This is a genomic window from Treponema bryantii (assembly GCF_900113965.1).
GTDB classification, from domain to species: domain Bacteria; phylum Spirochaetota; class Spirochaetia; order Treponematales; family Treponemataceae; genus Treponema_D; species Treponema_D bryantii_A.
The window spans coordinates 170423-251939 of the sequence record NZ_FORI01000006.1 but is presented as its reverse complement, the minus strand read 5'-3'; the positions used below and the strand labels follow the sequence as shown (position 1 = coordinate 251939).

The window sequence follows — 81517 nt, the reverse complement described above, 5'->3', positions numbered from 1 at the left end:
CTATCGTTGCCTTGGTGGGCCGTTACCTCACCAACTAGCTAATAGTACGCGGGCCGCTCTCCGTGCGAATCAAAAGATCCTTTCCTGTATGTCCTCTGACAACATACAGCGTATCCGGTATTATCTCCTATTTCTAGGAGCTGTCCCCGTCACGAAGGTACGTCACCCACGCGTTACTCACCAGTCCGCCGCTCTAGGATTAGTGCAAGCACCAATCTTACCGCTCGACTTGCATGCTTAAGACGCGCCGCCAGCGTTCGTTCTGAGCCAGGATCAAACTCTCCATGATTATTTCAATAGCCCGAAGGCTAATGATTTCACATAAACAGTTCAATTCTAACTATTATATTAGTTGAAATTGATTTTGGTTCAGTTTAGTAAAAAACTGACAAAATGTAGTCAATTGAGTATCAGAACAAAACCTAGCGATTTCTCGCTTATTTTGTTTAGAACCTTATTCGTTCTATTCTTTCCTTCCCTGTTATGTCAAAAAACTGTTTTGTTTTCGCAACTCAGTGTTGCGAAGGTGAGATTTAATATATAGATTTGATAAAAAGTTGTCAACAGGAATTTATAAAAAAATTAAAAATTTTTCACTTTTTTTTAAATATTTTTTTTGTTACTATAATGCTTATGAAAAAGACGAACGCAATGAGAATTCTTGATGGGCTTGGTATTGAATACGAGGCTGCTGAATATGAAGATGACGGCGAGCACGAACTTGCGCGCGGGGCTGCAGGCCGCATGGCTGAAAAACTTGGCGTGGCACCTGAGACTGTTTTTAAGACGATTGTAATGCGCACTGAGACTAAGGAAATCTGCGTGTTCTGTCAGAGTGCGGTTAGTGAGATAAATCTTAAGAAGGCACGACAGGCTGCCGGCTGCAAGGAGATTGGGCCGGTAAAACCTGAAGAACTTCTTGGGCTCACAGGCTACATTCGCGGAGGCTGTACTCCGCTTGGAATGAAAAAGAAGTTCCGCACTTTTATTGATGAGACTATAATTTTGCATGACCGCGTTTGTATTAGCGGCGGGCAGCGCGGCGTTCAGATTAAAATTAAACCTGATGATTTGATCCGCGCTACGGAGGCTACTGTAGTGGACTTAGAGCTTTAGACCTTCCCGGCCAAGGCTTAAATGAACAAACCTGAACGTTCTGCCTCGCCCAGGCTTTTTACGTAGAAGTCTGCGCCGGGCAGATTTTTTTTGTCCCCTTCGCCAACAACCCCCACGGCAATCATTCCGCCTTTTTTTGCGGCCTGGATTCCGGCAAGAGAGTCTTCAAAAACTGCACACTCAGAAGGCTTAAGTCCTAAGGCTTTTGCGCCCTGTAAAAAAACTTCCGGATCTGGCTTTGCTTTTGAAATGCTGTTTCCGTCTATCACTGCATCAAAATAATTATTTATATTCAGCTGCGACAAAATGAGCGGCGCGTTTTTACTTGCAGAGCCGAGCGAGATTTTTACACCTTCTGCATGAAGGGTGTTCAGATAATCTGTTGTTCCTTCAAGCAGGGCTGTTGAATCAAGCTTCTTGAGATATTCAACATAGCATTCATTTTTTTCTTCTGCCCATTTTGATTTTTGATTTTCGTCTGCCTGGACTTTTCCGATATCTAAAAGAATTTCCAGCGAACGAGTTCTGCTAACGCCTTTGAGTTTTTCGTTATCTTTTTCTGAAAAATCAAAGCCGAGTTTATTTGCTAGTTTTTTCCATGCAAGATAATGATACTTTGCCGTATCAACAAGCACACCGTCTAAATCAAAAATTGCACCTTTTATTTTCTGCATAATTCGTATCCTTCCCTGGTGACGTTTACCTGATATTTTTCTTTGCCGACCATTGCGGTAAAGCTCACCTTTTTCCAGGCGGCTGGCAGATTCTGTTTAATCTGGATTTTGTTTTCTCTGATTGAAAAGCCGCAGAAGCCGTAGACTACCATCATCCAGCTACCACCCTGAGCTGCGGGATGGGTTCCGCCAATATAGATGAGACCAGCCCACTGTTTGGAATTTCCGCTTATGTCTACGCAGCTTGTTTTTTTGTAAAACTCTTCTGCGTCTTTGAGGCGGCCAGTTTTGCAGGCAACCATTCCGTACATACAGGCGCTGAGCGAAGAGCCATGTTCTGTACGTGGATTGTAATAATCATAATTGGCATTTAAGACTGCGCTGTCATAATCTTTATCAAACAGATTTAGCATTACGATTGTGTCTGCCTGCTTGATTATCTGAGTATGAGAAGCAACTCCGTTGGCGCCGCCCCAGTATTCTTTTGGATCGAGAAGTCGGGAGCGCACGGTTTCCAGAGAGCAGTCTTCCATATCAAAATAAGAATCAAACTGTGGGATAAGTCCCTGGGCATTCGGAGAAGGAATGTAAAGTTTTTTACAGATGTCTTTTGCGAGGGGGATATATTTTGTAAAACTGTGCGACGCGGGGCTCGGCGAAGTTTCTGTTTGCTGCTCCGCAAACTCCACGGCCTTCTGCAACGTAAACAAAATCATCTTGTTTGTGTAAGCATTGTTGTTTACACGTTCATGATATTCGTCCGGACCAATTACATCATGAACCTCGTAGCGGTCTTTGAGAGGCATATAGATGCAGCGCGAAATATAAAACTTTGCACACTCAAAAATTACTTCAAGGCCACCTTCTTGCAGGATTAAAGTATCGCCGGTAACTTCCACATACTGGCAGATGCAGTAAACAATTGCGGCGTTTATGTGTATCTGCTTGTCACGGAAATAAGTGCGCACGGGGCGTTTTGTAAAGACGTCTGTTACGTTGTAATCTGAACAGGCATCATCTCCATCTTCCTGACTTTCCCACGCATAAAAGGCACCTTCGTAACCGTAGGCTGCAGCTTTGCGTTTTGCACCTTCAAGAGTTTTGATTCTGTATTCAATAAACTCACAGGCAAGCTCGGGCTGGGTGTACAGAAAATACGGAAAAATAAAAAGCTCTGTGTCCCAGAAAACGGCCCCCTTGTAGGTCTGCGCGGAAAGTCCGCGGGCAGGAATCGAGAGGGCTTTTCTTCCACGGGGAGCAATACTCTGAAGATGATAAAGACTGTAGCGCAGATTTTTCTGTGCAAGCCGGGCCTCTTCATCGCCTTCTATAACCACATCTCCATCTTCCCAGATTTTATCCCAGGCTTTTTTGTGATTTTGAAGAAGAGTTTCCCAGCCGGCTTTTTCTGCCTGTAGAACAGAAATGGAGGCAAACTGTTCTACAGGCACCGGAGCCATGGGGCTGTTGTTTTCATCAAGATTTGTAAAAACTGCAGCATACACAGTTATAATCTGAGGCACTGCAGCTTTTAAGGTTATTGTGTCTGAGCAAAAATCTGAAATACGAGCAACAGCGAAAGGAAGCTGTTTTTCCAGAGTGCGGCACATAAGGATTTCACCACACTTCCCTTCTCCAACATCTGATTTTTTTTCAATCTTAAAATGAGGACCATTTGCGTCATAAACTTCTTCATCAATCTTCTGAATAATTCCAAGAGTGATGTCTTTGTTCGAAGTGATTTTATAACGCAGACACAAAATATTTTTTTCACTCATACTGAGGAAGCGTTCACTTTCTACAGTGAGTTCTGCACCGTTACAATTCCAGAGAGTTTTTCGCGAAAAGATTCCGTAACGAAAATTAAGCTTCTGGACATGAGAGTTCAGCGAATCTGATTTAAGTGTGAGCGGCTGCCCTTCAAAGCTGAGCTGAATAAAAAGAGGGTTTGGAAAATTAACCGGCTCCCTCCACTTGTCTCCCTGGCGGTCGTATATGCCGTTTACAATAAGGCCGGTCATGGAAGACTTATCTGCTTCATCCACAGTTCCGCGGTAGCCCATAAAGCCGTTGCCGCAGAACATGCGGTTTCCATTCTGAATTACGCTTTCCTCTGAAATACCGGAATCTTCAATTTCCCAAGGGTTCATACAGAAGCCTCCGTTTCCATTGGAATTGAAAGCGGCACTTCTGAAATCTTATAATTCTTATTATAGACGTTCAGATTTACAGGCTCGCCTTCTGCAACGTTTACAACAACTTCATTGCCGCATACTTTTACGCAGACAAGAGAGCCTTCGTAAACAAATCTGAAGGTGTATGATTTCCAGGTTGAAGGAAGAACGGGCGCAATTGAAAGATTTTCCTGAAGGTCTGGATCGGAACGAAGTCCGCCAAACCCAAAGACAATATTAATCCACGCGGCGGCGATACTCGTAGTATGCAAACCTTCCCTCGTATTACGGTTATAGTTATCCAGATCCAGTCGTGTTGCAAAACCGAAGAACTTCTGCGCTTCATCAATCTTTTTCAAATCGCAGGCAAGAACTGAATGCACCGAAGGCGAGAGCGATGACTCATGAATTGTCTTTGGCTCGTAATATTCGTAATTTGCCTTGAGCACTTCGCGGCTGAATTCTGAGCGATACAAAAAGCAGAACATGAGAACATCCGGCTGCTTAATCATGTCGGTACGATAGATGCGGTCATAAGACCAGTGGCCGTAAAGAGGAAAATCTTCTACAGGAATTTTATTTACGTCGATATGTGGAAGAGTAAAATATCCTTCGTGCTGTTCATAAAGTTTTTTCTTTTCATCAAAAAGAATAATCATTTTTTCTGAACAGAGTTTTAAGTTTTCTTCTTCCTCTTTTGTAAAGCCTGTTTTCTCCACTACCCTTTTGTACAATTCCGGGCTTTCTTCCTGCATTTTACGTAGAACGTTCAACGTAAAATCAAAAGATTTTTTGCTCATATAGTTTGTGTACGCGTTGTTGTTGACCATCATATGAAATTCATCTGGCCCCATAACTGCGTAAAAACCAAAGCCTGTGTGATCCTGATTCCAGGCTCCTCGGCCCGCAAGGAAACGGCTGATTTCTATAAGCATTTCGATTCCGTGACCATAGAGAAAATCCTTGTCACCGGTGAGTGCATAGTAATGCGCAATTCCGTAAGCTACTCCACTACTCGGCTGGAACTGAAGGCTTGCGTGCTGCCAAAGGTTACAGGCTTCATCACCATTTAAAGTTGCAACCGGATAACAGGCACCGCTACAGTCCAGCATTTTAGCGCGGGCCTTTGCCTGCTCCAGAGTGCTGTAACGGAACTCCAGAAGTTTACGGGCCGCTTTAATATTTGAATAAAGATAGAAGGGCAGACAGTAGGTTTCTGTATCCCAGAAGGCATGACCGTTGTAAGCTTCGCCGGTGAGCCCCTTGGCGCCGATATTGTCTGAATCTGCGATTCCGTGATAGGTCTGATTCATCTGGAAAATACAGAAGTGAATTCCCTGCTGATTTAAATCATCACCTTCAATCTGAATGTCGCTGTAGTCCCACACTCTTTTCCAGTAAGAGGCCTGATTATATTCTGCCTGTGCATAGGTAAGTTTTTTTTGCGCAATGGCAGCTTCGGAAGTTTTTTGAATCAGTTCCTCTGCAAGATATTTATTTGATTTATCAATTACAAAGCAGACACGTTTTACAAGTGAAGTGATTTTCTTTTCAGTAAGCTCAAGCGTAAAGGCTTTTCCAAAAATCTTTCCTTCAGAATAATAATCTTCTTTTATGTCTGCATCGTGTTCCCAGGAAGTGCTGATGCAGAGTTTCTGCTCGGTTGTTTTTGTTTTTACCAGAAGCGTTTCTGAATTATTGAATCTGATTTCTTTTACAAAATCCCAGTAGCATTTCTGGCGGCTCTGATGAACCGGTGCAAGGTCGCACGCAGAAATTACTTTTATGCTGCCCGAAAAATTAAGCGGCTGAAATTCAATTTTCTGCCAGGCATAATTCGGAACATCCATATAAAGAATTCTTGTAAAAACAAGGCGCAGTTTTTTTCCGGTTTTGGAAGTCCACACAAAGCTTCGCACAAGTTTTCCGTGACGCATATCCAGAATGCGAAGGAACTCACTTGTGTTTTCTTTTGTGATCTGAACTTCTTCATCATCTAAAATTATTTTTGTCCAGAGCCAGTCTGGCGAGTTAATCATAAAGTGTGTGTGCTGAACAATTCCCCTATATGCGGTTCCTTCTGTTTTTTCAACTTCGTACATTCCGTTGAAATAAACTCCGCGAAGGCTTGCAACTTTTTCATCAGAATAATTTTCTGAAACGCCTTCATCAAAAAATCCGCGCACTCCTGTAAATTCATTTGCAAGCGAAAAAATTGATTCGGAAACTTCGCTGTGTTCTGCACTGAAGCCCTCTTCTATGATATTCCAGGCATCACCCTTAAGATATATGTCTGCATACTTTCCCATTTTTTACCCCTTAATTCCAGACTGAATTGTTACCTGTGTAATCTGCTTCTGGAAAATGATGAACAGAATTACCGGCGGTATGATTGCAAATACAATTGCCCGCAGCATTTCTACATCATTTATTTTTGCACCACGCATGAGTGAGAACAGCTTTACCATTACTGTTTCAAACTGTGTGTTCTGCAAAAGCAGGAACGGAAGCAAAAAGTCTGACCAGGCTGCAGTGATTGCATAAAGCCCTACAACCATGATGATTGATTTTGAAAGCGGAACTACAATCTTAAAAAAGATCTGGATGTTTCCCGCTCCGTCGATTGTTGCAGCCTCAATATATGAAGCCGGAATTGAATCGAAAAAGTTTTTGAACAAAACTACGTAGAAGGCATTGGCTCCCATTGCAAGCCAGAGCGGAATAAAGGTTCCGGTGAGCCCGATCTTTGAAAGGTTCATGAACAGCGGAACAATGCTTGTTGTTGATGGAATCAAAAGTCCCCACATTACGAGCATTTCAAAAAACTTTGAACCGTATGGTTTTACCTTTGCCATTACATAGCCGAACAGGCCATTAAAAAGGATGGCGCAGACTATGCTTCCCAAAACTGAGATGGCAGAGTTCATGTAATATTTTACGAACTTGAGCGATGTCCAGGTTTTTACAAAGCCTGAAATCTGAAACTGATGAGGTATGATATTCGGTTCGCTTGCAAACTCCTTGATTGTCTTGAAGCTTGAAAGTATGGTCCAGACAAACGGAAAAATACAAACAATCAGAATTGCTGCACAAACTGCGAAAACCATGTAATAGATGATTTTCACACTCATGTGCCTCATATCAAAATCTCTAATAACACCTGTATATGATTCTTTCTTATTTTCCATAGTTAGAAATCCTTCTTTTTATTCAGTTTGTTATAGGCAACTGTGAGGGCTGCAAGAATGATACAGATTATTACAGCCACGGCACTTGCCTTTGGATAGTCGTATTTTTCAAATGCGAAACGGTACATAAGCTGCATGATTGAAATTGATGCATTGTTTGGTCCACCGTTTGTCATTACGAGCGGTTCATACAGAATCTGGAAAACCGAGATAATCTGAAGAATGAGCAGTGTACGTGCAAGATTGTAAATGCAAGGCAAAGTGATGTAGCGGATTCTTTTCCAGATGCCCGCTCCATCAATAATTGCTGCTTCATAAAGCTCCGGGTCTATTCCCTGAAGACCTGCGATATATAGAAGGGCTGTTGCGCCCGCACCTTTCCAGGTAAGTGAAATGATAATCAGAGGCTTTGTAAGTTTTGGATTTGTAAGCCAGCCCAAAGCCGGAAGCCCCATTTTATTCAGGAATACATTTAAGATTCCGTTTGCACCAGGCTTAAAGATAAAGCTGAACATCAAAACCATTGCCATGCCCGGTACGATATTTGGCAGATAAACGCCAACCTTAAAAAGACTTTTTCCCCGTCTGATTTCGCTGATAAACAGGGCCAGAATAATTGGCACGAGGAAGCCGATTAATAATGACCAGAGAGTATATGAAAAAGTATTCTTGAGTGCCGGAAGAAAGTCCGGATGCTTGAAAACCCTTATGTAGTTTTTAAAGCCTACGAACTGATTTAAGTTTACACCCTGGGCAGAATAAAGAGATATTCGGATACAGGAAACCAGAGGTCCCCAGACAAAAAAGCCGAACAAAATGACACTTGGCAGCATCAAAAGCCAGCCGGATATATTCTTTTGCCAGAATTTATTTTTCATATTTTCCTCACTTAATGGAGCTGTCCGGGCCGTATCCGGACAACTCCATTTTTTATTTTTGAATTAGCAGATTAGTTTACTTCTGAATCAAGGATGCTCTGGAAGTTCTTCTGAGCTTTCTTCAAAAGTGATGGGATATCTGCATTCTTGTCTGTAATTACAGCCTGCAAAACTTTTGTAAGTTCTGCATACAGATCCTGCGCACACATTGGCTCTTCGCTCTTAACGTTTCCGCTCTTCTGAACCATGTCGTAGTAGTTCTGATAGAGTCTCATATCTACGTTGCGGTATGGCTTTTCTGCCTTATCGCGAGCTGCTTCAAGTGCTGCATCACTCCATGCTGGGAATGGTGGAATTACAGGAATACCTTCGTTCATGCGGTTAGCTGCATCTGCAGACATACCTGCAATTGCTTCATTTGAAACTGAAGGAGACTTACCCATAATCTCAAGATACTTGAGACATGCCTTTACCTGTTCGCTTGTTGCTGTTGGTGAGAACATGTATGGTGTACCACCCATGAGTGAGTACTGTCCCTTTGGTCCTGCAGGAAGTGGCTCGAGAGCAAGGCTTGTTACAGGAAGACCGTTTACCTGTGTTGGCTGATTAACTGCATCCTGTGCAGCAATGTACATAGCAGCAACACCTGTTCCTAACGATCGGAAGCCTGTTCCCCAGTCTTCGTTTGTTGGATCAGCTGTGAGTACGTCGTACTTCCACTTAAGATCTTTTACATACTGGAATGCAGCTGCAACTTCAGGAGTATCAATCTGAGCAACCCACTTACCCTTCTTCTGTACCTCGAATACTGCACCGAAGTCCCAGGCAATGTTTGTGAAGTGCCAGCCACCTGCGTTATCTTTTGCAAGAAGACAGAGTCCTGCAGCTCCTGTTTTTTCTTTGATAATTTTTGCTTTTTCTGCAAGGTCAGTCCATGTCTTTGGATAGTCTGGAAGACCGTCTTTGTCTACAAGGCCAGCCTGCTTGAAAAGATCAACATTGATCATAAGACCAAGAGCGTAAGCGTCACGTGGTACACCGTAAATCTTTCCGTTCTTTGAAAGAAGGTCGCGTACGCCAGGGTTCATCTTTTTGTCCCAGCCGAGCTCCTTTACTTCTTTTGTGATATCTTTTGCAAAGCCCTGATTGATAATCTTCTGTGGCTCTGTAAACCATGTGTCATAAATTGTTGGAAGCTGTCCGCTTGAAGCAAGTGGAACAAAGTTATCTGTAGCATACTTGTAATATGCAGGAACAACTGTAATATCCGGGAAGAAGGTATTGAAGGTTTTTACATACTCTTCGTGCATAGCAATGTCTGCAGTAAGAGTATCTTCAGGCCAGATACCAAGTTTAATTGATTTAGCATCTTTTGATTTTTTCTTGCTTGCTGCAAAAACTGAGCTAACAAGAGCCAGTGCCATACAGGCAACCACAATAGATTTTTTCATAATATTCCTCCTGAAAAATCTTTTTTACTAAAACTTTATTTCAACATAGGTCTTGATAAATCCTTTGGAAATATCTGCCTTGTCGGAAATCAAATTACCAGAATTCCAAACCAGTCCGATTACTGTATTTGAAATCATTCCATCAAACTTAAGACCAACGTCTGCCTTTAAGGCATTCTGTCTTTCTACAGTTTCTGCTGCTGCACCCTCTGGGGCTGCGTAAGGAACGTTGTCGTAGCAGACAGTAAACCATGGCACAAGTTTACCCTTTGTTTTTAAGAAGCCCGGAATCTCGTAATCAAGATAGAAGGTTGCGAGCAAGTTCCAGGAATCTTTTCCGAGCTGTGTAAGGTCTACAACCATCTCGGAACCGATTCTGTAAAACACTCCGTCATCGCCTCTTGGTTCAAACAGTGTGAACTTTACAGAATGGTTTAACTCATCAGGTTCATCTGCATTTCCATAAGCGGAATATGCCAGTGACATTCCAGGAAATACACGTCCATCCTTATCAAGGATGTAATCTGTGAACCAGCCAGCCTGTCCCGGCCAGCGCATTGTAAGTCCACCGGAAGCTTCAAACTCGAACGGATTTTTTTCTCCATCTTCTGAAAACTTCAGGCCACCATCAAAGCCAACAAAAGGCTCAACTGAAATGTCCTCATTGAGCGGAATGTTGTATCCAACTCTTGTTCCAAAGCACAACGGATCAGGATTGCTGTCTAAGCCGTAATTAACAGAACCACCTGCCGATGCAAAAATCTTAAGTCCTTCAGCAGCAGGTGGAGTGAGCACCAGGTCAAAACCTGCTGCAAGTCCGTTGCTGTTATCTTCTGAAATTGCTTCACTGTCATAGCCGTATTCAGTTGCAAATTTCAGATTCAGACCAAAGACATCTTCTTTGTTATAAAGGGCCGCAATTGTTGAGCCTGTAAGATTCATACCAAACTGATCTGTTGGTCCGCAGACATCATGCTGGAACTGAGTTACAACAGGATCCTGTGGAGCAAGCTCTGCAATCAGCTTTGTACGCTTTACGTCAACAACGGAATCCAGATATGCCCAGGAAAATTTTACATCATCATTTGTAAACTCAATTCCCTTATTCCATGGATCCCAGAAAGGTTCATTGCCTCCCGCATTAAACTGAATAACCCAATTGGAAAATGCTATTCCCGCAAGGAATTCTCCAGTCTGAAAACGGTTACGCATAAGGTAGGCCTTCTGATCTGGAACTCCGGCGTTATAGCCCAGACTTTCATCACTCATTAAATCAAGATTGAAGAAAGTAAGATTTATAAATCCGACTGGGTCACTACTATTCACTTTGTTGCTTAGTTTTTGATATGGCGTAAGATGTAAGATAAAATTGAAATCAGTAAGTTCCTGCTTCAAGCCATAACGATAGGGATTATCCAGATCTACACCAAAGGATGTTCTGGAAGTAATTTTAAATTCTGCAGAAAAATCTGTACTAACCTCTCCTGCATGCATATAAATAATACATCCCAAAAACAGCACAAGAAAGTGGATTTTTTTCGAAATTGTATTGTTCATTTCGGTCTACCCCATTACCGGCAACAAGGCCTATTTTGTTATGAAAGCACGGAAAGTGATTGCTTTGTCTGTCTTTACATCACCATTGATGATAGGAATAAGAGAAATATCATCTCCCTTTACATCAGCTGAAAGATTCTTTGCTTTTACTCCTACATAAACACTGTCTACAAAAGCTGCTGTTGCAAAACCTGTAATGTACTCTTCAGGAGCTTCTGCAGGAGCTGTTGCAGCAGCAATTTCTCCTGATGACCACTCGCCGTTTGCAATTGTTCCGGCAGAAAAGCCCCAGTACTTACTTCCTGTTTCCGGAACATCAAAATTGAATACTGCAACTGCACCTTCTTCTGATGTTGTTTCAGAAGCAAAAATCTTATCAATTACAATTCCAACTGATTTATCTGTGTTCAGATTTTTGAGATGGAAACCTTCAAGACCGCCTAAATCGGCATTTGCAATATTCAGATAGTAAGTCTGATATTCAGTTGTCATTTCTGCGTATGAGTCTCCAGCTTCAGGCTCCTGAGAGTTGTTGCTGCAAGACACAAATCCGAATACTGCAGCAAGAAAAATTGCTGCGCCAGCTGCTTTTGCAAATCTGTTTTTTTTCATAATTTTGTTCCTCCTGATTATGAAACTTTTTATTTATTCGCAGGATAGACTTCCAGTTCTGCAAGCTGTCCTGCGTTTGCACCTGTATTTTTTGTGAATACAAATCTTAAGTAACGGGCTTTAGTATCAAGTTTGATGACTACAGTATTTTTGTTTGTGAGCGGATTAAACTCGTAATTTGACTCTGGAATAAGAGTTGTAAAATCTGTTCCGTTGTCGCTGGTTTCTACTGTGAATGTCTGAACACGCTTTCCCCAGATTTTCTGTGGATTCAATTTAAGAACTGCGATATCAAGCTTTTGAGAATTAACAAGGTCTACCTGAAGGGTGTTCGGATATTTGTTTGCGGCACCTTCCCAGTAAGTGCTGATATCTCCGTCTGCAGCTTTGCTTCCAACAAAATCATAAATCTTATTGTTTGCAACTATTGGTGAGCCAAGCGCAAGATTCTTGCGGCCGGCTGCATCATAAAGACTTGTTGTATCTGCGGCGTCTGCAGTTGCTTCGCTGAGTACTGCGCGAACGGCATAATCAACAGAGATTTTCTCCTGTGAAATTATTGAACGGTAGAGGTCTACGTCCCCTGCAAGAATTGCATCGAGGGCTTTACGGGCAGCGGCTTTTTTTGCTGCTGAAGCGTCGTTCTGACCGGCTGTTATAAGTTTATAAAGTGCAAGAGGAGCACGAAGATCGAGTTCTGAATAAGGGAACGAACCATCATATTTTTTCTGAAGTTTCTGAAGCACTTCCAGTTCGTTGTAGCCGCCCTGAACGGTTGGTTCAATCACTGTACCTTCACCATAGTCGTTCCAGGTTGCAACCTGAATAACATCCGGGTAAGCCATGAGTGCTGCCTTCAAAGTCAGGTTGAACGTTCCACCTTCATAGCGGTCAAGATAGCCGTAACTCTTTTGTCCGGCCTCCGCATAGATGTCGTGGAAACCAGAATAGATTGTAGCTGTAAGGAAAGGCTTGTCATTCTGCTGCTGATAAAAGTTATTGAGCTGAGATACAACCTGTGGAAGAGTTTTTCTTCCGTTCATATTGAACCAGTTGTAAGAGCCGTCTGCAAAGCCTTCGCTGTGACCTTCGAGAGTGATAAAGTAAGGACGTGCACTGCACTGTGCAAAAAGGCTGTCCCACTGCTCGCGGTAAAAGTAATACTGTGGACCGAAGGTATAAACTACAGGACGGCCTTCGTATTTAAGATATGCATCATCATGGAACCAGTTGCTTTCCATGTAGGCAAATACTTTTTTACCGTAATCGAGAGCCTGTTCTTTTACAAAGTTTCCAGCTTCAATCATTTTCCCAATGCTCTGATCTTCATAGCAGATTGCATATTTTAAGCCGGCCTTTTTCAAAACCTTAATTACTTCAAGAGTTGATTCCTGAATCTCTTTATAGTCAAGGGCATTTTCAATTCCGTACCAATCAAAAATTACACCGTCGATTCCGGCAACCTTCATGAGTGCTGCCTGATACTCAAGGATATTTTTATCGCGTGTGTCGTATGGACCTGTGAGTGGATAATAGTGAGAAGCAATATTAAGCTGGCCGTTTGGAAGCACCTGATATGGATCAAACTTTGCCCCACCCTGATGCCAGTGAAAACCGTAGCCTTCGGATACAGGAGGCGCCTGGAACCAAGGCATGTAGTGAACGAGAACCTGAGGATCTTTTTCGGTTCTGTTTGTTGGAGTTGGAATGCGAAGATTCTTTTCCGCAGACTCTACTGCCGAGGTGTTATCAGCAGTTGTAGAATTTTTATTACCGGAAGAAATGGTAGTTGTGCAACCGGAAATAAAAACACAGAATCCTAAACAGCCTGCTGTAAGGGCAGAAAGGATTTTTGACGTTTTTTTCATAAAGCCTCCTGTGACTTGTTGTTTTTATAAAATATGCCGTTTGTTTACGTTGAACGCTCAACCTGTATGCAAAATAAAAAAAAGGAAAAGAAGGAGTAAGACTTAGTTTGCAAACACGTTGAACGCTCAACGCCTTTAGGATAATATGAGAATTACCTGCTGTCAAGAAAAAAGTTTAAAAATTTTTATTTTTTTCGTGGTTCAGAAACAGAATTGCGTTCTATGAGGCTTACCGGCATTATAATTTCGCGTTTTGTTTCTTTTTTCTCAAGGGTATCAATCAGCATGGAAGCGGCGATTCGGCCCTTCTCTACGATATCCTGATGAATTGTTGTAAGACGCGGTGAAGTGATACTGCTGAGGTAAAGGTCATCAAATCCGATGATTGAAACGTCATCTGGAACGGGGCGTCCCTTTTCAAACAGACCGCTCATAATACCAACGGCAAGAAGATCGGCGGTTGCAAAGACTGCGGTGATTTCCGGGCGCTTAGCTATTTCATAGCCAAGACGAATTCCAGCCTCGACTTCAATTTTACAGGTGTAAACGTTTTTCTTTTTCGCTTTAATTCCCATTTCGCGCAGGGCGGCTTCGTAGCCAAGGTAGCGTTCGTAGACTACACCGTTCTCGTGGATCTCTGGAGAGGCGAAGGCGATTTCCGTGTGTCCGTTACGAAGCAGATATTTTGTTGCTTCATAGGCACCCTGAAAATCCATCAAACCTACATTCATCAGAGAACTGTTTTTGATGTAGCTGTCCAGAAGAACACAAGGGATGCGGCTCTGTACAATTCTCTCATAAAAATGATCTTCAAAGACACCGGTAATAATAATTCCGTCGAGATTCCAGTTGCGGAAAAGAGAAACCAGTTCATCTTCAGACTCAACGGTACGAAGCATCATGTAATAATCGCGGAGGCGAAGTTCCTTTTCAATTCCGGCAATGACCTCTGTATGGAAGGGGTCTGTCATGAAGTTTCCGGCACTGTCTGGAATAAGGTGATTGATAACTCCAATGATTCGTGAACTTTTATTTACAAGCGCACGTGCTGACATATTAGGCGTGTAATTTTTTTCCTTGATGATTTTATTGATACGCGCAATTGTTTCCGGAGAAACATGTCCGGTAGCACCGTGGATTACATTTGAAACTGTCTGGCGGCTTACACCTGCTTCGCGCGCTATATCGTTTATTGTCAGCATAGATTCAATATAACAGATATTTCGTTTGGGTGCTACTATATAAAGGAACGCAAATCCGTTATAATTTCGCTCATGACAAAACTTCACGATTTATTAGGCAAAGAACTTTTATTTTTTGATGGTGGTACAGGTACTGTTTTACAGGGCATGGGCTTAAAACCCGGAGAACTCCCTGAAACCTGGAACACAAAACATCCGGACCGCATTGTTCAGCTGCACTACAATTATTTTGCAGCCGGTTCTAATATCGTGAATACAAATACCTTTGGTGCTTTTATCACAAAGTTTCCGCTTGAGCTGGAACGCTTTGTAAAGGCTGCAATTGAAAATGCAAATACTGCACGCGACAAGGCCCGCGCAGAAAAGCCGGACGGAAAATATTTTATTGCGTTCGATATCGGCTCATGCGGAAAACTTCTCAAACCGATGGGCGACCTAGATTTTGAAGACTGTGTAAAACTTTTTAAGAAAACCTTTGCAGCTGCCTTCCCTTTTGCAAAAGAAATAGCAGACTGCGGACTTGCAAAAATCAACTGCGTAATGATAGAAACCATGAACGACGGCTACGAATCTAAGGCCGCTGTTCTTGCAGCAAAAGAAACAATGGAAGACCTGGGCATTGCGGCCGAAGACCTTCCGATAATTGTGAGCAATGTTTATGACAAGGAATGCAGAACTTTGAGCGGTTCTACGCCAGAGACAATGGTTGCAATGCTCGAAGGACTTGGCGTTTCTGTAGTTGGTGTGAACTGCAGCCTCGGCCCGCTGGAAATGAAGCCGACCGTTGAGCGACTCTGTAAGGCAGCAAGCGTGCCGGTTCTCGTAAAGCCGAATGCCGGTTTGCCAAAGGTTGTTGATGGTCAGACTGTTTTTGACGTTGAAGCTCCAGAGTTCGTTAGTGCAATGAAAGAACTTGCGGCACTGGGACCTATGGTACTTGGCGGCTGTTGTGGAACTACACCGGAGTATATTAAGGGACTTTCAAATGCTATGGTTTCGATACGGCCTTCGGCCTACTCAACCACCGTGGGCGGCACTCCAGCTATCGGCTGTGTTTCTTCTAATACAAAAGTCGTTTACTTTGGCGGACCTCACCGGCCGGTTCTTATTGGTGAGCGCATTAACCCAACGGGTAAGAAAAAGTTTAAAGAGGCTCTGCGTGCCGGAGACATTCCTTACATCATTCATCAGGGAATGGAACAGGAAGAAGCGGGCGCTCAGGTACTGGACGTAAATGTTGGACTTCCGGAAATTGATGAAAAAGAAATGATGCTCCGCGTTCTCGACGAGCTTCAGAACGTCACCACTCTACCGCTTCAAATTGATACAACAAAGCCAGATGTTATGGAAGCAGCACTGCGCCGTTACAACGGAAAGCCGATGATTAACTCGGTAAACGGCAAGCAGGAAATTATGGACACTGTATTCCCGCTCGTAAAAAAATACGGCGGACTTGTAGTTGCCCTTACTTTGGATGAAGACGGAATTCCTGAAAACAGCGCACGCCGCGTTGAGATTGCTAAAAAGATTTACGCAGAAGCTGCAAAATACGGAATCAGAAAATCAGATATTATTATAGACCCTCTTGCTATGGCTGTAAGTTCGGACTCAAAAGCCGGCATTGCAACTATGGAAACTGTCCGCGCTATTCACGAAATGGGCGGACTTACGAGCCTTGGAATTTCGAACGTAAGTTTTGGACTTCCTCTGCGCGAGTTTGTTACTGCAAGCTTCTTTACTCTTTGTATGGGAGCGGGTCTATCTGCTGCGATTATGAATCCGCTTCAGGGCGAGATGATTAAGGCATGGAGATGTTACAACCTGCTTTCGGGCCGCGATGAAAACTGTACTGACTATATTGAGTGGAGCGGTAAAGAAAGCGAGAGGCTTGCGAGACTGGTGGTTTCGACCCCTTCGACAGGCTCAGGGACCGCAACCACCGTATCTGCCGGGGGTGTTGCGGGGGTGTCCCCCGCTGGAGGGGGTAGCGAGCAACAAAGTGCGAGCGAGGGGGAGACTTCCCCCCTTTCAAATGCCATAATCCATGGACTCAAAACTGATGCTGCGACGGCTACCCGCGAACTTTTGAAAACTACCGAGTCGCTCACGATTATTAACGAGCACCTGATTCCGGGACTGGACTACGTGGGAAAGCGCTTTGAGAAAAAGACGATGTACCTGCCTCAGTTGTTGATGGCGGCTGAGGCGGCTAAGGCGGCGTTTGGTGAGATCCGCGAGTATATGGAGAAGTCGGGAAAGAAGGGTGCGCCAAAAGGAAAAATTATTATCGCTACTGTAAAGGGCGACATTCATGATATCGGTAAAAACATTGTAAAAGTTCTTCTGGAAAATTATGACTTTGAAGTAATTGACCTTGGAAAGGATGTTCCGCCTGAGGTAGTTGTTGAAGCTTGTAAAAAAGACCACGTTATGCTCGTTGGTCTTTCGGCTCTTATGACTACGACGGTTGCGGCTATGGAAGAAACAATTAAGCAGCTTCGCAAAGAATGTCCGTGGGCAAAGACCTGTGTTGGCGGCGCTGTTATGACTCAGGAATACGCTGATCAGATTGGCGCTGACTTTTACGGCAAAGACGCGATGGATACTGTTCGTTACGCACTTGAACTTTTTAAATAAAAGCGGTAATTTCATTTTTCTTCAATGGAGTTTAATTAAATGAAAAAGCCGGAGGGCATTGGTGCCCTTAGTTTATGTGCGCTGGGCTGGAGTCTTGGCGGAATATTTTTAAAATACGTTTCTGTAAATTCTTTTGCAGCGGCAGGAATACGAAGTCTTTTTTCTTTTATTGTAATGGCGGTGCTTTCACGTCAGCTACCACATTTTTTTGTAAGAAATGACGTTACTGGAAAAGTTGATTCTGCTCAGACTGTATCTCTCTGGCTTTCTGCTTTTTGTTATGCTGCCACTATGATTCTATACTGCGTTTCCAACAAACTTACTTATGCAGCAAATGTAATTTTTCTTGAATACACTAGTCCTTTATGGGTTATTTTATTCAGTTCAATTATTCTTGGTGAAAAAAACAGTAAGATTGATTACATAACTTTTGCTGGTATTGCAGCTGGTATGCTTTTATTTTTTGCAGATGATCTTCTTGCAAAGAAGAACGGTAATGTATCTGAAACTATGGTTTTAGGAAACACGCTTGCTGCCTTTTCTGGCATTACCTGGGCCGGCACTACCCTTTTTCAGAGAAAGCAGCAGATTCTAATTGCCCAGCGGATTAGAGAATACGGCGCTACTGTAGTTCCCAAACATAACACATCCAGAGATGCCTTTATGCTTGCGCAAATTCTTACGGCTGTTTTTGGGCTTCCATTTATCTTTTTGATGAAAGGTGGAATTCCAGATTTACAGTCTGTAGTTTTCCTGTTTTTGATGGGTCTCTTTCAGATGGGACTACCAAATATCCTTTACTCAATCGGAATCAAAAAAGTTACAGCCCTCTCTGCCTCTCTCATCACTATGATTGAACCCTTGATGAATCCAGTGTGGGTGTTCCTGTTTGTTCATGAGATTCCAACGGTGAAGTGTATTATCGGTGGTGTGATAATATTGGGGTTCATTTTACTTAGAGAGTTCGTGAGTAAAAGAAGATAATCTACGAAGTTTATGATATTTGAGTACGGAGCGGAAAAAGATATCAGGCTGCCTCGAGGAGTTTTGGCGCTTAGCCATCGAAAACAATCCGAGGATTTTTCGAAGAAAAACCGCAGGATTGTTAACACCAAAAACTAGCTCGCGAGCAGCCTGATGTGTTTTCCCACGGGAGCACTCAAATATCATAAGATATCTGTTAATCAAACACCTTCTTACGCCACTCTTTTTCATAATCGTGCAGCGTTGGACTTACCTCACCTTCCGGTGTTGTTACCGCTGCTTTGATATACGGCTCAACAACTAACGTTCGGTAGCTTTCCCAGCGAGCCGGGAGCTTCTGTGGAACAGTGAGCATCTGCGACGGCGGAAGATTTGTCAAAAGCTGATTGTAATAAATCGGCAGAATGTGTTCAGTTACATCGCGCAGAGAAGAGAATCCTCCAGCAATTCCGAACATATCTGTTTCAAGATGCATATTCTCTTTTGTCTCGAGAATGTGTCTCTGATTTTCTGACTGGAAGAACCAGGAAATAAAATCTGTTGCACCAACCTGATTTTTTGCCTTCTTGTAGATTCCCATCATTGTGCACGAATCTTCAATGAAGATTGAATTCTTTTCAACTATCCATCGGTAGTCTACATCCAGATCCTGTTCTTTAAGAATCTTAAAGAGGCTGTCACTGGTGGTGTAAGCATACAAGGTTCTTCCCGAAGAAACCTGACGGTAATAAGGCATGAACAGATATTTGAAAGTAAAATCTTCTTCAATCTGTGGAGATGTATTTTCTGTATATACCCAGTCTCTGAGCATGGAAACAGTATTTATGAGGGCAGCACCATCCCAGCTGATTTCATCTTTTTCTTCGCGGAAATCTGTTCCCTTCATTTTGGCAGTGAGATAAAGGAACTCATCATTTCCAAGCGGTGTAAAACCTATTTTTGTATAAGCGTCATTTTTATTTTTTGCATTAAAGGCAGACGCTGTACTTCTGATCTGATCTAGAGAAAGAACATAACTGTCTGGAATTTGATCTTTATTATCTGTTGAGAAAATTACTGCCGGAAGATTAAAGCTTACTGGAAGCAGATAGTGAACATCTTTTCTTTTTCCTGAATCGAGCAGCTGTGGATAGAACTCATCTGATGCAAGTCTTTTTGTATCAAAGAGATAATCAAGTGACTTAAAATTCTTTTGTGGAGTATCAGTTCTGAGCCACGAGCCTACAATAATGTCTGGAGGATTTTCATCCTTTGCGGGTGGCAATGAAAGTGCGGGATTTTCTTTGTAAACAAGAATAGCACAATTGTCTTTGTGCTGACGATTAAAAAGTTCTATATACTGCGCAAACTCGCGGCAGCTGGTCCAGATTACAATTCTATCCTGCTGATAAACTGTGCGGGCTTTCTGCGAACTGTTGTTTGAACAGCCGCAGACAAACATTCCGGCACAGAGTACCAGAGCAGAAGCAAGCTTATTTATATTCATTAGCTACATTATAAATGCTTGTGTAAACTGAATCAATCTTATCTTCATCAATACTTGAGAAAGCAACGCGAAGAGTATATGGGTCAATCTGAATGATTCCGATTCCTTCTGACTTAAGAAGTGCCTTGCGGATTTCTTCAGCCTTACCAGAGTTTACATGGAAGCTCATAAAGTAACCTGAGTTGAAAGGAAGTGCTTCAAGAACATCAGATTTATGATTGTTTACAAAAGCGCGAACGAGGTCGTAGCGGCGCTTAAGCATATTGCGGCATTCAAGCTTCTGTTTTTCGTGTGCTTCATCCTTGAGAGCGTGCATTACAAGGCTCTGTGATGGTGTTGAAGAACAAGAAACTGAAGAGCGGATTGCAGCCATAAACTTTGTTACGAGTGCTGTGTACTGAGCGTCTGAAAGTCCCTTTGATGCGAATGTTACAAAACCTGCACGGAAGCCCCATGCGAAGTCTTCTTTTGTAGGACCATCAGCTTTGATTGCGAGTACGTTCTCGTGAAGGTCTGCCATGTAAGCAAAGAGTGACTGTGGTTCGATATCATCTTCGTAGTTGAGTCCGAAGTAAGCATCATCAGAAAGTACGAGAACCTTCTTTCCTGCTTCTGCAAGCTCGCGAACGATGCGAACGATTTCCTTTGCTTCTGAAACTGTTGGGCTGTATCCAGAAGGGTTCTGAGGGAAGTTGAGAATTACACGAACTGAGCCGTATTTTTCTGCATCTGCCTTCATTTTTGCTTCGAGGTCTTTGATATTGAATTTTCCGTTTTCAAAACATTTGAACTGATGGAACTCTGCACCACGGCGGGCAGCGGCAATCAGTTCGTAGTTATCCCAGCAAGGATCTGCAGCAAGAAGCGGCTTGTCTACATCAACAAAAAGGTCGCTTACATAAGAAAGAACTGCTGTGAGTCCTGGAACGAGAATTGGCAGTGAGAACTGCTTGTTCTTGAGGCTAGGATTTTTTTCTATGATTTTTTCTTTCCATAAAGCTCTGAGGTCTGGATTACCTGCTGTTTTAGCATAGGCAACTGTTTCGCGCGGTGTGAGTGAAGGCATGTTCTTTTTGTAAGACTCGAGCTCGATTGGTGTTCCCCCGGCAACGGCCATACCGATGGTTCCGTTTGCAAAGTGAGCATCTTTTGCGGCTTCTCCACCCTGTGAGATAATTCCGTTTGGAAAATAAAGTCTCTTTCCCATGTCAGACATTAATGCGTCTACTACGGAACCTGAAAGTGTATCATTTAATTCTTTAGCTAATGGATTAATCATAATGCCTCAATTATGCGAATTTGCGCTTGCTTAGTCAATGATTATGCAGAATTTTCGAGATTAACTGTATAAATATGCAAAAACATTAACAAAACTGCGGGTCCCAGCGACGGCAAAACTGAAAAAGCAATCTCCCAGGGTCCCATCGCGCTTCATTCTGGCTTCGCCAGAATAATTGCGCAACCCTGGGGCCCTCTTTTTCATTTTGCCTGCGTCCCACAGTTTTGTTAATGTTTTTGCATACTTTCAGACATCTATAACCTTTCTCTGTAAATTGACTAAGCAAGCGCAAATTCGCGTGATTCGGGATTCTACTGAATCCTTGTTGAGAGGAGAACTCGGAGGATATGATGATTGTCTGCGGAGTGGGAAAACATATCGGGCTGCCTCGAGAAGTTTTGGCGCTTAGCCATCGAAAACAATCCGAGGATTTTTCGAAGAAAAACCGCAGGATTGTTAACACCAAAAACTGGCTCGCGAGCAGCCCAATATGTTTTCCCACGGGAGCAGACAATCATCATAGTTCACGGTTGATACGGGGGCGTTACGGGGGTGTCCCCCGTTAGAAGGGGTGGCGGAAGACCGCGGAGCGGGCTGGAGACAGGGGAAGGCTTTCCCCTTATAGACTATTTTGATATAATCTGACGTTATGGAAAAACGATTTGCACATATTATAGAAGACTGCCGTGCGGAAGCTGGGAAAAGGCTTGTGGGGCAGGATGCTTTGATTGACGATATTTTGACTGCTTTTATTGCAGGCGGGCATGTGCTTTTGGAAGGTGTGCCTGGGCTTGCGAAAACTCTTGCCATTAAGACTACAGCTGAGATTCTTGGACTGGATTTTAAGCGTATTCAGTTTACTCCGGACCTGCTGCCTGCAGATGTTACCGGTACTTTGATTTATGAACAGAACAAGGGAACTTTCAGTGTTCGCAAGGGGCCTGTTTTTGCGAATGTAATTCTTGCTGATGAAATTAACCGTGCGCCTGCTAAGGTTCAGTCGGCTATGCTTGAGGCTATGGAAGAGCGTCAGATTACTATTGGCGAAGAAACTTACAAACTACCTGAGCCGTTCTTTGTTCTTGCAACTCAGAACCCGGTTGAGCAGGAAGGTACTTATAATCTGCCTGAAGCTGAGTTGGACCGTTTTCTTATGAAGCTGGTTATCAGTTACCCTGCTGCTGACGATGAAATGAAGATTGTTCAGACTGGCGGTAAGGCTGCTGAGATTCCGGTGCGTCAGATTATTAAGGGTGATGACATTAAGGCTTTGCGCGAGGCGGCTGCGGCTGTTACCTGCGATGAAAAGCTTGTTGAATATATTGTTTCTATTCTTACTGTAACACGTCCGGAGAACTCGAAGAAACAGCAGAGTGGCCGAACTCTTGTAAATACCGCTAACACTAACGATATTACCCGCTATATTCACTTTGGAGCTTCTCCTCGTGCGGGCATTGCTATGCTTCAGTGTGCTAAGGTTCGCGCTTTGTTTGCTGGTCGTGATTTTGTTCTGCCAGAAGATATTAAGGCTGTGGCTCTTAATGTTTTGCGCCATCGTCTTGTGCTTTCTTACGAAGCTGCTGCAGACAATGTTACTGCAGATGATATTATTTCAAGGATTCTTGATTTTATTCCGGTTCCGTAAGAGATGCTGAAACAAGTTCAGCATGACGAATAATATTATGCCAAAACGTTACCTTGCAAATAATGAATCTCTCATAAAAAAGGCTCTCTATCTTAGGCTTATGGCAGAAGATATTGCAGAGGGCATGAAGAGCGGTAACTTTCGTTCGCTGTACAGAGGTCAGGGAATTGAGTTTGCCGGGGTACGCGACTATATGCGCGGAGACGACATCCGCACAATCGACTGGAACGTAACAGCCCGCATGGGGCGGCCGTACATCAAAATATTTGAAGAGGAACGCGAACTTCAAATCTTTCTTATTACCGACTCGTCGCTTTCGATGCAGCTGGAAACGAACTCCGGCCGCCGCACAAAATACGCCTCGGCCGCAGAAACTGCCGCCCTCGTGACAATTGCCGCTGAGCTCAACGCCTGCCCGGTAGGCGCCGTATTCTTTGACGGCGCAATTCATTTTTCGTGCGAACCTTCACTCGGTAAAGAGCAGACAATGCAAATCCTGAATCATCTGGACAGGCTACCGTCAAATCCAAGGCCCGGCTCAGTGCTTCCCAACGCAATTTCCGCGGCGGCTAAGGTACTCCGCAAACGCTCTCTGGTCTTTGTCCTTTCGGACTTCCGCAGCGGCGGCTGGGAAAAACCGCTTATCTCACTCGCACAGAAAAACGACGTTATTGCGGTAAGCATTCACGACGCTTCTGACGAGGAACTTCCTTCTCTTGGAACTGTTGTTTTTAAAGATGTTGAAAGCGGACTTAAAATGAGTCTGCCGTCTTCGTCTCCGGCCTTCAAAAAAGAATGGCTCAGTTATAATGAAATGAACCAGAACCGCTGGCAGGATTTCTGTATTAAGCACGGAATTATGCCTGTGGTACTCGATACTAAAACAGAACCTGTTCAGGTGCTGAATCAGATTTTTGCGCGCAAGGCAAGAATGAGATAACGGGGAGTAGCTTATGCAGATTATTTTACCACAGCAAATTCTCGTTCCAAAAAAAGTTTACATTGGAGACACGGCTGAGCTCCGCTGTACTTTCAACAGCCCGGAGCCAGTTCTTAAAACTCTCACTGCAAATGGGGCGGCTGAGCTTGCACACAACTTTTACAACACTGAAGATTTTGAAATAAAAGAGATAAAGCTCCTGCCTGCGGGCGTGGACTTTTATCAGCTTTCTGTAACTTTTGTTCCGTGGAAAACCGGAAGCATTCAGTTTGACCCGCTCGTTCTGGAAGATTCTTTGACTATTGAATTTCAGCCGGTTCAGATTGTTTCTCTTATTTCAACTGATGCGGCAAACACAACTACCCTTCACGATACTGCCGCCCCTCTCCTGCTTCCGGGCACTGCCTATAAGCTTTACGGAACTCTGGCTGCATCTGTACTTCTGCTTATCATCATAATCAGACTTATCGTAAAACGAAAAAATATTTTGTTCTATATAAATCAAAGACGTCTGCTTCGTAAGTATAAGAAAAACCGTAAGCTGGCTGTTAAGCTTTTGCGCCAGAGCGAAACTGCTGAGCAGATTCAGAAAATCATGCGTCACTATCTTGAGGTGCGTTTTGATTATCCTTTTACCCGCTCTGTAACTTCAGAGATGATGAAGGGCTGGCAGGAGGCAACCGGCGGTCTTCTTTCGGATGAAAAGACTGAAGCCTTTGGCGAAATTGTTTCAAGCTTTATCCGCACTGACTTTATCCGCTACAGCAAGGGCGGTAAGTTTAAGGACGGCGAGCTTGAAGAACTTGTAAAATCTCTTTTAGCTCAGATTGATATTCTTGAAAAAGAAGGAGAAGCTAATGCCTAACTTTGAAAACCCAGCAGCCTTTTTTCTTCTCATCTTAATTCCTGCTCTCTATATTTTAAGATATACAAAAATCTTTAACCGCATTTCGTTCCCCGCTGTTCTTGCAGACTGGGAAGGACGCAAGTTTGAATGGAAGGGTCGCACTCAAAAATTTCTTTCTGCAACTGCTTCTGTTTTCTTTACTGCGGGCTTTTTAATTTCGGTTGCAGCGCTTGCGGCTCCTGTACTTTCGAATCAGGAAAAAGTTTACACTTCTGTTGGAACTGATATTGTTTTTGTTTTAGATACCAGCCCTTCTATGTCTGCAAAGGATGTGGATGGGGCTCAGCGTATTGAAGCTGCAAAAAATGCTATATACCTGCTTTCGAGCAAAAATGACGGAAGCCGTTATGGTCTTGTTGGTCTTGGAAGCAATGCTGCTGTTCTTGTTCCGCCAACCAGCGACCTTACTTTTTTTACTGAACGACTTTCACAAATTGCTGCCGGAAACTTTGGAAACGGTTCTGCAATTGGAGACGGACTGAGCACTGCTGTGTGCCATCTTGTTTCTTCTTCTGCTCAGAAAAAATGTATTGTTCTTCTTACTGACGGTGAAAATAATGCCGGAGAAATTCATCCGGAAACTGCGGCTCAGCTTGCGGCAGATAATAACATTACAATTTACGTTGTCGGTATCGGTTCAAAAGGAAAGGTTCCGATTGAATACACTGATCCTGTAACAAAACGTCTTTATTCAGGATATCTTGATTCAAACTTTAATCCTGCCTCTCTCAAAAAGATTGCTGACATTGCGGGCGGAAGATATTTTGAAGCAGTTACAATAAATGAACTTTCAGAAATTCTCAGCACTGTTGCAAAGCAGGAAGCTGTTACTCAGACTTTTACCTACCGTACAGTAAACAGACTTTTTTATCAGAAGTTCCTTTCTGTAGCGATTTCACTTTTTCTGCTGGCGTGGTTTATCAGAAGAGTGATTTTGAAAGAGATGGTCTGCTTCCATTACAAAAAGATTTTGTTTGTTCGTTCGGGCTGTCTTGCTGTCTCTCTGATTTTCCTTCTTCTTGCACATGCAGGGCTCACCTGGGGAACTTACCTTGTTCCGGTTCAGAAGTCCGGTCATTCGGTTGCAATGGTTTTTGATATTTCCAACAGTATGCTTGCAAAGGATTGCCCGGGAAACACAAGGCGACTTGAAGCGGCTTCTCTTTACGCAAAAAAGCTTCTTGCAAAAATGAACGGAACTCCTGTCTCTGTGATTATTGCAAAGGGAGACGGAATTGCTGCTATTCCTATTACTGATGATGCTGCAATGATTGAATCTCTTCTTGATGTAATGTCTCCGTCTTTAATGACTGTGCCGGGTTCAAGCATTGGAAAAGGAATCTTAAAAGCAAAGGATTCGTTCCCGGCTAATTTTTCTGCGGCCGGAAGAATCTGGGTTTTCACAGATGGTGAAGAGACAGACGGCCAGCTTACCTCTGCCCTGCTCGACTGCCAGAAGGCAGGTATTCCTGTAACACTAATTGGCTTTGGATCTGAAAGTGAATCTCCTGTATTAACCGGAGACGGAAAAACTCAGGTTATGTCGGCTCTTCGCCGCGACCGCCTTGAAACTGCAATTGCAGAAGCTTCAAACAAGTTCCGTTTCTTTAATAGTCACGAAAATCTTTTATACATTGACTCGCTTGAAAAAGGCTCTGCCGTTCAGCTGCTGTCTCAGCTTCGTTTTGGTTCAACAGAAAATCTTATTACTTCTTATGAAGTAAAACCTGTACCACGCTATAAACTCTTCCTTTCTCTTGCAGCCTTGTTCCTTGTCTTAAGCTACATTGCAACTGAATTTAACTTTGCACGCTTTTTTGGAGCTAAAGCTTCGCGTGCTCAGGCAGCCGCATTTATTTCTCTGATTACACTTTTCTTCTCGGGCTGTTCTTCGCAGACTGCTGATATTCTTAAGGGAACAGTTTCCTATCATCAGAAAAAATACAGACATTCAGTTTCGCGCTTTATGGCCGCATCTGAAAATGCCGCTGCAGACGCTAACCGCATAAACCAGAGCTATGCACTTTATGATCTTGGCACTGCTTACATTATGATTGGTGAAGACACAGCAGCTCTTGAACAGTTTAATTCAATTGGAGAAGACGCACCTGATGCTGTTCGCTATGCCGCATACTATAATGCCGGCGTTCTTTCATGGCGCAACTCTGATTTTGAAGAAGCCAGAGATTATTTCAGGAAGGCTCTTGAAATAGACAGCTCCAAAATCGATGCAAAAATTAATTTTGAACTTTCAATGCAACAGAGCGATGCAAAGGGCAAGCAGAATCAGAGTAATCAGATTCAGGCTTCTCCGGAAGAGTCTTCACCTCAGAATCTTGAAAAAGCCGTATTTGAACATATAAAGGAGAATGATCAGAAACAATGGAAAAACAACGAATCAAAACAGCCTTCAGATCTTGCAGAAGATTATTAATATCATTTCTCCTGATTTTTATTTCGTCTCTGAGCTTTGCACAGAGAGTTTCGCTTAATCAGATAAGACAGCTTAAAATCACTCCGGCTGAAGGACAGAATCTCTACACAAAAACAGACCTCAGATTTACTGTTGTTATTCCAAATGTAAGTCCATCACAGGTTCAGGTGCTTTCCATAAATCAGAAAAACGACATTACATTCCGCACTATGCGTAAAACTGAAAACTATGATGTACAGGGAACTACCATTGAACTCTGGTTTAATTTTGGAACAAAGGGAACTTATACGCTGGCACCTCTTCCTCTGATTGTTCAGAACCGCCGCTGTTCAATTAATTTTGAAACCATAACTGTAACTGATGACCCGGCAACTATGACTCCGCGAATTGTTGTAGTTTTTGAAGACGGCACAAAAGTTTATTCTGATGAAACTAATTACCCGACTCCGCTGCTCACTGTAAAAACCGGAAAGAAACTGAACTTTACCGTGAATATTCAGTATGCAACTCAACTGGTTCAGTTTAACTGGGACATTCCAAAAGATTCTATTTTTACCTGTACAAAGCAATATGAGTTTACTGAGGCTCGGCACCGCGAACGAATCTACAGTCATACTCTGAATCCGGTTGCGTCTTTTGAATGGACAGGGCTTGTACCTGGTCCTCAGACTCTTCCAAAAATAAGATTGAATGCCGCAGGTTATGACGGCTACAGGAGTGAACTCCGTCTTCCGGAAGTTATAATTGAGTTTACCGACAGCGAAGAAGTTTCAGATACAAATGATGATTCAGATATTTTTGCAGCAGCGTTTTTCCAGGAAGCATCTGAAACAGAAGAAATAGTTCACGCTGCGCTTACAAAAGAAGAATGCCAGGAACTTAGCAGCCTTTATACAAAAGAACACAACTTATTCTTTACCTATCCAAAGGCACGAAAAGAAAGAATCAACTTTGAAAATGAACACGGTCTTGTTTCTTCATCAAATCAGCTTTTCCCGGCTGTGCTTATGTATGTTTCGATAATTGTAATTCTTGCTTCTTTAATTTGTATGATTATCGCAATCCGAAGAAAGCATAAAATCAGAACGCTTTTGTTTGTTGTTCTTATGATTGTTGGACTTGCGATTTTGATTTACTGTGCGGTTCGCAGAAGCGAGCGTTACGGTATTTCCTGTGGCGGTAAGATTTATTCGATTCCTCAGGAAAACGCAGAATCAGTTTCTGAAGTGATAAGCGGAACCAGAGTACGCATTCTTGAACGCACTGGAAAATGGTATTACATTGAACTTGGTGAAACCGGCGGCTGGTGTACAGCGGACAATATTTTTATAATCAAATAAACTTTTCCGGACTCGAGCCGGAATGACAGCGAGGCGATTATGGACATGGGCGATATTCTTAACCAGTGGGATTCGATGCAGAAGAATCAGATTAAGAAGCAGAAGGAAAGCGGAAAAAATCAGGTATCTCATAAAAAAGCAAATGCGCCTACTGCAGAAGAAAAGGCTCGCGCCGCAGAAAAAGATTTTGAAGCAAAGCTCAGAGCCGATAACCAGAAGCAGATTAATCCTATGGAGCTCTGGCTTCGCCGCTACGGTACAATCGACAAAGACAAGATTGCAGAAGAACAGGAATCGCGTTCAAAGCTTTATGACAGAAACTATCTTTTGAATATGAATCCAGAGGCAAGACTCGATCTGCACGGACTTCACCAGGATGAAGCACAGGAAAGCCTAGACCGCTTTATCACAGACTGCAAGGCTCGCGGACTTCGCAAGGTTCTTATTATTCACGGAAAAGGCATTCACTCTTCCGGCTCAGACCCGGTTCTTGGAGAACTGGTGCGCCGCTTTATTGAACACGACAAACGCTGCGGTGCTTCCGGCCATCCAAAGACTAAGGCCGAAGGCGGAAGCGGAGCAACCTGGGTTCTTCTAAAGTAAATCTGAAACAGATATCACACACTTCAAAGGAAGATGATCTGAACAGCCCTCTCCCGTATAAATTTTATAGGAGACGGGAATACCATCTTCATCTGCAAGAGGAGAATCTTTTATTGCGGAAAAGGAAGTGATACTGGCATTTCCCAAAACAAAAATATTATCTATTCTTTCCCACTCACCACTGTAAAAATAACTTCCCGTTTCGTCCGCAAGTTTTCCATCTGAACGAAACCACGGAGAATAAACATTTAATAAAGAATCTGTTCCTCGTAGTACGGTATTAAAGTTTTCTGTTGCATCTGGAGCTGTTATAAAATCTTCTGCACTGCGGTTGAAGTCGCCACACATAACAACTGAATCATAAACCTTGGCCGTTTCACAAAGTACAAGCTCCTGCCAGTCCCGCCAGATTTCTGTTTCCTCTTCTCCACCCGATTTTGATTTCCAGTGATTTACAAAAAGCTCCACTTCCCTGTCTCCAATGCAAACAGTTACCTGCATCAGAGGGCGGGATGAAGGCTGGGCTTCTCCCTGAGTTTGAATATCAAGAGAATGAGTTTTAAGGCTTACTATTTCATATCTTGAAAAAACTGCACAACCGATTGCGCTTCCGCTTTCTTTTGCAAAACAGGCATACTGCCAGTTCTTTTTATTATCCCAGGAACCGCCGGCAAGAGTGTTTGCAATATCCTGAACAACTTCATCATTTTCAATTTCTTCCATCACAAAAATATCGGGATTCAGGGAAGTCATTACCTCGCAAAGTTTGTTCAGCCTCTTTACATATTTTTCTTTATTCCACCGCTCAGAATTCTTAAAATCTTTATATTCAGTTCCCCTTGTAACCGCATCAAAAAAAGTCTGAACATTCCAGCAGACAAGAGTAAAACTGCGCTTTGTTCCAGAACTGTCTGCTGAAGTTCCCGTAAGACGAAAAGACGATTCTTTTACAAATTGACTCCGGCAGCCGGTGAACAAAAGTGTCGCTGCCATCACAAAAATCAAAAATACAATAGTTTTTCGCATAAAACCTCCATTGTTAATATAGGTTTGATATGCGATTTTTGACAAAATTTCGGGAAATTTCTGCGATTTTTTTATTTTTTTTCTACGAGGAAAAGGAATTCCTTTACGTGGATTTCGCGGCCGCTGAGATTTCTGGATCCACGGAAGGCATTGTAATCAGATTCAAGGACATCAACTTTGCCGCAAGAAGAAAGAAGTTCAATCATTTCATCTTTTGGAATAAAACCTTCGGAGTTAAAGGAAACGAGAACAAAGCGTGCTTTTACATTGCGAACAAGGTCTACAAAGACTTCGGCAACGCGGCGTTTTTTGTTGTAGTCGGAACGGTTCCAGTCTCGTGGGATTCCTGAAACACGGCTGATTTTTTCTGCATCCGGGCGCTGATATTTTGCAATCAGATTCAGCATAAAATAATTTGAGCCATAAGGATGCTGATTATACGGAGGGTCAAAATAAGCAAGATCAAAAACGCCAGAGGTTGTAAAAGCTTTTTCATAAAGATCCGGATCCTGCACAAGAGCATTTGCATCGCAGCTGAAAACACGGGACTTACAGTTGAATTGAGAAAACACAGGGAAAGGCAGGCTGATTTTTCCGCGAATTCTGGTAAGCGCATTACGGCCGTTTCCACCAAACTGACCAGTTCCGGTTTTTGAGTTTTTGTAAAAGCCTTTAAAGATTCCCGCAGTATTTGCGTGAATTGAAGCTTCGGAAAGAAGAGGCGCAATAAAAAAATCTCTGAGTTCTTCGGGCACTTCTTTTTCAATAAGCTGGCGGGCTACATCAAGATAGGCAGCATTGTACGGTGTGTAAAAACAACGCTCCCCTTCTTCAATCTGATTTTCATCTGCAGGAGCATAAAGCTCAGAAATAAAGCCTGCGCCTTTAAATCCGGTTTCTGATTTTTCGAGTGTTGCCATGCGGCGATCTATTTTTTTACAAAGCGAAGTATGTAAAGCCTCAAGCTCTTCCAGATTTATTTTTGATTTATCGCTCAGATAGCAGCGGTTGATTATGCACGAATACTGCTCAAGATCATTAACTGTAATTGCTGAAGCATACTGTTTGAGGTAGCGGCTTACAATTCCACTGCCCGCAAAAACATCAAGGCAGGAAAGCTTTTCACGGCAAAGACGCTTCTGCACTTCGTGAACGCCAGTACCGATAAAATCTAAAAGAGCACGTTTATTTCCGATGTAGGTTATAAGCTGATTCTGGAGAAACTCCGGGTTTTCAGATTGTTTCAAAACCGGCTCCAATCTTATTCATCACTTCGAAAAAGTGCGGGAAGGTTACGCTGCACCATTCAGCATCGTTTACTGTTACTTTTTCTCCATCCGCCAAACCAAGCCCCAGACACGCAAGCGACATTACGATGCGGTGGTCTTTATAAGACTCAACCTCGCCACCGTGCAATCCTTCGCCCCCGTTTCCATATACAACGAGACGGTCGCCCTCGTCTACAATCTTAGCTCCGAGCTTACTCAGCTCACTGGTCATAGCCTTAATGCGGTCGGTCTCCTTCTTACGGCAGATATCGATATCCGTAAACACAGTCTTTCCTTCGATAAAGCAGGCCGCAACGGCGAGCGCGCAAATAGCATCCGGGAAGGCAGACATTTCAACAACAAGTTCACCGTTCGGAAGGCCAGCAGAACTCAGCTTCTTTCCACCACGAACAATAAGCTGCTCCGCGTCGCGCCTCCACTCAATGTCCGCGCCAACCGACTGCAAAACCTCAACGATTTTATCATCACCCTGGCTGCCAGAGCCATCAACATTATCAATTGTAATTTCGCTGCCAGAAATCAAAGCGGCAACGAGAGGGAACGCAACCCCTTCCCAGTCCGAAGGAACCGCACGGTCAAAGGCCTTAAAAGGCACCGGGCCGGTCACGGCAATTTTCTTAAAGTCCGGAGAAATTGAAACCGGAACTCCAACACTCTCAAGCCAGAGCTTTGTCATAGTAAGGTACGGAGTTTCCTTTGGATTTGTAAGCTCCATGTGAAGTGTGCCGTTAAGGCGGGAAGCTGCCATCATAAAGCCCGAAATATACTGAGAGAGAGCGCCCTCTGTAACAAGAGTTTTATTTACATCAATTGGTCCGCAAAAACTGAATGGCGGAGTTGTACCAGGCTTGCCGTCCGGGCCGGCATTAAGACTGCGGCCGTTTGCTCCAAACTGGCAGAGTGCATCAATCAGATGATTTACAGGGCGGCGGCAGATAGACTCATCGCCGGTAAAAGTACACTCGCCTGGTAAAGTAGAAAGCACTGGGCACAAAAAGTACATAAGAGAGCCGGAGTTTCCAACATCAATCTGACCTTCTGGAAGGTGAAGATTTTTGCCTGCACCACGCACAGTCCAGACAGCGCCGTCACGGCCCGTAGAAGCTCCACCGTCAACATCATCCCCAAAATCAACCTCAGCACCAACCTGACGCACAGCGGCTGCGGTAGAGAGACAATCATTACTTGGAAGTGGATTGGAAATATGCGAAGTGCCGTCTGCCATTGCGGCAAGAATCAGCGCACGAATTGTATGACTTTTTGAACCAGGAACAGTTATGTGTCCCGATAGCACAGACTTTTTTGCTACAGCTTTCATACCCCTATTTTACATTATTTTTCTGTCTATTTTCAATTACTACTTTTTCTGATAAAATATTATTATGACAAAGAGAGCTCTTATTCACGTAGAAAACACAGAGAATCTTGTTGAGTTTGCCGAGTTTCTTGTTTCAGACGGCTGGATTATTCTTTCCGCAAACAAGACCGAAGAAATTCTCAGAAAGCAGAAACTCCCTGTAACAAGGGAAAATTCTCTTTCTGAAAATAACATGATTAAGGCAGACACCTATAAGCTTATTCGCCGCATCATGATGTCAAAATATCATGAAGATGACGAACCTTATATTTCTCATCCGGATGCAGAAGACAATAACATCTTCATCATTTGTATGAATATTCTTCCTTCAATCAACACTTCAATTGTTTCAAAGCAGTTCGACAATCAGCTTTGTCCTAAAAATTATTTTGTTACTACTACCCTGCGCTGCTCTTTTGCAAATTACGAGAATATTTTAATTCTTACAGATCCAGCTGATTATAAAGAAGCAATGATTCAGATAAGGACTGGAAGCATCTCAAAAGAATTCCGAACTTATCTTGCTGCAAAGGCACTGAATCTTGTTTCTGCTTATGATGCAGGACTTTCTGCTTCAATTCTGCAGAGTGCAAAATACAACGAATTCTTTATGAATTATATGATGCTGCCCTTCAAGCGTGAGCTTCAGCTCCACTGCGGAATGAACGCACAGCAGAGTGCATATCTTTATAAATCACCTTCAGAGGAAGGCTCTGTTGGAAACTTTTTAAAATATCAGGGAAAAGATTTAACTTACACTCTGGTAAATGATATTGCCTATGCATGGCGTCAGATTAATACTCTGTTTGCCCTGCTTAAAGATCAGCTTACTGTAAAGAGTACAAACAGTGATGGTTATGAATTTACAACTCAGTTTACACCACTCACAGGAACTGTTTTTTCAATTGCCGTAAAGTTTGGAACAATACTTGGTGCTTCTCAGGCAACCAATGTTCTTGATTCCTTTAAGCAGACTTACACTTACGATACTGTTACAACCTTTGATGCAGTATTTGCCTGCAGCGCAGTAATCAATACAGAAGCTGCAGAAGAAATCGTAAAAGGTAATTTCGCCGCCATTGTTGCTCCAAGCTTTACAACAGAAGCAAAGACAATTCTTTCAAAGAATAAAAAGACTAAGCTTGTGCCTTCTGCAAAGGTAACAAATATTGATATGGAAGCCCGTTTTATTAACGGAGGTCTTCTTGTTCAGACTCAGGATAAAACTCTGTTTCATCAGTGGAAGGTGCGTACAAAGAACAGACCTTCTCAGGTTCAGACTGATGAAATGGTTTTCGGTATGCTCCTTGCAATGGGTGCGCGTTCTTACTCTGCAGTTCTCTTAAAGCAGAATTCTATCTGCGGAATTGCCCAGGGCTGTACTTCAGAAAAGCGTGCAATCGACGGCGTATGGTACGAGGCTCTTAAATATTCTGAGCGTGCCAGCGGCCTTGCCGGCGGAGAGTTTGGTCTTAGTAAAAATATTGATACAAACAATCTCGGAGAAATTCTTGTGTGTGACGGAATCATTCCATTCTGTGATACAACTAAAAAGCTGATTGACTGTGGTGTAAAGGCCATTCTTCAGACTGGCGGAACTATTTCCGATGATGAATTTGTAGATTATTGTAACGAACACGGTGTTGCCATGGTTTTTACTGGTATGACACACCTGTCATTTTAATTAGAGGTTTTTATGCTTTACTATCTTGGTTCTTATCTCCAGAATTACTGGGGTCCTGCGCGACTCCTCACATCTTATGCAGTACTTATTATTGTTGCCTTGTATCTTGGATTTTTCCTTGCCTACAAACTCATTCCAAAATTCTATAATGTTCTTCCACACGACCGCGGCCGTGAATTCACATTAAAAGATAATGCAGAAGCAGCTAAAGGAAAGCCTACCGGAGCTGGTGTTGTGTTCATCACAATCTTTGTGCTCATCAGTTTTCTTATCTGCCCTATGACCTGGACCCGTGCTTCTATTGTAGTTCTTACCTGGATTACAATGCTCACCGGTTACCTTGATGACCGCAGTACTGACAGCTGGGGCGAATACCTCAAGGGTGCACTCGACCTCATCATCAGTGTTGTTACAGCCTTCATTCTTTATTTTGCATTCAAACAGATTTCTCCAGACGGAGTTGTCCGCTTCTGGCTTCCGTTCTTTGCGAATGAGATTGCTGTAAATCCTGTTGTTTATATTGTGATTTGTACAATCATGCTCTGGACATCAATAAACACAACAAACTGTACAGACGGTGTAGATGGTCTTTCTTCTACCCTGGTTCTGATTGCCCTTTTGACTCTTGGACTTTTCTTCTACTTTGTTCTTGGCCACAAGGACATTGCAGCTTATCTTTTGATTCAGCATCTTCCTTCCGGAGCTAACTGGGCTATTCTGCTTATGGCAATGGCCGGTGTTGTAATGGGCTACCTGTGGCACAATGCATTCCCAAGCAAATGTCTTATGGGAGACGCAGGGAGCCGCGCCCTTGGATACTTCATTGGTGTTGGCGTAATGATCAGCGGAAACCCATTCATTATCCTCGCTACTTCATCAATCATTTTGATTAACGGTGGTATGGGACTTTTGAAGGTATTCCTTCTGCGCTTCTTTAAGATTAAGATTTTTGAAAATATCAGATTCCCGCTTCACGATCATATGCGTAAGAACCGCGGATGGTCACCAACACAGGTTTTGCTGAAGTTTATGATTTTACAGCTGCTGATTACTTGTGCGATTATGGGAATTTTCCTTAAAGTACGCTAGATCTCAAAATATATCGAATCGGCGTTAACAGAAAAAGGGCACCAGCCAAACGGGGAATTATGAGTTTGTCTGGTACCCTTTTTCTGTTAACGCCATTCTATTTAGTTTGCGAAGAACTCAATCAAAGTTTCCGCATCTTTTATCAGATTCTCAATGATACAATATTCATTTGGCTGATGTGCCTGGTCGTCTAGTGTTGACCAGACTACGGCGTCTATGCCTTCGCGGCGGAGTTCTGCACCAACTGTGCCGCCACCGATACCGATAAACTTTGCATCAATTCCGTGAATCTTTTTGATTGCGGCTGCAAGCTTCTGTGCTACCGGAGCACTTACCGGAGTTGCAGGGCTTTCTGATTTCTGTGGAGTTGTGTACTCAATTTTTACACCGTACTGTGCTTCAACTTCGTGAATGCGCTTGTCTACTTCGGCGAGGACCTCGGCCAGTGTATAGCATGGCAGAATGCGGCAGTCCATGCAGAAAGTATCTTCACCAGGAATGATGTTGATGCTGTCTACGTTCTTTTCGCGTTTTGTAGGCTGGAAGGTTGAGTAGTCCGGCTCGAAAAGCGGGTCATGTTTATCGAAAACTTTTTCAAGCTCGTTGAGTTTTACAGAGAGAGCGCACGCGGCAAGGCATGCGTTGGCTCCGCTGTCTGGGCGACTTCCGTGAGTCTGTTTTCCCATTACGTGAACGCGCAGCCACAACAAGTTCTTTTCTGCAATTTCAATTGTGCGGCCTTCGCTGTCTCCTCCATCTGGAATGAGAACAAGGTCGTTCTTGCGGAAAAGGTCTGTATTTTTGATGAGCCAGATTGCTCCGTACTCGCTGCCGTTTTCCTCATCAGCTACAAAAAGAAGCTTGATTGTGCGGGCAGGAGTAATTCCATTTTTCAGATAATAAAGGGCAGCAAAAGCAGCAGAACAAAGCCCCTGCTGATTATCTTCTACACCGCGCCCGTAAATCTTTCCGTCTTTTTCTACAACAGTCCATGGGTCTGTATTCCAGAGTTTTGGGTCGCCTACAGGAACTACGTCCATATGAGCCATTACCCATACACGCTGAGAATCATCTGCACCCGGAATTGTTACAACAAGGCTCGGTCTTACACCGGCACTAACACGGCTGTCTGGAGCTTCAAAGCGCTCAATTGTACAGCCGTTTTTGTCAAAGCCGTTATCGCGGAGCCAGGCCTCAAGGGCAGCTGCCTTTATCGATTCTCCATCTCCACCGCCCTCCGGGGCAATGGCTGGAATAGAAGTGAGTAATGTTTCAAGGGCGACAATTTCGTTTCGTGAGTTATTTAAAAAATCTTTAGATGTCATAACTATCCTATGTCATTGCGAGGAACAAAGTTCCGAAGCAATCTATTACATGGATTGCTTCGCTGCGCTCGCAATGACGTTTTTCTTTATCTGTACACTTCCCAGGTAGTTTTTACGAGAGTGTCTACGTCAGAATATTTTGGCTCCCAACCAAGCAATTCTTTTGCACGCTTTGATGTTGCATACAGACATGCAGGGTCACCTGGGCGGCGCTCTACATCTTCTGAAGGAATCTCTTTTCCTGTAATCTTTCTTGCAGCATCAATAATTTCTTTTACAGTTGTTCCCTTTTCTGTACCAAGGTTTACTGTAAGGCTCTTATCATTCTTTGTAATATAATCCAAAGCCATAACGTGAGCACGTGCAAGGTCAGTTACATGAACGTAGTCGCGGATACAAGTTCCGTCGCGTGTATCATAATCAGTTCCAAAAACCTTCATTCCGCTCTTCATGCCGGCAGCAACTTCCATAACACGTGGAAGAAGATTTGCAGGGTTCTGTTCAAGACCACGGATTTCTCCTTCTGGATCATAACCTGCAGCATTGAAATAACGGAGAGCAGCAAAACGCATTCCTCTAAGCTGGTCATACCAGTTCATAAAGCGCTCAATCTCAAGCTTTGTAAAGCCATAGTAGTTTTCAGGATTCTTTGGATGATCTTCATCAATTGGAAGATATTCTGGTGAACCGAATACAGCAGCAGATGAAGAGAAAATCATCTTTTTACAGTTATGCTTTACAGCTGCATTCATAATGTTCAAAGTACCTGTGATGTTGTTGATAGAATACTTTTCTGGTTCAACCATAGATTCGCCTGCTGCCTTAAATGCCGCAAGATGAACAAAGGCATCAAAGCCGCGTGCAAATGCCTGATCAAGGTCTCTCTCAATTAAAATGTTTCCGTAAATAAAATCGTTCTTTGGAAAAAGATTGCAGCGAAGTCCACTTGAAAGGTTATCAAATACTGTAACCTCGTGACCAGCCTTCATCATTTCTTTTACAACGTGGCTGCCAATGTATCCGGCACCACCAATTACTAAAACCTTCATAAAATCTCCTTATAGTAGAGTGAAAGAGAAACGTATTTCCCTTCACCTGTCATTGCCCAAAATGAATCATATAACTCATAGCCTTCAGGAAGGCCTGGCTTTTCCAGCTCCATTACCCTTTCGGCCTGATCTGCATTTATCCCCTCTCCTCTCAATATAACAATTTCGCAGGAAGAAAGTTGCTGAACACTTTTTTTAATTTTTACCAGATTATCTTCATAGGCAGACTCAAACCATTCTGGCAGAGTTTGGCCGAATCCACGATATTTCCAGTCTTCAAAAAGTAACTTTTTATGGTTTTGTTTTTTTTCATTATATACAACGCTGTCATTCTGTGCAGAAGTCATTCCAGATGTTGAAGCACAAGCGCTTGTAGAGATGATAAGCAGCAGAAGTAAAAACATTCTGATGAGTTTTTTCATTACTGCTATATTATCAGATTCGAGGCATAATGTTAAGGTAAAGTCTTATATCATTTATACTTGAATCAAAAATAGATTTTGAGGTAAACTTCTAACACTATGAAAAAATTAATTACACTCGCAGCAATTCTTGCAGCAACAATGATTTTGTTTTCTTGCAGAACTCTTAAAGAAATACCAGAAGAAAAAACTTCAGCCCAGATTATTCAGATGGGTCAGAACTATGTTGGAAACTCAGATTTCAGCTCGGCTGAATTCTGCTACAATACTGTAATTGAGCGCTATGGCTCAGATCCTGCTATTTATGTTGAAGCCAAATATGAACTTGGCCGTGTTTACCTTGCACAGCGCAAATACGACAAGGCATATTATGCTTTTAATGAAGTACTTGAGATTTATGATTCAGGATACTCAGCTATGCTGCCAGGTGCTTACAAAAAGCTCTGCAACATCAGCCTTACTCAGATTCCTGAAAAAAGACTTCAGGAATTACAGAATAAATAAACTCCGTCATCCCGAACTTGTTTCGGGATCTTGATATAGATGCTGAAACAAGTTCAGCATGACCTAGTTTTTAGTCCTTTGGCAGCAGAATAGAATGAATCTTAATCTTTCTGCTGTCTGCAATTTTCATTACATAATCTTTTGAATACTTGCCGCTTCCGCGTGGTGTTGGGTGCGGCTCTGCATCACCAATCAAAATAATCTTTTTCTGCGCAGTCGTTCTCCACGAATAGAACTCACACGAGGCATACATTGCTTCGTAAACCGCCTCGGGAATGTCTCCACCTTCTTTGCCGTAAATGCGGATTGAATTAAGATTCTTAGAAAAACTTGTAAAATTAGAAGTAAACGGATAAACCTTTACAGGTAAATCCATATACTTAAAGGTATCTCCATAATCTCTATAGAAAAGAAGGCCAATTCTTGCTCCAGGACTGCCGCCAAAAAGCTCTTCCAGAAGCGGATACATATCTGTCTTCAGCTTATCAATATCATTCTTCATACTTCCTGTGGCATCAATTGCAAAAACAAGATCAAGATTATCCTTATCTTCTATATTTTCCAGAAGTCCCTTTATATCTTCAATAATAGTTTCCGGTCCTTTTGAATAGATAATATCATCAGAAAGTTCCTTAAATTTCTCGCTTGCAATAGGGTTATAATCATCTGTAAGGATTGTTTCCGGTTCTTCAACAGGATCAGGCTCCGGTTCTGACTCAGGAGCTGGTTTTGGAGCCGGCTTTTTTACCACTCGCTTTACTACCCTGAAATCAAACATAAACGGGCTATCCATATAATCGCCGGTATAATCTGCATATGGCTTTTCAAAAGAACGGATATTGATAAAAGTGCCCTTTCCAATCTTTACTTCGCCCTTACGAGACCAGTCATAGCCATAAACTATTGTTTCTGGAATATAAATATGAAAAGCTGGTCCAAAAAAGCTTGTATCTTCCACTGTAGAATCCACAAGGCTGTATTTTGCCCCTTCTGATTCAAGCTTTTTACCGTCCAGAAGGCGGATTTCATCACCATTTATACTATTATATTCTTTTGCACGATATGCATAACTGTCATTTTTACCGGCAGGGTCCTTTGTTGTCTCTGTAAGAAGGATGGAATTAACATTTAAAGTCTTTTTTACATAAAGATGATAGCCACCGTTCTTTGTATCTGGTACAAGTCTTACATTTTCTGCCGTAATTCGGAGCTGCTGCTGTTTTTCTGTGAATAATGAGGTTTGAGAGCCATCATTCTGCGCAAAAACCATCTGCATTGCTGCCAGAAGCACTGTTACTAAAATAATCTTTTTTTGCATTCTATCCCCCATAGATGAAATCACCCATTTTGACAGTTTATTTTTTATTATCGGCTAGACAAATAAAAAATTTGATTTATAATAATATGACTACGGTTTAAGTATTGCTTAAACCTTTAACTATTTATAAAGTTTTTTGTTTGATATATCAGGATGAGTAGTACACAAGAATTTGAACAGATTGATATTTATTCCTTTCTCGATAAGTCGTCAGAAGATAATTCTGAATTCCACGACAATAATGGCGCGTTTACAGACCGTCAGAATAAGCTTATAAACGAGCTTTTGGATTATACAAAGGATCATGATAAGGAACACTACGAAACCTTCGTAAACCGTATTATGGATTTGAATTCCATAGACTCTTCTGTTTCAAAATTTCCTTCCCTTCTGGAACGTTCAGAGCTTTCTGGCGGAACAAGAACCCGTACAACTCTTATTGAATCGCTTATCAAACACCAGGATGCCGGTGACCGTACTCTTCGACTTCCTTCTAAAGCGGTTCTTGGTAAAAGCCTTCTTATTGCTAAGGCTCACACTCTTTCAAATTTTGCGAAATATACAGGCCACTTAGGAAAAGATTTCGAAAAGCTTTCTAAGGCCTTTGATACTGAAACAATTCTTTCTATGTTCTCTCTGCTTGCAGAAGACGTATATCTGAACCTTATTTCCGACACTTCTCAGCCTATGGAATTCCGTCGTGAATGGGCTCTTTCTCTTCTTCTTCTCTGGGAACACTGGAATGATGAAACCAGTGAAAATGTAGCACCTATTCTCCAGTCGGTATGGACTGCGCGCAGAAAGCTTGCTCCTGCATTTGGAACTATGATGGGTACAAGTGAACTGCTGCTTATTTCTATGCAGATGGATGATCAGTGGATCAGTTTTATTAAACACAAGATGGGAGACGATGGTGTTTCCCAGGCAATGGAAGAGTTCCTGTTTGGTATTTCTACCGAGCAGATACGTACTCTACGCCAGATTCTCAAAACTCAGGGCATTCCCGCAATTGGCCGTGATGAGGTTTCCAAATTCCTTGGAGAGCACGTAAAAGCCGATGCCGGTCTGGACTACCGCGACTTCTACTCAATGTATACTATCCGCCGCGATAATGCCCGTTCCAGAGCGCGTCTTCACCTGGAAGGACCGCACAAAACACTGGAAGACTACTTTATCCAGTTTATAACTGAAGAAAACAAGGAGAAACAGAATAATGACACCTTTGCAAAATCCTGATGAAGAAACAACCTCAAAAAAAGTTCCATATCACTTTGGAGAAAAACTCCGCGAAGTCCGTGAACACAGAGGCTACACTCTTAAAGTAGTTGCCCAGAGAGCGGGTGTCAGCGAAAGTCTTGTCTCACAGATTGAACGCAACCACGTTTCACCGGCTATCGACACTCTGCTTGCCCTTGCCGATGTTCTGGACATCAACCTCGAATATCTTTTTGAAGAATACCGCAAAAAGCGCCCTGTTCATATTATCCGCTCGCAGTCACGCGCTTCGGTTACTGAACACGACGTAATTTACGAAGAGCTTGCCCGCCCGGATGCAAATTCGGCAGACAGCACTACAGAATGCTACATCATTAAGATTCCAGCTGGTGCACATACTCACCACGGTTCTTTCGGTCACATTGGCCGCGAGATTGGTCTTATTGTTAGCGGTCGCGCAAAGTTTACCTACGCTGGTACCGAATACTTCCTCGAAGCCGGCGACAGCGTATCTTTCTCTTCTGGCTCTCCTCACCAGCTTGAAAACGACGGTGACACCACCATGGAAGCCGTATGGTTTGTAACCCCGGCAGAAAGATTCGCAAAGTAAGCCTAAAATCGAAAATCCGTTAAAAAACGAGCCGACAGGGTCGTTTTAGGATTATCGAAAGAACGGCTCAGAGGCAAGCTGTGCTTGCCGACTCTTCTATAATTCTCATTTTTTTCTAAAAATCATTGCATATTTTCTCGATAATCCGTATAATTATGTAATTTTAATATATTACTAGTGCATAATTATGCAATTTCTTAGTATAAATGGAGGCAAAGATGTCATCAAAAGAAGAAACAGCAATTCTGAAAAGGCTTGAAAAGTTAGCAGTTCACAACGACCCTATCGATCAGAAACTTTACCAGCAATACGATGTCAAACGTGGCCTCCGCAATGCAAACGGAACTGGTGTTCTCGTAGGTCTTACACGCATTGGTGATGTAGTAGGTTACGAAATGCAGGACGGACAGAAAATTGCCGTTCCAGGACGCCTTGTTTACCGCGGATACAACGTAGAAGATCTTATCAAAGATGCTGAAAAAAACCATCAGTTCGGCTACGAACAGTGTGCTTACCTTCTTCTTTTTGGTGAGCTTCCTAATAAAGATAAACTCGAAGCCTTCTCAAAATATCTTGGAGAATGCCGTGTTCTTCCTTCAAACTTTACCGAAGACATGATTATGAAGGCTCCTTCAAACGACATCATGAACAAGATGGCCCGCGGTGTTCTTGCAAGCTATTCTTATGATGATGATCCTGAAAACCGCAGCGTTGCAAATAACATCAAGCAGTGCATTCATCTGATTGCCCGCTTCTCTACTCTTGCTGCTTACGGCTATCAGGCAAAGCGCCGCTATTACGACAATAAATCTTTGTTTATTCATAATCCAAAGCCAGAGCTTTCTACTGCAGAAAACTTCCTGCGTCTTATCCGCTCAGACAAGCAGTACACACGCCTTGAGGCAGAGATTCTCGACCTTGCTTTGATTCTGCATGCTGAGCACGGTGGTGGTAACAACTCTTCTCTTACAGTTCACGTTGTTTCTTCTGCCGACACAGATACTTATTCTGCAATGGCAGCCGCTGTAGGTTCTCTTAAGGGACGCCGCCATGGTGGTGCAAACATTCGCGTTGTAGAAATGATGGACGACATTAAGGCAAACGTAAAAGACTGGACAAGCGAAAAAGAAGTTTCTGCTTATATCAAGAAGATTGCTACAAAAGAAGCTTTCGACCATTCTGGTCTTGTTTACGGTATGGGACACGCAGTTTATACAATCAGCGACCCTCGTGAAGTTCTTCTCAAGGCAAAGGCTAAACAGCTTGCTAAAGAAAAGGACTGCATGGAAGAGTTTGCTTTGTATGATTTAATTGAAAAGGTTGCACCTTCTATCATTCAGGAAGTTCACCATTCAGATAAGCGTGTTTGTGCAAACGTTGACTTCTACTCTGGCTTTGTTTACACAATGCTCAACATTCCTCGCGAGCTGTTTACACCAATCTTCGCAATTTCTCGTATTGCCGGATGGTCTGCTCACCGTATTGAGGAAATTGTCAGCGGTGGCCGTATCTACCGTCCTGCTTACAAGAATATTTCAAAAGAGCGCGACTTTATTCCGCTCATGGAAAGAAAATAGACAAAAAGTACGGTGGTTGAGCTTGTCGAAACCACCGCAGAACTCGGCTTATGTCAAAAGAACGTCTGGACAAATTATTATCTCACGAAGGCTTTGGCTCGCGCAAAGATATCAGAAAGATTATGCGCAAGTACGAAGTCCTCGTAAACGGCAGCCGCACTTATGATCCTTCAACTCAGATAGACCCGGATAATGACACAATCAGTGTAGACGGTGAAGAAGTAAATCTTCATCAGCATGTTTATCTGATGATGAATAAGCCTCAGCACGTTGTATCTTCAAATAAAGACGGAGAACATCAGACTGTTTTTGATTTACTCGATGACAGTTACCGCACTCCGTATCTTGCAGATAAACTTCATCTTGTTGGCCGCCTGGATATGGATACAGAAGGGCTCCTTCTTTTTACAACTGATGGAGAACTTACTCACCGGCTCATATCCCCAAAAAATCACATCAATAAAACATATCTGTGTTGCCTGGAGCATCCCGAGACTCCCGAGCACCAGGCAGAAATTACCGCGCAGTTCAAAGCCGGTATCGAATGCGGTCCGGATGACAACGACCCGCCGTTTACCGCAGAGCCTGCTCAAATCACCTGGCTGGATGACTCAACCGCTCATCTCACAATTTATGAGGGCAAATACCATCAGGTAAAGAGAATGTTTATTGCTGTTGGAAATAAAATAGCCTTCCTCAAGAGAATCTCCATGGGAAGGCTTGAACTTGATCCCAATCTTAAACCGGGCGAATATAAAGAGCTTTACGACGACGATCTGGATAAGCTGAGCAACTAATTAAACCTAAACAGTTTACCTTTTACAAGCCACGCAAATCCGAATAAAAGCAGAAGAGCCGCCTCAACAACCATTGTAAGCCATTTTGGATAATTGAGTCCGAAAAATCCTGCAATAATCACAACGAAGAAAAGGCCCATAATTGCAATCATTGAATAAGAACAGATTCTGTAAATCTTATTATTCAAATCATTCTGACCGCGTGTAAAAAGCCAGCCGATATTGAAAGCCAGAAGTGCAAAAAGAATCATTGCACTTGCACAGTGAATTATATCTGAAACGCCAACAGGAAGCTGAAAATATCCTACACGTCCAATACCATAAGGGTTTGCACAAGGAAAGAGCACAACACCAAAAGCAAAAATGCCCGAAAGAACATTTATAATCGTATCGATTTTTTCATAAGATCTGTAACACAAAAGAAAGATTCCACAGGATCCAAGAATTATCGGAAGGGCCGGCGTGATATAATAAGTTACGCTGATTGAATACCACCACGACTCAGGCTTGTTACGAACAAAAAGCCCGCCAATAATACTGAACACAGGAAGCAGCATTCCAAGAGCTCCAAGCACATTGCGGTGAAGCAGGGAACTCATTGCCTTTACTCTAACTTTTTCTTTTAATTGTTCATCCATTTTTTTATCCTCATTTTTTTTATTATAAGGGGAGATCCGAAGATTTTCAAATAAACGCTGCATTTACTTTACCATAATTTTAATTCAAAAAAAATTATATTTTAAATTTATAAATTCTTATTAATTTGCATTATTTATAATATCCCCTTATTATAAATAATAAAAAAATGAGAGGTAAAATTATGAAAATTCAAAAAGTGAAGAAGATTTCTTTTGTTCTTTTTTCTACTTTACTATTAACAATGGCTGGCTGTAAGCATTCGGCTCCTGCTACACCAGAGCCTGCCGAAGAACCAGTGGTGCAACCAGAAACTCCTAAGACTCCAGAGGAACCAGGTGACGTTTGGTATGACACTAAGTATAAAGCTGTATATGCATTTTACACTGCAAAAGCTGGCGAACACATGAAGGATTTAAATACCAATACCTGTGAAGATGGATATTCTTATGAAGAAGGATATGCAATTCCAGCAGAGCTTTTAATTGAGCATGTAAGGGCTGTTTTACTTAACGAAGACACCACAAAAAATCCTAAAGAAGCACTTTTTGCTATCCAAGCTTTTGATGGATATTATATTCAAGAGGACAGCTCAGTACCGCTTCCACGGGATGTAAGCTTCACAAAAATCAATTACAAAAGCGGCTACTGGCAGTGGATAACAGACGAATATAGTAACTAAAAATATGCAATGATATGAGTGGTCTTGTTTAACCCACTCATATCAGTTAAAATCTGTTTTATGACAGATATCGAAATTGCTCAGAAAAATAAGATGATTCCGGTGGCTGATGTGGCCGCAAAAATTGGAATCTCTGCAGACAAGCTTGAAAATTATGGACCTTATAAGGCTAAGATTACTTTTGATGAACTTCGCGCCTTGCAGGAAAAGGCTGAATCTAAGCCAGGTAAACTGATTCTTGTTACTGCTGTTACACCTACTCCAGCTGGAGAAGGAAAATCTACTGTAAGCATTGGACTTGCAGACGGACTTAATAAAATCGGAAAGAAAACTGTTGTTGCCCTTCGTGAGCCTAGCCTTGGACCTTGCTTTGGTGTAAAGGGCGGTGCCTGTGGCGGTGGATACGCTCAGATTGTTCCAATGGAAGACATCAACCTTCACTTTACAGGCGACATTCACGCAATCTCAATTGCAAATAACCTGATTGCAGCTCTTATTGATAACCACCTTCAGCAGGGCAATGAACTTGGAATTGACCCACGCACTATTTCATGGAAGCGCTGCGTAGACTTAAATGACCGCGCTCTCCGCAATATCACAATTGGTCTGGGTGGACGACTTCAGGGAGTTCCTCGCGAAGACCACTTCTCAATTGCTGTAGCTTCTGAGATTATGGCAATTGTTTGTTTAAGCCGCACAATCAGCGAGCTTAAAGAGCGCATTGACCGCATCGTAATTGGTCAGAACTATGCACGCGAAAATGTTACCTTTGGTCAGCTTAAGTGCACTGGCGCTATTGCTGCCCTTCTTAAAGATGTAATTAAACCTAATATCGTACAGACTCTCGAAAAGAATCCTGCCTTTGTTCATGGCGGACCTTTTGCAAATATTGCTCACGGCTGTAACAGTGTAAACGCTACTTTGTGTGCACTTGCTACAGGTGACTATGTTGTAACAGAAGCAGGCTTTGCCGCAGATCTTGGAGCTGAAAAGTTCCTTGACATCAAGTGCCGCGCTGCAGGTCTTAAGCCAAGTGCAGTTGTAATTGTTGCTACAATCCGCGCGCTCAAGATGCACGGTGGCGTTGCTAAAGCAGACCTCAGCAAGCCAGATACAGCAGCCCTTGAAAAAGGATTTGCTAACCTCAAGACTCATATTGAAAACATTGCAAAGTTCGGACTCCCGGCTGTAGTTGCTATTAACAAGTTTATTACAGACTCAGATGAAGAAATTGCTCTTATCGAAAAGCTTTGCCGCGACGCAGGTTCTCAGGCTGTTCTTACAGAAGGCTGGGGAAAAGGCGGAGAAGGTGCACAGGAGCTTGCCCGCGCAGTTGTTGAAATTGCAGACAGCGGAAAAGCAGACTACCACCCTCTTTACGAGCTCGACCTTCCGCTCGCAGACAAAATCAGAAAGATTGCTAAAGAGATTTACCGCGCCGCAGACGTTGAGTTTGACTCAGCAGCACTCAAAAAGCTCAAGGCATTTGAAGATGCTGGATACGGCAAGCTCCCGGTTTGTATCGCAAAAACACAGAACTCTATCAGCCATGATCCAAAACTGATTGGTGCTCCAAGCGGATACACCTTCCCGGTTCGCGACGTTCAGCTGTACGCAGGTGCAGGCTTTGTAGTAGCACTTGCCGGCGACATCATGACAATGCCAGGTCTTCCAAAGGCACCGGCCGCACTTGAGATTGATGTGGATGATAATGGAGTAATCAGCGGCTTGTTCTAGTGGTTTCGATACGGCCTTCGGCCTACTCAACCACCGTCGATGTAACGGTGGTTGAGTGCTTCACGAAGTGAAGTGTATCGAAACCATCTTTATTTCTGCCCTTTCAACTGTGCAATTTCTGCCGACAGTTGAAGAGTTCTTCGGTTCTGTCGGATTACACGCTGTGCAAGCAGCTTTGAAAGGAAGAGTCCGTAATGCGGATTCTTCCTTATTAAATTTAAGAACATAGTCTTTGGAATACGAATCAGCTTTCCATCTTCTGCCGCCATAATTGTTGCAGAACGGCGGTCATTCAAAAGAAAGGCCATTTCACCAATAAACATATCATTTGGAGTAAGCACCGAAATCAGCTTGCGGTTAGCGTATACACCGTAACGGCCAGAAACAATAAAGTACAAATCATTAGAAGGCTCATTCTGGCGGCAGACAATATCGTGCTTCTTGTATTCAACAGCCTTAAACGGAATCATGATTCCAGGAACTGTGTTCGAAACGTTTCTGATATTCTGAATATCAAAAGAAACTTCATTTCCCTTATCGTTATAGCGCAAATCAGAAACAAGAGATTTTGAAAGTGCAATTCCACGACCGTGAGCTTCTTCAACACCTGGAGTATCATCAGAAAGTCTTGATCTCCAGTCAAAGCCCTCGCCATCATCCTTAATTACAAAAGTAGATTTTTCTTTTCCAATTTCGTATTCAATGTGGATTTTGCGGTCTGCATATTCAGGCATACGAAGCTTCTTGTCAATCAAATCAAGAATGATTCCACCTTTGTTCAGCCATTCAGATTTTTCTTCATAAGAGATTCCACAGTTACCGTGCTCAAGTGCATTTGTAAGAAGCTCCATCAAAGTAGACTGAAGGGCAAAACGGCCGTCATCATCAATACGGTTTGTACAGTACAGATAATTTACAAGGAAGCCGGTATAAAGGCGGATATCCATAGGATTATTATCGCAGACAAAAAAGCCCTTTTCTTCAGAACCAATGCGGTCCTGCATACCACGATTAAAAAGGAACTGCTGATTGCGGATAAGACTTCGCAAGAGTCCGTCAAAATTTTGCTTAAAAGTATAGAGAGTCTGAACAATCAGAATGTTTGGATCCTTAAGATCTTCAATTTTCTGAGCTTCAGAAGGACTTGATGCAATTGCAATAATTCCACCGTTATGAAGCCAAGGGTCAGAACTGATTGCTTTTAGAATTGCATGACAGTTTATTTCAGCAGATGTAAAGTCAAGGATTTTGATTTCCGGGAGTTCATAATCAACAAAGCTCAGTGCCTCATCAGTTTCCGGACAAAAGATTGGTTCAAAATAATCCGTATAATTCAAACAAGCACTTTTAACAACTCCAAGCACTTCCTGATTAGCTGAAGCCACCAACAACTTTTTCATAACAAACTCCGTTTTAAAAATATATATGACTCCGATGCGATTCGAACGCACGACCTTCCGCTTAGGAGGCGGATGCTCTATCCAACTGAGCTACGGGGTCAGAATAAATAGTCCAATATTCGAATCGCATAATCACGGTCAAGTCGCGATTCGAACGCACTACCTTTTGACAGGACCTAAAAATCGTAATACACCCAATGTTTCGCTAGTCCCGCGAAACCGTCTACAAGAGCGTCTATAGTGCTTACCGCCTCAGAATAGTGGCAAAGATATGTTTTTGCGCGAATCTCAGGAGGCAGGGTGCTCAGCTCATCGTAGGCAGCGTGTACGCCTCGTGAAAAACCTTTAATATCACAGTCGTGGAATATAACTTCAATATTTCGATATTTTTCAAGCAGGAATTTTAACTGCGGTTGATTAAATTGAGTGTCGGCTGTAAATAATATCCTATCATCAATAATCAGTCCATAGGATATTTGAGAATTCTTCAATGAATCCTTTCTGGTAGTAACGTGCTTTGTTCTAAAAAGCTTAAGATTCATATTAAAAGCATTAATCTCATACATCTCAAAAGGCTTTTTCTGAATCAAAGCTGGCTTCATCTGAACAAAGTAATCATCAAAAGTCATCTTACCTTCTTCGCTATACTGAATACCACCGCGCAAAGACTGATTCCAAAGCAACTTTTTAAATTCATCATTAATAATCAGATTGATTTTCTGCTTTGTAATATATTTACCAGCAAGCGCCATTTCCTCAACACCACCAATGTGGTCTGCATGAGGATGAGTAAGAAGGAGATTCTTGATATCTGTTATCTTTCCATTGTAAAGATTTTCAAACGCATAAGAACAAAGTGTTCCGCAATCAATCAAAAGATGTTCTTTTCCTTTAATCAGCAGAAGGTTTGTCTGAAACGCGGTTTTAGTAAAGGCATTTCCAGTTCCAATGAAAAAGAGAGAAAGCTGTCCATCATTTGTCAATTCAATGTTTGAAAGAAACGGTCGCGTTTTCATTCTATTATATATTATAACACACTTTTAGAAATTTGGTATACTTCTTCTACACCACTCACTAAAATTCCGCCCATGCCCATTTCAAGCGGTAAGGCAATATCCATGTCGTAGCGGTCACCCACAGCAAGGCAGTTTTCGGCCTTTATGCCCTCTCCAAGCCGTTCTACTGCTGTCTGGAAAGGTTCTAAAGCAGGTTTAGACTTTAAGCAGGTATCAAGCCCTACAATGTCTGGGAAGAATTCAGAAACACCAATGGCTTCCAGAGTTTTACGGGCAGGAAGAACCGGATTATTTGTAACACAAATCAATTTATATTTTGACTGCAGGATTTTCAGAGTTTCAATAAGCTGCTCGTCGCGACCAAGGAAATCTGCAGGTTCAAGAAGTTCGCGTCTCCACTGAACGCTCTGCTCAATAGGCACGCCAAAAGCAAGCAGAGTGTTACCAAGACTCACCTTACTTCCGTTGTGCTCGGCCGCAAACTTTTTACGGTAGTCGGCAACCATACGGCGTGCTTCGTCTGCAGTAATTCCACGCTCTTTGGCAAACTGGCGAACCTGACAGTCCACCTGCTCAAAGGCATAAGCCTGGTTTGTATACAGAGTTGAGTCAATATCAAAAATGAAGGCTTTGAGTTCTGTCGGGATTTTATAGATTTTCATAAGGCTCCAGTTTTACAATATGCTCAGACACTTCCTGAAGTGATCTATACTTTCCGGTGTTTAAATAGCCGGCACAGGCATCGCCCAAAAGTTCACTGTGAACAAAGTGATTATCGCGGGGACGAAGAATTTTCATATTAAGGCGCTGAGCTTTTTCTTTAAGCAGAAGTTCATCATTCGTCTGCCCGCCGGTAACTGCCATTTCTGAAGGAAAACTGATTCCCGCAGCACTGGCTGCCGCTTTAAGTGTATTTATTCCTTTCTCTACTGCATTCAAGCGTTCTTCCTCAGAAAGCTCACCGCTGTCTGGAATCAAATAAGAAACATTCCATAACCCCGGAATTACAGAAGGAAGAGTCCTAAGGTCTTCTCCGGTAACAGGCCGGTCTGTACAAAAATTAAGTCCTTCTGAACTGCCGCAGCGGTCGCAAAGGCGTCCAGCCCGCAGAGTTCCGGTTCCAATAAGAGCCACAATAAAGTCAGGACCACCGGCGATTACCTGACAATTCAGTGAAAAACGGAGATTCGTTCCGCAGCAACTTAGTTTTGCTGCAATCTGTTTATGCATTGTGCCGCAAACATTCCCTATTCCAACAAAAGGCGGCAACTTTTTATAATCAATTCCACAAGTTTTGCAAACCTGTTCATTCCAGTATGCAGGCTTAAATCGTTCTTCGGGCAATATGGTAACAGCCGCGCCTGTAAGAACATAAATCAGATATTCAGGACCAGAAAAAATCTTTCGGGATTTTTTATAGATTTTTGGAGCGCGTTTTTTCAGAGCAAGAAGCTTTGGCACAAAAAGTGATTTTTGAACTTCGGCATCATCAGGAATTTCTATATCAGAAAAATCTTCATTCCAGAAAACCGTATAACCGCTATCACTAACAACAGTAGGCCCATTACCGGAAATCACAATTTTTTCAATTGTGGTCACAGGAAGCTGATTTTTCAGTTCCTTCACAGCCTGATAAAATGCACCATACCAGAGGCTTGCGGCAAACTCGTTTTTTGAGCCCGCAGGATTTGGAGAATCTTCAATTGGAACGGAACAAAAAGAAGCGACCTCGCCATCAGCAGTTACAAGAGCCGCCTTAAGCGAGGTCGTCCCAATGTCCACACAAAGTATGGCGTCAGACATTATTCGTGCTTTACGACCTTCTCGATAATGTTACGGTTATCAAGCAGTTCGCTCAGCGACTGATTGTAGTGGATGCGGGTAATTACGTTTGCAAACAGACCGCTTACATCAGTGCTGATATACCATTCACGTTTAAGAAGCTCTTCGTGATAAACGGCGTTAGTACCGATAATGCGGTAGAACAATCCCTTTTCATAAGCTTCATCAAAGTTCTTAATAGCATCGCCTGTAAAGAATGGGAGCGAAATTGCACAAATAACTTTTGTAGCACCTTCGTTCTTAAGGAACTCCATAGCCTTAAGCAAAGTTCCACCAGTACCCAGCATATCATCAGCAAGGAATGCAACCTTACCTTTAACATCACCAAGCAACTTAACAGACTTAATGTTAGTAGAATGAGCGTCCTGAGTTACAATAGAGTAATCGCGCTCTTTATAGATCATAGCGAGCGGCAACTTCAAACCGCTGGCATAAAATTTATTTCTATCGATCGCACCAGTATCAGGAGATACGATTACCATATCTTCAGTTTTACCAGTCAAATCAACAATCTTACTCAATTCACGAATAATCTGATAGCTTGCATGCAGGTTATCAAGATTACAAGATGAGAATGCATTTACAATTTCACGGGAATGCAGGTCAAGAGTGATGATTCTGTCCACACCCTGCATTTCATAAATGTGGGCAAGCAGACTCGCAGTAAGACCTTCACGGCCCTTTCTCTTATGCTGACGTGCATATGGATATGCAGGAACAACCAGAGTGATTTTTTCAGCACCGGCAATTCGCACAGCATCAATTGTTACGAGTAGTGAAACAAGATGATCATTTACAGTCATCTTAACTTTGTTTGCACCACCGTTAAGTGAAAGCACCTCATGGTTTTCAACATCCTGGAAAATGAAAACATCTTTTCCGCGGACTGTTTCCAACAATTCAGTTTTCACCTCACCATTGGCAAAATAAGTAAAGCGCGCGTTTACTTTGAATACGGGCGGTCTATACTTATCCGTAGCACCTCTTATGCACAGATCAGACGTCTGCAAATCATTCTGCAGATTGATTCTGTTCACAAGCTCTTCTTTACTCAGCTCATAACGCTTTGACAATACATCGTTCTTCAAAGTGAAGCGGTGTTTGTACATGTGTTTAAGGTGCGTTATGACTTCATTGGCGAAAGCTTCGCCACCAGGACACGCAACAATCGCAAGACTTGTTGGTTCTGTATAAGGCATATCTAACCTCTTTATATAGTGGGATAATTAGAATATATCAGATTATTGGCTTTTTAGGAAGTGGGGCAAGTCGACTACTGGGCTTCTGTAAATGTTGCAGCATCGTGCCACTCATCACTAGCAGTGCCAGTATTATATCTAAATACTAAATCACCTTCTTCTTCATTATCAAAATTTATCAGGGTATTAGTTTTTAATGAATAGGTCTCAAAAGTATCATGTTCTATATCATACTCCCTGATTCTATTTATATTCTTATATTTATACTCATCACCATCTTTATAAAAGAAAATTCCATCTTCCGCCATCACAAGTTTCTTTGGTTTTACAGCTACAAATTTTTGTAAACCAAATAAACCGTTCTCGTTCTCAGGCTGCATAAATTTACCATAATGACCAGTAGTCCCTAAAGTCAGCAAATTGATTATATCTTCATCTGAACTTGTTTGCATTTGTCCAATAACAGCACATCCAGCTCCAAAGTCATCAAGATCAATCGTAATAATAGCGCTCTTTATACTGACTGTTAAATCACTGTTAAATGAAGCAGATGTTTGAATTGATCTATAATTCAAAAGTGCATACAAAACTCCATCCTGAATAGTCATATCTGTCATATCATAAGACGTAAATTCTGGAAAATAATCATCTAAATCAAAATATTCCGGACCTTCGCCATCGAATGATATTGAAACAGCTTTTGTATTTTCACTTGTATCAACAATTTTTTCATACGTCATTGGAACTTTCATAAATGTTTTTTTATTATTGAAGGTTCCACAATAAAGATATAGAAAACCTTTATATGTCTTTACAACTGTTCCTTCAGATTGTGTTTCCCCTTCATAAACAAGCGATACAGTATATCTGATAACATAACAAGTATATTCTGTTATATCATAATGATCATAATCTACAGCATTTGAATTTACTCCATATTCTAAGTCATAAGCACCAAAAGTAAGGCTATATTCAGTTTGTCCATCCATATAAAATAAAGCCTTGGCATTATCTGATATACAAATATTTGATGGATATGCAGGATCATAATGACTATCTAAAGCTATTTCCGCAATTCTTTCATTATCGCAATAAAGGTCGCTTCCATTTGTATAATAAATCTTATTATCTAAACCTACCACAAAGTCTGTAAATTTTGAGCTCTGGGAATAAGCATTCTTTGGAGTTTGATTTGTTTGTCCAGAATAAACAGCATTATTGAATCTGTAAAGAGCATAATTTGCTTCAGTTACATTCGGGTCTTCACCAGGATCAACCTTATTGTAAAGAATAATATCTGTGGAAACTTCCTCGTCGTTATTGCCGTTTCCACTTCCTTTAAGCTTAACTGTAACTTTGTTTTCACCACGCATTACAGTAAACTCATCAGAAAGACCTTCTAAAATTTTCTGCTTTTCAGCTGGCCCATAAAAAAGAATTACCTTTACTCTGATTTGTGAACCAACAGGAATATTATCTAATGTAACTGTAGGATTTTCATCTTTTCGCGTAAAGGTCTTTTTAACACTTGTTACATAATCTCCAATTGTAGCAAGCTCCAGAGTTATTAATGAATCTTTTTCATCTTCAGTCACATTGCGCGTCAGAGTCCTGCTTATCTGTCCTGCATCAAAAGAAATTGAACCTTCTCCTGTTTCTGTAATACCGCCACATGAAGAAAGAAAAAGTGAAAATAAAAAAATTACAATAGAAACGTGCTTTTTCATTAAACTCATCACCTTTAGAACAACTTTCTTCTATTATACCCCCCCCGCATATTTCCGTCAAACTGACAATTATTTATTTCTATCTAAGAATTCTTCAGTATTTTTAACAGCTTCTTCACCCCAGTAATCACAGAGCATTTTATGAGCATCGTCGTAAAGATCTGGTACAACATTATTTCGCAACTGTTTTACATTATCTATGCAATACGCTTTTGCAATTTTTTGTAAGGCAGTCATCTCTTCTTCATCAAGAGGATTATTTCCCGTTACTAGTTTCTTTTCTTCAACCCAAGCATAAAGCGCTGTAATTACAGATGCAGTTGAACAAATTTTACGCCACTCTTCAATATCAAAAATATTTCTTGTCGTAATGCCGACACCAATTCTGTAATTATATACCGGCTCTTTTATTCCAACATACTTCTTAGAAAGCAATGCAATAAAAAAATATTGAATCACTTCTTCTGCCATATGCACTCGTATATAAGGAATTTCTGTAAAAGCTTTTTGGTACACATCCAATCGAATTAACTTTGCTGTAATAACTGGGCGATATTTATGTACTAGAAAACAACCTTCAAATATATCTTTTCCTTCTAATTTACCTTCATAAGGATGAAACTCATTACTACTCTCAACATGTTTTTTTCCTTCTGCATCCAGAGTAAAACAGTCCCCTTGAACAATATCTGTATCATTTACAACTGCTGTCTTATAAAGAACTGCAAGAGCACCCTGAGGCAAAAAATCATCAGAATCAAGCATATAAATATATTGTCCACTCGCTTCATTCACCAACCTACGTCTGGTTTCAATAAGTGCAAGGGTCTGAGAATTCTGTAAATAGCGAACTGAAATAGTTGACACAAAAGCCCTCTTTGTTACTCCAAACGAAGATCCTGTCAGTCTAAACTTATTTCGTACCTTCTTCTTAAATTCCTTTACAATTTTTTCTGCACTACGCCCTTGATCATCCTTTCCTGGACTCGCATCACTTAAAACAAGCACTTCAACCATGCCTTCAAAATTTTGTGCTATAATACTATCCAGACACTGCGAAAGATACCTTTCAGTGTTATAAACCGGAATGCAAACAGATATATCAATTCTTTTCTTTTTCTTGTTCATCTATATTAATTTTACTTCGCACTTGAAAAATTACAAGAAAAAAAAAGGCGGGATACTAAAAGCACCCGCCCATTTGATGGATTTTAATTATGGTCTGTATTGGCAAGGTGCTCCAGAAGCATAACCTGTTCCTTGAATAGAAAAAGTTATATCAGATGTATCATTCTTTTCAAACTGAATAACTTCACTTGTATTTAAGGTATATGCCTTTAACTCAGATGTTCTTTTAGAAAAAACAACCATTCTATCGATATTTCTATAGCAAAAATCATTATTATCCTTATAGTAAATAATTCCATCATCAGCAATTACAAGATCCTTTGGTTTTACTGCAATAATTTTTCTTGGATTAAATAAGGTATTTGCAAACTCTGAAACTGGCTGTCTTATCTGAAAATTGATTATATTTCCAGTTTCAGTTCCATCATATTGATCTATTTGAGGCATTTGAATTTCCGTTATTCCGGGACAACCATACTGCGTAACTCCAGAATTTGAAAAATTCGAAAGATTGACTTTTACAATAGATCCAAATGAATAAACAGGAAAATCATAAGGATACGACTCAACAGGTCCCTCTTCCGTAGGCATCATTGTATTGCTTGAAACTAACACATATAATTCATTCCCAGTAACATACATATCAGTCACTGTATAATAATTTGAACTATATCCATCATATGGTAATGTTACTCCGGCATTAGATAGATAAATGAAAGATAAATTTTCATTATCCATAATCATTGTTGTATCGATTTCACTTGTCGAAATTTGATTTATTGTATATGTCATAGGAAGTTTGATTATACCAATATTGCATGTATATCCACTCCATTCATCTCCTGTACGTAACAAAGCCGCCATATAAATAGCTGAATCATTATAGACAACTGTTTTTAGGCCATTGTTTTCCGTTTCTGTTTTTTCTCCAAGCTTAACTGCAAAATCAAAGATATTACTAAATTCTTGAACTCCGTTTTCAGGATCAATATCTTCGTCGCCATCCCAACAAAACTCATAATTGTCTCCATTGGTATCTTTTACCACTCGATTAATAGTCAACGCAGGGATAGATAATGGCCAGTCTTCTATGTAATAATAATTTTCATCAAGTGCACCAAAGAACACAACATCTTTCGATTCTTCAACATATATACCTGGTGAATTTGATGTTATATTATTGGTTACATAATACGGTGTAGGCTCTGTTTGTGGATTAACTCTATATAGATAATTACGAGAGCTTTCTTTTACTATATAATATACATAACCATCATTTGTTGTACCAAAATCTACAAAGTCACCATTTATATATTGATTACCATTAGAAAGTTGGTCATCAATCATAGTATATACAAAAAGCCCATTTCCACTATTTGCTCCACTTATTTTTGTATATAAAACAATGTTTATATTTCCGTCATCATCTTCATTATCAAATCCAAAACCTGCGTCTCCATTCACTTTTATGGTTATACGATTAACCCCAGATTTTACAACAAATAGTTCGGAAGAACCGTCTATGGAGATTTGACTCTCTTCTACTTGTTTGCGCATAGATTCTAAGGCAGTTTCTATGTATGATTCAGGAAGACCATTTTCACGCATTATTTTACGGAAAGTTTCTTCATCTAAAATCTCACCAAAGGTTAGTTTTACATTTACACGGATTCTTGAACCAATAGGAATGCCTTCTATGGTAACAGGAGAGCCCGACGCATTACCGTAAAACTCTTCCATTGCAGCAGAAATCTCTTCTTCTGTCTCACACTCGTCCAATTTCTTAGTATATTGCTTTTCAACACTTTCAGAATAATCACCAGAAGTCGAAACCTTGATTATCATTCCATAAGAAACAAGAGACTTGTAATCTGTTTCGGAAATACTAAAGTTGATAGATGAATTAACAACTTGTGAAGCTGTAATACTACGACCAAGATATCTTGCAACCTTACCGGCATCTAAAGTAATAGAGCCCTCGCCGCTTTGAGTAGCACTACCGCAAGAAACAAACAATAAAGCAGCAACCAAAAGCAATCCTGAAATCTTTAATTTCATTGACTTCTCCTTATTACGGAATATTGGCTGTGTTTTTATTCTATTATTATAACCTTGTAGAAAAATATTCGTCAAATAAAAAAACGTCACCACGTTTACCGCAGTGACGTCTTTATAAATCTCTATGACCGAATTGTTAATTAGAGAGTTGGATACTTATCAAAGTAAGCCTTAGTTTCCTTAGCAACAAGACCGCTCAAAACAATCAGAGAGATACAGTTAGGAATAGCCATCAAACCATTAGTGATATCAGCAATAGTCCATACTGCAGAAATTGTCATGTAAGGTCCGATAGCAACAGCGATGATGTAAAGCCAGCGGTAAACCTTAACTACAGTCATGTTTCCGCCAGTCAAATATTCAAGACATTTTTCTGAGTAGTAGTCCCAGCCAAGAATTGTTGTGAAAGCGAAGAATACGAGACAGAGCATGAGAAGGAACTGAACAGAAATGTTGTCACCGCCGAGGATTGCAGAGAAAGCGCGTGAAGTAAGAGCAGCTCCAGTTGCACCAGAGTTCCATACATCACCACCAGCAAGAACGATTGAAAGACCAGTCATTGTACAGATGATAAGAGTATCAATTACTGTACCAGTCATGTTTACCATACCCTGCTCAACAGGCTCTTCTGTCTGAACGGCAGCAGCGGCGATTGGAGCAGATCCAAGGCCAGCCTCATTAGAGAAGATACCGCGGGCAATACCCTTCTGCATAGCCATGCGGATGATTGTTCCGGCAGCAGCACCTGCAATTGCCTTAACACCAGTATCAACACCGAATGCACCCTTGAAGATAAGAGCGAAAGCAGCTGGTACTCTTGTAGCGTTCATGATGATTACAGAAACACCAAGGAATACATAGATGATAGCCATTACAGGAACTACCTTTTCTGCAACCTTAGAGATACGTTTCAGACCACCAATTACAACGAGAGCTGTAGCAATTGTGATTACTGCACCACCGATTACTGTAGCCCATGTATAATCATTTCCAAAAAGTGTGAAAGCAATATGTTCTTTATTTGCATCGAATGCGTTCTGAACTGCACCACAAATACCGTTTACCTGAGTAAATGTACCGATACCAAAAAGACCTACGAGAGTTCCGAAAATAGCAAACAGAATAGCAAGCCACTTCCAGTTTTTACCCATACCCTTTTCGATTACATAGAATGGTCCACCAAGAACGTGACCATCTTCCTTAACCTCGCGGTATTTAATAGAAAGCATACACTCAGCATACTTTGTAGCAGTTCCAAGGAGAGCTGCAACCCACATCCAGAAGAGAGCACCAGGACCACCGGCAAGAATAGCAGTAGCAACACCTACAATGTTACCAGTACCGATAGTTGCAGAAAGTGCAGTACAAAGAGCAGAGAAGCCAGAAAGCTCTCCCTTACCTTCGTTTTCTTTGAAGATGCTTTTGAAAGCACGGCCAAGCTTTGTAAACTGAATACCGCGTGTGGCAATTGTCATTACGATACCAGTTACCAGAATAAGAGCAATTGTAGGGATTCCCCATACAATGTCATCAATTGTGTTAAGGATTTGTTCAAACATTTTTTTGTTTATCCTTTAAAAAAAATAAGAGCCGGAACTAAAAGTTCGCAGCTCTCCAAAGAGTAAACAGAACGTCTTTAAATGACTCCGTCCTTTATGCCTGAGATATCAGAAGCCAGTCTGCAGGAATATACACACTTTTTTCCTAACCCTTCGGCGTCCTGCGGGAATGCAGGAACTCTCCAGAGAATTATTTCATACAAATCACGTTGCAGAAATAACATATTAATAATATCTTATGGCGGATTTAGGGTCAAGACGGGGGATTTCCCTATGGAGATTGCTGCGGGCAAAAAAAAAGAACTTCCGAAGAAGTTCTTTCAGAGGTGTGGATAGGAGTCGAACCTACCAATGATGGTTTTGCAGACCAGTCCCTTACCGCTTGGGTACCACACCGAAAAAATGTATGTTTAATATATAGAAGATAATATGGATTGTCAATAGGTTCAGTACACATCTAAAAAAATATATATCAGCATAAGTGGAATAAATTATCCGCGTCAATTGGCTTCCGGGCGCGTATTTGCAGGTCAAAAACGCGCAATAATGCGCTTGACGTTGTGTGTGGTAAAGAAACTATTATACTGCCGCTCTCGCGGCAGCCACACACAAAGTCATTTTGCCCCACAAATCCGCTTCCTTGCGCCAAATTCTCTTTAAGTTTTTATAACTCCACGCAAGAATATATTTTTTTAGACTGATCTGAGATTCTTTTCACTCCCTAATAATTCTATATATTAAACATTCATTTTTTCTTCCAAAAGCTTTTTGACTTCGGAGGCTTCGTTGGCGTTGTCGAAGATTAGCTGGCGGGGTTTGTCTTTGTTTTTGGGTTTTATCATTAGGACATAATCTGGGTGGGTGGTTTCTTCAGCAGATAGGATTTTTTCTATGTCTTTGTATCTTAGGATTTCGGAGCCAACTATAATAAGATTTTCGTAGACTCCGTTTATTGGATAAAGGGTACTTTCTCTAATTGATACATAAAGGGCGAGAACGGCGCCATAGGGAATTACGAAATTGAATTTTCCAAAATCCTGTTTCATTGCGAGAAGCAGTAACAGTAATGCTATACCGGAAGTAAAATAAGAAAGGAAAGCTCTTTTTTTGGCGAGCGCCAGTCGTTTTGTGCCGGCCTCGTTCATGAGTTTTACTCTGTAGAAAGGCATACTCACTGTAATTATGAGCATGAGGGCTGCGGGGATGATTGTGAACAGAATGGTTTTAGTCATATATTTTCCTTACGATTTTTATTATGGTTTCGATACGACGCTACGCGTCTACTCAACCACCGGGTGTTTTTGTAACCAGCGTTTTAAAGTGTGACGGGCACTCTCAAAAGCTAATGGCAGATTTTCTATATCTTCTTCTGACGAAATCTTTCTTGCTTCAAAAGCAACCACCTCACTCTCCTCAGCTTTGAGGCTTTTTATAAAATCGTTTATTGAATCATACTGAGGTGGTAGGGCTGCTGTAAAGAAGATGTCGCAGGTTTTATATTCAATGCCTTTGTACTCATATGTATTCGGAGCGGTGCAGAGAAAGTGAGCGCCTTCAACAGGAACACCAATTTCTTCGCGGCATTCGCGGACTACGGCCTCTTCGGCACTTTCTTCAAAATCTACAAAACCGCCCGGCACGGCAATAAAGCCTTTGCGAGGTTCTTTAGCACGCACTTCAAAAAGCACATTATCGTATTTATCATAAATCACAACACCAACTGCAGAAGCAACATTGTTGTAAAGATCAAAGCCGCAGTCCGGGCAGATCCATTTTCTGTTTCCGTGATTTTCGATTTTTTTACTGCCGCACATCGGGCATAACTTAAAATCATTTTTGAAACCGTTTATCTGTTTTGTCATTTAAAACACCTCATTGTGATTGCATCTGCCAGAGCTTCTGAACGTTTGATTGCCTGAATTACAAGAGGAACAATCAGCGGAACTACTGCGCGGATTTTTGCCATTTTGCCTTTTACGTTTCCAAGCCCGCCTCTTATTGTCTGGGTCTTCAAAATAGAAACCGCTTCATCAACAAGCAGTGGAATAAATCTGAAGATGATTTCGATTATCAGAATTAAATAACGAACCGGAACACGGCAGAGACGAAGCGGTGTGAGTAAAACGTTGAGACCGTCCATAAGATCGTACTCTGGAGTAGAAACAAAAAAGCCCGAAATACATGCAAGCGATGCGTCTGTTCGCAAAATTGCAGCAAGGCAGAAAAGCAGTTTTGATGGAGTTACCATAAACCAGCGCCATTCGGTAAAGTGAGTTTCTCCTGGAAGAGCCGGATGGAAAATCATCTGGAAGATGCTGAAGAAAAGCAGGAACGGCAGAATCTTAAGACTGGCCGAAAGAAGGCGGCGCAGAGAAAAGCCGCAGAGAAGTCCATAAACCGCGCCCACCACTAAGGCAACTGCACAAAGCCAGAGCGGACGTACTGCCAGAGAAAAAACAAAAAGCGCAAAGAACAAAACAATTCTTAAAGCCGGAGAAAGTTTTTCTACAGGAGATGTTTTTCTTCGTTGTGAACGCGAGAGCCCCATAGAAAGTTTTTTCAAACCTGAGATGAGAGTGGCGGAGTCGGATGGGGTAAGTTCCGATAACGCATTTGATTGCGGTTTCGATACGCGCTGCTCCGCAGCGCACTCAACCACCGGTGATTCGCGACACTCAACCACCGTGCCCTCTTTGATTACAATTTCGCGATCGGCAAAGTCTGCTTCGTCGCGTTTGTGAGTGCTGAAGATTACTGTTTTTCCTTCGTCTGTAAGGCGGCGGAACATTGCCATTACTTCGTTACGGGTTCGGCTGTCCAGGCCTGCTGTTGGTTCATCAAATAAAATTACATCTGAATCCATTGCAAGAATTCCTGCAATGGAAAGTCTTCTCTGTTCACCGCCGGAAAGCTCAAAAGTACGACGCTCACCAAACTGTTCAAAAGGAATTGCTGCTGCATTCATAGACTGCTTTACGCGTTCTACAAGAGGCTTACCACTCATGCCGCTGTTACGAGGTCCAAAGGCAACATCGTCTGCAGCAAAAGGTTCAAAAAGCGCCGCCTGAGCATTTTGCTGGGCAAGAACCGGGCGTTGCGAACTTGAACAGTAAACACTACCTTCCTGAGGAATTGCCAGCCCCGAACAGATTTCAAGCAGTGTAGATTTACCCGCGCCGGAAGGACCGGTAAGGGCTGTGAGAGTGCCGCGGGGGAAGGAGAGATTTATATTGAATACGCCGTGGACAGCGTCATGAGTGTACGATACGTTTTCCAGCTTAAGTGCGACATCTTCTAACGATGGTTTCGATACGCCCTCTGGGCTACTCAACCACCGGGGAGGCAAAGGTTCACCGCAGATTCTTTTTACATTTTCTTCATTGCTTAAAAAGGCCTTCTGAGTTCCGTAATAAAATACCTGGCCCTCTTCTATTCCAATTACACAGTCTGCATCGGAAAGAACTTCCATGTCATGAGTAATCTGAATAATGGTATTACCGCACTTATGCCAGTAGCGCAAAAACTCCAGAATCTCTTTACGAGACTCCGGGTCTAACATAGAAACTGCTTCATCTAAAATCAGAATCTCCGGACGCAAAGCAAGCACGCCGCTCAAGGCTACCTTCTGAGTCTGACCAAGAGACAAGGCAGAAGTTGAAGAGCCCGCCCTGTCCAGCATATCTACAATGTTCAAGGATTCAATTACGCGAAGCTCAACCTCGCCTTCACTAAGGCCAAGGTTCTGAGCACCAAAGGCTGTGTCGCGCGAAACAATTCCGCTTACCAGCTGATCTTTTGGAGACTGAAAAACAATTCCAATTCTGTTGTTTTCTTCGATTTCGATTGTACCAGAATCTGGTACTTCAAGGCCGCAGATAAGACGTGCGAGTGTACTTTTGCCGCAGCCGTTATAACCGACTATAGCAACATAAGAGCCCTTTTCAATGCCAAACGAGACATTGGAAAGGGCCGCTTTATCATTCTGCGGATATTTAAAATTCAGATTTTTAACTGTAATTACGCTCAATTATTCTGTCACATTATTCTGTAGGAAGCTCTAAGGTTACAATTACTATAGCAGTTTCGGTTCCGTTTCTTGTTGTTACTGGGGTACCACCTGCTACTGGAGTAAACGCAGCTCCTCCTGCACCACCTTCGCCTTCCTGCGCACCTGCTGTTGTTACTGCAGTTGCGATTTCTGTAATAGTAGTCTGAACAGTAGTTACCGGGTTAGAAACCAGACTTGTATCTGAAACTGTAACTGTCTGATTTTCGTTTACAAGAACTACACCATCATCAGAAAGAGACTCATCAGTTTCTTCCTCTGTTTCGTCAGTAGTATCGGTTACTACTTTTTCATCAGACTCTGCCAATTCTGTACCATCTTCAGCAGCTGGATCATAACTTCCAACTGCAACTGTATTTTCTGTTACCTCAACGGTATTTGAATCGTCCAAAATAAAGCCAGTACCACGGCAAGACGCAACGGCTACGGCTGTATGAACCTGATAATTTACACGTTTGTTATCAACATGCTTTACCTGAGAACGGGTCGTTCCAGTTTTCAGATAAACATTTACATTATCTTTCTGTTCTGTAGCAGACAGCTCTTCAAGAGTTACTCTGGTTACAGGACCAAGATACAATACAGATTCCATAAGTTTAATTTTTGCTTCAGACTGGAAGCCTGTACTGATTGTTTCTGATTTAGAAACTGTATCACCTTTCTGAAGTGCAACCCACTGACCGTTACGCTGAACTTCAACCTTTCCACTTACAAAAGTTACTGTAGCATCTGCCGCAAACGCACTTGTTCCAAAAGCTAATAAAACAGCGGTAATCAATAAACTCTTTATCTTTCTCATTTTCTTCCTCCGTATGCTTTAGAATGCCAAAGAAGCTTTTACTGTTGCATAATAATTGCTCTTCTCTTCTACTTCTGTACAGATATATGCACCAATGTCACAACCTATTACAACATCACTGAACAATTTATATGTAACATTTACAGATGTATCAAATCCATCTAAGTTTGCTTCATCAGCTGGCATTGCAATTACAACTCTTTCTGTAAGGCTTGCCAGCAGTTTATTGCTTGCAAATGTAATTCCTGCCTTAGGAATGATGCCGCCGTTATAGAAAGGAGCAGATCCAAAAGAACGTGCAGTAATTGTAACAAAAGGATCGAAAGGTCCCTGATCGCCAGATACATACTCACCGCCAACTGTAGCCATTGCAACTTTACCAATAAAGAAGTTCAGGTCGAGTTTAGCATCAAGCATGAGGTTTTCAAATTTTTCGGTACCGGCTGTTACACGTGCATCATAAAGGCCAACCTTTCCAAGGTAACCATTCAAAATCAAAGTACCATAACCTTTCAAGGTATTATCATCTGTTACTGGAATAAAGCCTGCTGCCTGAAGTCCAATTGTATTTGAACCAAGCAGAGCCTTGTAAGCAAAATCAGCTGTTACAGGAACATATTTAGGACAAAGTGCATAAAAATTTTCATCTTCGTCGTATTCATTTTCAACCATTGAAACATTCAAACGATTCAAAAGTCCTGTATAACCGCCATACAAAGAAGCCTTAATTTTCTGAGTATTATAGTTCAGATACAAACCATCACTTACCTGTGAAAAAACTGCACCAGAAAAATCTGAATACTGGAAACGGCCGGCGCTTAAACCAAGCACTCCATTTCCTACAGAAAATTCTCCTGTAAGCTTAAGAAGGTCGAGATCTACAATATTCTTAAAAGTTGATTCGCCTTCCTTTAAGTCGCAGTCCAGATAATATTTGTATAAACCTTCTGCATTAAATCTAAGAGTTCCGCTTTCATTCAATTTTGATGCAGCAGAAAGATATATTCCATTTGACTGATTAAGACCAAGGGCAGAAAAATCATTATTAGCAGAAAACTTTGTATTATTGTCTATGAGTCCGCTCCATGTGAAAGCTGCTAATGAAGATAAAGCGCATGTTGCGGCTAAGATTGAAACGATTATCTTTTTCATGTTACTCACTCTCCATTGAAACTGATTTAATATCAAAACCGCTGTATTTATTTACACAGGAAGTATAAATACTCAAGGCCTTTGCTCCAGAAATAATATCTGATGGTTCCTGTTTTGAAGACAAAACACCATCTGCCTGGAACTGCTTAAATGCATAACGTGGAGAGCCTTTTGTTATACGGTACATAAGACCTCCATTAATAGGCCAGAGACGGGAATAAATATACACAATGTCGATTAATGGAATTGGAGCTTCCGGATCTTCCAAATCTGGAATCATTCCGTTTTCAAACAAAGCCTGAACTGCTGTTTCGAACGAATCATTTTCGTTGATAAGGTTTTCCTGAACCGCAGCCAGATAACATACCTGACCAAAAGTAGCTTCTTTTGATTCAAGCAAACTTGTGATTACATCTGCAGATTGTGCATAAACAGACACACCAACAAACAAACAAAATAAGACTGATAATATCCTTTTCATAGCCAATATTTTACAGTACATTTTGACAGTTGTCTACTTTTAACGCTATAATAGAAACAAATGGTTACCTTAAAAGAAATAGCTGAAAAATGTTCCGTATCTATCACTACAGTTTCAAATATTCTTAACGGAAAATCAAATGTTTCAGAGCATACAAAAGAACGGGTTTTAAAAGTAATCAAAGAAACAGGATACCGTCCTAATTACATGGCGAGAGGGTTACGCGCCTCAAAAACAAATTCTGTCGGAATTATCATCGACGATCTTACTGAATTCAGTTCAACGGGCATTATAGACGGCATCATGTCTTATTTTGATGAACACAAGTATAAGGCAATACTTGAAAACCTCCGTTTTTACTCAAAATGGGGTACAAAATGGTACCACAACACAGGTTATGAAGAGTCTGTACAGCAGGCAATTGATGAATTTGAGTCAATTAAAGTTGATGGAATCATCTATGTTGCAGGTCATGCAAGATGTATTTCGTGTATTCCAAAAAATCTGAATATACCTCTTGTTATTTCTTATGCTTTTACAGAACAGCCTGGTATTTCCTCTGTAGAATTTGATGATGCGAATGCTGCATGTGATATTACGACACATCTCATTGAAAACGGCCATAAGAAAATAGCCGTTATTGCAGGAACTAAAAACAATATTCATACAGAACGTCGTCTTGAAGGCTTTAAAAGAGCAATGAAGGCTCACAACCTTACCGTAAAAGATTCTGATATCAAAAACGGTAACTGGGACAGTGACAGCGGTTATGAAAACGCAAAGGCTCTTCTTGAAGGTTCAGACTACACCGCAGTCTTCTGTTTTAATGACCTGATGGCTGCCGGAGTTTATGACTATCTTTATGAAAAAAATCTTGTTCCTGGAAAAGATATTTCTGTAGCGGGTTATGACAACCGTACAATTTCAAAGTATCTTAAGCCGGCACTTACAACAGTTGAAATTCCACTCAACGACATTGGAAGAAAATCTGCAGAACTCATTTTAAATCAGATTAATAATCCTGATGATTTTGAACCGCAGCGCAGCTTTGTACAGTGCGGAATTATCGAGAGAGATTCGGTTGGTAAAATTTAAGGAGATTTTTATATGAACGAACAATTAATCGTAGATTACAAAAACTTTTTGAATAATGGAAAAACTGAACGCGAGTGCGTTGAGCAGATTATTAAGATGGCCGAAAAGAAAGGCTACAAGAACATTTCCAAATTCAAGAAGCTCAAGCCAGGAGACAAAGTTTACATCACAAAAATGAATAAGGCAGTTGCCCTTTATGAAATCGGTCTTGAACCAATTGAAAAAGGAATGAACATTCTTTGCGCCCACATTGACTCACCTCGCCTCGACGCAAAGCAGAATCCCTTCTATGAAAAAGACTGCATTACTTACATGAACACTCACTACTACGGCGGAATCAAAAAGTACCAGTGGACTACAATTCCTCTGGCAATTCACGGTGTAGTTGTAAAAAAAGACGGAACTGTTGTAAAAGTTGTGATTGGTGAAAATCAGGATGAACCAGTATTCTGTATTTCTGATATTCTTCCACACCTTGCACAGGAACAGATGAAGGACAAGGCTAGTGATTTTATTAAGGGTGAAGACCTTGATGTAATTATGGGCTCTGTTTCTCCAACTCCAAAAGATGAAAATCTTACAAAAGAAGAAAAGAAAGACCTTAAAGAAAAGAGCAAGAAAACTGTTCTTGCCCTCTTAAAGGAAATGTACAATATCGAAGAAAAAGATTTTGAGTCTGCTGAACTTGAAATTGTACCGGCCGGAAAAGCCCGCGACATGGGTCTTGACCGCTCAATGATTCTTGGCTACGGACAGGACGACCGCTCATGTGCTTACAGCTCTGTTGCCGCTATGCTCGAAATCCATGCCGGAAAGAGAACTACCTGCTGTCTTTGTGTAGACAAAGAAGAGATTGGCAGTGTTGGTGCAACAGGTATGGCTTCTAATCTTTTTGAAAACATGACTGCAGAAATCATTTCACTTACTGACACAAACTACAGTGACCTTACATTGCGCCGCTGTCTTGCAGGAAGCTACATGCTTTCAAGCGACGTAAATGCAGCCTTCGATCCTATGAATGCAAATCTTTATGATAAGGATAATACAAGCATGCTCGGTGGCGGTGTTACTTTCCAGAAATATACAGGAAGCCGCGGTAAGTCTGGAGCAAGCGATGCTAACCCAGAGTTTATTGCAAAGGTTCGCGCTGCTATGTATGACTCAAATGTTACCTATCAGATGGCAGAACTCGGAAAGGTTGATCAGGGTGGCGGCGGAACAATTGCCTACCACGCTGCAAAATATGGAATGGATGTTTTGGACGGCGGTGTTGCTGTTTTGAGCATGCACGCTCCATGGGAAATTACAAGCAAGGAAGACATCAGTCAGATGTTTGAGTGCTGTAAGGCGTTCCTGGGATTGAATTAGAAATGTGATTTCGATACGGCCTTTGGTCTACTCAATCACCGGAGATGATTTGACACGGTGGTTGAGTAGCGAAGCGTATCGAAACCACATCGGCAATTAAAAAATTCGGTGGTTGAGTAGGCACGAAGTGCCGTATCGAAACCACTGCTGATTTACTTATTCTTTTTAAACTCTTTTTTACTCAAGCCTTTTAAAGATTCAAATTTCATGTTTATTAAAGCCTGTCGCTTTTTATGACTCCAGCCTTGAACCTGTTTTTCACGAAGAAATGCATCCTTTATACTTTGACATTCTTCATAATATACAAGTTTGACTGGTAACCGATGCTTTGTATATTTGGCCCCCATTCCTTGTTTATGTTCCTCAATTCTTTTTTGAAGGTTAGTGGTACTGCCAACATAGTAAGAATTGTCCTTACATTGAAGTATGTACATACATGGTTTCATAAAGTCCTCCTGCATATAATATAGACAGGACTTTGTTTTTTTTAGGAAAAGAATTGTAAGAAAAGTATATAATTTAAGGAAAAAGGTGGTTTCGATACGATGCTTCGCATCACTCAACCACCATATATGCCGTGTTACTGGTGGTTTCGATACGATGCTTCGCATCACTCAACCACCGTACATGCCGTGTTACTGGTGGTTTCGATACGGCCTTCGGCCTACTCAACCACCGGAGGAGATTTATTTTTTACTCATCAAGACTTCGTAGATTCTATCGAAGTCTTTTTTATTGTCAAAGCCGATTATGATGGAACCTTTGTTGATGTCGCCCTTGAGGGAAACGTCGCGGGTTCCAAAAATATTTCTGAGTTCCTGTTCAAAGGCAAGAACATCAGGGTCTTTCTTAACAGCTTTTTTGTCGTCTTTTTTGGCTGCAGCGCGGCCGCCGCCATTGTAGGTTTCGGCGAGAGCTTCTGCTTCGCGTACGGAAAGTCCGCTTCCTACAATCTTACCAAACATAACACGCATATCTGCATCATTCTTTACCATGAGCAGGGCACGTGCATGACCAGAAGTAATCTGACCTGTTACAAGTGCATGCTGAATGTCTGAAGGGAGCTTAAGAAGGCGGATAGAGTTTGCAACAGTTGCGCGGGCCTTACCCACTCTCTTTGCAACTTCTTCCTGATTAAGGTCTCCCATCTGAATAAGATTATAATATGCTGTAGCTTCTTCTATTGGATTGAGGTCGGCACGCTGAATATTTTCAATAAGTGCCATTTCGAGTTTCTGCTGCTCATCAAACTTGCGGAGCTGAACAGGAACCTTTGTAAGCCCTGCCATTCTTGCGGCACGGGTACGACGTTCACCGGCGATAATATAAAACTGTCCATCGCCGGCATCTTCAATAATGATTGGCTGAAGAATTCCGTTTGATTTGATTGATTCACAAAGTTCATCAAGCTGTTTCTGATTGAACTCAATACGAGGCTGCTTTGGATTCGGCTTAAGAAGAGCCGGATCAATCCACATACTGCCGTCTTCTTCCATTGTGATTGCAGAAGGCAGCTTTGTTCTTTTTAGGGATGTATTGTGAAGTCCACCGCTAGGGGCAGCAGTACCTGTTGAAACAGCTACTTCTTCCTGTGCTGCAGGATTTTCACCCAGCAGAGCACCAAGTCCTTTTCCTAATGCATTTTTAGCCACGACGAATCACCTCTTCTGCAAGTTTTGCATAACTGCGTGCACCTACACACTCAGGATCATATTTGCAGATTGGAAGTCCGTGTGATGGAGCTTCTGAAAGACGTACGTTACGAGGAATAATTGTGTTGAAAACAACATCCTTAAAATATGACTTAACCTGCATTACAACGTCCTGAGCAAGACGTGTGCGTGAATCATACATTGTAAAGAAAATACCACCAATTTTAAGGTCTGGATTAATTCCTTTCTGAACCTTCTGAACTGTCTGAAGAAGAAGTGTGATTCCTTCAAGAGCGAAATATTCACACTGCATTGGAACGAGTACTGAATCTGCGGCTGCAAGGCCGTTAAGAGTAAGGATTCCGAGGGAAGGTGGACAGTCAATCAAAATATAATCATAAACAGCCTTAAGTGGCTCAAGTGCATTTTTGAGATAGAATTCGCGGTCTTCCTGGTCTGCAAGCTCAATTGCAACACCCGAAAGGTCAATAGAAGCGCTGATTGCGTCAAGATTTTCTACAGGAGTCTTTTTAACAGCTTTTTCGCCGTCTATCTGGCCTGCAAGAAGTTCGTAAACGGTTGGCTTATCTTTTGAAACACCTACACCGCTGGACATGTTGCCCTGAGAGTCAAAATCTACAAGCAGAACCTTTTTACCTGCAAGAGCTATGTATGCACCGATATTGATTGCAGAGGTGGTTTTTCCTACACCTCCCTTCTGATTAACAAAAACTATACACTTTCCCATATAACACAATGTATCATTTTTTGAATAATTAGTATACTGTTTAATTATTTGTGAACTTGAAAAATAGTGGCTTCCGTTGCATCACAGCAGAAATACAGATTCGCATTTTTATGAAGAAAGAATGCTTTTTCTTTGAAAAATCATTCTTTCTTTATGCAAGTCTGCAAAGATGCTCATAATGTATTTCTACTGTGATTCCACTCGCGCCCCTATTTTTCAGACCCCATAGTTCTTAAATATTATTCGAGGAAAAAATGATACTTAGTGTTACATTGTCAAAACCTGGCGCAAATATTGCGGAAAAACTTGGACGGGAATATCAGAAAATTAAGATTAAGCTTGTGAACACAGCAGATGGGGCTTCTTATCAGGCTGAAATGTTTACTAAGACGCAGGTTTTTCATCAGAAATTTTCGGAAAGCCAGCTGGAAGATTTTTTGAAAGAGAACTCCGGCATTACTTTTAAGAATGTTGTTACACGAACTGACACTGAAGAAATAACTCTGCTTACAAATAAAAAGGGAAAGACTACTGAGCTTAGAAAAAAGATCTCGTTAAAGGGCGGTAGTTTCGAGAGCCTCAACCACCGCCAATCCGCAGATTCTCTTAAAATCCTTCCTGCAGGTGGTTTCGACAAGCTCAACCACCGGAAAAATTATCTTTTACCAGAAGGTAAACCTGTGCCGTTCCTTGTTCTGCTTGGAATTATGAATGATGAAGGAAAGGTGATTTCTTCACGCTATGACAAGTTCCGCCAGATAAACCGCTTTCTGGAATTCATTGATGATATTCTTTCTGAGTTTGAAGATAAAACAAAAGCAGGTGAGCCAATCCGCATTGCAGACTTTGGCTGCGGAAAATCTTACCTTACTTTTGCTGTACATTATTTTCTTACACAAGTCCGCCATATCACCTGTGAGATTGAAGGACTGGACCTCAAAGAAGAAGTAATCAAATATTGTAATGATATGGCTCAAAAGCTTAATCTAAAAGGGCTTATTTTCCACACTGGAAACATTGCAGATTATTCAGGCGCACACAGTCCGGACATTGTGATTACCCTTCACGCCTGCGACACTGCTACAGACTACGCTTTGCAATATGCCGTTGAACGGGGCGCACGTGCAATCTTGAGTGTACCGTGCTGCCAGCATCAGATAAACACTCAGCTGCAGACACGCGGAAAAGCTGGCGGTGCTACAGGAGAAGTTCCTGCAGAGTTTGAACCACTTCTAAAATGGGGAATCATCAGAGAAAAATTCAGCTCCCTTGTTACAGATGCACTCCGCGGCGAATGGCTCGAGCAGCAGGGCTATAAAGTTCAGATGCTTGAGTTTATTGATATGGAGCATACTCCGAAGAATATTTTGATAAGGGCCATCAAAAAAAATAAAACCGGTGGTTTCGATACGGCTTCTTCGAAGCCTACTCAACCACCGGCGCTTATGACTTCTCTAGGAATTATCCCGGAGATTTTTACAACACGTATTTTTTGATAAAGTCGCCGACTCCGTCATGATTGTTGTCTAAGTCTGTGACAAAGCGGGCGGCTTTTTTCATTTCTTCCAGACCATTGCACATGGCAACACCGTAGCCTGCCATGCGGATAAGGCTTTCGTCATTCATACTGTCGCCAAAGCCCATTACTTTTTCCATGCCAAAGCCAAGCTCATTTGCAAGCCAGCTAACAGCTTCGCCCTTTCCACAGTTTGGAGGGAGGATTTCAAGGAAGTACGGCTTACTTGTGAAGATTACGGCACGATCGCCAAACTCAGCACGAAGTTCCTTCTGTAATTCAAGAAGTTCTGCAGGCTCTCCAGGTACGAGCATTTTTGTAAAACCGGTTTTCAAAAACTCATCATAATCTTCTACTGCAGCACCTTTAAGACCGCACAAGTCTACATCGAGTTTTGTCCACTTTGTTTCTTCACGGTAATAAATTGTATCTGGAGTATAAACTTCACTGCGAAGGCCACGAGCTTCTGCAACTTCATTTGTGCGGATCAAAATATCAGCTTCAACCTTGCGGCAGAAAATCTGCTGGCGTTTATGTAAATCAAAAATTGAACAGCCGTTTATAGCAATCAAAAAGCGGCCGGCTTCTTTTCCGGCAATTTCCAGACGGCGCACAAAAGGAAGAATTGCATCTTCAGCACGACCAGAACAGAGTACAATATAAATACCGCGTTCTGCACATTCACGAAGGGCTTGTACAGTAGCCTCTGTAATTTCTCTGTTATCATTTAAAAGAGTGTCATCAAGATCCAGCGCAATAAGGCGCACATCTAATTTTTCACAAGAATTCATAGAACGGAGTATATCAGAAAAAAGACGGCTTTAACAAGTTTTTGTTGGTCAAATAAGAATTTGTATGTTAAAATTATATACTTAGAACTAAGTGAGGGGAAGGAGAGTTTTTTTTATATATGGAAGCCATGAATGTTGATGGACTTCATTTGAGCCCAGTAATTAACGTTGATAGCGAAAAGTGCTGTAACTGCCATAGATGCATTTCAGTATGTCCTGTAAAACTTTGTAATGATGGTTCGGGAGACTTTGTAACTCTGAACCATGATTTGTGTATTGGCTGTGGTGCCTGTATTGAAGCCTGTACACACGGTGCAAGAACAGGAATTGATGACGCACCTGCATTCTTTGAAGAGCTTGAAAAAGGAACTCCTTTTGTTGCAATTGTTGCTCCTGCTGTAGCAGTAAACTTTAAGGGGCATGATCTTGAATTAAACGGTTGGCTTAAATCAATTGGTGTAAAAGCTGTTTTTGATGTTTCCTTTGGAGCAGAGCTTACAACTAAAACTTATGTTGAGCAGATGAAAAAGGAAAACCCTCCACTCATGATTGCTCAGCCTTGCCCTGCCCTTGTTGCCTTCATTGAAACCTATAGACCAAATCTTATTCAATATCTTGCCAAGGGCGACAGTCCAATGGCTCACACTGTTGAGTTTATCCGCCATTTCCATCCGGAATATAAAAATCATAAGATTGCAGTAATTTCACCTTGTTATGCAAAACGCCGTGAATTTGATGAAAACGGACGCGGCGATTATAACGTAACAATGAAATCTCTTTCAGCTTACTTTGAATATAACAAAATTGACCTGGAGAAGTTCCCTAAGGTTGATTATGATAACCCGCTTGCAGAACGTGGTACCCGCTACTCTACTCCAGGTGGACTCATGCTCACTGCAGAACGTCTTGTTCCTGGAATTGCGCGACAGACCCGTAAGATTGAAGGACACCCTGCTGTTATTGAATATCTTGAACATCTTGATGAATGCATGGGTAACGGTTCAAAACCATTTTTCAAGCTTGTTGACTGCTTGAACTGCGACAAAGGTTGTAACCGTGGTGCCGGTACAGTAAATCATAATATGTCCCTTGATGAAATTGAAGCCTTTGTTGAAAAACGCTGTATCGACCGCCGCCAGAAATTACATACTTTAAGTGGCCGCCAGAAAGAGAAGGCAATTAAATCTCTTCAGAAAAAACTCGACGAATACTGGAAGCCTGGTATTTATGAGCGTGCCTATACAGACCGCAGTTCTGTTTTCCACTCTCTGCTAAAGCTTCCAACACGCGAAGAGGTTCGAAGAATTCTTATTCAGATGGGTAAGAAATCTCAGGATGATATTTATAACTGCGGTGCCTGTGGTTACAATTCCTGCGAACAAATGGCTCTGGCAATTTTCAATGGAAAGAATAAACCACAGAACTGTCACCACTACGTTCTTAAGAAAGCAAATGAAGACCATACACTCGAGTTGAATGCAGCAATCAGAAAGGTTACTAGTGAAAGTATTTCTATGCTTGAAGTTGCAAAGAACAACATCATTTCTCTTTCTGATGTAACAGAAAACATGAGTTCTACAGTTTCTGATTCTTCTTCTGCTGTAGAACAAATGATTAAGGCAATTCAGTCAATTTACACCATCATTGATAAAAACTTTGTAATTGTAAATGATCTTGAAAACGCAACTGGAATTGGACGTACTAACCTTCAGGAAGTAACAAACCTTGTCGGTGAAATCGAAAAGGAATCTAAACAGCTGGTTGAAATGAGTAAGGTTATTGGTCAGATTTCGAGTCAGACAAACCTTCTTGCTATGAACGCCGCAATTGAGGCTGCCCATGCCGGAGAGTTCGGTGCCGGTTTCAGTGTCGTTGCCGATGAAATCCGAAAGCTTGCCGAAGACTCTGGTCGCCAGGCTAAGCAGATTGGTGAAGTTCTTAAATCTATAAAACAGATGGTTGATAATGCTTACGCTAAGGCCGGAACAGTTCAACAGGAATTTGATTCGGTTGTAAGTCTTGCCGGTGAGGTAAAAGACCAGCAGCTTGAAGTTAAGAATTCTATGGACGAACAGAATGCAGGTAATGAACTGCTCTTGAAGAGTATTGCCGAAATGAAGGATGGTACACATTCGGTTCAGGATGCCGCAAAGCACCTGAAAGACGATGCAACCTTCATCATGGAACGCATTATCCACATTCACGTTTAGGATGACTGCCAGGCGTTCAGGAATTCAATCATGAATTGCTGAACGTCACCAAACCATTTTTTCTGAAACTGGCACGCCGTTACTCCAATGTAGCGGAAGTGCCAGCACTCCCAGCGATAACCCGTTACATCTTCATAGCCCTGTGGAAAACTCAAAGACCAGCCATAGTCTGCGGCATGCTGATAAACCCATTTTCCACCCGGTGTCTGATCAAAAGCGTCATCTACAGGAGCAAAGTCCAGAGCAAGACCAAGCTGATGCTGGCTTGTTCCAGGTCTTGCACTTTCCCGTTCTGCTTCTTCAAGGCCGTCTACACTAACCCAGTAATCAAAAAGATTTTTCTGATACTCATAAGAGCGGTAAGTTGAACTGATTGTAAGAGTTACTCCATCTGCCTTTGCAGCGGTTCCGAGTTCTGCAAGTGCCCTGTACGCTTCCGGACGAAGGCTTAGATTATTTTTATTTACCTTGTAAGCAGAATTATTTTCAAGATGAATTAAACCTTTTGGTTCATAAGTACTGCTTACAGTATGAGTTTTGTTTATAAGATAAAATGGACTTAAGTCATCTGCGCTGAACTCAGAAGCTGAATCTAAAACCTTGTGAAGGTCTGAAAGAAACTCTTCCGGGTCGCCGTTCGGAATTACTGCCTTACAGCGGTCGCTCATTGAAAAGAGGACACGGTTGAGTTTTTCGATTTCGGGATTTACCTTGGGCTGTGCGGCTGCAGCTGTAGTTGAGACAGCTGAGGTCTCTTTATTTGCCGGGGCTGCCGCCTTTGATTTTGCGCAGGCGGTAAAAGTCAAAATTAATAAAGATGTGGTTATAATTAATGTTTTTTTTATCATATAAAATTCCTTTTTTATTTTTCTTTAGGGTAAGCTCGTTCTTCGAACTCGGTTACAGGCAGAGGCTTTGAAAAGTAGAAGCCCTGAATTAGGTCACAATCCTGCTTGGCAAGAAAATCAACCTGATCTCTGGTTTCAATTCCTTCTGCAACAATCTCCATGCCAAGTTTTTTAGCAAGAGAAATTGTCTGCCCTACTATAAGATTTGAACGCTCAATATCATCAACACTGCGGAAGAATTCTGCATCTAGTTTAATAATATCCAGCGGAAGTTCCTTAAGAGAATTCAGCGAAGAATAACCTGCACCAAAGTCGTCCATTGAAACTTTAAATCCAAATTCCTTTAACTTACGAACGGTAGTTAGTAACACTGCCTTGTCATCAAAGAAGGCACTTTCTGTAAGTTCAAGCTCTATGTATTCATGCGGAACTTTAAACTTATCCACGATAGAACAGATATGTTCTGCAAGATTTTCTTCTGCAAAATGTGCGCGGGAAACGTTTACAGAAATCGGAACCAGCTGCTTTCCCTGTTCAAGCCATGCCGCCTGAAGTTTTGCGACTTCGGTGAGCATGTAATCATCAAGATGAAGAATAAATCCGTTTCTTTCAAAAATCGGAATAAACTTTCCAGGAGAAATAAAACCAAGCACCGGATGTGTCCAGCGAACAAGAGCCTCTGCTGCAGAAAGCACTTCTGCTTTTGTTGAATACTTTGGCTGAAGGTAAACCTGGAACTCATGATTCTCCAAAGCTTTTTCCATATCATCTTCTATACGACGTTCCCACACCTGCTCTTCTTTCATTGAATCATTGAACCAGACAATTTCATCCTGAATCTTTACCGACTTAGGAACAGCAAGACCTGCGCAGGAAATGATTAAAGAAACATCAGCATTTTTAGAGGTCACAGGGCAAACACCTGCCGCAAAAGTAAGATGCTGTCCAGCACGACGCTCACGAAGAATATTCATCATATTGCGGATTCTGATTTCGAGAGTTTCGTTATTCTGATAATTCAGCAAAAGAAGAAAATCAGATTTTTCAACATGAGCGACATACTCTTTTTTAACAAGCATTTCTGTAAGAGAAGTATTAATTTCTTCCAGGAGATTTTCGCCCTGCTTAACTCCATAGGCTGTACAGTAATTGCGGTATTTTTCAAGACGCAGCTGAACTATTGCATAATTTTTTTTACCGCGTTTAATTTCTTTTTCTGCCTTCTGTAGAAAATAATCTTTGTTATATCCGCCGGTAACTGTATCTGTTGTAACAAGAATATTAATTCGTTTTCTTTCCCCAGCTAAAGCAACCAGTTTTGTTACTTCATAAATCGTAACAAGAATCAAGATTAATGTGAGAACAACAACAAGCATTGCAACAAGGCTCAGCTGGAAAGATGTAAATGAATATATATGTTTAATGCAAATATTCAGATTCGGGATATCAGTTTTATAAAATGTAATTACGTTTACACCAAGCAGGACTACTCCAGCCCAGGTTGCAAGATCATAATTATTAATTGAATCAAATTTTAAAGAACGGAAAATATTTCTGAAATCGACAATATATGGCTGAGTTTCACCATCTTCATCGGTGATGCCAAAAGTGTATACCATACTATCAGAAGTATTTTTTCTCTCTGGTCTTCTTATTCCAAAATAAAGATGTTGTTCCATTTCAGGATCAACAAAACGAGCCACACCGTTTTTCTCAAACAGCTCATCAGTGTTGGCTTTATACTGATCTTCAAGATCTGGGAAAAGACCGAGGATTCCCTGTCCGTTATCAAAAATAACTTCATCAAGAGTACTGCTGGTTTCGAGTAAAGAATTGATTTTTGTCTGTAATTGTTCTGGAGTATCTGTCCCGTAATTTTCGTTTACAACTTTTAAAACAGAACGGCATTCCTGCTCAGACTGTGTCATAACGGTAACTGCAATGCCGGAAATTGTACACCAGCACAAAAATCCGGCAAGAGCAAAAACAATAGTTTCAACAATTATCAGCGAAAGCACAGACGGCCATATTGGCAGACTGCGCAGTCTTTTAATCTTTTTATCCTTCTTCTTACTCATAAGCAGCTGTTAGTCTATCTGGAGGCCTCCGTCCTGAAGAATTGTACGTGAAGTTCCATCAGCATAAGTAAGTGTGATTGTAGGTTCACGTACAACACCATCAAGGTGAATTAAACTTGGAGCATCATTGTCATAATTTTCACCGATTGCAAAATGACAGGTATGGAAAGCTTTTTCATCTTCAAGCATATTTCCTGTAATTGTTGCAGCAGGGTTCAAACCAATTCCAAGCTCACCGATATTACGGGCATTCTTTTTATAAATTACAGCCTGACCTTGTGGAAGTTTTTCTTCTTTTTCAAGAACGAACGGACGAAGTTCTGCTTCAAGAATTGTTTTGAGAAGACGACGTGCTTCGGCACCGCCTGTAATATCAGTTACATAACCTTTTTCAACCTTGCAGGTAATTGGAGTTTCAATGATTGAATCTCCATCACTGAAGGTCATTGAACCGTCATAAACGATTGTACCTTCACAACCATCACTCTGCTGTTCCAGTACAGTGCCGTCTGCAGCCTTGAGCTGACTTCCACCAACAACCGGGCTGATAAATACTTCGCCGGCAGGAATGTTTCCGCCAGTTCCCGGCTTTGAAAAATCACCATCATCAAACATGAGGCCACGACCATTAATTGGAATAATGAGGTCTGTACCAGCCGGTGCTGTTACATGAACACTTACGGCATTCTTAAAAAGTTCTGCAAGGCGGGAACAGCGGCTCTGAAGTTCCTTGTAGTCAATTGCGGCTGTGCGGTTCATCATATCTACGGTAATGCCTGGAGTCCATGCACCGCGCATTACTTTTAATCCGTCCATCAGATAATCAGCAATATGTGTAAACTCCTGACCATCTTCTGTTTTATAAGGATTTGCAGTTGCTTCCGGGTCTTTACCAAGTTTGATATTTGAGATTGAAAAATATACATCTGGTCTTGTTTTGAAAGCTGCAATTACTTCCGGGTTCGCATTGTCAAAACTTGTTTTATCCGGCTGGAACATAAGAGTTGTCTGAGCACCGGTATCACAGCTGGCAGAATAAAGATCCTGGGCAATCTGAGCAGTTGCGGGGTTTGCAACAATCAGAACACGCTCGCCTTTTTTGATTTTTACTACATCCTGCACAACAACTTCAGCAGGTGTACGGTTTTTATCTTTTTTCATGAAATTCACGATTAACTCCTTATTTCTTAATTATAACAAGATTTCTTTCTGAATCTTCAAGGCCTGGAACAGCAAGCGGAACAACTTCGTATTCCGGAACGAGTGCTGTAATTCCATCCATTTCTTCTTTAATACTTGCGGCCTTTGCTTTGTAGGCACAAAGGTACCCATTATCTTTAACAATTCTGAGCAGAGTTTTTGTCATCTTTTTATCGAGAGGACGGAAAGCGCGGAAGGTTATGAGGTCATAAGCACCTTCGTCTACGCGTTCTGCTTCGCTGTTTACAACTGTAACATTTTTTAAGCCAAGAATTGCGGCGCAGTTTTCAAGAAAGGCACAGCGCTTTTCCATGCGCTCTACAAGTTCAAAGCGAACATCTGTAATTCCGGTAGTTGCAAAGGCAGCTGCAAGAGGAATACCAGGGAGGCCGCCGCCGCTTCCGATGTCGGCAATGGTAATGCCGGTGGTTGAACCCGCCATCTCCGAAATCTTCTTCCACGCCGCGAGCGAGTCAAAAATATGACGCACTACCAGCTCGTCTCTGTCACTTGTATTTGTAAGATTATATGCAGAATTAAAAAGCACTATCTCTTTGATATATGCTTCCATTTTCTGAGCAAGAGGTTCAGCGGCGTTCTCGGGAATGCCGCATTTTTTTAAGCCGTCTACTAAATCTACCATAGCACTGCCTGTGTATTATTTACTGTCGATGTCGAGGAGAAGGTCTGCAGAAACCTGGTCTCCCGAAAGATGCATTACAACAAGATTTCCAGTTTTTTCTGCTGTAAGATTTTTAACATTTGCAAGTCTGTAGATATAAGAATTTTCATTCTTAAAATCCTGAACAATACTTGGCTGCACTTTATAAGTGAGTGAAGAACCGTTTGAGCTCACTGTCTTAAAAAGCATATAGAAGGTTTCTGTTCTTGCCTGCTGATTTACAAAGTAGCGTCGGTCGGCTGTGAGAAGAAAACTTCCGTCTGCTTCTGTATCGCTGAAGAAAACTTTTGTAAGTGAGTCTGCAATATTGTAGCCGTTGATTTTGAATCTGAGGATTGAAGGCTCGCGCTTTTTAAAATTTTCCGAGTCTGTTTTTACTGCATCAAGTTCGTTCTTCTCTTTTGCGCTTGCACCCTGCTGCTGCTTTTTCAACTCATTAAGGCTGTTCAAAACCTGCTGTAGCAAAACATTTGTAGAAGTTGAAGTTGCATAATTTGTGAGGCTGCCGCTTGAGTCCAGTGAAGATATATTGCTGAAAAGGCCGGAATCGTAGAGAGCAGAAATGTCATAAGCGGTAAGAGTATTACCCTTGGTCAGAGCGGCGCTCAGCGCTGTTTCTGGTGTGAGCGCTTCTGTGAGAACTGCTTCCGGTTTTTCTTTTGCGGTGTCGTCGGTGCTTGTTGATTTCGTGCTGCTCGGGCGGGCTGGAAAGCTTGGTGTATAGAAGCCGCCCCCCACGGTTGGCATTGAAGGCATCTCGGGCATTTCGGGGAAGTCGATTCCCGATACCGTATTCTGTGCAAATGCTGCACCGCTCAGCCACAAGCCCATCAGACAAATTGAGAAAACTGATATTGCCTTTTTAGATTTACATACTCGCAAGGCTTTCCTCCACATATTCAAGACGCTGTGTAAGCTGAGCAATTGTTTTTTCAAGACGTGATTTTTCGCGTTCAAGTTTAGTTTTAGGATCTGTTCCACTAGCCTGAGCAGATTTCTGCTTCATCATTTCGCGGACAGTCGAAGGACTCTTTCCTCCGGAAAGGAATTCCTGTTCAACTTCTGCACGGGCATCCTTTTTACGTACGCTTGCAACCACCTTCATATTTTCAAAACCGATTGCAGGGTTCACCTCTACCGCACCTACCTTACGGATATCTTTTGCGGCGTTACGTGGCAGGCAAAGAACGCGGTCAATATAATCTTCATAGCGGATATCAGCTTCCTGACAAAGATCAAAAGCACGTGCGAGTTTTTTACCAAACTCCTGCATGAGCTGTCCGTTCTTTGCAAGATAGTTTTCCTTAATATCCTGAGTAAGAGTTTTAAGTTCTTCGTTGTTTTCCCAGCCAATTGAGTAGTAGCCTTTCTGCTCAGCAATTGCAATGAGCTCGCCGAACTTTGCCCAGAATTCACCTGTGTGAACCTTGCAGGCCTTTCCGTAACTCGGATCATTTTCCTGCTTTTCAATTGTACACAGATGATGTGTATATTCATGAACTGCTGTATAAATCAGCATGTTATCAGATTTAAAATTCAGATTATGAAGGAAAATTTCATGTGTATCTGGTTTGTAAAAGCCGTTAACTCTCTTGCTTTCTTTACCTGTC

Annotated in this window: 67 protein-coding genes, 2 tRNA genes, 1 rRNA gene and 1 riboswitch (1 of these 71 only partly in view); of the genes, 22 read left to right on the top strand and 48 right to left on the bottom strand. The window is 41.8% G+C overall.

The annotated features are described in order from the left end of the window. Positions 1–289: ribosomal RNA gene (locus BM161_RS09405) — 16S ribosomal RNA — on the bottom strand; the annotation flags it as partial. A gap of 344 nt (positions 290–633) precedes the next feature. On the opposite strand from BM161_RS09405, the gene ybaK reads away from it, so the two are divergent. Further along, positions 634–1116 (top strand): Cys-tRNA(Pro) deacylase, encoded by a 483-nt coding sequence (ybaK, locus tag BM161_RS09400; RefSeq protein ID WP_074932134.1) that lies wholly within the window; start codon positions 634–636, stop codon positions 1114–1116. A 17-nt stretch (positions 1117–1133) separates the two neighbouring features. Here the strand turns inward: ybaK and pgmB are convergent, their stop codons facing one another. The 10 genes from pgmB to BM161_RS09350 form a co-directional block, all read right to left on the bottom strand. Then, entirely contained in the window at positions 1134–1790 is a 657-nt protein-coding gene (gene pgmB / locus BM161_RS09395) for a beta-phosphoglucomutase (protein WP_074932109.1), read from the bottom strand. Next, positions 1778–3940 carry a glycoside hydrolase family 65 protein gene (locus BM161_RS09390; RefSeq protein ID WP_074932107.1) on the bottom strand — a complete coding sequence of 721 codons (2163 nt, stop codon included), beginning with the start codon at positions 3938–3940 and terminating at the stop codon, positions 1778–1780. The genes pgmB and BM161_RS09390 overlap by 13 nt, the downstream gene beginning before the upstream one ends. Further along, a complete protein-coding gene (locus tag BM161_RS09385; protein ID WP_074932104.1) occupies positions 3937–6273 on the bottom strand; it encodes a glycoside hydrolase family 65 protein in 2337 nt (778 codons plus the stop codon). Before BM161_RS09385 ends, BM161_RS09390 begins: the two co-directional genes overlap by 4 nt. A 3-nt stretch (positions 6274–6276) precedes the next feature. Beyond that, entirely contained in the window at positions 6277–7152 is an 876-nt protein-coding gene (locus BM161_RS09380; RefSeq protein WP_074932102.1) for a carbohydrate ABC transporter permease, read from the bottom strand. A gap of 2 nt (positions 7153–7154) precedes the next feature. Beyond that, the gene (locus tag BM161_RS09375; RefSeq protein WP_074932100.1) at positions 7155–8030 is read right to left on the bottom strand and encodes a carbohydrate ABC transporter permease; all 876 of its coding nucleotides are present in this window, start codon (positions 8028–8030) and stop codon (positions 7155–7157) included. Between the two features lie 71 nt (positions 8031–8101). Further along, a complete protein-coding gene (locus BM161_RS09370) occupies positions 8102–9481 on the bottom strand; it encodes an ABC transporter substrate-binding protein (RefSeq protein WP_074932098.1) in 1380 nt (459 codons plus the stop codon). A gap of 27 nt (positions 9482–9508) precedes the next feature. Continuing rightward, positions 9509–11038 (bottom strand): hypothetical protein, encoded by a 1530-nt coding sequence (locus BM161_RS09365; protein WP_074932095.1) that lies wholly within the window; start codon positions 11036–11038, stop codon positions 9509–9511. A 30-nt stretch (positions 11039–11068) separates the two neighbouring features. Continuing rightward, positions 11069–11650, bottom strand: a complete 582-nt coding sequence (locus tag BM161_RS09360; RefSeq protein ID WP_074932093.1) for a hypothetical protein — start codon at positions 11648–11650, stop codon at positions 11069–11071. Positions 11651–11679: 29 nt separating this feature from the next. Continuing rightward, a complete protein-coding gene (locus BM161_RS09355; protein ID WP_074932091.1) occupies positions 11680–13518 on the bottom strand; it encodes a discoidin domain-containing protein in 1839 nt (612 codons plus the stop codon). Between the two features lie 185 nt (positions 13519–13703). Then, positions 13704–14720, bottom strand: a complete 1017-nt coding sequence (locus BM161_RS09350) for a LacI family DNA-binding transcriptional regulator (RefSeq protein ID WP_074932088.1) — start codon at positions 14718–14720, stop codon at positions 13704–13706. A gap of 72 nt (positions 14721–14792) precedes the next feature. Here BM161_RS09350 and BM161_RS09345 point away from each other — a divergent pair, with 72 nt between their 5' ends. Together BM161_RS09345 and BM161_RS09340 are read left to right on the top strand one after the other, a co-directional pair. Further along, the gene (locus BM161_RS09345; protein ID WP_074932086.1) at positions 14793–17357 is read left to right on the top strand and encodes a homocysteine S-methyltransferase family protein; all 2565 of its coding nucleotides are present in this window, start codon (positions 14793–14795) and stop codon (positions 17355–17357) included. Positions 17358–17396: 39 nt separating this feature from the next. Continuing rightward, positions 17397–18341 (top strand): DMT family transporter, encoded by a 945-nt coding sequence (locus BM161_RS09340; RefSeq protein WP_074932083.1) that lies wholly within the window; start codon positions 17397–17399, stop codon positions 18339–18341. 196 nt (positions 18342–18537) lie between these two features. Here BM161_RS09340 and BM161_RS09335 read toward each other — a convergent pair whose 3' ends face one another. Further along, positions 18538–19827: an extracellular solute-binding protein gene (locus BM161_RS09335; protein WP_074932081.1), complete on the bottom strand. Its 1290-nt coding sequence runs from the start codon at positions 19825–19827 to the stop codon at positions 18538–18540. Further along, a complete protein-coding gene (locus BM161_RS09330; RefSeq protein ID WP_074932079.1) occupies positions 19814–21106 on the bottom strand; it encodes an aminotransferase class I/II-fold pyridoxal phosphate-dependent enzyme in 1293 nt (430 codons plus the stop codon). The genes BM161_RS09335 and BM161_RS09330 overlap by 14 nt, the downstream gene beginning before the upstream one ends. 649 nt (positions 21107–21755) lie before the next feature. Between BM161_RS09330 and BM161_RS09325 the strand changes: the two genes are divergently transcribed. From BM161_RS09325 to BM161_RS09300, 6 genes are read left to right on the top strand one after another with little or no spacing between them, the layout of a single operon-like run. Continuing rightward, a complete protein-coding gene (locus BM161_RS09325; protein WP_074932076.1) occupies positions 21756–22751 on the top strand; it encodes an AAA family ATPase in 996 nt (331 codons plus the stop codon). Positions 22752–22788: 37 nt separating this feature from the next. Continuing rightward, entirely contained in the window at positions 22789–23691 is a 903-nt protein-coding gene (locus tag BM161_RS09320; RefSeq protein ID WP_083425748.1) for a DUF58 domain-containing protein, read from the top strand. 13 nt (positions 23692–23704) lie between these two features. Continuing rightward, a complete protein-coding gene (locus tag BM161_RS09315; protein ID WP_074932070.1) occupies positions 23705–24556 on the top strand; it encodes a hypothetical protein in 852 nt (283 codons plus the stop codon). Then, on the top strand, positions 24549–27032 hold the full coding sequence (locus tag BM161_RS09310; RefSeq protein ID WP_074932068.1) for a VWA domain-containing protein: 2484 nt from the start codon (positions 24549–24551) through the stop codon (positions 27030–27032). The genes BM161_RS09315 and BM161_RS09310 overlap by 8 nt, the downstream gene beginning before the upstream one ends. Further along, on the top strand, positions 26981–28372 hold the full coding sequence (locus tag BM161_RS09305; RefSeq protein WP_074932066.1) for an SH3 domain-containing protein: 1392 nt from the start codon (positions 26981–26983) through the stop codon (positions 28370–28372). Before BM161_RS09310 ends, BM161_RS09305 begins: the two co-directional genes overlap by 52 nt. A gap of 39 nt (positions 28373–28411) precedes the next feature. Continuing rightward, entirely contained in the window at positions 28412–28975 is a 564-nt protein-coding gene (locus BM161_RS09300; protein WP_074932064.1) for a Smr/MutS family protein, read from the top strand. Here the strand turns inward: BM161_RS09300 and BM161_RS09295 are convergent. From BM161_RS09295 to aroA, 3 genes are all read right to left on the bottom strand, one after another. Continuing rightward, positions 28967–30001: an endonuclease/exonuclease/phosphatase family protein gene (locus BM161_RS09295; protein ID WP_074932061.1), complete on the bottom strand. Its 1035-nt coding sequence runs from the start codon at positions 29999–30001 to the stop codon at positions 28967–28969. The two genes, BM161_RS09300 and BM161_RS09295, sit on opposite strands and share 9 nt — an antisense overlap. A gap of 71 nt (positions 30002–30072) precedes the next feature. Beyond that, positions 30073–31248 (bottom strand): DNA adenine methylase, encoded by a 1176-nt coding sequence (locus BM161_RS09290; protein ID WP_143090530.1) that lies wholly within the window; start codon positions 31246–31248, stop codon positions 30073–30075. After that, entirely contained in the window at positions 31235–32608 is a 1374-nt protein-coding gene (gene aroA, locus BM161_RS09285; RefSeq protein ID WP_074932055.1) for a 3-phosphoshikimate 1-carboxyvinyltransferase, read from the bottom strand. The genes BM161_RS09290 and aroA overlap by 14 nt, the downstream gene beginning before the upstream one ends. 64 nt (positions 32609–32672) lie before the next feature. Between aroA and BM161_RS09280 the strand changes: the two genes are divergently transcribed. Both BM161_RS09280 and BM161_RS09275 read left to right on the top strand, forming a co-directional pair. Continuing rightward, a complete protein-coding gene (locus BM161_RS09280) occupies positions 32673–34331 on the top strand; it encodes a hypothetical protein (protein WP_074932052.1) in 1659 nt (552 codons plus the stop codon). 12 nt (positions 34332–34343) lie between these two features. Then, on the top strand, positions 34344–35420 hold the full coding sequence (locus BM161_RS09275) for an MraY family glycosyltransferase (protein WP_074932050.1): 1077 nt from the start codon (positions 34344–34346) through the stop codon (positions 35418–35420). A 101-nt stretch (positions 35421–35521) separates the two neighbouring features. Here the strand turns inward: BM161_RS09275 and BM161_RS09270 are convergent, their stop codons facing one another. The 3 genes from BM161_RS09270 to BM161_RS09260 form a co-directional block, all read right to left on the bottom strand. After that, positions 35522–36745: a M20 family metallo-hydrolase gene (locus BM161_RS09270; RefSeq protein WP_074932047.1), complete on the bottom strand. Its 1224-nt coding sequence runs from the start codon at positions 36743–36745 to the stop codon at positions 35522–35524. 86 nt (positions 36746–36831) lie between these two features. After that, positions 36832–37794: a UDP-glucose 4-epimerase GalE gene (galE, locus tag BM161_RS09265; RefSeq protein WP_074932044.1), complete on the bottom strand. Its 963-nt coding sequence runs from the start codon at positions 37792–37794 to the stop codon at positions 36832–36834. Then, complete coding sequence (locus BM161_RS09260; protein WP_074932042.1) at positions 37791–38216, bottom strand: hypothetical protein; 426 nt, start codon at positions 38214–38216, stop codon at positions 37791–37793. Before BM161_RS09260 ends, galE begins: the two co-directional genes overlap by 4 nt. Positions 38217–38315: 99 nt before the next feature. Between BM161_RS09260 and BM161_RS09255 the strand changes: the two genes are divergently transcribed. After that, positions 38316–38720, top strand: a complete 405-nt coding sequence (locus BM161_RS09255; RefSeq protein WP_074932040.1) for a tetratricopeptide repeat protein — start codon at positions 38316–38318, stop codon at positions 38718–38720. Positions 38721–38790: 70 nt separating this feature from the next. On the opposite strand, the gene BM161_RS09250 is transcribed toward BM161_RS09255, so the two are convergent. Beyond that, on the bottom strand, positions 38791–40038 hold the full coding sequence (locus tag BM161_RS09250) for a vWA domain-containing protein (protein WP_074932037.1): 1248 nt from the start codon (positions 40036–40038) through the stop codon (positions 38791–38793). Between the two features lie 153 nt (positions 40039–40191). Here BM161_RS09250 and BM161_RS09245 point away from each other — a divergent pair, with 153 nt between their 5' ends. From BM161_RS09245 to BM161_RS09230, 4 genes are all read left to right on the top strand, one after another. Further along, the gene (locus BM161_RS09245) at positions 40192–41274 is read left to right on the top strand and encodes a hypothetical protein (RefSeq protein WP_074932035.1); all 1083 of its coding nucleotides are present in this window, start codon (positions 40192–40194) and stop codon (positions 41272–41274) included. Next, positions 41252–41863: a helix-turn-helix domain-containing protein gene (locus BM161_RS09240; RefSeq protein ID WP_074932032.1), complete on the top strand. Its 612-nt coding sequence runs from the start codon at positions 41252–41254 to the stop codon at positions 41861–41863. The genes BM161_RS09245 and BM161_RS09240 overlap by 23 nt, the downstream gene beginning before the upstream one ends. Positions 41864–42081: 218 nt before the next feature. After that, entirely contained in the window at positions 42082–43440 is a 1359-nt protein-coding gene (locus BM161_RS09235) for a citrate/2-methylcitrate synthase (protein ID WP_074932030.1), read from the top strand. A 50-nt stretch (positions 43441–43490) separates the two neighbouring features. Next, on the top strand, positions 43491–44237 hold the full coding sequence (locus tag BM161_RS09230; RefSeq protein ID WP_074932027.1) for a pseudouridine synthase: 747 nt from the start codon (positions 43491–43493) through the stop codon (positions 44235–44237). On the opposite strand, the gene BM161_RS09225 is transcribed toward BM161_RS09230, so the two are convergent. After that, positions 44234–44875 carry a hypothetical protein gene (locus tag BM161_RS09225; protein ID WP_074932026.1) on the bottom strand — a complete coding sequence of 214 codons (642 nt, stop codon included), beginning with the start codon at positions 44873–44875 and terminating at the stop codon, positions 44234–44236. The two genes, BM161_RS09230 and BM161_RS09225, sit on opposite strands and share 4 nt — an antisense overlap. 182 nt (positions 44876–45057) lie before the next feature. On the opposite strand from BM161_RS09225, the gene BM161_RS09220 reads away from it, so the two are divergent. Then, on the top strand, positions 45058–45555 hold the full coding sequence (locus tag BM161_RS09220) for a hypothetical protein (protein WP_074932023.1): 498 nt from the start codon (positions 45058–45060) through the stop codon (positions 45553–45555). Positions 45556–45615: 60 nt separating this feature from the next. Continuing rightward, positions 45616–47292 carry a formate--tetrahydrofolate ligase gene (locus BM161_RS09215; protein WP_177206225.1) on the top strand — a complete coding sequence of 559 codons (1677 nt, stop codon included), beginning with the start codon at positions 45616–45618 and terminating at the stop codon, positions 47290–47292. Between the two features lie 89 nt (positions 47293–47381). On the opposite strand, the gene BM161_RS09210 is transcribed toward BM161_RS09215, so the two are convergent. From BM161_RS09210 to BM161_RS09130, 17 genes are all read right to left on the bottom strand, one after another. After that, a complete protein-coding gene (locus tag BM161_RS09210) occupies positions 47382–48692 on the bottom strand; it encodes a cyclic nucleotide-binding domain-containing protein (protein WP_074932022.1) in 1311 nt (436 codons plus the stop codon). A 25-nt stretch (positions 48693–48717) separates the two neighbouring features. Continuing rightward, a tRNA-Arg gene (locus BM161_RS09205) sits at positions 48718–48793 on the bottom strand. Positions 48794–48868: 75 nt separating this feature from the next. After that, on the bottom strand, positions 48869–49708 hold the full coding sequence (locus BM161_RS09200; RefSeq protein WP_074932019.1) for an MBL fold metallo-hydrolase: 840 nt from the start codon (positions 49706–49708) through the stop codon (positions 48869–48871). 11 nt (positions 49709–49719) lie between these two features. Next, entirely contained in the window at positions 49720–50370 is a 651-nt protein-coding gene (locus BM161_RS09195; protein WP_074932016.1) for an HAD family hydrolase, read from the bottom strand. Next, positions 50357–51511, bottom strand: a complete 1155-nt coding sequence (locus tag BM161_RS09190) for a hypothetical protein (RefSeq protein ID WP_074932013.1) — start codon at positions 51509–51511, stop codon at positions 50357–50359. Before BM161_RS09190 ends, BM161_RS09195 begins: the two co-directional genes overlap by 14 nt. Beyond that, on the bottom strand, positions 51511–52749 hold the full coding sequence (prs, locus tag BM161_RS09185) for a ribose-phosphate diphosphokinase (RefSeq protein ID WP_074932010.1): 1239 nt from the start codon (positions 52747–52749) through the stop codon (positions 51511–51513). Before prs ends, BM161_RS09190 begins: the two co-directional genes overlap by 1 nt. Positions 52750–52823: 74 nt before the next feature. Next, positions 52824–54476, bottom strand: a complete 1653-nt coding sequence (locus BM161_RS09180; RefSeq protein WP_074932008.1) for a hypothetical protein — start codon at positions 54474–54476, stop codon at positions 52824–52826. Between the two features lie 69 nt (positions 54477–54545). After that, positions 54546–55604, bottom strand: a complete 1059-nt coding sequence (locus BM161_RS09175) for a glycosyltransferase family 2 protein (RefSeq protein WP_074932006.1) — start codon at positions 55602–55604, stop codon at positions 54546–54548. Positions 55605–55691: 87 nt separating this feature from the next. After that, complete coding sequence (locus BM161_RS09170; protein WP_074932003.1) at positions 55692–57662, bottom strand: hypothetical protein; 1971 nt, start codon at positions 57660–57662, stop codon at positions 55692–55694. 140 nt (positions 57663–57802) lie between these two features. Further along, a complete protein-coding gene (locus tag BM161_RS09165) occupies positions 57803–59221 on the bottom strand; it encodes an alanine/glycine:cation symporter family protein (RefSeq protein WP_074932001.1) in 1419 nt (472 codons plus the stop codon). Between the two features lie 77 nt (positions 59222–59298). Continuing rightward, positions 59299–59417, bottom strand: a riboswitch (glycine riboswitch). 128 nt (positions 59418–59545) lie between these two features. Further along, a tRNA-Cys gene (locus BM161_RS09160) sits at positions 59546–59617 on the bottom strand. Positions 59618–59958: 341 nt separating this feature from the next. Beyond that, a complete protein-coding gene (locus BM161_RS09155) occupies positions 59959–60453 on the bottom strand; it encodes a hypothetical protein (protein ID WP_074931998.1) in 495 nt (164 codons plus the stop codon). 48 nt (positions 60454–60501) lie between these two features. Beyond that, the gene (locus BM161_RS09150; RefSeq protein ID WP_074931995.1) at positions 60502–61083 is read right to left on the bottom strand and encodes an NUDIX hydrolase; all 582 of its coding nucleotides are present in this window, start codon (positions 61081–61083) and stop codon (positions 60502–60504) included. Next, entirely contained in the window at positions 61080–63248 is a 2169-nt protein-coding gene (locus BM161_RS09145) for an energy-coupling factor transporter ATPase (protein WP_074931992.1), read from the bottom strand. The genes BM161_RS09150 and BM161_RS09145 overlap by 4 nt, the downstream gene beginning before the upstream one ends. A gap of 13 nt (positions 63249–63261) precedes the next feature. Beyond that, positions 63262–64086, bottom strand: coding sequence for a FecR family protein (locus tag BM161_RS09140; RefSeq protein ID WP_074931991.1), 825 nt, complete (start codon positions 64084–64086; stop codon positions 63262–63264). Between the two features lie 18 nt (positions 64087–64104). Next, positions 64105–65238 carry a hypothetical protein gene (locus tag BM161_RS09135; protein ID WP_074931989.1) on the bottom strand — a complete coding sequence of 378 codons (1134 nt, stop codon included), beginning with the start codon at positions 65236–65238 and terminating at the stop codon, positions 64105–64107. A gap of 1 nt (position 65239) precedes the next feature. Continuing rightward, the gene (locus BM161_RS09130; RefSeq protein WP_143090529.1) at positions 65240–65719 is read right to left on the bottom strand and encodes a hypothetical protein; all 480 of its coding nucleotides are present in this window, start codon (positions 65717–65719) and stop codon (positions 65240–65242) included. Between the two features lie 60 nt (positions 65720–65779). Here BM161_RS09130 and BM161_RS14265 point away from each other — a divergent pair, with 60 nt between their 5' ends. Next, positions 65780–66814 (top strand): LacI family DNA-binding transcriptional regulator, encoded by a 1035-nt coding sequence (locus BM161_RS14265; RefSeq protein ID WP_074931985.1) that lies wholly within the window; start codon positions 65780–65782, stop codon positions 66812–66814. A 12-nt stretch (positions 66815–66826) separates the two neighbouring features. Continuing rightward, positions 66827–68182 (top strand): aminopeptidase, encoded by a 1356-nt coding sequence (locus BM161_RS14260; RefSeq protein ID WP_074931983.1) that lies wholly within the window; start codon positions 66827–66829, stop codon positions 68180–68182. A gap of 152 nt (positions 68183–68334) precedes the next feature. On the opposite strand, the gene BM161_RS09115 is transcribed toward BM161_RS14260, so the two are convergent. The 3 genes from BM161_RS09115 to BM161_RS09105 form a co-directional block, all read right to left on the bottom strand. Next, positions 68335–68628, bottom strand: a complete 294-nt coding sequence (locus BM161_RS09115; protein ID WP_143090528.1) for a GIY-YIG nuclease family protein — start codon at positions 68626–68628, stop codon at positions 68335–68337. A 240-nt stretch (positions 68629–68868) separates the two neighbouring features. After that, positions 68869–69834 carry a ParB/RepB/Spo0J family partition protein gene (locus tag BM161_RS09110; protein ID WP_074931981.1) on the bottom strand — a complete coding sequence of 322 codons (966 nt, stop codon included), beginning with the start codon at positions 69832–69834 and terminating at the stop codon, positions 68869–68871. After that, positions 69827–70582: a ParA family protein gene (locus tag BM161_RS09105; RefSeq protein WP_074931976.1), complete on the bottom strand. Its 756-nt coding sequence runs from the start codon at positions 70580–70582 to the stop codon at positions 69827–69829. Before BM161_RS09105 ends, BM161_RS09110 begins: the two co-directional genes overlap by 8 nt. A 254-nt stretch (positions 70583–70836) precedes the next feature. Between BM161_RS09105 and BM161_RS09100 the strand changes: the two genes are divergently transcribed. After that, complete coding sequence (locus BM161_RS09100) at positions 70837–72078, top strand: class I SAM-dependent methyltransferase (RefSeq protein ID WP_074931973.1); 1242 nt, start codon at positions 70837–70839, stop codon at positions 72076–72078. Here the strand turns inward: BM161_RS09100 and BM161_RS09095 are convergent. Beyond that, positions 72059–72889 carry a Cof-type HAD-IIB family hydrolase gene (locus BM161_RS09095; RefSeq protein WP_074931970.1) on the bottom strand — a complete coding sequence of 277 codons (831 nt, stop codon included), beginning with the start codon at positions 72887–72889 and terminating at the stop codon, positions 72059–72061. The genes BM161_RS09100 and BM161_RS09095 overlap by 20 nt on opposite strands. 119 nt (positions 72890–73008) lie before the next feature. Here BM161_RS09095 and BM161_RS09090 point away from each other — a divergent pair, with 119 nt between their 5' ends. Next, positions 73009–75099 (top strand): [Fe-Fe] hydrogenase large subunit C-terminal domain-containing protein, encoded by a 2091-nt coding sequence (locus BM161_RS09090; protein WP_083425746.1) that lies wholly within the window; start codon positions 73009–73011, stop codon positions 75097–75099. Here BM161_RS09090 and BM161_RS09085 read toward each other — a convergent pair. The 6 genes in view from BM161_RS09085 to BM161_RS09060 are tightly spaced (at most 19 nt apart) and all read right to left on the bottom strand, a layout consistent with a single transcriptional unit that may run on beyond the window. Next, on the bottom strand, positions 75096–75947 hold the full coding sequence (locus BM161_RS09085) for a M15 family metallopeptidase (RefSeq protein ID WP_074931968.1): 852 nt from the start codon (positions 75945–75947) through the stop codon (positions 75096–75098). The genes BM161_RS09090 and BM161_RS09085 overlap by 4 nt on opposite strands. A gap of 14 nt (positions 75948–75961) precedes the next feature. Then, the gene (locus BM161_RS09080) at positions 75962–78025 is read right to left on the bottom strand and encodes a bifunctional diguanylate cyclase/phosphodiesterase (protein WP_074931965.1); all 2064 of its coding nucleotides are present in this window, start codon (positions 78023–78025) and stop codon (positions 75962–75964) included. A gap of 9 nt (positions 78026–78034) precedes the next feature. After that, the gene (locus BM161_RS09075) at positions 78035–79186 is read right to left on the bottom strand and encodes an aminopeptidase (RefSeq protein ID WP_074931963.1); all 1152 of its coding nucleotides are present in this window, start codon (positions 79184–79186) and stop codon (positions 78035–78037) included. Positions 79187–79205: 19 nt separating this feature from the next. Beyond that, a complete protein-coding gene (rsmG, locus tag BM161_RS09070) occupies positions 79206–79868 on the bottom strand; it encodes a 16S rRNA (guanine(527)-N(7))-methyltransferase RsmG (RefSeq protein WP_074931961.1) in 663 nt (220 codons plus the stop codon). A 15-nt stretch (positions 79869–79883) separates the two neighbouring features. Continuing rightward, positions 79884–80789, bottom strand: a complete 906-nt coding sequence (locus tag BM161_RS09065; RefSeq protein WP_074931959.1) for a hypothetical protein — start codon at positions 80787–80789, stop codon at positions 79884–79886. Further along, positions 80776–81517, bottom strand: partial view of a hypothetical protein gene (locus tag BM161_RS09060; protein ID WP_074931956.1) — the 3' portion only. It continues 71 nt past the right edge of the window; the window shows 742 of its 813 coding nt (coding positions 72–813); the start codon falls outside the window, past its right edge — the gene reads right to left on this strand; its stop codon occupies positions 80776–80778. Before BM161_RS09060 ends, BM161_RS09065 begins: the two co-directional genes overlap by 14 nt.

Excerpts from the sequence above, each read along its gene's own strand:
- galE (WP_074932044.1), bottom strand. The coding sequence starts at position 37,794 with ATGAAGGTTTTAGTAATTGGTGGTGCCGGATACATTGGCAGCCACGTT.
- BM161_RS09250 (WP_074932037.1), bottom strand. The coding sequence starts at position 40,038 with ATGCAAAAAAAGATTATTTTAGTAACAGTGCTTCTGGCAGCAATGCAG.
- BM161_RS09135 (WP_074931989.1), bottom strand. The coding sequence starts at position 65,238 with ATGAAAAAGATAATCGTTTCAATCTTAGCCGCAACATGCGCTTTATCT.
- BM161_RS09220 (WP_074932023.1), top strand. The coding sequence starts at position 45,058 with ATGAAAATTCAAAAAGTGAAGAAGATTTCTTTTGTTCTTTTTTCTACT.
- BM161_RS09225 (WP_074932026.1), bottom strand. The coding sequence starts at position 44,875 with ATGGATGAACAATTAAAAGAAAAAGTTAGAGTAAAGGCAATGAGTTCC.
- BM161_RS09140 (WP_074931991.1), bottom strand. The coding sequence starts at position 64,086 with ATGAGAAAGATAAAGAGTTTATTGATTACCGCTGTTTTATTAGCTTTT.
- BM161_RS09215 (WP_177206225.1), top strand. The coding sequence starts at position 45,616 with ATGACAGATATCGAAATTGCTCAGAAAAATAAGATGATTCCGGTGGCT.
- BM161_RS09085 (WP_074931968.1), bottom strand. The coding sequence starts at position 75,947 with ATGATAAAAAAAACATTAATTATAACCACATCTTTATTAATTTTGACT.
- BM161_RS09315 (WP_074932070.1), top strand. The coding sequence starts at position 23,705 with ATGCAGATTATTTTACCACAGCAAATTCTCGTTCCAAAAAAAGTTTAC.
- BM161_RS09355 (WP_074932091.1), bottom strand. The coding sequence starts at position 13,518 with ATGAAAAAAACGTCAAAAATCCTTTCTGCCCTTACAGCAGGCTGTTTA.
- BM161_RS09350 (WP_074932088.1), bottom strand. The coding sequence starts at position 14,720 with ATGCTGACAATAAACGATATAGCGCGCGAAGCAGGTGTAAGCCGCCAG.
- BM161_RS09335 (WP_074932081.1), bottom strand. The coding sequence starts at position 19,827 with ATGAATATAAATAAGCTTGCTTCTGCTCTGGTACTCTGTGCCGGAATG.
- BM161_RS09100 (WP_074931973.1), top strand. The coding sequence starts at position 70,837 with ATGATACTTAGTGTTACATTGTCAAAACCTGGCGCAAATATTGCGGAA.
- BM161_RS09295 (WP_074932061.1), bottom strand. The coding sequence starts at position 30,001 with ATGCGAAAAACTATTGTATTTTTGATTTTTGTGATGGCAGCGACACTT.
- BM161_RS09305 (WP_074932066.1), top strand. The coding sequence starts at position 26,981 with ATGGAAAAACAACGAATCAAAACAGCCTTCAGATCTTGCAGAAGATTA.
- BM161_RS09095 (WP_074931970.1), bottom strand. The coding sequence starts at position 72,889 with ATGAATTCTTGTGAAAAATTAGATGTGCGCCTTATTGCGCTGGATCTT.
- BM161_RS09325 (WP_074932076.1), top strand. The coding sequence starts at position 21,756 with ATGGAAAAACGATTTGCACATATTATAGAAGACTGCCGTGCGGAAGCT.
- BM161_RS09180 (WP_074932008.1), bottom strand. The coding sequence starts at position 54,476 with ATGAAAAAGCACGTTTCTATTGTAATTTTTTTATTTTCACTTTTTCTT.
- BM161_RS09310 (WP_074932068.1), top strand. The coding sequence starts at position 24,549 with ATGCCTAACTTTGAAAACCCAGCAGCCTTTTTTCTTCTCATCTTAATT.
- BM161_RS09280 (WP_074932052.1), top strand. The coding sequence starts at position 32,673 with ATGACAAAGAGAGCTCTTATTCACGTAGAAAACACAGAGAATCTTGTT.
- BM161_RS09345 (WP_074932086.1), top strand. The coding sequence starts at position 14,793 with ATGACAAAACTTCACGATTTATTAGGCAAAGAACTTTTATTTTTTGAT.
- BM161_RS09200 (WP_074932019.1), bottom strand. The coding sequence starts at position 49,708 with ATGAAAACGCGACCGTTTCTTTCAAACATTGAATTGACAAATGATGGA.
- BM161_RS09260 (WP_074932042.1), bottom strand. The coding sequence starts at position 38,216 with ATGAAAAAACTCATCAGAATGTTTTTACTTCTGCTGCTTATCATCTCT.
- BM161_RS09370 (WP_074932098.1), bottom strand. The coding sequence starts at position 9,481 with ATGAAAAAATCTATTGTGGTTGCCTGTATGGCACTGGCTCTTGTTAGC.
- BM161_RS09190 (WP_074932013.1), bottom strand. The coding sequence starts at position 51,511 with ATGTCTGACGCCATACTTTGTGTGGACATTGGGACGACCTCGCTTAAG.
- BM161_RS09365 (WP_074932095.1), bottom strand. The coding sequence starts at position 11,038 with ATGAACAATACAATTTCGAAAAAAATCCACTTTCTTGTGCTGTTTTTG.
- rsmG (WP_074931961.1), bottom strand. The coding sequence starts at position 79,868 with ATGGTAGATTTAGTAGACGGCTTAAAAAAATGCGGCATTCCCGAGAAC.
- BM161_RS09155 (WP_074931998.1), bottom strand. The coding sequence starts at position 60,453 with ATGACTAAAACCATTCTGTTCACAATCATCCCCGCAGCCCTCATGCTC.
- BM161_RS09230 (WP_074932027.1), top strand. The coding sequence starts at position 43,491 with ATGTCAAAAGAACGTCTGGACAAATTATTATCTCACGAAGGCTTTGGC.
- BM161_RS09270 (WP_074932047.1), bottom strand. The coding sequence starts at position 36,745 with ATGACATCTAAAGATTTTTTAAATAACTCACGAAACGAAATTGTCGCC.
- BM161_RS09150 (WP_074931995.1), bottom strand. The coding sequence starts at position 61,083 with ATGACAAAACAGATAAACGGTTTCAAAAATGATTTTAAGTTATGCCCG.
- BM161_RS09375 (WP_074932100.1), bottom strand. The coding sequence starts at position 8,030 with ATGAAAAATAAATTCTGGCAAAAGAATATATCCGGCTGGCTTTTGATG.
- BM161_RS09195 (WP_074932016.1), bottom strand. The coding sequence starts at position 50,370 with ATGAAAATCTATAAAATCCCGACAGAACTCAAAGCCTTCATTTTTGAT.
- ybaK (WP_074932134.1), top strand. The coding sequence starts at position 634 with ATGAAAAAGACGAACGCAATGAGAATTCTTGATGGGCTTGGTATTGAA.
- BM161_RS09330 (WP_074932079.1), bottom strand. The coding sequence starts at position 21,106 with ATGATTAATCCATTAGCTAAAGAATTAAATGATACACTTTCAGGTTCC.
- BM161_RS09380 (WP_074932102.1), bottom strand. The coding sequence starts at position 7,152 with ATGGAAAATAAGAAAGAATCATATACAGGTGTTATTAGAGATTTTGAT.
- BM161_RS09320 (WP_083425748.1), top strand. The coding sequence starts at position 22,789 with ATGCCAAAACGTTACCTTGCAAATAATGAATCTCTCATAAAAAAGGCT.
- BM161_RS09390 (WP_074932107.1), bottom strand. The coding sequence starts at position 3,940 with ATGAACCCTTGGGAAATTGAAGATTCCGGTATTTCAGAGGAAAGCGTA.
- BM161_RS09385 (WP_074932104.1), bottom strand. The coding sequence starts at position 6,273 with ATGGGAAAGTATGCAGACATATATCTTAAGGGTGATGCCTGGAATATC.
- BM161_RS09340 (WP_074932083.1), top strand. The coding sequence starts at position 17,397 with ATGAAAAAGCCGGAGGGCATTGGTGCCCTTAGTTTATGTGCGCTGGGC.
- BM161_RS09080 (WP_074931965.1), bottom strand. The coding sequence starts at position 78,025 with ATGAGTAAGAAGAAGGATAAAAAGATTAAAAGACTGCGCAGTCTGCCA.
- BM161_RS09300 (WP_074932064.1), top strand. The coding sequence starts at position 28,412 with ATGGACATGGGCGATATTCTTAACCAGTGGGATTCGATGCAGAAGAAT.
- BM161_RS14260 (WP_074931983.1), top strand. The coding sequence starts at position 66,827 with ATGAACGAACAATTAATCGTAGATTACAAAAACTTTTTGAATAATGGA.
- BM161_RS09275 (WP_074932050.1), top strand. The coding sequence starts at position 34,344 with ATGCTTTACTATCTTGGTTCTTATCTCCAGAATTACTGGGGTCCTGCG.
- BM161_RS09360 (WP_074932093.1), bottom strand. The coding sequence starts at position 11,650 with ATGAAAAAAAACAGATTTGCAAAAGCAGCTGGCGCAGCAATTTTTCTT.
- BM161_RS09130 (WP_143090529.1), bottom strand. The coding sequence starts at position 65,719 with ATGAAAAGGATATTATCAGTCTTATTTTGTTTGTTTGTTGGTGTGTCT.
- pgmB (WP_074932109.1), bottom strand. The coding sequence starts at position 1,790 with ATGCAGAAAATAAAAGGTGCAATTTTTGATTTAGACGGTGTGCTTGTT.
- BM161_RS09240 (WP_074932032.1), top strand. The coding sequence starts at position 41,252 with ATGACACCTTTGCAAAATCCTGATGAAGAAACAACCTCAAAAAAAGTT.
- BM161_RS09115 (WP_143090528.1), bottom strand. The coding sequence starts at position 68,628 with ATGAAACCATGTATGTACATACTTCAATGTAAGGACAATTCTTACTAT.
- BM161_RS09235 (WP_074932030.1), top strand. The coding sequence starts at position 42,082 with ATGTCATCAAAAGAAGAAACAGCAATTCTGAAAAGGCTTGAAAAGTTA.
- BM161_RS09255 (WP_074932040.1), top strand. The coding sequence starts at position 38,316 with ATGAAAAAATTAATTACACTCGCAGCAATTCTTGCAGCAACAATGATT.
- BM161_RS14265 (WP_074931985.1), top strand. The coding sequence starts at position 65,780 with ATGGTTACCTTAAAAGAAATAGCTGAAAAATGTTCCGTATCTATCACT.
- BM161_RS09170 (WP_074932003.1), bottom strand. The coding sequence starts at position 57,662 with ATGAAATTAAAGATTTCAGGATTGCTTTTGGTTGCTGCTTTATTGTTT.
- BM161_RS09090 (WP_083425746.1), top strand. The coding sequence starts at position 73,009 with ATGGAAGCCATGAATGTTGATGGACTTCATTTGAGCCCAGTAATTAAC.
- BM161_RS09210 (WP_074932022.1), bottom strand. The coding sequence starts at position 48,692 with ATGAAAAAGTTGTTGGTGGCTTCAGCTAATCAGGAAGTGCTTGGAGTT.
- prs (WP_074932010.1), bottom strand. The coding sequence starts at position 52,749 with ATGCCTTATACAGAACCAACAAGTCTTGCGATTGTTGCGTGTCCTGGT.
- BM161_RS09175 (WP_074932006.1), bottom strand. The coding sequence starts at position 55,604 with ATGAACAAGAAAAAGAAAAGAATTGATATATCTGTTTGCATTCCGGTT.
- aroA (WP_074932055.1), bottom strand. The coding sequence starts at position 32,608 with ATGAAAGCTGTAGCAAAAAAGTCTGTGCTATCGGGACACATAACTGTT.
- BM161_RS09075 (WP_074931963.1), bottom strand. The coding sequence starts at position 79,186 with ATGAAAAAAGATAAAAACCGTACACCTGCTGAAGTTGTTGTGCAGGAT.
- BM161_RS09245 (WP_074932035.1), top strand. The coding sequence starts at position 40,192 with ATGAGTAGTACACAAGAATTTGAACAGATTGATATTTATTCCTTTCTC.
- BM161_RS09105 (WP_074931976.1), bottom strand. The coding sequence starts at position 70,582 with ATGGGAAAGTGTATAGTTTTTGTTAATCAGAAGGGAGGTGTAGGAAAA.
- BM161_RS09165 (WP_074932001.1), bottom strand. The coding sequence starts at position 59,221 with ATGTTTGAACAAATCCTTAACACAATTGATGACATTGTATGGGGAATC.